The sequence below is a fragment of the Antrihabitans cavernicola genome, from assembly GCF_008297975.1.
Classification (GTDB): Bacteria; Actinomycetota; Actinomycetes; order Mycobacteriales; family Mycobacteriaceae; genus Antrihabitans; species Antrihabitans cavernicola.
Genome location: NZ_VLNY01000010.1, coordinates 1 through 115343 on the forward strand (window position 1 = coordinate 1; position 115343 = coordinate 115343).

General features: G+C 65.0%; 102 protein-coding genes, 2 pseudogenes and 1 riboswitch (1 of these 105 running past the window's edge). Of the genes and pseudogenes, 64 read left to right on the plus strand and 40 right to left on the minus strand.

Translation table 11 applies throughout. The features are described 5' to 3' along the window. Positions 1-123 precede the first annotated feature (123 nt). The 8 genes from FOY51_RS18775 (at position 124) to FOY51_RS18810 (ending at position 9944) form a co-directional block, all read left to right on the plus strand. Positions 124-1647: an HNH endonuclease signature motif containing protein gene (locus FOY51_RS18775; protein WP_149431799.1), complete on the plus strand. Its 1524-nt coding sequence runs from the start codon at positions 124-126 to the stop codon at positions 1645-1647. A gap of 47 nt (positions 1648-1694) precedes the next feature. Beyond that, positions 1695-3053 (plus strand): Pup--protein ligase, encoded by a 1359-nt coding sequence (pafA, locus tag FOY51_RS18780; protein WP_187776386.1) that lies wholly within the window; start codon positions 1695-1697, stop codon positions 3051-3053. 16 nt (positions 3054-3069) lie between these two features. Beyond that, positions 3070-4068 (plus strand): helix-turn-helix transcriptional regulator, encoded by a 999-nt coding sequence (locus FOY51_RS18785; protein ID WP_187776387.1) that lies wholly within the window; start codon positions 3070-3072, stop codon positions 4066-4068. Next, positions 4065-5036, plus strand: coding sequence for a helix-turn-helix transcriptional regulator (locus tag FOY51_RS18790; RefSeq protein WP_149431800.1), 972 nt, complete (start codon positions 4065-4067; stop codon positions 5034-5036). The genes FOY51_RS18785 and FOY51_RS18790 overlap by 4 nt, the downstream gene beginning before the upstream one ends. Before the next feature lie 46 nt (positions 5037-5082). Further along, positions 5083-5346, plus strand: coding sequence for a Sec-independent protein translocase subunit TatA (gene tatA / locus FOY51_RS18795; protein WP_149431801.1), 264 nt, complete (start codon positions 5083-5085; stop codon positions 5344-5346). Between the two features lie 85 nt (positions 5347-5431). Then, complete coding sequence (gene tatC, locus FOY51_RS18800; protein ID WP_149431802.1) at positions 5432-6349, plus strand: twin-arginine translocase subunit TatC; 918 nt, start codon at positions 5432-5434, stop codon at positions 6347-6349. A 1-nt stretch (position 6350) separates the two neighbouring features. Further along, positions 6351-9068 (plus strand): DEAD/DEAH box helicase, encoded by a 2718-nt coding sequence (locus tag FOY51_RS18805; protein ID WP_235916490.1) that lies wholly within the window; start codon positions 6351-6353, stop codon positions 9066-9068. A gap of 57 nt (positions 9069-9125) precedes the next feature. After that, positions 9126-9944 carry a DUF4333 domain-containing protein gene (locus tag FOY51_RS18810; RefSeq protein ID WP_149431803.1) on the plus strand — a complete coding sequence of 273 codons (819 nt, stop codon included), beginning with the start codon at positions 9126-9128 and terminating at the stop codon, positions 9942-9944. A 24-nt stretch (positions 9945-9968) separates the two neighbouring features. Here the strand turns inward: FOY51_RS18810 and FOY51_RS18815 are convergent, their stop codons facing one another. Then, complete coding sequence (locus tag FOY51_RS18815; RefSeq protein WP_149431804.1) at positions 9969-10910, minus strand: 5'-3' exonuclease; 942 nt, start codon at positions 10908-10910, stop codon at positions 9969-9971. Between the two features lie 54 nt (positions 10911-10964). On the opposite strand from FOY51_RS18815, the gene FOY51_RS18820 reads away from it, so the two are divergent. Next, a complete protein-coding gene (locus FOY51_RS18820) occupies positions 10965-12086 on the plus strand; it encodes a M24 family metallopeptidase (protein ID WP_149431805.1) in 1122 nt (373 codons plus the stop codon). 1 nt (position 12087) lies between these two features. Here FOY51_RS18820 and FOY51_RS18825 read toward each other — a convergent pair whose 3' ends face one another. Beyond that, positions 12088-12483 carry a PPOX class F420-dependent oxidoreductase gene (locus tag FOY51_RS18825; RefSeq protein WP_149431806.1) on the minus strand — a complete coding sequence of 132 codons (396 nt, stop codon included), beginning with the start codon at positions 12481-12483 and terminating at the stop codon, positions 12088-12090. 30 nt (positions 12484-12513) lie between these two features. Between FOY51_RS18825 and dprE2 the strand changes: the two genes are divergently transcribed. From dprE2 to FOY51_RS18850, 5 genes are all read left to right on the plus strand, one after another. Next, a complete protein-coding gene (gene dprE2 / locus FOY51_RS18830) occupies positions 12514-13275 on the plus strand; it encodes a decaprenylphospho-beta-D-erythro-pentofuranosid-2-ulose 2-reductase (protein WP_149431807.1) in 762 nt (253 codons plus the stop codon). Further along, positions 13272-14474 carry a precorrin-6y C5,15-methyltransferase (decarboxylating) subunit CbiE gene (cbiE, locus tag FOY51_RS18835; protein ID WP_149431808.1) on the plus strand — a complete coding sequence of 401 codons (1203 nt, stop codon included), beginning with the start codon at positions 13272-13274 and terminating at the stop codon, positions 14472-14474. The genes dprE2 and cbiE overlap by 4 nt, the downstream gene beginning before the upstream one ends. Positions 14475-14566: 92 nt before the next feature. Continuing rightward, on the plus strand, positions 14567-15142 hold the full coding sequence (locus tag FOY51_RS18840; protein ID WP_149431809.1) for a DUF8020 domain-containing protein: 576 nt from the start codon (positions 14567-14569) through the stop codon (positions 15140-15142). 16 nt (positions 15143-15158) lie between these two features. Next, positions 15159-15902 carry a cobalt-precorrin-6A reductase gene (locus tag FOY51_RS18845; RefSeq protein WP_214633120.1) on the plus strand — a complete coding sequence of 248 codons (744 nt, stop codon included), beginning with the start codon at positions 15159-15161 and terminating at the stop codon, positions 15900-15902. Between the two features lie 65 nt (positions 15903-15967). Continuing rightward, positions 15968-16741: an alpha/beta fold hydrolase gene (locus FOY51_RS18850; RefSeq protein ID WP_235916525.1), complete on the plus strand. Its 774-nt coding sequence runs from the start codon at positions 15968-15970 to the stop codon at positions 16739-16741. Here the strand turns inward: FOY51_RS18850 and FOY51_RS18855 are convergent. Genes FOY51_RS18855 through cobG form a run of 4 tightly spaced genes read right to left on the minus strand, consistent with a single transcriptional unit; the run spans position 16738 to position 20605 of the window. After that, positions 16738-17316 (minus strand): SanA/YdcF family protein, encoded by a 579-nt coding sequence (locus tag FOY51_RS18855; RefSeq protein WP_235916493.1) that lies wholly within the window; start codon positions 17314-17316, stop codon positions 16738-16740. The two genes, FOY51_RS18850 and FOY51_RS18855, sit on opposite strands and share 4 nt — an antisense overlap. A gap of 38 nt (positions 17317-17354) precedes the next feature. Beyond that, positions 17355-18833, minus strand: a complete 1479-nt coding sequence (gene cobJ, locus FOY51_RS18860) for a precorrin-3B C(17)-methyltransferase (protein WP_149431812.1) — start codon at positions 18831-18833, stop codon at positions 17355-17357. Next, positions 18830-19456: a precorrin-8X methylmutase gene (locus FOY51_RS18865; RefSeq protein ID WP_149431813.1), complete on the minus strand. Its 627-nt coding sequence runs from the start codon at positions 19454-19456 to the stop codon at positions 18830-18832. The genes cobJ and FOY51_RS18865 overlap by 4 nt, the downstream gene beginning before the upstream one ends. 24 nt (positions 19457-19480) lie before the next feature. Beyond that, complete coding sequence (gene cobG, locus FOY51_RS18870; protein WP_149431814.1) at positions 19481-20605, minus strand: precorrin-3B synthase; 1125 nt, start codon at positions 20603-20605, stop codon at positions 19481-19483. A gap of 8 nt (positions 20606-20613) precedes the next feature. Further along, a riboswitch (cobalamin riboswitch) is annotated at positions 20614-20766 on the plus strand. A gap of 32 nt (positions 20767-20798) precedes the next feature. On the opposite strand from cobG, the gene cobN reads away from it, so the two are divergent. Then, positions 20799-24395, plus strand: a complete 3597-nt coding sequence (cobN, locus tag FOY51_RS18875) for a cobaltochelatase subunit CobN (protein WP_149431815.1) — start codon at positions 20799-20801, stop codon at positions 24393-24395. On the opposite strand, the gene FOY51_RS18880 is transcribed toward cobN, so the two are convergent. After that, positions 24359-25120 carry a DUF8548 family protein gene (locus FOY51_RS18880; RefSeq protein ID WP_187776388.1) on the minus strand — a complete coding sequence of 254 codons (762 nt, stop codon included), beginning with the start codon at positions 25118-25120 and terminating at the stop codon, positions 24359-24361. The genes cobN and FOY51_RS18880 overlap by 37 nt on opposite strands. Positions 25121-25201: 81 nt before the next feature. On the opposite strand from FOY51_RS18880, the gene FOY51_RS18885 reads away from it, so the two are divergent. Together FOY51_RS18885 and FOY51_RS18890 are read left to right on the plus strand one after the other, a co-directional pair. Continuing rightward, positions 25202-25582, plus strand: a complete 381-nt coding sequence (locus FOY51_RS18885) for a PPOX class F420-dependent oxidoreductase (RefSeq protein WP_149431816.1) — start codon at positions 25202-25204, stop codon at positions 25580-25582. A 42-nt stretch (positions 25583-25624) separates the two neighbouring features. Beyond that, positions 25625-26977, plus strand: a complete 1353-nt coding sequence (locus FOY51_RS18890; RefSeq protein WP_149431817.1) for an amidase family protein — start codon at positions 25625-25627, stop codon at positions 26975-26977. On the opposite strand, the gene FOY51_RS18895 is transcribed toward FOY51_RS18890, so the two are convergent. From FOY51_RS18895 to FOY51_RS18905, 3 genes are read right to left on the minus strand one after another with little or no spacing between them, the layout of a single operon-like run. Then, on the minus strand, positions 26961-28322 hold the full coding sequence (locus tag FOY51_RS18895) for a metallopeptidase TldD-related protein (protein ID WP_149431818.1): 1362 nt from the start codon (positions 28320-28322) through the stop codon (positions 26961-26963). The two genes, FOY51_RS18890 and FOY51_RS18895, sit on opposite strands and share 17 nt — an antisense overlap. Then, positions 28319-29839, minus strand: coding sequence for a TldD/PmbA family protein (locus FOY51_RS18900; protein ID WP_149431819.1), 1521 nt, complete (start codon positions 29837-29839; stop codon positions 28319-28321). The genes FOY51_RS18895 and FOY51_RS18900 overlap by 4 nt, the downstream gene beginning before the upstream one ends. A gap of 1 nt (position 29840) precedes the next feature. Next, positions 29841-30608 carry a TSUP family transporter gene (locus tag FOY51_RS18905; protein WP_149431820.1) on the minus strand — a complete coding sequence of 256 codons (768 nt, stop codon included), beginning with the start codon at positions 30606-30608 and terminating at the stop codon, positions 29841-29843. A 43-nt stretch (positions 30609-30651) separates the two neighbouring features. Between FOY51_RS18905 and FOY51_RS18910 the strand changes: the two genes are divergently transcribed. After that, entirely contained in the window at positions 30652-31824 is a 1173-nt protein-coding gene (locus FOY51_RS18910) for a sensor histidine kinase (protein WP_149431821.1), read from the plus strand. A 16-nt stretch (positions 31825-31840) separates the two neighbouring features. Then, a complete protein-coding gene (locus tag FOY51_RS18915) occupies positions 31841-32500 on the plus strand; it encodes a response regulator (RefSeq protein ID WP_149431822.1) in 660 nt (219 codons plus the stop codon). An 82-nt stretch (positions 32501-32582) separates the two neighbouring features. On the opposite strand, the gene FOY51_RS18920 is transcribed toward FOY51_RS18915, so the two are convergent. Continuing rightward, the gene (locus tag FOY51_RS18920; protein ID WP_149431823.1) at positions 32583-33191 is read right to left on the minus strand and encodes a hypothetical protein; all 609 of its coding nucleotides are present in this window, start codon (positions 33189-33191) and stop codon (positions 32583-32585) included. A 178-nt stretch (positions 33192-33369) separates the two neighbouring features. On the opposite strand from FOY51_RS18920, the gene FOY51_RS18925 reads away from it, so the two are divergent. From FOY51_RS18925 to FOY51_RS18960, 8 genes are all read left to right on the plus strand, one after another. Further along, positions 33370-33912: an FxsA family protein gene (locus FOY51_RS18925; RefSeq protein WP_149431824.1), complete on the plus strand. Its 543-nt coding sequence runs from the start codon at positions 33370-33372 to the stop codon at positions 33910-33912. An 18-nt stretch (positions 33913-33930) separates the two neighbouring features. Next, positions 33931-35532 (plus strand): amidohydrolase, encoded by a 1602-nt coding sequence (locus FOY51_RS18930; protein ID WP_235916497.1) that lies wholly within the window; start codon positions 33931-33933, stop codon positions 35530-35532. Continuing rightward, complete coding sequence (lnt, locus tag FOY51_RS18935; protein ID WP_149431825.1) at positions 35522-37108, plus strand: apolipoprotein N-acyltransferase; 1587 nt, start codon at positions 35522-35524, stop codon at positions 37106-37108. The genes FOY51_RS18930 and lnt overlap by 11 nt, the downstream gene beginning before the upstream one ends. Next, complete coding sequence (locus FOY51_RS18940; RefSeq protein WP_149431826.1) at positions 37092-37937, plus strand: polyprenol monophosphomannose synthase; 846 nt, start codon at positions 37092-37094, stop codon at positions 37935-37937. Before lnt ends, FOY51_RS18940 begins: the two co-directional genes overlap by 17 nt. A gap of 412 nt (positions 37938-38349) precedes the next feature. After that, positions 38350-51759 (plus strand): non-ribosomal peptide synthetase, encoded by a 13410-nt coding sequence (locus FOY51_RS18945; protein WP_149431827.1) that lies wholly within the window; start codon positions 38350-38352, stop codon positions 51757-51759. Positions 51760-51789: 30 nt separating this feature from the next. Beyond that, positions 51790-52023 (plus strand): MbtH family protein, encoded by a 234-nt coding sequence (locus FOY51_RS18950; RefSeq protein ID WP_149431828.1) that lies wholly within the window; start codon positions 51790-51792, stop codon positions 52021-52023. Beyond that, entirely contained in the window at positions 52020-53015 is a 996-nt protein-coding gene (locus FOY51_RS18955; protein WP_149431829.1) for an ATP-binding cassette domain-containing protein, read from the plus strand. Before FOY51_RS18950 ends, FOY51_RS18955 begins: the two co-directional genes overlap by 4 nt. A 38-nt stretch (positions 53016-53053) precedes the next feature. Next, positions 53054-53836 carry an ABC transporter permease gene (locus tag FOY51_RS18960; RefSeq protein WP_149431958.1) on the plus strand — a complete coding sequence of 261 codons (783 nt, stop codon included), beginning with the start codon at positions 53054-53056 and terminating at the stop codon, positions 53834-53836. 64 nt (positions 53837-53900) lie between these two features. On the opposite strand, the gene FOY51_RS18965 is transcribed toward FOY51_RS18960, so the two are convergent. Continuing rightward, positions 53901-54251, minus strand: coding sequence for an RNA polymerase-binding protein RbpA (locus FOY51_RS18965; RefSeq protein ID WP_149431830.1), 351 nt, complete (start codon positions 54249-54251; stop codon positions 53901-53903). 146 nt (positions 54252-54397) lie between these two features. On the opposite strand from FOY51_RS18965, the gene FOY51_RS18970 reads away from it, so the two are divergent. Beyond that, entirely contained in the window at positions 54398-54721 is a 324-nt protein-coding gene (locus tag FOY51_RS18970) for a hypothetical protein (RefSeq protein ID WP_149431831.1), read from the plus strand. A gap of 1091 nt (positions 54722-55812) precedes the next feature. Continuing rightward, a complete protein-coding gene (locus tag FOY51_RS18975; protein ID WP_149431832.1) occupies positions 55813-56187 on the plus strand; it encodes a PH domain-containing protein in 375 nt (124 codons plus the stop codon). A 22-nt stretch (positions 56188-56209) separates the two neighbouring features. Here the strand turns inward: FOY51_RS18975 and FOY51_RS27285 are convergent, their stop codons facing one another. After that, positions 56210-56383 (minus strand): hypothetical protein, encoded by a 174-nt coding sequence (locus tag FOY51_RS27285; RefSeq protein ID WP_187776389.1) that lies wholly within the window; start codon positions 56381-56383, stop codon positions 56210-56212. Positions 56384-56501: 118 nt separating this feature from the next. On the opposite strand from FOY51_RS27285, the gene FOY51_RS18980 reads away from it, so the two are divergent. Genes FOY51_RS18980 through FOY51_RS19010 form a run of 7 tightly spaced genes read left to right on the plus strand, consistent with a single transcriptional unit; the run spans position 56502 to position 65176 of the window. Then, on the plus strand, positions 56502-57296 hold the full coding sequence (locus tag FOY51_RS18980) for a TIGR03084 family metal-binding protein (RefSeq protein ID WP_149431833.1): 795 nt from the start codon (positions 56502-56504) through the stop codon (positions 57294-57296). Then, positions 57293-59008 (plus strand): acyclic terpene utilization AtuA family protein, encoded by a 1716-nt coding sequence (locus FOY51_RS18985; RefSeq protein WP_149431834.1) that lies wholly within the window; start codon positions 57293-57295, stop codon positions 59006-59008. Before FOY51_RS18980 ends, FOY51_RS18985 begins: the two co-directional genes overlap by 4 nt. Beyond that, positions 59005-60603: an acyl-CoA carboxylase subunit beta gene (locus tag FOY51_RS18990; RefSeq protein WP_149431835.1), complete on the plus strand. Its 1599-nt coding sequence runs from the start codon at positions 59005-59007 to the stop codon at positions 60601-60603. The genes FOY51_RS18985 and FOY51_RS18990 overlap by 4 nt, the downstream gene beginning before the upstream one ends. A gap of 7 nt (positions 60604-60610) precedes the next feature. Continuing rightward, complete coding sequence (locus FOY51_RS18995; protein ID WP_149431836.1) at positions 60611-62611, plus strand: ATP-binding protein; 2001 nt, start codon at positions 60611-60613, stop codon at positions 62609-62611. Then, on the plus strand, positions 62608-63768 hold the full coding sequence (locus FOY51_RS19000) for an acyl-CoA dehydrogenase family protein (RefSeq protein ID WP_149431837.1): 1161 nt from the start codon (positions 62608-62610) through the stop codon (positions 63766-63768). The genes FOY51_RS18995 and FOY51_RS19000 overlap by 4 nt, the downstream gene beginning before the upstream one ends. A gap of 11 nt (positions 63769-63779) precedes the next feature. Continuing rightward, positions 63780-64562: an enoyl-CoA hydratase family protein gene (locus tag FOY51_RS19005; RefSeq protein WP_149431838.1), complete on the plus strand. Its 783-nt coding sequence runs from the start codon at positions 63780-63782 to the stop codon at positions 64560-64562. After that, positions 64559-65176: a TetR/AcrR family transcriptional regulator gene (locus tag FOY51_RS19010; protein WP_149431839.1), complete on the plus strand. Its 618-nt coding sequence runs from the start codon at positions 64559-64561 to the stop codon at positions 65174-65176. Before FOY51_RS19005 ends, FOY51_RS19010 begins: the two co-directional genes overlap by 4 nt. Here the strand turns inward: FOY51_RS19010 and FOY51_RS19015 are convergent. The 4 genes from FOY51_RS19015 to dapA all read right to left on the minus strand — a co-directional run bounded on the left by FOY51_RS19015 (position 65163) and on the right by dapA (position 68360). After that, the gene (locus FOY51_RS19015; protein WP_149431840.1) at positions 65163-66089 is read right to left on the minus strand and encodes a hypothetical protein; all 927 of its coding nucleotides are present in this window, start codon (positions 66087-66089) and stop codon (positions 65163-65165) included. The genes FOY51_RS19010 and FOY51_RS19015 overlap by 14 nt on opposite strands. Positions 66090-66098: 9 nt before the next feature. Beyond that, positions 66099-66608: a DUF2231 domain-containing protein gene (locus FOY51_RS19020; RefSeq protein WP_149431841.1), complete on the minus strand. Its 510-nt coding sequence runs from the start codon at positions 66606-66608 to the stop codon at positions 66099-66101. Between the two features lie 201 nt (positions 66609-66809). Then, entirely contained in the window at positions 66810-67394 is a 585-nt protein-coding gene (locus tag FOY51_RS19025; RefSeq protein ID WP_149431842.1) for a TetR/AcrR family transcriptional regulator, read from the minus strand. 63 nt (positions 67395-67457) lie between these two features. Further along, positions 67458-68360 carry a 4-hydroxy-tetrahydrodipicolinate synthase gene (gene dapA, locus FOY51_RS19030; RefSeq protein ID WP_149431843.1) on the minus strand — a complete coding sequence of 301 codons (903 nt, stop codon included), beginning with the start codon at positions 68358-68360 and terminating at the stop codon, positions 67458-67460. 72 nt (positions 68361-68432) lie between these two features. Between dapA and FOY51_RS19035 the strand changes: the two genes are divergently transcribed. After that, positions 68433-69332 carry a LysR family transcriptional regulator gene (locus FOY51_RS19035; RefSeq protein ID WP_149431844.1) on the plus strand — a complete coding sequence of 300 codons (900 nt, stop codon included), beginning with the start codon at positions 68433-68435 and terminating at the stop codon, positions 69330-69332. 10 nt (positions 69333-69342) lie between these two features. Here the strand turns inward: FOY51_RS19035 and FOY51_RS19040 are convergent, their stop codons facing one another. From FOY51_RS19040 to FOY51_RS19050, 3 genes are all read right to left on the minus strand, one after another. Continuing rightward, a complete protein-coding gene (locus FOY51_RS19040; RefSeq protein ID WP_149431845.1) occupies positions 69343-69954 on the minus strand; it encodes a hypothetical protein in 612 nt (203 codons plus the stop codon). A gap of 243 nt (positions 69955-70197) precedes the next feature. After that, entirely contained in the window at positions 70198-70440 is a 243-nt protein-coding gene (locus tag FOY51_RS19045) for a hypothetical protein (protein ID WP_149431846.1), read from the minus strand. Between the two features lie 100 nt (positions 70441-70540). Then, positions 70541-71635 (minus strand): YncE family protein, encoded by a 1095-nt coding sequence (locus tag FOY51_RS19050; RefSeq protein ID WP_149431847.1) that lies wholly within the window; start codon positions 71633-71635, stop codon positions 70541-70543. A gap of 376 nt (positions 71636-72011) precedes the next feature. Here FOY51_RS19050 and FOY51_RS19055 point away from each other — a divergent pair, with 376 nt between their 5' ends. The 8 genes from FOY51_RS19055 (at position 72012) to FOY51_RS19090 (ending at position 78719) form a co-directional block, all read left to right on the plus strand. Next, the gene (locus FOY51_RS19055) at positions 72012-74093 is read left to right on the plus strand and encodes a lipoxygenase family protein (RefSeq protein WP_149431848.1); all 2082 of its coding nucleotides are present in this window, start codon (positions 72012-72014) and stop codon (positions 74091-74093) included. Between the two features lie 10 nt (positions 74094-74103). Further along, entirely contained in the window at positions 74104-75228 is a 1125-nt protein-coding gene (locus tag FOY51_RS19060; protein ID WP_149431849.1) for a YncE family protein, read from the plus strand. A 20-nt stretch (positions 75229-75248) separates the two neighbouring features. Continuing rightward, positions 75249-76349 (plus strand): beta-propeller fold lactonase family protein, encoded by a 1101-nt coding sequence (locus FOY51_RS19065; RefSeq protein WP_149431850.1) that lies wholly within the window; start codon positions 75249-75251, stop codon positions 76347-76349. A 272-nt stretch (positions 76350-76621) separates the two neighbouring features. Beyond that, positions 76622-76819: a helix-hairpin-helix domain-containing protein gene (locus tag FOY51_RS19070; protein ID WP_149431851.1), complete on the plus strand. Its 198-nt coding sequence runs from the start codon at positions 76622-76624 to the stop codon at positions 76817-76819. A 41-nt stretch (positions 76820-76860) separates the two neighbouring features. Beyond that, positions 76861-77250 (plus strand): nitroreductase family deazaflavin-dependent oxidoreductase, encoded by a 390-nt coding sequence (locus FOY51_RS19075; RefSeq protein ID WP_235916498.1) that lies wholly within the window; start codon positions 76861-76863, stop codon positions 77248-77250. Between the two features lies 1 nt (position 77251). Beyond that, entirely contained in the window at positions 77252-77830 is a 579-nt protein-coding gene (locus tag FOY51_RS19080; RefSeq protein ID WP_149431852.1) for an NADPH-dependent F420 reductase, read from the plus strand. Between the two features lie 125 nt (positions 77831-77955). Next, positions 77956-78201: a hypothetical protein gene (locus tag FOY51_RS19085; RefSeq protein WP_149431853.1), complete on the plus strand. Its 246-nt coding sequence runs from the start codon at positions 77956-77958 to the stop codon at positions 78199-78201. Positions 78202-78224: 23 nt separating this feature from the next. Further along, a complete protein-coding gene (locus FOY51_RS19090; protein WP_149431854.1) occupies positions 78225-78719 on the plus strand; it encodes a MarR family winged helix-turn-helix transcriptional regulator in 495 nt (164 codons plus the stop codon). A 14-nt stretch (positions 78720-78733) separates the two neighbouring features. On the opposite strand, the gene FOY51_RS19095 is transcribed toward FOY51_RS19090, so the two are convergent. Further along, positions 78734-79027 carry a thiamine-binding protein gene (locus FOY51_RS19095; RefSeq protein ID WP_149431855.1) on the minus strand — a complete coding sequence of 98 codons (294 nt, stop codon included), beginning with the start codon at positions 79025-79027 and terminating at the stop codon, positions 78734-78736. A gap of 144 nt (positions 79028-79171) precedes the next feature. Between FOY51_RS19095 and FOY51_RS19100 the strand changes: the two genes are divergently transcribed. Next, positions 79172-80392, plus strand: a complete 1221-nt coding sequence (locus tag FOY51_RS19100) for a lipase family protein (RefSeq protein WP_149431856.1) — start codon at positions 79172-79174, stop codon at positions 80390-80392. Positions 80393-80512: 120 nt separating this feature from the next. Continuing rightward, positions 80513-81925 carry an MFS transporter gene (locus tag FOY51_RS19105; RefSeq protein WP_149431857.1) on the plus strand — a complete coding sequence of 471 codons (1413 nt, stop codon included), beginning with the start codon at positions 80513-80515 and terminating at the stop codon, positions 81923-81925. Here the strand turns inward: FOY51_RS19105 and FOY51_RS19110 are convergent. The 3 genes from FOY51_RS19110 to FOY51_RS19120 are packed head-to-tail and all read right to left on the minus strand — an operon-like array spanning position 81885 to position 84659. Next, positions 81885-82769, minus strand: coding sequence for a helix-turn-helix transcriptional regulator (locus tag FOY51_RS19110; protein WP_149431858.1), 885 nt, complete (start codon positions 82767-82769; stop codon positions 81885-81887). The two genes, FOY51_RS19105 and FOY51_RS19110, sit on opposite strands and share 41 nt — an antisense overlap. Before the next feature lie 24 nt (positions 82770-82793). Continuing rightward, positions 82794-83669 (minus strand): patatin-like phospholipase family protein, encoded by an 876-nt coding sequence (locus FOY51_RS19115; protein WP_149431859.1) that lies wholly within the window; start codon positions 83667-83669, stop codon positions 82794-82796. A gap of 51 nt (positions 83670-83720) precedes the next feature. After that, positions 83721-84659: an LLM class flavin-dependent oxidoreductase gene (locus FOY51_RS19120; RefSeq protein ID WP_149431860.1), complete on the minus strand. Its 939-nt coding sequence runs from the start codon at positions 84657-84659 to the stop codon at positions 83721-83723. Positions 84660-84828: 169 nt separating this feature from the next. Between FOY51_RS19120 and FOY51_RS19125 the strand changes: the two genes are divergently transcribed. From FOY51_RS19125 to FOY51_RS19150, 7 genes are all read left to right on the plus strand, one after another. Next, positions 84829-85197, plus strand: a complete 369-nt coding sequence (locus tag FOY51_RS19125; protein ID WP_149431861.1) for a YciI family protein — start codon at positions 84829-84831, stop codon at positions 85195-85197. 7 nt (positions 85198-85204) lie between these two features. After that, a complete protein-coding gene (locus tag FOY51_RS19130; RefSeq protein WP_149431862.1) occupies positions 85205-85543 on the plus strand; it encodes a YciI family protein in 339 nt (112 codons plus the stop codon). Next, on the plus strand, positions 85540-86787 hold the full coding sequence (locus tag FOY51_RS19135; protein ID WP_149431863.1) for an RNA polymerase sigma factor: 1248 nt from the start codon (positions 85540-85542) through the stop codon (positions 86785-86787). The genes FOY51_RS19130 and FOY51_RS19135 overlap by 4 nt, the downstream gene beginning before the upstream one ends. 328 nt (positions 86788-87115) lie before the next feature. Then, complete coding sequence (locus FOY51_RS19140; RefSeq protein WP_290367906.1) at positions 87116-87790, plus strand: SDR family oxidoreductase; 675 nt, start codon at positions 87116-87118, stop codon at positions 87788-87790. Between the two features lie 85 nt (positions 87791-87875). Beyond that, positions 87876-88001: a hypothetical protein gene (locus FOY51_RS27855; protein WP_290367904.1), complete on the plus strand. Its 126-nt coding sequence runs from the start codon at positions 87876-87878 to the stop codon at positions 87999-88001. 319 nt (positions 88002-88320) lie between these two features. Next, positions 88321-89004, plus strand: coding sequence for a type 1 glutamine amidotransferase domain-containing protein (locus FOY51_RS19145; protein WP_149431865.1), 684 nt, complete (start codon positions 88321-88323; stop codon positions 89002-89004). Further along, positions 89004-89858 (plus strand): oxidoreductase, encoded by an 855-nt coding sequence (locus FOY51_RS19150; RefSeq protein WP_149431866.1) that lies wholly within the window; start codon positions 89004-89006, stop codon positions 89856-89858. The genes FOY51_RS19145 and FOY51_RS19150 overlap by 1 nt, the downstream gene beginning before the upstream one ends. A gap of 4 nt (positions 89859-89862) precedes the next feature. On the opposite strand, the gene FOY51_RS19155 is transcribed toward FOY51_RS19150, so the two are convergent. The 4 genes from FOY51_RS19155 to FOY51_RS19170 all read right to left on the minus strand — a co-directional run bounded on the left by FOY51_RS19155 (position 89863) and on the right by FOY51_RS19170 (position 94495). Further along, positions 89863-91464 carry a succinic semialdehyde dehydrogenase gene (locus FOY51_RS19155; RefSeq protein WP_149431867.1) on the minus strand — a complete coding sequence of 534 codons (1602 nt, stop codon included), beginning with the start codon at positions 91462-91464 and terminating at the stop codon, positions 89863-89865. Positions 91465-91535: 71 nt separating this feature from the next. Continuing rightward, positions 91536-92489, minus strand: coding sequence for an alpha/beta hydrolase (locus FOY51_RS19160; RefSeq protein ID WP_149431868.1), 954 nt, complete (start codon positions 92487-92489; stop codon positions 91536-91538). A 12-nt stretch (positions 92490-92501) separates the two neighbouring features. Further along, positions 92502-93419 carry an acetoacetate decarboxylase family protein gene (locus FOY51_RS19165; RefSeq protein WP_149431869.1) on the minus strand — a complete coding sequence of 306 codons (918 nt, stop codon included), beginning with the start codon at positions 93417-93419 and terminating at the stop codon, positions 92502-92504. 101 nt (positions 93420-93520) lie between these two features. After that, positions 93521-94495, minus strand: a complete 975-nt coding sequence (locus FOY51_RS19170) for an alpha/beta hydrolase (RefSeq protein ID WP_149431870.1) — start codon at positions 94493-94495, stop codon at positions 93521-93523. A gap of 82 nt (positions 94496-94577) precedes the next feature. On the opposite strand from FOY51_RS19170, the gene FOY51_RS19175 reads away from it, so the two are divergent. Further along, entirely contained in the window at positions 94578-95588 is a 1011-nt protein-coding gene (locus FOY51_RS19175; RefSeq protein ID WP_149431871.1) for a GlxA family transcriptional regulator, read from the plus strand. On the opposite strand, the gene FOY51_RS19180 is transcribed toward FOY51_RS19175, so the two are convergent. Both FOY51_RS19180 and FOY51_RS19185 read right to left on the minus strand, forming a co-directional pair. Continuing rightward, complete coding sequence (locus FOY51_RS19180; protein WP_149431872.1) at positions 95589-96764, minus strand: saccharopine dehydrogenase family protein; 1176 nt, start codon at positions 96762-96764, stop codon at positions 95589-95591. Between the two features lie 29 nt (positions 96765-96793). After that, complete coding sequence (locus tag FOY51_RS19185; protein WP_149431873.1) at positions 96794-98032, minus strand: NADH:flavin oxidoreductase/NADH oxidase family protein; 1239 nt, start codon at positions 98030-98032, stop codon at positions 96794-96796. Between the two features lie 191 nt (positions 98033-98223). On the opposite strand from FOY51_RS19185, the gene FOY51_RS19190 reads away from it, so the two are divergent. Both FOY51_RS19190 and FOY51_RS19195 read left to right on the plus strand, forming a co-directional pair. Continuing rightward, positions 98224-98793, plus strand: a complete 570-nt coding sequence (locus FOY51_RS19190) for a TetR/AcrR family transcriptional regulator (protein ID WP_149431874.1) — start codon at positions 98224-98226, stop codon at positions 98791-98793. Positions 98794-98876: 83 nt separating this feature from the next. Then, on the plus strand, positions 98877-99869 hold the full coding sequence (locus FOY51_RS19195) for an NAD(P)H-quinone oxidoreductase (protein WP_149431875.1): 993 nt from the start codon (positions 98877-98879) through the stop codon (positions 99867-99869). A gap of 247 nt (positions 99870-100116) precedes the next feature. Here the strand turns inward: FOY51_RS19195 and FOY51_RS27995 are convergent. Further along, positions 100117-100221 (minus strand): annotated as a pseudogene (locus FOY51_RS27995) (TraM recognition domain-containing protein); the annotation flags it as partial. A gap of 1081 nt (positions 100222-101302) precedes the next feature. Between FOY51_RS27995 and FOY51_RS19205 the strand changes: the two are divergent. Continuing rightward, on the plus strand, positions 101303-102214 hold the full coding sequence (locus tag FOY51_RS19205; RefSeq protein WP_149431876.1) for a hypothetical protein: 912 nt from the start codon (positions 101303-101305) through the stop codon (positions 102212-102214). Positions 102215-102301: 87 nt separating this feature from the next. Here FOY51_RS19205 and FOY51_RS19210 read toward each other — a convergent pair whose 3' ends face one another. The 9 genes from FOY51_RS19210 to FOY51_RS19250 all read right to left on the minus strand — a co-directional run bounded on the left by FOY51_RS19210 (position 102302) and on the right by FOY51_RS19250 (position 110562). Further along, on the minus strand, positions 102302-103273 hold the full coding sequence (locus FOY51_RS19210; RefSeq protein WP_149431877.1) for a hypothetical protein: 972 nt from the start codon (positions 103271-103273) through the stop codon (positions 102302-102304). 11 nt (positions 103274-103284) lie between these two features. Further along, positions 103285-104199 (minus strand): ATP-binding protein, encoded by a 915-nt coding sequence (locus tag FOY51_RS19215; RefSeq protein WP_235916500.1) that lies wholly within the window; start codon positions 104197-104199, stop codon positions 103285-103287. A gap of 118 nt (positions 104200-104317) precedes the next feature. Further along, positions 104318-106387, minus strand: coding sequence for a TnsB C-terminal domain-containing protein (locus tag FOY51_RS19220; RefSeq protein ID WP_149431879.1), 2070 nt, complete (start codon positions 106385-106387; stop codon positions 104318-104320). After that, positions 106384-107145, minus strand: coding sequence for a TnsA-like heteromeric transposase endonuclease subunit (locus FOY51_RS19225; RefSeq protein ID WP_214633121.1), 762 nt, complete (start codon positions 107143-107145; stop codon positions 106384-106386). Before FOY51_RS19225 ends, FOY51_RS19220 begins: the two co-directional genes overlap by 4 nt. 266 nt (positions 107146-107411) lie before the next feature. Beyond that, on the minus strand, positions 107412-107849 hold the full coding sequence (locus FOY51_RS27665) for a PaaI family thioesterase (protein ID WP_235916501.1): 438 nt from the start codon (positions 107847-107849) through the stop codon (positions 107412-107414). A 23-nt stretch (positions 107850-107872) separates the two neighbouring features. After that, a complete protein-coding gene (locus FOY51_RS19235) occupies positions 107873-108235 on the minus strand; it encodes a metallopeptidase family protein (protein WP_149431881.1) in 363 nt (120 codons plus the stop codon). A 94-nt stretch (positions 108236-108329) separates the two neighbouring features. Continuing rightward, positions 108330-108980: an SRPBCC family protein gene (locus FOY51_RS19240; protein WP_149431882.1), complete on the minus strand. Its 651-nt coding sequence runs from the start codon at positions 108978-108980 to the stop codon at positions 108330-108332. Position 108981: 1 nt separating this feature from the next. Beyond that, a complete protein-coding gene (locus FOY51_RS19245; protein WP_149431883.1) occupies positions 108982-109350 on the minus strand; it encodes an ArsR/SmtB family transcription factor in 369 nt (122 codons plus the stop codon). Between the two features lie 60 nt (positions 109351-109410). Then, the gene (locus FOY51_RS19250) at positions 109411-110562 is read right to left on the minus strand and encodes an epoxide hydrolase family protein (RefSeq protein WP_149431884.1); all 1152 of its coding nucleotides are present in this window, start codon (positions 110560-110562) and stop codon (positions 109411-109413) included. Positions 110563-110642: 80 nt separating this feature from the next. Here FOY51_RS19250 and FOY51_RS19255 point away from each other — a divergent pair, with 80 nt between their 5' ends. The 6 genes and pseudogenes from FOY51_RS19255 to FOY51_RS19280 all read left to right on the plus strand — a co-directional run. After that, complete coding sequence (locus tag FOY51_RS19255; protein ID WP_149431885.1) at positions 110643-111221, plus strand: CGNR zinc finger domain-containing protein; 579 nt, start codon at positions 110643-110645, stop codon at positions 111219-111221. Then, positions 111218-111409 carry a hypothetical protein gene (locus tag FOY51_RS27670; protein WP_235916503.1) on the plus strand — a complete coding sequence of 64 codons (192 nt, stop codon included), beginning with the start codon at positions 111218-111220 and terminating at the stop codon, positions 111407-111409. Before FOY51_RS19255 ends, FOY51_RS27670 begins: the two co-directional genes overlap by 4 nt. A gap of 334 nt (positions 111410-111743) precedes the next feature. After that, positions 111744-113228 carry a flavin-containing monooxygenase gene (locus FOY51_RS19265; protein ID WP_149431886.1) on the plus strand — a complete coding sequence of 495 codons (1485 nt, stop codon included), beginning with the start codon at positions 111744-111746 and terminating at the stop codon, positions 113226-113228. An 87-nt stretch (positions 113229-113315) separates the two neighbouring features. Then, the gene (locus FOY51_RS19270) at positions 113316-113951 is read left to right on the plus strand and encodes a hypothetical protein (RefSeq protein WP_214633122.1); all 636 of its coding nucleotides are present in this window, start codon (positions 113316-113318) and stop codon (positions 113949-113951) included. Between the two features lie 199 nt (positions 113952-114150). Continuing rightward, the gene (locus FOY51_RS19275) at positions 114151-114486 is read left to right on the plus strand and encodes a MarR family winged helix-turn-helix transcriptional regulator (protein ID WP_235916505.1); all 336 of its coding nucleotides are present in this window, start codon (positions 114151-114153) and stop codon (positions 114484-114486) included. A 29-nt stretch (positions 114487-114515) separates the two neighbouring features. Then, positions 114516-115343 (plus strand): annotated as a pseudogene (locus FOY51_RS19280) (MFS transporter) (its annotated part continues 864 nt past the right edge of the window); the annotation flags it as partial.

The window sequence follows — 115343 nt, forward strand, 5'->3', positions numbered from 1 at the left end:
CCTCCGAGTCCTGCAGCGTCACCTCGAGCAGACGTAAAGCTCGTTGCCGGACCTCCGGCGGGTACTGACGGGGCATAGCTTCGATCCTCCTATAAAGATCGGAACTAAACCTGGGGTACTTCAGTGTGGTTCGAGCGTGATGTTGCTGCGGGTGGCGATGTGATCGTCGATTGCGGTAACAACGCGTTGGCGGAGATTGCGGTGCGGATCGGGTGTTCGAAGACGATGGCCGAGAATTATGCGTTGCTCGGCCTCGATCTGCGGTTGCGTTTGCCGCTGACGCGGGTGGTGTTCGCGGCGGGCGGGTTGGATTATGCGCGGGTGGCGAAGATTTCGCGGTCGTTGGGCGGGTTCACTGCGGCCACCGTGGCCGCGGCGGAACCGGAGATTGTTGCTGCGGCGCGGAGCCTGTCGCCGGGGCCGTTGGGGTCGGCGATCGAGCACGTGCTGATTCGGATCGCCCCTGACGAGGTGGCGCAGCGCCGTATCGATGCGACTCGGTGTCGGCGGGTTCGGAAGCGTCGTGATGGTGATCTGGGTGTGTTCGAGGCGGTGCTCTCACCCGAGGAGTGTGAAGCAACGTGGCAACGGATCGCGGAGGTGGCCGACACTGTCTGCACACACGATCGCCGGAACAGGCAGTATCGGTTGGTGGATGCGTTTCAAGCGTTGATTCATGGTGAGAACCGGTTGCAATGTAAGTGTGGTCGTGCTGATTGTGTTGCTGCGGAGAAGGTGTCAGGAAAACGACGGACCCCGTTGGTGCAAGTCAGTATCGATGTCGCGACCCTGCTGGGGTTGCTATCGAACCCCGCGTATCTCGAAGGCTACGGTCCGATCGATCCCGCGTTGGCCCGCGAGCTAGCGGCCGATGGGACCTGGCAAGCGATGTTGACCGAGGCCCTCGAGATGGCACGCTCGCTAGGTCTCGTCGGCGACGACGCTGCACCGGTGCAACCGGATTCGGCCGAGACGCCGGATTCGGAATCGGCGCCGGAGCCCGCCGAGCCGAGACCACCGCGGGCGTGTGTTTCGGTGTTCCATGGTCGCGGTCGGCGGCGCACGGCGGGGTGGTTGCCGGAGTTCGGGTCGACACCTGCGCTGTCGGATCCGGCGACGGCGGAACTGTCACCGACCGCGGTAGCGCAGCTGGTCGCTACGGCGATCGCGAAGGACCCACAGCTTGCGAACGGCGAACACCCCGACGGGCATGGCGGCCATTCCACACCACCACCGGGTGCATTGGAGTACCGACCGGATGCGGAGACGGTGGCGATCGTGCGGGCTCGGGATCGGCATTGCCGATTCCCGGGGTGCAGGGTGCCGGCGAAGAAGTGCCAAGTTGATCATGTGATTCCGTTTCGCCACCACGCCCCGCATGCCGGTGGGTGGACGATCCCGTCGAATCTGCAATGCCTGTGCGCATTTCACCATCAGTTGAAAACAATGAAGCTGTGGTCGGCGAAAATGTTGCCCGGCGCCATCATCATCTGGACCAGCAGCTACCACACCAGCCACATCACCCTTCCGGATGGCGGACTCACGGCGTCACCACCGGATCCCGATCTGATCCCGAAGATCCGCAACGGACCGGACAAATGGGAACCGTCGCCGCCGGATCAATGCGACGACCCGCCACCGTTCTGAGTTCGCGACTCCCGTCGTGGTGAGGGTGCTGGTTGTAGTGTCGAAGTGTGCAGCGACGAATCATGGGAATCGAGACCGAGTTCGGTGTCACCTGCACCTTTCACGGGCACAGGAGGCTGAGCCCGGACGAGGTTGCGCGATACCTCTTTCGCAGGGTGGTGTCCTGGGGTCGGAGCTCCAACGTCTTCCTCCGCAACGGCGCGCGCCTCTATCTCGACGTCGGCTCGCACCCGGAATACGCCACCGCAGAGTGCGACTCGCTTGTCCAACTCGTCACCCACGACCACGCTGGTGAGCGCGTCCTCGAGGACCTTCTCGTCGACGCGGAACAGCGGCTGGCCGAAGAGGGCATCGGCGGCGACATCTACCTGTTCAAGAACAACACCGACTCGGCAGGCAACTCGTACGGCTGCCACGAGAACTTCTGCGTGGTCCGCGCAGGGGAGTTCTCCCGCATCTCTGACGTACTTCTGCCGTTCCTCGTCACCCGCCAGCTGATCTGCGGCGCAGGCAAAGTCCTGCAAACTCCGAAGGCAGCTACCTTCTGCCTCTCGCAACGCGCGGAGCACATCTGGGAGGGCGTGTCGTCCGCGACTACACGCTCGCGTCCGATCATCAACACCCGCGATGAGCCGCACGCCGATGCCGAGAAGTACCGCCGCCTGCATGTGATCGTCGGCGACTCCAACATGTCCGAGACCACCACCATGCTCAAGGTCGGCACCGCCGCACTGGTGCTGGAGATGATCGAAGCAGGCGTGTCGTTCCGCGATTTCGCGTTGGACAACCCGATCCGCGCAATCCGCGAAGTGAGCCACGACATGACCGGCCGCAAGCCGGTGCGCCTTGCCGGCGGCCGCCAGGCCAGCGCGCTCGACATCCAGCGCGAGTACTACGCGCGCGCTGTCGAGCACCTGAAGACCCGCGAGCGCGATCCGCAGATCGACCAGGTGGTCGACCTCTGGGGCCGTACTCTCGACGCAGTCGAGGCGCAGGACTTCGCCAAGGTGGACACCGAAATCGACTGGGTGATCAAGCGGAAACTGTTCCAGCGCTACCAAGATCGGTACTCTATGGAGCTCTCCGATCCCAAGATCGCGCAACTGGACCTGGCATACCACGACATCAAGCGCGGTCGCGGAGTGTTCGACCTGTTGCAGCGCAAGGGATTGGCGAAGCGCGTCACCGAGGACGAGGCCGTGGACGCAGCCGTGGAGAAACCACCGCAGACCACGCGCGCAAAGCTCCGCGGCGACTTCATCACCGCCGCCCAGGATGCGGGCCGCGACTTCACCGTCGACTGGGTGCACCTCAAGCTCAACGACCAAGCTCAGCGCACCGTGCTGTGCAAAGATCCGTTCCGTTCGGTGGACGAGCGAGTCGAACGCTTGATCGCATCCATGTAGCACTAGGCTCCTCTGCGTGGCGATTTCCAAGGTCGAACGGTTGATGAATCTCGTCATCGCCTTGCTGTCGACTCGGCAATTTCTCACAGCCGAACGGATCCGTGAGAACGTCGCAGGCTACGGCGACTCGACCAGTGACGAAGCGTTCAGCAGAATGTTCGAGCGCGACAAGAACGAGCTGCGCGACCTGGGCATACCGCTGGAAACGGGACAGTCGTCCAGGTTTTCGAGCGTCGAGGGCTACCGGATCAACCGCGATGCCTACGAGCTGCCGGAAATCGATCTGACCAGCTCCGAGGCCGCCGCAGCTGCGGTCGCCGCACAGCTGTGGGAGTCGCCCGAGCTCGCATCGGCCGCCCAGAGTGCGCTGGTCAAACTTCGCGCTGCCGGTGTGCAGGTCGATCAGGATTCGGCGGCGGCCGTCACCGCTGTTCCAGCCCGTACCCGCGGGTCCGAGCCTGCGCTGGGCAAGATCCTCGCCGCAGTCGATGCCGGTCAGGCCGTCCGGTTCGATCATCGTGGCGCGATGAACGAGCCCTACCGCCAGCGCAACGTCGAACCGTGGGGTGTGGTGACGCACGCCGGGCGCTGGTACCTGGTGGGCCACGACCTCGATCGTGATGCGGTTCGGACGTTTCGGCTCTCGCGGATCGGCGACGACGTGATCGCGTACGGCGCCGAGAACAGCGTGCGCAAACCCGACGACATCGACCTTCGCGACATCGTCGATCGCATCACCGGAACCGCCGCCATCGCAGGCACCGCGACCGTCTGGGTGGCGCAAGGTCGAGCTCAAGAGCTGCGCCGGCTCGGCCGCGAGACTGGCGCGCAGCAGGTCGGCGAACGATCCGGAACGCTGCTCGAAATTCCGGTCCGGTCGTGGGATTGGGTGGCACGGCTGATCACCGGGCACGGTCCCGACGCGGTGGTGATCGGTCCACCCGACCTGCGCAACGACGTGATCGACCGATTGCGCGCTGTCACCGCCGATATCGACTCGGAGGTGGCGCGGTGAGCGTCAGGCTGTCCAGCCGACTCGCACGGCTGCTGAACATGGTTCCGTACTTCATCGCCAATCCCGGGATCAGCGCGGCAGAAGCAGCAGGCGAGCTCGGCGTCACCACCAAGCAGTTGATGGACGACCTCAACCAGCTGTGGATGTGTGGCCTACCTGGCTACGGTCCCGGCGACCTGATCGACCTGTCGTTCTCCGAGGAGAGCATCGAGGTCACGTTCTCGGCGGGAATCGACCGTCCACTGCGGCTGACCTCCACCGAGGCGACGGCGCTGCTGGTTGCGTTGCGGTCCATCCTCGAGATGCCTGGCATGGTCGACCCGACGGCGGCACAGGGCGCGATGGCGAAGATCGAATCGGCTGCGGGAGCGGCCGCGGTTCGCAACGGCGTGAAGGCGACAGACACGGCAACCAACGCACCACGCTCAGAAGATCCGTCGGCCGCGACGGTGCGGTCGGCGCTGGCCCGGTCTCGGGCAGTGCGTCTGGTCTACTACTCGGCCAGTCGTGATGCGGTGTCCGAGCGAGTTGTCGATCCCATTCGCATCGTTCTCGTCGACAATCACAGCTACCTGCAGGCGTGGTGCAGGCAGGCCGAAGGTGTTCGACTGTTCCGTTTCGACCGGATCGACGAGGCCGTCGAGCTAGACGAACGCTCGAATCCGCCCGCCGACGCCCTCGAGCAGGACTCCGCCCTCGACCTGTTCAGCGATGATCCGGCATTACCGTTGGCGCGGTTGAAGGTCGAGGGGTCGCACGGCTGGGTGCTCGATCAGTACCCGATGGACCAGCGTGCCGTTCACGCCGACGGCAGTATCGAAGTCACCATGCGCTTCGCGACCCTCGACTGGATGACCAGATTGGTCCTGGGCTTCGGATCTGGCATCACGGTCTTGGGCCCAGCCGAACTCGTCGCAGCGGTACGCGATCGTGCGGGCGCCGCGCTCGCCTCGTACGGCGCGGTTTGATCCTGGTCCGGTAACATCGACGGTATCTGAATTTTGGAGGTTTCACATGGGCGCCATGAGCCCCTGGCATTGGGCAATCGTGCTGCTGGTAGTCGTCATTCTCTTCGGCTCCAAGAAGCTCCCCGATGCCGCTCGCGGTCTCGGTCAATCGCTGCGCATCTTCAAGAGCGAAGTCAAGGAGATGCAGAAGGAAGGTCCTGAGAAGGCGAAGGCAAAGCCTGAGCCGCAACAGGAACTTCCACAGTCGACCACTCCGGCAACGCCGCAGCAGTACTCCACCCCTGATCACGCGGATCCGAAGTCGGCCTGACGGCCGTCACATAGCGGTCCTGATCGGGAATCCGGGGTGAGGAGCTCACCCCGGTAGGCGTGTGGGGTAACAGGAGACAGCCAAGGTGCGCATACCGTTCGACCCGCGACGCAGTAAGCGCCGAACCAACCCCGACGGCACCATGTCGCTCGTCGACCATCTCTACGAGCTGCGAACGCGGCTCATGATTTCCGTTGCCGCAGTACTTGTTACGACCCTCATCGGATTTTTCTGGTACTCGCACACCTTCTTCGGCATCGAAAGCCTCGGCGATGTGCTGCGCGGGCCCTATTGCTCGCTCCCGGATTCCGCACGTGCGGAGCTGACCCGCGACGGCGCCTGTCGCCTTCTGGCCACCGGGCCGTTCGAGCAGTTCATGCTGCGATTCAAGGTCGCGCTGACCGCGGGGATCGTGCTGGCCTGCCCGGTCTGGCTCTATCAGACCTGGGCGTTCATCACACCCGGGCTCTATGCGAAGGAACGGCGCTACGCGATCGGCTTCGTCGTTTCCGGTGCGGCTCTGTTCGTGACGGGTTCGGTCCTCGCCTACATCGTCGTCGCCAAGGCCTTGCGCTTCCTGATGACCATCGGCGACAACGTGCAGATCACCGCCTTGAGCGGCGTTCAATACTTCGGCTTCATCATCAATCTGCTGATCATCTTCGGCGTCAGTTTCGAGATACCCCTGCTCGTGGTTGCCCTCAACTTCGTCGGCGTCCTGAAGTACGAGAGATTGCGTGCCTGGCGGCGCGGGCTGATCTTCGGATTGTTCGTCTTCGCGGCGATCGCCACACCTGGGCAGGACCCGTTCTCGATGTTGGCGTTGGCGCTGGCGTTGACCGTGCTGTTCGAGTTCGCTGTGCAGATCGCCCGCGTCCACGACAAGCGCAAGGCGCGAAAGAACGCCGCGACAGACTGGTCGACGCTGTCCGACGACGAAGCGTCGACGATCCCGCCGGTGGTTCCGGTCGACAAGAGTTCCGACTACTCGGACACACTCTGACGTGAGCGCATCGGCATCGGGAGGGCCGCAGCTGACGGCATTCTCCGCCCAACTCAGCTTCCCGCTCGACCCCTTCCAGATCGAGGCGTGCTCGGCGCTCGAGGCAGGGCACGGCGTCCTTGTCTGCGCGCCAACCGGCGCGGGCAAGACGGTGGTCGGCGAATTCGCGGTCCACTTGGCATTGGAATTCGGCGGAAAATGCTTCTACACGACGCCCATCAAGGCGCTGAGCAACCAGAAGTTCGCCGATCTCACCGCCCGCTACGGCAAGGGGTCGGTCGGCCTGCTGACCGGCGACCAGAGCATCAACTCCGACGCGCCGGTAGTCGTGATGACCACCGAGGTGCTGCGCAACATGCTCTACGCGTCGTCACCCGCCCTGCGCGGTCTCTCCTTCGTCGTGATGGACGAGGTGCATTTTCTCGCCGACAGATTCCGCGGTGCGGTGTGGGAGGAAGTGATCCTGCACCTGCCCGACGACGTGCGACTGGTCAGCCTGTCGGCAACGGTCAGCAATGCCGAGGAGTTCGGTGCGTGGATGGAGACCGTTCGCGGTGACACCACGATCGTGGTCGACGAAAACCGGCCGATTCCGTTGTGGCAGCACATCATGGTGGGCCGTCGCATGTTCGATCTGTTCGACACCAAGGCGCAGGCGGCACGCCCCGAAGCCCGCATCGTCGTCGATCAGGAACTGGTGCGGCATCTGAAACAGCGCGCGTCCCTGGAGAATTCGGGATCGTGGGAGCCGCGTGGTCGTGGGCGCGGTCGCGGCGGATCGCGAAACAATTTCCGCCCGCTGCCTCGACCGGAGGTGCTTGCGAAACTCGACGAAGAGGCATTGCTGCCCGCCATCACCTTCATCTTCAGCCGAGCGGGCTGCGACGCCGCGCTCAATCAGTGCCTGCGTTCACGGCTGCAATTGACGTCGCCGGAGCAGGTCGAGCAGATCGACGAGATCATCGAACGCCACACCGGCGAGCTACCGAAGGCCGACCTGGACGTCCTCGGCTATTGGGAGTGGCGCGAAGCCCTCGAGCGCGGACTCGCCGCGCACCACGCAGGCATGCTGCCCGCCTTTCGACACACGGTCGAAGAGCTGTTCGTCAAAGGTCTCGTCAGGGCCGTGTTCGCGACCGAAACGCTGGCGCTCGGCATCAACATGCCCGCGCGCACCGTTGTGCTCGAGCGGTTGGTCAAATACAACGGTGAAACCCACGCCGAACTGACACCGGGCGAATACACGCAGCTCACCGGCCGTGCGGGCAGGCGGGGGATCGACGTGGAAGGTCACGCCGTCGTGCTGTGGCACCCCGATCTGGACGCCACCGAGGTTGCAGGTCTGGCATCGACGCGCACGTATCCGCTGCGCAGTTCGTTCCGACCCGGCTACAACATGTCGATCAACCTCATCGACCGGATGGGCGCCGAAGACTCGCGCACCCTTCTTGCCCGATCGTTCGCGCAGTTTCAGGCCGACCGATCGGTGGTGGGCCTTGTCCGCGGCATCGATCGCAACGACGTGGCGTTGACCGAATTGCGCGACCAATTGGGTGGCGCAGACGGCGAATACCTCGAATATGTGGCACTGCGAGAACGCATTGACAATCGCGAACGGCTCCTCGAACGACAGGGTCGCGAAGATCGGCGGGGCGAGGCGGTGACCGGCTTGGTCTCCTTGCGCCGAGGCGACGTCATCGCTATTCCGGTCGGCAGGCGAGCCGGGCTCGCGGTGATACTCGAGCCGGACGCCGATTCCGCCGACCCACGACCGCTGGTGCTCACCGAAGACAAATGGGCGGGCCGCATCTCGGCTGCCGACTTCCCTTCTCCCGCAGCGTCGTTGGGGCGCATGCGGCTGCCGCGTCACGTCGATCATCGGACTGCCCGCGCCCGACGCGACCTGGCGTCGGCACTGCGCAGCAGCGGGTTTTCCGTACCGGGTCGGCAGAAGCGCAGCAAGTCTCGTGCGGCAGACGATCGAGAACTCGCGACGCTCAACCGCGCGTTGCGATCACATCCGTCGCATCGAGCACCGGATCGCGAGGCGTTGAGCCGCGTCGGCGAGCGGTACAACCGACTGCTTCGCGAAACTGATTCGATGCGGCAGAAGGTCGCGGCGACCACCAATTCGCTGACCAAGACCTTCGATCGGATTCTGGCGCTGCTCTCGGAACGCGGTTACATCGTCGACGGCAACGTCACCGACGACGGCCGCCGATTGAGCCGCATCTATTCCGAGAGCGATCTTCTTGTTGCCGAATGCCTGCGTCAAGGGCTCTGGAAAGGGCTTGGACCTGCCGAATTGGCCGCTGTGGTTTCCGCAGTCGTTTTCGAGTCGCGGCAGGAGCGCACCTATCCGGTCGCATCCGGCCCGACAGGGGCGATTCGACATGCGATCACCCAGACCATCGGCGTGTGGAGCGACATTCGCGCCGACGAGGTGCGCCACAAGCTGCCGCTCACCCGTGAACCCGATCTCGGATTCGTCGATGCGATCTACAGATGGGCGCGCAACGAGCCACTGGTCGAGGCGCTGGTTGCAGCAGGCGATCAGGGGCGGGCCCTGTCGGCGGGCGATTTCGTCCGCTGGTGTCGTCAGGTGATCGATCTATTGGACCAGGTCCACAAGACCGCCGACGACCAGCAAGTAAGCAATGCTGCAGCAAAAGCCGTGCGGGCAATCCGGCACGGTGTGGTGGCAGTCGACGCCGCGTGACGCAGTTGGCGCTACCGTATTCACGAATTGCACGACAAAGCGAGCGGGAGGGACGACATGAGCGGACCGTACGGGCCGACCAACCCAGACGATCAGTGGGCGGGCCCCGGTAAGGACTCCGCTGGCGCCACGCCGAGCGGTCCTGTCGAGGACAACGCGGACGACGTGACCAAGGTTTTCAACAACCCACCGCAGCCGAGCCAGCCGCAGGCGCCCTATCAGGCTCCCCAGCCACAACAACCGCAGCCGCAACAGCAGTCGCCGCAGGGCCAGTGGGGGCAGGCACCGCAGCAGCCGAACCAGCAGTGGGGGCAGCAGGCTCCGGCGCAGCAGCAGTGGGGCCAGCAGGCTCCGCCGCAGGGCCAGTGGGGACAAGCGCCGCAGCAGCCGAACCAGCAATGGGGGCAGCAGGCTCCGGCGCAGCAGCAGTGGGGCCAGCAGGCTCCGCCGCAGGGCCAGTGGGGACAAGCGCCGCAGCAGCCCAATCAGCAATGGGGCCAGTCGCCGCAGCAGCCGAACCAGCAATGGGGGCAGCAGCCTGACCCCTTCGCTCAGGCCAAGCCGCAGAAGAAGTCCAAGCTTCCGCTTTTCATCGGCGCCGGCGTCCTCGCGCTGATCGCGATCGCGGTCGTTCTGTTCTTCGTCCTCGGCAGCAAGGACACCCTCGACCAGAACGCCGCCCAGGAGGGGGTGCAGAAGGTTCTCACCGACTCCTACGGCGCCGAAGACGTCACGGACGTCAGCTGCCCGGCCGACCAAGAGGTCAAGAAGGACGCGACCTTCGACTGCACTGTGAAGGTCGGCGGCGACGAGAAGAAGGTCACTGTGAAGTTCACCGACGACAGTGGCACCTACGAGGTCGGTCGGCCCAACTAGTCAGCGATTGGCCATTGCTGATGCTCAGCGCTTGGACATCGCGGCGATCAGTCGCGACACCGGGCTGGCAGCATTGAATTCCTCGGCGAGCCGGTCGAGCCTTTCGGGGTCGACCGGCTCGCTGGGGAGAACGTCCGAACGAGAGAACGTCACGTCGGCGTCGCGCACGGTTCGCACGACCGGTCCGGCAGCATCCAGATAGTCGCTCGCGGCAACGATCTTCGCCCGAACACCCTGCGCCATATCGCTGTCCGGGTCGGCCACCGCCGCACGAAGACCCGCCAGCGATCCGAACCGCAACATCAACATCGACGCGGTCTTCTCGCCGATACCGGCTACGCCCGGCAAGCCGTCGGACGCATCGCCGCGCAGCGTCGCCAAGTCCGCGTATGCATCGCCCGCGTTGTCGAGCGGAACGCCGTATTTCGCGGCAACCTCTGCGGGACCGAACAATTCGGCCTTCGCCAGGCCGCGGCCCACATAGAGCACCCGCACCGAAACGTCGCCGTCGCCTGCCAGCTGCAACAGATCTCGATCGCCGCTGACGACCACGACGTCGTCGGACTTCTCCTGGGTTGCCAAGGTGCCCAATACGTCGTCGGCTTCCAGTCCCTCGGCCCCGGCCGTGGCGATTCCGGCCGCTTCCAGCAAGTCCATGATCATGCCGACCTGTGGGGTCAGCAGATCGGGAACCTCTTCTGTGTTGGTCGCAGCGCCTTGCGGTGCGAGTCGATGCGTCTTGTACGTCGGGATCGCGTCGACCCGAAACTTGGGGCGCCAATCGAGGTCCAGACAGACGGCCAAGCGACTGGGGGAGTGCCGTGTGATCAATGACGCCACCATGTCGGTGAAGCCGCGCGTCGCGTTCACCGATCGGCCGTCGGCAGCCTTGATCGAATCGGGGACTCCGTGAAAGGCCCGGAACCACAGACTTGCACCGTCGAGTAGAAGTAGGGGTCCGCTCATGGGGACAGCGTAAGGCGCGCCGCAAGAACGAACGGACCCGCCTAGGCTGGGGGCATGGCAGCGACTTCCCGTTTCCCGACCGCCGTCTACCAGCATCGCCTGACCCGAGCCGCGGAACTCACGGCCGCCGCCGGTCTCGACGGTTTGCTGATCACGCCGTGCCCCGACCTCCGCTATCTGCTGGGTTCACGTGCCGAATCCTTCGAACGCCTGACATGTCTGGTGGTGCCTGCCGACGGCACGAGGCCCTCCGTGGTTGTCCCGACGATGGAGCTGGCCGGATTGGGTGGCTCCGCTGTCGACGAACTGGGTCTGTCGGTGCTGGACTGGGTCGACGGCACCGATCCGTACCGAATCGCTGCAGGCGTGTTGACCTCGCCCGCGCGCACCGCCGTGACGGACGCGATGCCCGCGCTGCATCTGATCCCGCTCACCGGCACGCTCGGCACCCTGCCGGTCCTGGCGACATCGGTCCTGCGGGAGTTGCGAATGATCAAGGACGACAGCGAGATCGAGGCGCTGCGCCGAGCGGGTCAGGCAATCGACCGGGTGCACGCACGGATGGGCGAGTGGCTGAAGGCGGGACGCACCGAGGCGGAGGTCGGTGCCGACATCGCGGCAGCGATCGTCGCGGAGGGCCATACCGAAGCGGCGTTCGTCATCGTCGGGGCAGGCGCGCACGGTGCGGACCCGCACCACGAGTTGTCGGATCGGACCATCGAAGCCGGTGACGTGGTGGTCGTCGATATCGGCGGCCCGGTGGAGCCCGGCTACAACTCGGACTCGACGCGGACCTACGCCGTCGGCGAGCCCGCGGCAGGGGTCGCCGAACGCTTCGCCGTCCTCGAGCGCGCTCAAGCCACAGCCGTCGCGGCGGTCCGTCCGGGTGTCAGCGCGGCTTCTGTCGATGCCGCCGCCCGCGACATCATCACCGACGCCGGGTTCGGCGAAGCATTCATCCATCGCACCGGCCACGGCATCGGTCTCTCGGTCCACGAAGAGCCGTACATCACGCTCGGAAATGCCACCCAGCTGGCACCCGGCATGGCGTTCAGCATCGAACCCGGGATCTATTTCGCCGGCGAGTGGGGCGCGCGGATCGAGGACATCGTCGTCGTGACGGCAGACGGCTGTGAGTCGATGAACAATCAGCCGCACGGATTGACGGTTCTCTGACTCACAGTCGTGAGCTGGCGAGCACCTTGGTCACGTCGATCTCGATGACCACGCGCTTCGGATTGACGCGTGGCTGCCGATAGCGGACGGCGTAACGCTGCTCGGCGTCGGCGACCGCCGCAGGCTCGGTGCGCACCGTTGCCGGGCCCTCGAAGGTGATCCACCGGGCGCCGTCGACCTGGCTGACCGCGGCGTATCCGCCGCGCTCGGCATTGAGCGCCTTCTGAGTTCCGCCACTGGTGATCACGCGCGCCTTGCCGTTCTCCGCGTCCCAGGTGAATCCGACGGCGACGACGTGGGGCGTGCCGTCGCGTCGCAGCGTGGTCAGCGTCGCGAGGTGACGTTCCCGCACGAACTCCAGCGCGAGGTCGGTCAGGCGATCGGGGGTGGTGGGCATGTCTCGACGGTAGTCGAGCACACTGGTGCCGTGGCTGGGAGTGCGAACGAACTGGCGCAGGGCGCGGTCCTGCTGTTGGGTGGCCGAAGCGAAATCGGACTCGAGATCGCCGATCGGCTCGCACCCGGGCGCGAGGTGATTCTGGCGGCGCGGCGAAGCGACCAGCTCGAGCACGAGCGACAACGCCTGATCGCGGCTGGTGCCACCGCCGTCCACACCGTCGAGTTCGACGCCGACGCGGTCGACGGGCACGGGCAGATTCTGTCGACCGTTGCACGCGAGCACGGCCCGATCGGAATTGCGGTGGTGGCGTTCGGCATCCTCGGTGATCAAGCTCGAGCCGAACGCGATGCCGCCCACGCCGTTGCGGTCGTCCATACCGACTTCGTAGCTCAGGTCAGCGTGTTGACCCATCTGGCGAACCTTCTTCGTGCACAGGGGTTTGGGCAGCTGGTGGTCTTCAGCTCCATCGCCGGCGTGCGGGTCCGGCGCGCCAACTACGTCTACGGCTCGGCAAAGGCCGGCCTCGACGGTTTTGCGAGTGGTCTCACGGATGCGTTGCACGGCAGTGGAGTTCACCTGATGCTGGTGCGGTCCGGTTTCGTCATCGGACGCATGACCGAAGGCATGAAGCCTGCACCCATGTCGAGCACGCCCGATCACGTTGCCGACGCCGTTGTCCGTGGACTGGCCCGCCGGTCCAGGACAATCGCGGTTCCGGAGCGACTGCGCGTGCTGTTTTTCGCCACTCGGTTGATTCCAACGCCGATCTGGCGGCGAATGCCGCGATGACCGAGAAAGTGGTAGTCGTCGGCATCGGCGCCGACGGCTGGGATGGCTTGACTTCGGTTGCTCGACACGCGATCTCAGCCTGTGACGTTCTGCTCGGCTCGTGCCGGCAGCTGGATCTGGTTCCGGCCGGTGATCACGAGCGCGTCCCGTGGCCGAGTCCACTGCTGCCGGCTCTTGCCGGCCTGTTCGAGGGCTACGCCGATCGCAAGCTGTGCGTGTTGGCGAGCGGCGACCCGATGTTTCACGGAATCGGCGTCAGTCTGGCGAAGCTGTTGGGGCCGCAGCGACTCCACGTGATTCCGCAGCCGTCGTCGGCATCGTTGGCATGTGCTCGGTTGGCCTGGCCGCTCGCGGAGACACCGGTCGTGAGCCTGGTGAACCGGCAGGTGGAGACGTTGCTCCCTGCGCTGATGGACGATGCCCGTCTGCTGGTGCTGAGCAACAACGGCCAGACACCCGCCGAGGTGGCACACCTGTTGAGTGCCAACGGATACGGCCGATCAGTCCTGCGTGTCCTCGAGCAACTCGGTGGACCGTCCGAACGGCAGCTCGATGCCGTCGCAGTGGAGTGGGCACACCATCGCGTGGACGCCTTGAACATCATCGCCATCGAATGCATTGCGGATCCGACTGCCATCCGGCTGACCCGCGGACCCGGCCTCCCCGATCACGTGTACGGCGGCGATGGCCAACTGACCAAGTCGGAGATGCGTGCGCTGTCCGTGGCCGCGCTCGCACCTGCACCCGGTGAACTGCTGTGGGATGTCGGCGGCGGGTCGGGCAGCATCGCCATCGAATGGTCGCGCTCGCATCCACGGTGCCGCGCGATTGCGTTCGAGCGCAAGGCCGACCGATCGGAACAGATTCTTGCCAACGCCCGCGCGTTGGGGGTCCCCACCGTTCGGGTGTTGGGTGCAGCACCTGCCGCGCTCGGCGAAGCGGAGACTCCGAACGCCATATTCGTCGGTGGCGGTCTGACCGATTCCGGCCTGCTCGACGAATGCTGGTCCAGGTTGCCCGCGGGTGGCAGGCTGGTCGCCAATTCGGTGACAGCCGAGTCGGACTCGGTACTGCTGGACTGGGCAGGCCGCCACGGCGGATCGCTGCGACGGTTCCAGATCTATCGTGCGGAACCGCTCGGGCGCTTCACGTCATGGCGACCCCACCTGCCGGTCACCCAGTGGTGCGTCTCGAAATAGAAAATTTCGTTACTTTTGCTCGGAAAGTCCGGATTTTCGACGGTACTCTCAGAACATTCCGGACAGTGGGGCCGGCGACAAGGGGAGCACGAATGCACATCAGGAAGTTTGCCGCAGTCGCGGTGATGGCCATCGCAGCAGTGGGGATTACTGCGGGTACCGCGAACGCTCAGCCCGCCGAGTTGGCACCGCCGGCCGTTGCGGGCGTCGACCACGGCATCGCGTACAAGACGCTGCTGACCGACGCGGGCAAGGCGGTGACCACGACGATCGATGCGGGCACCTTCTCGCTGAGCAGGGACGCATCCAGCGTCACTCTGGCAGACAAGAACGGCGGCGTGGTCGCTCAGATTCCGCTGACGTTCCAAGTGGCCGATCGTCAGGTTTCCGCCGTTCCGACCATCGACCCCAGCGGTCAGAGTCTGACGCTGACGCCGACCCACGTTGCGCTGCAGGACATCGGGTCGCAGCAGTGGTTCTTCGGCGAGCTGCAGCGGGCATCGACAGGTGCGCTCGTCGGCGCTCTTATCGGTGCAGCGATTGGCGTCATTTTTCTTGGAATTGGCTTCATCCCTGGCGGTTTGATCGGTGCGGGTATCGGTTTGCTCGTCGCGGGTGGCCAGCCGCTGATCGACTCGGGCTTCGCGTACTTCGGCGGCCAGCCCTGATTCACGCTGGGTGCCCGTGCGGGCACTGATTCTCGGCGGTACCGGGGAAGCCCGGTCGCTTGCCACAACACTTGCCGGCGAGCGGGGACTCGAGATCGTGTCCTCGCTCGCCGGACGTGTGCGCGCACCGCAGTTGCCCCCGGGTGAAGTTCGCATCGGCGGCTTCGGTGGTACCGCCGGGCTACAGGAGTGGCTGCGAGACAACGCAATCGACGTCGTTGTCGACGCGACGCACCCGTTCGCGGCGCAGGTGACCCAGCACAGCGTCGACGCAGCAGCGGAATTGGGTTTGCCGATCGTGGTGCTGCGACGGTCGCCTTGGATCGAGGACGCGGGCGACCGGTGGGCGCACGTCCCCTCGGTGGCGGCGGCGGTGGACGCACTTCCCGGCCTCGGCACTCGTGTCTTCTCGACCATCGGTCGGCAAAGCGTCGCAGCCTTCGTCGATGCAGCCGATATCTGGTTCCTCATCCGTGCCATCGATCCGCCGGACGGGCCACTACCGCCGAATGCCGAACTGCTGCTCGAGCGTGGGCCGTTCGATGTCCAACATGAAGCCGAGCTGCTGGACCGGCACCGGATCGATCTGTTGCTCACGAAGAACAGCGGCGGCGATCAGACGGTGGCCAAGCTCAGCGCTGCCCGGGCCGCGGGGGTACGCGTGCTCATGATCGATCGCCCGCCGCTTCCTGCAGGCGTCGAGACGGTCGAGTCTGTCGCGGCCGCGCACGAGTGGTTGCGCCGCCTGTTAGCGTCGTGATCATGGCAATTCGGCGGGCCTCGAACAGCTCGATTCGCAGGGTGTTGCTGCTGGTTGTGCTGACTATGGCGCTCGGCACAACTTTTGGCATCGGCGAGGCTGCCGCAGCCCCGGCGAAGCCGACCGTGGTGCTGGTCCACGGCGCGTTTGCCGACGCGAGCAGTTGGGACGGCGTTGCTGCCCAGCTCCGCGCTCAGGGCTATCCGGTGCTCACCCCGGACAACCCGTTGCGTGGACCATCGAACGATGCCGCGGTGATCAAGCGAGTGCTCGACGGGATCTCGGGTCCTGTTGTGCTGGTGGGTCATTCGTACGGCGGCGAGGTCATCACCAACGCCGCGCGCAACACGCCGAACGTCAAGGCGCTGGTCTACGTGTCCGCGATCGCGCCCGCGCAGGGAGAACCCGGTCAGCTCACCATCGACCCGATTCGCTACCCCGGAAGTGAACTGTTGCCGCCCGTCCTGCTGCCGAAGATCGTCGACGATCCGCAAGGTCCAGCGGGCAAGAATCTGGACGTCTACATCGCGCCGGATCGCTTCCGCGAAGCGTTCGCCGCCGACGTTCCTGCCGACAAGGCGGCCGAGATGGCCGCTCGGCAGAAGTCGCTGGCGCTCGCGGCGAACCTCGAGCCGAGTGGTCCGCCGGCCTACGAGAACCATCCCAGTTGGTGGCTGTTGCCGACCGAGGACAAGGCAGTGCCACCGTCGGCACAGCGTGCGATGGCGGCCAGAGCCCATTCGAAGGTCACCGAGATCGCCGGCTCGCACGCCATCCTGGTGTCGCACCCGGAGGCAGTGACCGCGTTGGTCGACGCGGCGGACGCCGCTACCCCCTAGCCGACAGCAGGCCGCGGTCGCAGAGCGAGATCGAGAATTGCCTTCGGCTCAGACAGCAACCACTCCCGAGCCAAGTTCTTGGCGAGGGTGATTCTGCGGCAATCGCATTCGGCTTCCACTCCGGCCGCATCGATCCCGATCGCACCGCAGAGCGCAAGCGACCGCGACAGGTGGAATCGTTGCGTCACCACCAGGGCACGCTCGATGCCGAACTTCTCCGAGGCGCGAACGATCGAGTCGTAGGTGCACACGCCGTACGGATCTTCGACTATCCGGTCGCGGGGGACACCACGTTCGATCAAGTACTGCGTCATCGCCGCGATCTCGTCGCCGGATGTGCCGTTGCCGTCGCCTGATACCAGCACCGTCTGCGCCTTGCCTGCCTCGATCAGGGCAGCGGTGGTGTCGAGTCGGCCCGCCAACATCGGCATCGGGCGTCCGTTGTCGATCCGCGCGCCGAGCACGATCGCCACAGGTGCGCTGGGCGCGCTGTCGACGGTGTGGATCCGGCCGCGCGCAGCAGCCTTGACGGCAATGTTTGCGCCGACGACTCCGGCGCCGATGACCCCAGCCACGCCCAGACCCGCAGCGACGGCAAGACAGCGGCCGAGCACTAGCCCGGGTACCGGCGAGAGGTGAACACCTTTGTGCCCGAATCAGACTCGACCAAGGCAGTCGTGGACGCGCCGATGATCAGCAGTGTCCGCATGTCGACATCGGCCGGAACGAGGTCACCGAGCGCGATCACCCGGACGCTCTCGGTGGGCCCCGATACGTCGCGGCCGATCACCACGGGTGTCTCCGGCCCGCGATGTTCGAGGAGTAGATCTCGCATTGCGCCGACCTGCCAGGTTCGCGACTTGGATGCCGGGTTGTAGACGGCGATCGCCATGTCGGCGGCTGCAACGGCAGAGATGCGTTGCGCCACAACGTCCCATGGCTTCAGGCGGTCGGACAACGAGATCACTGCGTAGTCGTGCCCAAGGGGAGCACCGACTCTGCTCGCGACCGCGTTGGCTGCTGTGACACCCGGCAGCACCCGCACCGGCACGTCGCGCCACCGATCTTCGGCAGCCACCTCGAGGACGGCCGCCGCCATGGCGAACACGCCGGGATCGCCTGACGACACCACCACGACGCGACCACCCCGTTGCGCGAGATCGAGCGCCATCGTTGCTCGCTCGGCCTCGACTCGGTTGTCGCTGGCATGGCGACGCTGGCCGGCGCGATGCGCGACGCGGTCGAGATAGGTGGTGTAGCCGACCACGTCGGTTGCCGCTGCGAGTTCCCGCCGGACCTCCGGGGTCGTCCAGTCGTCGCTGCCGGGTCCGAGGCCGACCACCACGACCTCACCCACGACCGCCTGATCCTTCGGCGCGGTCGGCCCCGGCACCAGGGCGATCGAGAAGTACGGGACGTCGTCGACCGGGACCTCGGCTGCGGGAAGGACGCGCTCACGGCCGGTGCTGGCGCGCTCGACGTACTTGGCATCACCGAGCCGACCCGCGTCCGACAATGCCTGCAGCACAGACGGATACGTTCGGCCCAGCTTGAGAATCGCTGCGGCGTCGGTTTCGCGAAGTCGCCGGGTGAGCTCGGCTGTCGGGAGGGTGCCGGGCAGAATCGTCAGAACCTGTTCGTGTTCGACAAGGGGCGTCGACAGTGCCGCGCTTGCCGCGCTGACCGATGTGACGCCCGGGATGATTTCTGTGTCGAATCGGTCGCTGAGCCGAGTGTGCATGTGCATGTACGAGCTGTAGAACAGCGGATCGCCCGCTGCCAGCAGTGCCACCGATCGGCCGGCCGCCAGATGCACCGCGAGGCGTTCCGCGGACTGCACGTAGAACTCGTCGATGGCGCCTTGATAGCCGCCGGGATGATCCGTCGTCTCGGTGGTCACCGGGTAGGTGAGATGTTCTTCGAGTTGGCCCTCCCGCATGTACGGAGCAGCGATCGCACGGGAGATGCTGCGGCCGTGCCGGGCGCTGTGGAATGCGATCACGTCGGCGTCGCCGATGACGCGCGCAGCCTTCACGGTGACCAGTTCCGGATCGCCCGGACCGAGGCCGACACCCCAGAGTTTGCCGCTCACTCGGTCTCGCTAGCGATGCCGTTGACAGCAGCTGCGGTGATGGCGCTGCCGCCCCTGCGACCCTGGACCACCAGGTAGTCGACTCCGCTCGGATGTCCGATCAGCTCGTCCTTGGATTCGGCGGCACCGATGAATCCGACCGGACCACCGACTATCGCAGCGGGCTTCGGGGCGCCTGCCGCAAGCATGTCGAGCAGGTGGAACAGCGCCGTCGGCGCATTGCCGATCGCGACGACGGCTCCGTCGAGCTGGTCACGCCACAGTTCCAGCGCCGCCGCCGACCGTGTGGTCCCGAGCTGTGCGGCGAGCTCTGGTGTGCGGGGATCGCCCAGGGTGCAGATCACCTGGTTGTCGGCAGGCAGCCTGCGCCGCGTGACACCCGACGCGACCATCTGCGCGTCGCACAGAATCGGTGCGCCTGCGCGCAAGGCGGCGCGGGCAGCGGTCACAACATCGGGGGTGTACGCGACGTCCGAGGTGAGATCGACCTGGCCACACGCGTGAATCATGCGGACCACAACCTGCGATACGTCCTGGGGTAGTCCGCCGAGATCGGCCTCGGCTCGGATCGTCGCGAAGGATCGGCGGTAGATCTCGGCGCCGTCCTTGATGTAGTCGTACATCCTGGCAACGATAGAGGGCGGAATTCAGGGGCCATCGATGCGATAGCCGGTGCCTGTCGCCACGACGTCGGGTACGTCACCGCCGGGCCGTCCACATTTGCGGTCGCATCCCACCCAATGTTGGCGGCCGACGATCGGCAGCTCGCCCGCGAGGAGTGCCTCGCTCAGATCGCCGCGGACATCGGAACGGGATTTCGCGCAACCGGGGCTCCCGGTGCACGAGCTCACGTCCAGCCAGGGCGAGGTCTCGTCGAAGATCAGGCCCATCGGGGCCAGCACGCGTACCACCTGCTCGGCGGCCCATTCGTCGAGGCCTGCGATCACGATGCTGCGCCACGGCGTCACGACGATCGGATGTTCCACCGCCGCAAGGAATTCGGCGGTGCGCGCGTCGAGCACGCCGAGACGGATGCCTGCGCCGAGGCTGACGTGTTCGCCGTGCGAGAGCCAGCCGACCGGGGGAGCGGTGACCGGCTCGAAGGTCAGTGGTGCCGCAGTGATCCGCAGCTCGAGTGCTGTCAGGACCCGTTCGACACCGCCGTCGATTTCGGCCAACCGCCACTGGGTGGTGCGCACGATGCGAAAAACTTCGGCCGCACGAATTACCGTTCGGATCGCGTCGACGGCGGGGATCCGAACGCCCGTATCGGATCCCGCGAGTATGAGCGCGAACTCGTCGATGCCGGTCGCATGTAGACCGACGTCCGCGCCGAGCGCGCTGACATCACCGCGGCCGTCGTCGATCGTGAACAGCGTGCGACCAGGCAATTCGGCAAGTGCCGGAGCGTCCTGCAGGGCGTCGTCGAGGTCGTGGACCAGGCGTCGAACGTCCACCAGGCCGCCGGTCAGTCCCGACAGCGGTGACGCCACGATATTGCGGACACGCTCGTGTGTGGTCGACGGCAGCAAGCCCGCGTCGGCGAGGCGATGTGCCAGTTCGTCGGGTCCGGTGATGCCGCGTAGCTGCAGGTTTCCCCGCGATGTCAGCTCGATTTGCCCATTGCCGAGGTCGCGGGCGGCTTCGGCAATCGCCTGCAGCTGCTCGTGTTCGAGTTGGCCGCCCGGCAACCGAATACGTGCCAGCGGCCCGTCGGCGGCGTCGTGGAGTTGCAACGCGCCGGGGCAGGCATCAGGTCTGGTGCGGGACATCGAATCCAGCCTACGGCTGCTGCGACGGTAGAATCCGACACGCTCTTCGGTATGCGGGGAATCCGGTGTGAATCCGGTGCGGTCGCGCCACTGTGAGTTTGTCCACGCGGGTTGTCGACGTGGACAACGAGCCAGACCTTCACCGTCGAGCGACAACCCGATGGGGCGCGCAACCCCGAGGAAGGCACCACCTGTGATTCTCCTGCTCTCGACGTCCGACACCGACCTGCTCAGCGCGCGCGCCAGCGGGGTCGACTATCGCTGGGGCAACCCGGCTCGGCTACTGCTCGACGACCTGCCGGTGCTGCTCGATGGCGTCGACTTGGTGATCGTTCGCATCCTCGGTGGGCGTCGGGCCTGGGAAGAAGGTGTCGACGCCCTGCGAGCGAGCTCCGTCCCGATGGTCGCCCTCGGCGGCGAATACGCGCCGGATGCCGAGCTGATGGAGTTCTCCACCGTCCCGATGGGGGTTGCGACGGCCGCCCACAACTACCTCGCCGAGGGCGGACCCGCCAACCTTGCGCAACTGCACCATTTCCTCTCCGACACGGTCCTGTTGACCGGGCACGGCTTCGAATCGCCGGTCCGAACCGCCAGTTGGGGCGAATTGGAACGCGACGCGGCAGACGTCGACGGACCCGTCGTTGCGGTGCTCTACTACCGCGCCCAGCACCTCGCCGGGAACACCGCGTACATAGACGCCCTGTGCGGCGCGATCGAGAAAGCCGGTGCCCGGCCGCTGCCGTTGTTCTGCGCATCGCTTCGCACCGCCGACGCCGACCTGCTGGAGACGCTGCGTCGCGCGGATGCGCTTGTCGTCACCGTGCTTGCCGCGGGAGGCACCAAGCCGGCGACCGCGTCGGCAGGTGGGGACGACGAAGCATGGGACATCGGCGCTCTCGCCGATCTGGACGTCCCGATCCTGCAAGGTTTGTGCCTGACCAGTGGCCGCGAGGCGTGGGCAGGCAACGACGACGGTCTGTCACCGTTGGACGTCGCCACGCAGGTTGCGGTGCCGGAATTCGACGGGCGGCTCATTACCGTGCCGTTCTCGTTCAAGGAGTTCGACGCCGACGGTCTGTCCAACTACGTGCCCGATCACGAGCGGGCGGCTCGCGTTGCCGGCATCGCCGTTCGGCATGCGAAGTTGCGGCACATTCCGGCCGCTGACCGCCGGATTGCGGTGATGCTGTCCGCGTACCCGACCAAGCATGCCCGCATCGGCAACGCGGTAGGCCTGGATACACCGGCAAGTGCTATTCGCCTGCTCACCGAGATGAGCAGCGCCGGATACGATCTCGGGCCTGTCGACGGCGACGACGCCATCCCGGGATTGGCGAGCAAGGACGGCGACGCCCTCATCCATGCGTTGATCGCCCGCGGCGGCCAAGATCCGGACTGGCTCACCGCCGACCAGCTGGAAGGCAACCCGATCCGCATCTCTGCGGCGCGCTATCGCGAGTGGTTCGCCGCTCTGCCCGCCGATCTCCGTCAGCGCGTCGAAGAGCACTGGGGTCCCGCACCCGGCGATCTGTATGTCGACCGTTCGGCCGACAAGGACGGCGAGATAGTCATCGCCGCAATGCAATTCGGCAACATCGTCATCATGGTGCAGCCGCCGCGCGGCTTCGGCGAACGCCCGGTTGCGATCTACCACGATCCCGATCTGCCGCCGAGTCACCACTATCTCGCCGCGTATCGCTGGATATCAGCGGAAGCGGCTGCCGGTGGATTTGGAGCCGACGCCATGATCCACCTGGGTAAACACGGCAACCTGGAATGGCTGCCGGGCAAGACTCTCGGCATGTCGGCGTCGTGCGGCACCGATGCCGCCCTCGGTGATCTGCCCCTGATCTATCCGTTCCTCGTCAACGATCCGGGGGAGGGCACCCAGGCCAAGCGCCGTGCGCACGCCACCCTCGTGGATCACCTGATCCCACCGATGGCCAGGGCCGAGAGTTACGGCGACATCGCTCGCCTCGAGCAGCTGCTCGACGAGCATCAGAACGTCTCCGCACTGGACCCATCGAAACTGCCCGCGGTGCGGCAACAGATCTGGACGCTGATGCGCGCCGCGAAGATGGACCACGATCTGGGCCTCGCCGAGCGTCCGGACGAGGACGTCTTCGACGACATGCTGCTGCACGTCGACGGCTGGCTGTGCGAGATCAAGGATGTGCAGATCCGCGACGGACTCCACATCCTGGGTAGTGCGCCGACCGGCGACGCCGAAGTGGATCTGGTGCTCGCGATGCTCCGCGCCCGGCAGATGTGGGGTGGCGAGCAGACGGTCCCCGGACTGCGTGAGGCATTGGGTCTGCAGGAAGACGACTCCGAAGCTCGGACCCGGGTCGACGAGATCGAGGAGCAGGCGCGCGGACTGGTTGCGGCGCTGCAGGAATCGGGCTGGGACCCGAATGCCGCCGATCGCCTTTCCGACGACGAGACCGTGGCCGCGATTCTGCGGTTCGCGGCAACCGAAGTGGTGCCTCGGCTCCGGGAGACCGACAACGAGATCGCCCAGGTGCTGCACGCACTGGACGGCGGCTTCATCCCGGCGGGTCCGAGCGGATCGCCGTTGCGTGGGCTGATCAACGTGCTGCCCACCGGCCGCAACTTCTATTCGGTGGACCCGAAAGCCATTCCGTCCCGGCTCGCCTGGGAGACCGGTCAAGCGATGGCCGACTCGTTGGTGCAGCGGTATCTGGCCGATCACCAGGAGTACCCGAAGTCGGTCGGGCTCTCCATCTGGGGGACTAGCGCCATGCGCACGTCCGGCGACGACATCGCCGAAGTGTTCGCCCTGCTCGGTGTCCGGCCGATCTGGGACGAGGCGTCGCGACGCGTCGTGTCCCTGGAACTGATCTCGCTCGAGGAACTCGATCGGCCGCGCATCGACGTCACCGTCCGCATCAGTGGCTTCTTCCGCGACGCCTTCCCACACGTGCTGGCGATGATGGACGATGCCGTCCAATTGGTCGCCGCCGCAGACGAATCCGGCGAACAGAACTACCTGCGCGCACACACTCGAGCCGATCTTGCCGATCACGGTGACGAGCGCCGCGCCACCACCCGCATCTTCGGCTCGAAGCCGGGCAGCTACGGTGCCGGACTGCTGCAGCTGATCGACTCGAAGCGCTGGCGCAGCGACGACGACATCGCCGAGGTGTACACCGCCTGGGGCGGCTTCGCATACGGGCGCGGACTCGACGGCGCACCCGCTGCAGACGATATGCGCACCGCCTACCGTCGAATCACGGTGGCAGCCAAGAACACCGACACCCGCGAGCACGATATCGCCGATTCCGACGACTACTTCCAGTACCACGGCGGGATGGTCGCCACCGTCCGTGCGCTCACCGGCAAGGACCCGGAGGCGTACATCGGTGACAGCACCCGACCGGAAGCCGTGCGGACCCGCACGTTGTCGGAAGAAACCACCCGCGTGTTCCGCGCCCGTGTCGTGAACCCGCGTTGGCTCGACGCCATGCGCAGGCACGGCTACAAGGGTGCGTTCGAGATGGCCGCCACCGTCGACTACCTGTTCGGCTACGACGCCACCACCAACGTCGTCGCGGACTGGATGTACGAGAAGTTGGCCGAGAACTACGTGCTGGACGAACAGAACCGCAAGTTCATGGCCGAATCCAATCCATGGGCCTTGCACGGTATCGCCGAGCGCCTGCTCGAGGCTGCCGAGCGTGACATGTGGGAGCACCCCGAGCAGGCCACGCTCGACGGCCTACGCCAGGCCTATCTCGAGACCGAAGGCGAACTCGAGGGCGACTGAGACTTGTCCGGAGCCGCAACCGGGTCTCGCACCACTTGCCGCCCGGACTCGAAACGCCATAGTGCGTACTCGAACTCGATGCGCGCGAAGCCGCACTGGCCTGCTACCCCGTCGAGAAGGGCGTCGGCGTCGTCGGGTTGCAGCTCCTTCGGTGCGACGTCCAGCGCTCGGGCAAGGTAACGCGCGACCAGCCGATCGTGACCCGGCACGGCCGCGCCGGTGAGCATCAGCAGATAACTCCAGGTCAGACCGGATCGCTGGCCAGGCGTCGCGGTCCACGCCGCTTCGATGGCCGCGAGCGTGTCGGTGCTGCGTAGATCGGCCGCATGCTCGATCTCGGCGTCCAGGAGGATGCGCGCAACCTGCTGTATCGCAGCAGATTTCAGCGGCGCGCCGGCATTGGTCGAGGTAGGTTTTCGATTGCCGATGCCGTCCGCCCACGCGTCGGGACCGCCGATTCGATCGAATGAACGCAGCAGATCGACGACGCCGTCATGCGTGGCGTCGGCGCCCTGGTCGCTGCGGAAATCGCTATACCGCGCAAGCACGTTCTTGACCGACGTGTAGTGCGATCGTGTCGATTGAATCGAGTCGATCACGCACAGCGCAAGCGAGTCTCGATAGTGCTCCGGCTTGATCCACTCGATCGGATCGCCCAGATCCGCGGCGCAGCGTTGCGCGATCGTCGGCGCTAGCGCCGACGTCGTTTCCAGTACAGATGCCATTTCTTCCCCCCGGTGTGAACAGCAGAATCGAACGACTTCGAGACTGGCACGAGGCACCGACAACAAACGTAGGGTTGTCGTATGACCAATCCTTTCGGCGCTGTCGGCACCGCCAAGTACGTGCTACTCACGACGTTCAAGAAAGACGGGACCCCGGTGGGTACACCGCTGTGGGCAGGCCTCGACGGCGATCGGCTCATCGTGTGGACCGAGGCCAATTCGTGGAAGGTGAAGCGGATACGGCGCAATCCCGCGGTGACCATGCAGCCCTGCGATCTTCGCGGCAAGCCGAACGGCGATGTTGTCGACGGGACCGCCACGGTCCTCGACGAGGCAGGCAGCGATCACGCACGCGAGGTGATCATGAAGAAGTACGGGCTGATCGGCTGGCTCACCGTGAAAGGCAGCGGGTTGCGCCGTGGCAAGTCCGGAACGATCGGAATCGCCATCGCGGCGAAGTGAGCGGTTGACCCTGACACCGTGTCAGGTCGTACACCTTCGACCATGACCGAATTCCTGGATGGTTGCGCCGTCGAAGCTGCGACAGCCATTCGCCGCGGCGAGATCTCCTCGCGTGCCCTCACCGAGGCGTTGCTGGCCCGCATCGACCAGCGGAACCCCGCCATCAACGCCGTGGTGGCCCTACGGCGGGACGATGCTCTGGCCGAAGCAACGGCAGCCGACGAGGCCGTGTCGACCGGCGCCGACGTGGGTCCGTTGCACGGCGTACCGATGACCGTCAAGGAAAGCTTCGACGTCTCCGGGATGGGCACGACGTGGGGCAATCCCGCGTTTGCCGCCTATCGGGCGAAGGCAGACGCCGAAGTGGTTCGGCGCTTACGGGCGGCGGGGGCGGTGATCGTCGGCAAGTCGAACATCGCATTCATGTTGTCGGACAACCAGACCGACAACGAGTTGTACGGTCGTACCGATAATCCGTGGCAGGTGCAGCGCACGCCGGGCGGTTCGAGCGGCGGCGCGGCAGCGGCGATTGCCACCGGAATGAGCTTCCTGGAGTTCGGCTCCGACCTCTCGGGTTCGGTGCGCAACCCTGCCGCCTTCTGCGGTGTGTTCGGCCTGCGTCCGACGTCCGGTGTGGTGCCGCAGACCGGCCATCGACCGCCTGGACCTGCCGGCGTGCCGCTCGGTGCGATGTGCCTGCCGACGATCGGCCCGATCGCACGGTCGGCACAGGATCTACGCGCGGCGTTGGAGGTCGTGGCCGGACCGGAGCAGCCGGAGTCCATGGCTCTCACCTGGTCGTTGCCTGCACCGCGGCATCGACGACTCGCGGACTTCCGGGTCGGCTACGTACTGGACGATCTTGCGGCACCTGTCGATGCCGACGTGACCGAGCGGCTGGCCGCAGCGATCGATTCGGTTCGGGCGAGCGGCGCTCACGTCGTGGAAGGTTGGCCGCACGGTGTGGATCCGCAGGAGCAGTTCCAGGACTTCGGATCTCAGATCGAGGCCTTCTTTGCACTGCACGGCGACGGTGCGCTGAGCCATCGGGATTTCGTCGCGCTCGACAACCGGCGAATCGACGCTCGAGCAGTCTGGGCGCGCTACTTCGACCGGTTCGACGTGTTCTTGTGCCCCACCAACATCGGCACCGCGTTTCCCCACGATGGGCGTCCTTTCGAGCAGCGCATGCTGCCGGGTGGGCGCCCGTATCACGAGCAGTTCTTCTGGACTGCGCACGCGACACTGGCCGGGCTCCCCGCCGCAACCGCACCGGCAGGTCTCACCGCAAACGGGCTACCCGTCGGGATGCAGATCGTCGGACCGCACTACGAAGACGACACCGTGCTGACGTTCGCCGAACTCGGTCCGTTCGAGTTCACGTCGCCTGGCTGACCGACGACATGTGGAAGTCCGGGATCCGCAACGGCGGCATGGCTGTTCGGGTGAAGTAGTCCTTCCACTCACGGGGCAGCGTCGGCACCGTGGCACCCACCTCGCTTACCCGGCGCAGCAGATCCAGGGGACTTTCGTTGAACCGGAAGTTGTTGACGGCGCCGCGCACTTCGCCGTCCTCGACCAGATACACGCCGTCACGGGTGAGGCCGGTGAGCAACAACGTGGTGGGATCGACTTCCCTGATGTACCAGAGGGTGGTCAACAACAGTCCACGCTCGGTGCCGGCCACCATGTCGTCGACGGTGGCATCGGAGCCACCCGTCAGTAGCAAGTTGTCGCCGGGCACCGCGACGGAAGTTCCGAATTCGGCTGCCGCGGAACGTGGATATGCCAACGCGTTGATCGTGCCGTCGCGCACCCACTCGACCCGATCCGCGGCAAGTCCGTTGTCGAACAACGATATCGACTCGCCCGACGATCCAGTCACCACGAACGGTGTGTATTCGAGGCCCGTCGCAGCCGGGTCCGAGAACAGCGTGAGCGGCAGATCGGTCAGCTTCTCGCCGACTCGAGTACCGCCCGCAGCCGACAGCGCAGTGCGGCCCTCCTCGGCGCCGCGCCCCTCCATCGTCCACAGTAGGTAGATCATCAGATCGGCGACCGTCGACGGCGGTAGCAACGTCTCGTACCGGCCCGCAGGAAGGTCGATACGACGCCCCGCCCAGTCGAGCCGTCGCGACAGTTCGCTCAGCAGGTCGGGTACCCGGACATCGGCGAAATCCTTTGTCGCCGAACCTGCCCACGCGCTGGCGGTGTCGCGTTTGCCGTTGATCTCCAGCGATCCCGTCGGCTGCACGTGCCTACGACGCAGTCCACTGGAGGTGCCGAGCCACACCGTGTCGATGTGATGATCGGCGAAGCCGTACAGTCGATCGGCGCCGTCGAATCCGGTCGCCAGGTCGGCCGCCACCCCGGCGAACACATCGATGGAGGTCGCGGTCGGGCCGTCGCCCCAGGAGGTCGGCACGGCATCGCCTGCGACCAGCGGCATTGCGTCGTCGGACGGCTCGGCGGAGCGCGCCGCCGCCTCGGCCGCGGCGACCACCCCCGCGATATCGTCGGCGGCGACGCTGGTGGATGTCACGCTGCCGACCCGCGCCTCGGTGCCAGATCGGACGATCGCTATCACCGTCCAGGTGCGCGAGGTCGCAATGCCGTTGGTGGTCATGGAGTTTCCCGCCCACCGCACCGATGCTTCGCTCGTGTCGGTGACGATGACTATCGAGTCGTCGACTTTCGCCAACGCCAGTGCCCGTTCGACTACCTCCTGTGCCGCGATCACCGACCTGCCTCCGACTTGGTGTTGAGTACGTTGACGCCACGAAACAGGGCGGACGGGCAGCCATGGCTCACCGCGGCGACCTGTCCGGGCTGGGCTTTCCCACAGTTGAACGCACCGCCCAATTGCCACGTCGACTTGCCGCCGACCGCTTCCATCGCGGCCCAGAATTCGGTGGTGGTCGCCTGATACGCGACGTCGCGGACCTGACCGGCGAGTTGTCCGTTGCGGATTCGGTAGAACCGCTGCCCGGTGAACTGAAAGTTGTAGCGCTGCATGTCGATCGACCAACTCTTGTCGCCCACCACGTAGAGGCCGTCGGCCACCTTCGCGATCAGCTCCGCCGTGCTCACATCGTTGCGCGGATCCGGTTGCAGGGACACGTTGGCCATCCGTTGTATCGGCACGTGATGCGGCGAATCCGCGTACGAACATCCGTTGGAGCGAGACAGACCGAGCCGCGGCGCGAAGACCCGATCGAGTTGATAGCCGACCAGTACACCGTCGCGAATCAGATCCCACTGCTGCGCGGCAACGCCCTCGTCGTCGTAGCCGATGCTGGCGAGACCGTGTTCCTGTGTCCGATCGGCCGTCACGTTCATCACCGGATTCCCGTACCGGAGTGTGCCGAGCTTGTCGGGGGTTGCGAACGAGGTTCCTGCGTAAGCGGATTCGTAGCCGATCGCGCGATCGTATTCGGTGGCGTGACCGATGGATTCGTGGATCGTCAGCCAGAGGTTGGTGGGATCGATGACGAGATCTGTCGGGCCCGCGACCACACTGGGTGCTTTGACCTTCTCGCTCAACCATTCCGGTATCTGCGCGAGCTCCGACGTCCAGTCCCAGGTGGCGTCGGTGCTGACATATTCCCATCCGCGACCGGCAGGCGGTGCCAGCGTGCGCATCGTCTCGAACGCTCCCGCAGACTGATCGACGGTGATCGCCTCGAGCTGCGGATGCAGCCGAACCCGTTGCTGTGTCAGGGATGTGCCGTACGCATCGGCGTAGAAACTCTGTTCCTTGACCTGCAGGACATAGGCGCTCACGTGGTCGACGCCGTCCGCCGCCGCGAGTCTCCCCGAATACTCGGCCAGCAGCCCCACCTTGTCGGACGTCGATACCTCGAACGGATCGATCTCGTACGGCGAAATCCACTCGGCGTCGTCGTAGACCGGTTCGGCCGCCAGCTCCACCCGCTCCCTGTTCAGGGCGCGCAGTGTGGTGGCCACGGTGACCGCATCGCGCGCCGTTCGCGCGGCGGTGTCGGTGCTCAGCTCCGCGTGTGACGCGAATCCCCAGGTGCCGTCGACGATCACCCGCACTGCCAACCCGACGACCGCGCCGTCGGCGACGGACTGGACTTTGCCGTCGCGCAACCGGATCGACTGAGTGATGATCCGCTGAATTCGGAAATCGGCATGCGTTGCACCCGCCGACTTGGCAGCGGCAAGAGCGGCGTCCGCCACCGATCGTAGGGGGAGCGCTCGGAAATCCTCGTCGACAGTGCTCACGACGATCACGCTAGCCGAACTGCTGCCAGCCGAGGCGGATCACCATCACCACCACCACGACCAGCAGGACTATGCGCACGAATTCCGCGCCCTTGCTCAACGCCATGCGCGAGCCGAACACCGACCCCACCATGTTGCAGGCGGCCATCGCCAAGCCCAACAGCCACATGACATTTCCGGTGGACGCGAAGAAGACCAGCGCGCCGAAGTTCGATCCGAGGTTGACGACTTTGGCCATCGCCGCGCTGCGAACGAATTCGGTTCCGAGCATGGTCGCGAACACGATGATCAGGAACGTGCCGGTGCCGGGCCCGAGGATGCCGTCGTAGAAGCCGATGAGGGCTGCTGCGAGCGCAACCACGAGCAGTACCCGCCGTCGTGTCGGCGGCTGCTTGGCCAGCGTGATCCCCACCTGCGGGCGGACCGTGACAAAGATGGCGACACCGATCAGCACCACCATGACAATGGGAATGAACAGGTCTTTGTCGATCAGCGCTACGGCGGCCGCCCCGCAGCCGGACGCCACGGCGGCGAGGAGTCCGGCGGGGACCATCAGCTTCCACTGCATCGGGATCTTGCGGGAGAACGTCGCGACGGCCGCTCCGGTGCCCGCGATTGCCGACACCTTGTTCGTTCCCAACGCTTGTTGCGGCGTCAAACCTGGTGCGACGAGAAGCAGTACCGGCAACACGATCAGGCCGCCACCGCCTACCACCGCATCCACCCATCCAGCCGCTCCCGCTGCCGCAAGCAGTACTGCCCAATCGATGGTTCCCACGTCAGTGACTCAATCACAGGCAAGTCGGACATAGGCTTGGCGCATGCGTCGGTTCAGTTTGTGGCTGCGGGGAAAGCCGGTGGTGGCCGATTCCATCCTTGCGGCCGCGTTGTTCGTACTGGAAGTGATCTCCAGTTTCCAGAGCAACGTTCCGTGGCTCTTCCTGGTCGTCGGGCTGGCGCTGTGCACACCGATCCCGTTTCGGCGCAGCTATCCGCGGATCGTGGCAGCAGTCCTTCTCGCACTGTCCATGACGTCGACCATCATCTCCTGGGCAGTCGATTTCACCCTCGCAGGCCATCCTGCGTTGCTGGGTCTGGCCATCGCGCTCTACACGCTGGTCGCCTACGTCGGTCGGCGGCAAGCGGCAGTGTATGTCGTTGCACTGGTTGCCGATTCGGTGCTGTCCATATCGCTCCTGCGGCAAGGCATCATCGAATCCGCAGGTATCGCGGGTCTGATTTTCGCGCTCGCCTGGATCACCGCAGAATTTCTCGGCGCCCGTCGGGCATACGACGAGGAAGTCGCGGCGCGGCTCGCTGTTGCCGACTACGACAGAGAGCGCAGCGCACACGAAGCTGTCGCGGCGGAACGCACCCGGATCGCCCGCGAACTGCACGACGTCGTTGCGCACGCGGTGAGCGTCATGATCGTGCAAGCCGACGGTGCGTCGTATGCGATGCGCACGGACCCTGCCACCGCGGAGAAGGCGTTGTCGAACATCGCAGGGACCGGTCGACAGGCGTTGGGGGAGTTGCGCCGCACAGTTGCCCTGCTCCGTGTCGAGCAGGCTCCCGAGGAGCTGCCACAACACGGCACCGCCGGTGTCGCCCGCGTCGTCGACATGATGCGCAAGGCGGGTCTGCACGTGGAACTCGAACAAACGGGCCAGCTCGACGACGTGGCGCCGCCGGTGAGTCTGGGCGTGCATCGCATAGTGCAGGAATCGCTGACCAATGTGTTGCGCCACGGCGGCCCGAACCCGAAGGCCTGGGTCCGGGTGGAGCGACACGATCGCGATGTCACGGTCGTCGTCACCGACAACGGTTCCGGCGGGCCGGAGTTCACCCACCCCGGTTTCGGCGACGGCAGCGGTCACGGTTTGGTGGGTATGCGCGAACGGGTCGCGGTGCTGCGCGGAACGCTCGACGCGGGTCGACGGGCGGACGGTGGTTGGCGGGTGCGGGCGAGGCTTCCCCTGCAGTTCGACGACTGAACGCTACATTCGAGGCGTGCCTATCACCGTGCTGCTTGTCGACGACCAAGAGCTGATGCGCATGGGTCTGACCATGGTGCTGGGCGCGCACGACGATATCGAGGTGATCGGCGAGGCCGGAAACGGCGCCGACGCGGTCACGAAGGCCCGAAATTTGCAGCCCGACGTGGTCCTGATGGATGTCCGGATGCCGGTGGTCGACGGCGTGCAGGCCACCAAGGAGATCTGCGAATCACCCAGTGCGAGCAAAGTTTTGGTGATGACCACGTTCGATCTCGACGAGCATGCGTTGGGCGCGCTACGTGCGGGAGCCAGCGGATTTCTGCTCAAGGACACGCCGCCGGAAGATCTCGTGTCGGCGATCAGGAGTGTCGCCGCCGGCGATGCGGTGGTCTCTCCCAAGGTGACTCGTCGCTTGCTCGCACGCTTCATCGCGGATCATCCCAGCGAATCCGTCGATCCGGTGGTCCTCGATGTATTGACCAGCCGCGAACGCGAGGTACTCGAGCAGTTGGCAACAGGACGATCCAACGCGGAGATCGCGGGGGAGCTGTTCTTGTCCGAAGCAACGGTGAAAACCCATGTGGGCCGGGTGCTTACCAAGCTCGGGTTGCGAGATCGGGTGCAGGCGGTGGTCTTTGCCTACGAAGCGGGCATCGTCAAACCCGGCAGCTGAGACGACTGCGGTGGCTCGCCTACGAGACGGGCCGATCCGGCCCGACTCGTAAGCTCGCCACCAAGTTTGTGCAGTGAACGGATCAGGCGTCGAAGCTGCCAACCGTGGGCAACGCGAAGCAGTTCTTGCCCGACGTGTAGCCGACTCCGCCGAACAATGCTGCGAGCACGGTGCCCTGACCGGTATTGATCGTCTTCGACAAGGTGGGGATACCGGCGAGGCTGTCGTCGAGCTTGGTGACGCCACCCTGGAACGTGCCGAGGTTGATCCAGGCGACGCTCAGATCGGACGTCTTGGGAACGTCGACAAATCCGGGGATTGCCTGGAATCGGAGATTGCCGCGCTCGATCCACGGCGGGATCGGGAAGTTCGGTCCGGCCTGCGCGCTGGCCACCGTGACCGTGACGGGTGTGCCGCCGATGCCGCAACCGAGCGTCGGCGCCGGGTACAGGAACGGCTGCGGCGTCGTGATGCCGAGTTCCAACGCCGCGGGCGCAATTCCGGCAGCGCCGAGCAGATTCGCGATGGCAGCGGACGCCTCGGGTGTGTTTGCGGCAGCCAACAGGTCGGCCGGAATGGCCGGAACCGCAGGTGCGGGGGCCGCTGCCGCCGTCCCGGCGAACACCAGTCCTGCCGCGCCGGACGCCAGGATTGCTGCCAGGCGACGCATCAAGCGAGAACGACGACTCATGCCAAACTCCTCGGGAAGCTGTGACTGATGTTTCTGATGTGACTGCATGTGAACTGCATCACGAGCGATGTCTCGATGTCAACTTGAGGGTTTGAATTGTTATCGCGCGAATCCGCAGTCGGGAGAAAACCGGCGGCGTCGGACGTTGAACGGGGTGAGGGAGTCGAAAGGACACCACATGCCGATACTTCTGTTCGTTGCCTACGTTGTCGCCGAGATCGCGGCATTTGCCTGGGCTGTCAGCACCATCGGGGTGCTGTGGACCATCGTGCTGCTGCTCGCGGGATCCGTGATCGGCATGGTTTTGGTCCGATCGCAGGGCCGCAAGGTATTCGCCGGTCTCCGCCGAGCAAGCCAGGGCGAAAGTTCGCCGACAAGGGCTATCGCCGACGGAGTGCTGGTCGGCCTCGGAGCGGTGCTGATGTTCGTTCCCGGCCTTGTGACGTCGGTACTCGGGTTGTTGCTGCTGCTTCCGCCGACCCGCATGGTGATCCGACCCGCGGTCGTACTGCTGGGTGCGCGCCGATTCGGCGCGCTCGCCGCCGCTGCCAGTGCGGGCGGTCGTGTGTTCGGTGGCCGCGCCTACAACTCGGCAACCGTCATCGACGGCGAGGTGGTCGACGAGTATCCGACGACCGCCGGCTACCCGCGCTACGACCGGCCCGCGATCACCCGTGCGACCGTCGAAGGGGACACCGGGTCGCAGTTCCCCCGCACTTAGCGGGCAGACTGCCTAGCTGTGGGTACGCAACTACTGGTCGACGGCCGCATCTACAGTCCGAGTTCGCCCGACGCGACCGCGATGGCCGTCACCGACGGGACCGTCGTGTGGGTCGGGGCAGATCAGCCCGCGCGCGCATTGCATCCGGACGCCGAGATCATCGACCTCGACGGCGCTTTCGTTGCCCCGGCGTTCGTCGACGCCCATGTGCACACAACCGCGTTGGGTCTCAAACTCACCGGGCTCGATCTGTCCGGTGCGGGATCGGTGGAGCAGTGCCTCGACCTGGTGCGTCGATTCGCAGAGGCGAACCCGGCCGGGCTGATCTGGGGTCACGGGTGGGACGAGTCCAGATGGCCCGAGTCGCGACCACCATCGGTCAGCGAGATCGACGACGTCGCATCGGGCCGATTGGTCTATCTGTCGCGGATCGATGCGCACTCGGCTGTGTGCTCGTCGGCGCTGTGCGCTGCAACGCCGGGTTTGGATGCCGCACTGGGCTTTTCGCGCACCGCCCTGTTGACGGCCGAAGCGCACCATCGCGTCCGGATGGCCGCGTTGTCGGCGCTGACTCCCGACCAGCGCGCACAGGCGAGGGCGGCCGCACTCGATGCAGCCGCGGCGAACGGGATTGCCGCCGTTCACGAATGCGCAGGTCCGTACATCAGCGGGCCACTCGATCTACGTGAGCTGCTGACCACAACGCACGGCGTCGAGGTTCGCGCGTATTGGGGTGAGGCGGTCACCGATGCCGAACAGGCCCGCGCGCTGCTCGCGGAGACCGGCGCGCACGGCCTTGCAGGCGACCTGTTCGTCGACGGCTCCCTCGGATCGCATACGGCGTGGTTGCACGAGCCGTACTCCGACGATCCGCATGCGGGCACAGGAAACAGCTACCTCGATGTCGACGCGATCGCCGCTCACGTGCGTGCGTGCACCGAGATCGGCGTGCAGGCCGGCTTCCATGTGATCGGCGACGCCGCTGTGTCCGCGGTGGTCGACGCCATCGAACGCGTAGTCGCCGAGGTGGGCGGACCAGCCGTCGCGGCGTGCGGGCACCGGCTCGAGCACGTCGAAATGTTGACCGCCGCACAGGCCGCAAAGCTGGGCACGTGGGGCGTGATCGCCAGTGTGCAGCCCGGATTCGACGCGGCATGGGGCGGCGACGCCGGCCTCTATGTCGACCGACTCGGCGTCGAGCGGGCGGCGGCAATGAACCCGTTCGCCGCGATGGCGGCCGCGGGCGTGTCGTTGGCGATCGGCTCCGATGCTCCGGTCACGGCGCTGCAGCCATGGTCGGCGATCCGCGCTGCCGTGCGACACCGGACCCCTGGCAGCGCTATCTCGCCGCGGGCCTCCTTCTCCGCCGCTACCCGAGGCGCGTGGCGTGCCGGCGGTGTGCGCGACGGACTCGCGGGGACCTTGGTGCCCGGCGCGCCTGGGTCGTACGCGGTGTGGGAGGCCGACGACCTGGTGGTGGGCGCCGCTGCCGACTCGGTCCAGCGTTGGTCGACGGACCCGAGATCCCGGGTACCGGGACTGCCGCGCCTCGACGCCGACGACCCCGACCCGACTTGCCTGCGCACCGTGCACCGAGGAGCAACGATCTATGAGCGGTGAGCGGCGAAAGTCCGTCCTCGCCTGGCATCCCGTCATTCGCAACCAACTCCTGGCAATCGTCGCCGGTGTGCTGCTGTTCGCGAGTTTCCCGCCGCGACCCCTGTGGTTCCTCGCTCCTGTCGGAATCGCTGTGCTGGTGCTCGTGTTGCGCAGCGGCGTCTCGATCCGCGGCGGTTTCGGCTACGGATTTCTCGCCGGCCTCGGCTTCCTGGTTCCGCTGTTGCCGTGGATCGGCGTGTACGTGGGCCCGGTTCCGTGGTTGGCGCTCGCAGCGGTCTGCGCCCTCTACATCGGGCTGTTCGGCGCACTGAGTCGCGTAGTGCTGCGACTTCCGGTCGCACCGCTGTGGATCGCCGCGATCTGGTCGCTCACCGAATGGTTCCGGTCGTCGTTTCCGTTCGGCGGTTTCCCATGGGGCAGGCTCGCGTTCGGCCAATCCGGTGGGATCTTTCTTCCGATCGCGAGCATCGGCGGAGCGCCGTTGGTCAGCTTCGCGGTTGCGCTGACCGGTGCCGGGCTCGCGTATCTGGTGGCAAGTCGCACGCGCAAGGCGGTGGCCGTGGCAGCTGTCGCATCGGTGCTGGGCCCCGTGATCGGGTTGGCGTTGTGGCCCACGTTGCCCGGCATGAATTCCGGCAACCGGACCATCACGGTCGCCGCGATCCAGGGCAGCGTCCCTCGCCTAGGACTCGACTTCAACTCACAGCGGCGGGCCGTTCTCGACAATCACGTCCGCCGCACGCAGCAATTGGCGAGCGATGTCGACGCCGGCCGTGCTCCGCAACCGGATGTGGTGATCTGGCCGGAAAACGCGTCCGACATAGATCCACTGCGCAATCAGGACGCGTACGACGAGATCACCGAGACGTCGGAAGCGATTCATGCGCCGATCCTCGTCGGCGCGGTGCTACTCAACGACGATCGCACCACCACCAACTCGGTCATCGTGTGGAACGGCGCAGACGGTCCAGGTGACAGGCACGACAAGAAGATCATCCAACCGTTCGGCGAGTACCTGCCGTGGCGGGGCTTCTTTCGGCACTTTTCGTCGTACGCGGATCGAGCAGGCTACTTCGTGCCAGGTCACGGCAACGGGGTGGTGAGCGCCGCCGGAGTACCCATCGGCGTCGCGACCTGTTACGAAGTGGCCTTCGACCGCGCCTTCGAAGAATCGGTGCGCAACGGCGCGCAGCTGCTTGCCGTCCCGACCAACAACGCCACGTTCGGCGATACCGAAATGACGTACCAGCAGCTGGCGATGTCACGGGTGCGCGCGGTGGAACACGGTCGCGCGTTGGTCGTCGCCGCAACCAGCGGGGTGAGCGCGATCATCGCTCCCGACGGCTCGGTGATATCGCAAACGCAGCTGTTCACACCCGACGCGTTGGTGGCGAAGGTGCCGCTGCGCACCGGTACTACGCTGGCAACCCGATTGGGTCCGATTCCGGAGGTTGTGCTCAGCATCGCCGCCGGCGCAGCCGTCGTCACCGCCCTGGTGCGGCGGAGGCGGGACCGGGTGACACCGAACACGCCTGCGATTGCAGGCAGGGAGGACCTCGATGTCAGAGACGACTGAGGGACCAGAAGACCGGGGACCAGAAGACCGGGGACCAGAAGACCGGGGACCAGAAGACCGGGGACCGGCGATCGCGGCGAGCACTCTCGTCATCATCCCCACCTACGACGAGCGGGAGAACCTCCCCAGGATCGTTGCCCGGGTGCACGCTGCGCTCCCGACGACACACGTTCTGGTCGTCGACGACGGCAGCCCCGACGGTACCGGCGACATCGCGGACCGGTTGGCTGCCGAGTCGTCCGGACGGATCGCGGTATTGCACCGCACCGAGAAGAACGGCCTCGGTGCCGCCTACATCGAGGGGTTCCGCTGGGGGCTCGATCGTGGCTACGCGGTTCTCGTCGAGATGGACGCCGACGGCAGCCACTCGCCCGAACAACTACATCGCCTCCTCGAGCAGATCGAAGCGGGCGCCGACCTGGTGATCGGGTCGCGCTATGTGCCCGGCGGCAGCGTGGTGAACTGGCCCAAGCGCCGTGAGGTGCTCTCGCGCGGTGGCAACATCTACTCGCGGTTGGCCTTGGGTGTGAAGATCAAGGACATCACCGGTGGATACCGTGCTTACCGCCGAGCCGCGCTGGAGTCCCTGGACCTCGGCGCGATCGAATCGCACGGATATTGTTTCCAGGTCGACCTGGCCTGGCGGCTGATCCAAGGCGGTGCCGCCGTGGTCGAAGTGCCGATCACCTTCACCGAGCGCGAGATCGGCGAGTCCAAGATGAGCGGCAGCATAGTGCGGGAAGCGCTGGTCAAGGTCACGGCGTGGGGATTTCGCAACCGGGTGCAGAAACTCCGCGCACTCACCGCCGGAACCAAGGTACGTGCCTGATTTCATTGTTGGAAACAAACCGCACGATTGTAGAAAGCTAGGGCCGACTGGGCATTGCCCGATGTTTGCCTCGATCGATCTTCGTTGTCGCCGTGCGCGGACGTGACGGACTTTCGCTTCCTCAACGAACATGGCCGTGACCAGCGGTAATCGATTCCAGCCGAACGTGTTTGGTGGTCGCTCGAAGCTGTAACGCACATTTCATCGAACTTTCAATATCGAATACCGATCTGAACCGTTCTGCCGATTCACCTTTCGTCCAATCTCCGACCCATCCGTTTTCTGGGTCGTAACGAATGACGGACGCAACCCTGCACCTATCCGTTAGGAGAGGTGCGTGCGCTCGCCTTTCTCGAGAACGGAGCGATTGATGAAGCCACTGGCCGCAAGTCCAGTCGACGGTGTCCCTACCATGGCTCCGATCGATTCGTCGGCGGCTTTTCCGCTTTCGCCAGCTCAGAGCGCCCTGTGGTTCGCACAGCACCTTGCCCCCGAAGTTCCCTTGACAGTTGCCCAGTACGTCGATCTGAAGGGCGATCTCGACATCGCTCTGCTCGCGAAAGCAGCCAACACGGTCGGCGTCGAAATGCAGGTCGGACAGCTGCGCCTCCTGACCGTCGACGGGGAGCCGCACCAAATCGTCGATCCCGACATCGAATTGAAGACAACCGTCGTCGACCTCCGCGACGAAGCCGATCCGCAAGAAGCGGCGCTGACCTGGATGCACAAGCATTCGAGCTCGCCCATAGACATCGAGCGCGATCCGCTCGCCGCGAATTTCGTCCTGCACCTGGGGGAGCAGGACTATATCTGGTACACCCGGGTACATCACATCGTGATCGACGGATTCGGCGCGATGACCGTACTGAACCGGATGGCCGAGCTCTACACGGCCGCTGTGGAGAACAACATCCCGACCGCGTCGATGGCGCACTCGCTCACCGCCGTCTACGCTACGCAGACCGCGTACCAGAACTCTGCACGGTGCGAGAGTGACAAGCATTACTGGGCAACACAACTCGACGGCCTGCCGGAGGCGCCCAGCCTCGCCGGTCGTCTCCTGCCTGCGAGTGCGGGCCGGTGGAACGAGAGCGGGATTCTCGACGACACGACGTCGCGCCTGCTCGCCGGCGCAGTCAATCGGTACGAGACGCACACCTCGACGCTGATCACCGCCGCACTGGCGGCATACATTTCGGCGATCACCGACAGTACCGATGTGGTGCTGAGCCTTCCAGTCACCGCGCGCACCAACGCAATCCTGCGTCGGTCCGCCGGCATGGTCTCGAACGTCCTTCCGCTGCACGTGCGCGTCACAGCCAGTACGAACGTCGGCGACCTGATCGAGAACGTCAGCAATCAATTGGCGGGCGCGTTGCGCCACCAGCGCTACCGGCACGAGGACATCCGGCGCGAGAACGGCGACGGCAACCAGGCGCGTGGATTCTTCGGCCCGATGATCAACATCATGTTGTTCCACAGCGAGATTCAGCTGGGCACGCTCACCGGCGCCCTGCACCTGCTGTCGACCGGCCCGGTGGAGGATCTCTCGGTCAACATCTACAACAGCGTGGGTGGCAGCCGCACCCATGTCGACTTCGAAGCGAACCCCGACACGTACAGCGAAGACGATGTGCGCAATCACCACCAGCGCTTCCTCTCGTTCTTCGAGCGGTTCCTCGCGGCAGGCACCCGCGCGAAGGTCTCCAATCTCGAGCTGATGCACCCCTCGGAACGGGAACGCATCCTCGAAACCTGGAACGCCACCGATGCCCAGGTTCCCGCGACCACGCTTGCGGACATGTTCGCGGAACAGGCTGTGCGCACGCCTGATTCGACTGCATTGGTCTTCGGCGCCGAGTCGATGACCTACGCGGAGCTCGATCGTCGATCCAACAAAATGGCTCGATTGCTGATCGATGCCGGCGTCGGACCGGAAGCGATTGTGGGGCTGGCAATCCGGCGATCCTTCGATCTGCTCGTCGGTATGTACGCAACCGTGAAAGCAGGCGGCGCCTACCTCCCGATCGATCCCGATCACCCGGCCGAGCGCACCGAGTACGTACTCGAGCAGGCGCAACCCGTTGTCACCCTGACGGTCTCGCGGGATCGCGTCGATCTCCCCAGCGGAACACGCACCCTCGACGTCGATACCGTGGACCTGTCCGCGTTCGACGGTTCACGCGTCACCGACTCCGATCGCCTCGCCGACCTCGGCAGCGACAACACCGCGTACGTCATCTACACATCCGGCTCCACCGGCAAGCCGAAGGGTGTTGCCGTCACCCACGCCGGCATCGTCAACCGACTTTGCTGGATGCAGCACGAGTATCGGCTCGACGATTCCGATGCCGTCGTACAAAAGACCCCAGCCACGTTCGACGTGTCGGTGTGGGAATTCTTCTGGCCGCTGCAGGTGGGCGCCCGCCTCGTCATCGCAGCACCGGACGGGCATCGCGATCCGGCCTACCTCGCCGGTTTGATCGCCGAACACGGCGTCACCACAGCGCATTTCGTTCCGTCGATGCTCGCCGTGTTCGTCGACGATCCGACCGCATCGCGCTGCACAAGCCTGCGTCGCGTCTTCTGCAGCGGTGAGGCACTGGCGACGGAGACTGTCGACAAGTTCGCCACGTTGCTCCCCGCTCGGATCCACAACCTGTACGGTCCCACCGAAGCGTCGGTGGACGTTTCGTACTGGGAGTGCAGCGCGCATGCCCGCGTCGTCCCGATCGGCGCGCCGGTATGGAACACGCAGCTCTACGTTCTCGATGCCAAGCTGGAACTCGTCCCGACCGGCGCAACCGGTGAGTTGTACATTGCCGGAACACAATTGGCGCGCGGCTACCTGAGTCGCGGCGACCTCACCGCTGGGCGTTTCGTGGCCAATCCGCTCGGCACCAACGGATCGCGGATGTATCGCACCGGCGACCTTGCCCGGTGGCGTCCGGACGGCAACCTGGAGTACCTGGGCCGCACCGACTTCCAGGTCAAGGTGCGCGGCCTGCGTATCGAACTCGGCGAGATCGAGTCCGCATTGCTTGCCGCCACGTCGGTCGCTCGCGCGGTGTGTGTCGCGCGCCCGGCTGCGCACGGTGGGGACGAGTTGGTCGGTTACGTGGTAGCTACCGAAAAAGGGGCGATCGAGGTCGGCGATCTTCGGGAATCGCTCACTCGGACACTGCCCAGCTACATGGTTCCCGCAAGCTTCGTCGTGCTCGACGAACTCCCGCTCAGCTCCAACGGCAAGGTCGATCGCAAGGCTCTGCCCGCGCCCGTTGCGCCTGCCGCAGACGGGCCGGTGCGCGGCGCTCGCAACGACGCGGACGCCACCTTGCTTCGCATCGTGTCGGACGTGCTCGGCAAGACGAACATCGGCATCGACGACAGCTTCTTCGACCTGGGCGGCGACTCGCTGGTCGCCTCGCGAGTGATCGCCCGAATCAACGCGGAACTCGGTGCCGAGCTCGGCATTCGCGATCTTTTCGAGGCGCCGACCGTCGCCGGGCTGGCCCGCCGCATCACCGGCACCGATGTCGCGATTGCGGCGACGCAGTTGGCGCCGATGCCGCGGCCGGAGCGGGTTCCGCTGTCGTTGGCACAGCAGCGCCTGTGGTTCCTCAACAGGTTCGACAAGACCTCGCCCGTCTACAACATGCCGTTCGCCGTGCGCCTGACCGGCGAGCTCGATCCGTCGTCGCTCGACCTGGCGCTCACGGACGTGATCGCACGCCACGAGAGCCTGCGCACCACCTTCCCGGACAGCGCCGACGGTCCGCATCAACTGATCCACAACGCCGACGCACTGACCATGGTGGGCGACCCGATCGATGTGGACTCCGATCAGATCGACGCCCGCCTGATCGAGTTCGCGAGCCGCGGTTTCGATCTCATCGTGGATCGTCCGATCCGGTCGCGGCTGTTCCGCACGGCGGCCGACGAGCATGTGCTCGCGATCGTGCTGCACCACATCGCGGGGGACGGGTGGTCGTTCGCACCGCTGGCCCGCGACATCATGACCGCGTTCGCCGCCCGCTCGACCGGAACGGCGCCGGTGTGGTCGCCCCTGCCGGTGCAGTACGCCGACTACGCGCTGTGGCAGCGCGCGGAGTTGGGTAGCGAAGACGATTCCACCAGCAGGCTGCGGAAGCAGATCGATCACTGGACGCAGACCCTCGCAGGGCTGCCCGATCAACTGGATCTGCCCCTCGATCGGAAACGTCCGCTGCGTCCGTCCTACGCGGGCGGCACGCACTCCTTCGTCATCGACGCGGACACGCATCGTCGCCTCGACGAGATCGGCCGTGCAGGCGGCGCGAGCATGTTCATGGTCCTGCACGCGGCCCTGAGCGTGCTGCTTGCGCGACTCAGCGGCACGACCGATATCGCAATCGGTTCACCGATCGCGGGCCGTGGCGAGCGCGCACTCGACGATCTGGTCGGCATGTTCGTCAACACGCTCGTACTCCGCACCGAGGTCGACCCCGGCGCCGGATTCGACGCCCTGCTCGACGTGATCAAGGACGCCGACCTCACGGCGTTCGCCAACGCCGACGTTCCGTTCGAGCGTTTGGTCGACGCATTGCAGCCGGAACGCTCGACGTCGCGGCACCCGCTCTTCCAGGTGATGCTGTCCTACGAGCGCAGCGCCGATATCGATGTGAACTTCGCGGGTCTGGCGGCGTCCGCCAGCCCGATCATGGGCGACATCGCCAAGTTCGACCTGCAACTCGGCATCACCGAGCCTGCGACGCCCGGCGCCGACCTGACAGCGCAATTCGTCTACGCAACGGACCTTTTCGATCCGAGCACCATCGCATCGTTCGCCAATCGGCTCACCTTGCTGCTGCAAGGCATCGTCGACGATCCGTCGGCGCCGGTCGGCGACCTCCCAATTCTCGACGGCTGGGAAGCGCTGCGGCTGTGCCCGCTCGCGACAGTGCCGGCCGAACCGGCGACCACACTCGCCGAGATTCTCACCGAGGCCGCCCAGCGCAACCCGGAGACGGTCGCGCTGCGGTGCGACGGCAAAGAAATGAGCTACCGCGAGCTGGACGGTCAGTCGAACAAGCTTGCCCGAGTGCTGATTTCGCACGGCGTCGGACCCGAGAACGTCGTTGCGATCGCGCTGCCACGGTCTATTGCCTCAGTGGTGTCCATTTGGGCGGTCGCGAAGGCAGGCGCCGCCTACCTTCCCATCGATCCGAGCTATCCCGCGGATCGCATTGCCCACATGGTGAGCGACTCCGGCATGGTGCTCGGCATCACGACGGGCGCACACAGTTCGGCGCTGCCCGAATCCGCATGGCTCCTGCTCGATTCCGATGCGGTCGCCAACCAGCACTACGACGCCGACGCGGGACCGATCGCCGATTCGGAACTTGCGCAGGCGCGTAACACGGCGCAACCGGCCTACCTCATCTACACGTCCGGCTCGACGGGTGTTCCCAAGGCAGTAGCCGTCACCCACGCGGGCATCGCCTCCTTCGCCTGCGAAGAGGTCGCGCGGTTCCAGGTGTCGCGGTACTCACGGACACTGCACTTCTCCTCGCCCAGCTTCGACGCGTCGGTTCTGGAACTGCTGATGGGATTCACCGCGGGCGCCACCGTCGTCATCGCGCCCACCGATATCTACGGCGGCGCCGAGTTGGCTCGGCTGTTGGCGGACGAACACGTCACGCACGCCTTCGTCACGCCTGCTGCGCTGGCAACCATGGACTCGGCGACACTGCCCGAGCTCACCACGGTCATCGTCGGTGGCGACGCCTGCAGCGACGACCTGGTCGCGACCTGGTCCACCGGACGCGCGATGTTCAACGCGTACGGACCCACCGAGGCGACCGTCGCGGCAACCATCACCTCGCCCATGTCCGCAGGCGCGCCGGTCACCATCGGCGAACCAATCAGGGGCGCACGGCTTTCGGTGCTCGATCGTCGGCTCAATCCGGTTCCGCTCGGCGTCCCCGGCGAGCTCTACCTTGCGGGTCCGGGCCTGGCCCGGGGCTACCTCGGCCGACAGGGCTTGTCGGCCGGTCGCTTCGTCGCAGACCCGCGTGGCACCGGTTCGCGCATGTACCGCACCGGCGACCTCGTGGTCATCTCCGGTAATCGCACATTGCGCTTCCTCGGCCGCGCCGACGACCAGGTGAAGCTGCGCGGCTACCGCATCGAACTGCGCGAGATCGACAGCGCACTGATGGCGGACCCCGCGGTGTCCTTTGCGCTCACCGTGATTCACCGCGACGACGCAGGCCGCTCACGCCTCGCCTCGTACATCACCACCACGGACTCGACCGCCGACGTTGCCGACATCCTCGCCGGCGTGCGAAACACACTGCCCGAGTACATGATCCCTGCGGCAGTCACGGTGCTGGATCAGGTGCCGATGACGACGGCAGGCAAGATCGATCGTCGCGCGTTGCCGCAGCCGCAGTTCGCCGTTCCCACTGCGTCGCGCGAGGCACGCACCGATGCCGAACGCCGCGTTGCCGCCGTGTTCACGTCCGTACTGGGGTGCGATTCCGTCGGAGTCGACGACAGCTTCTTCGATCTCGGTGGCAACTCGCTGCTGGCAACGCGTTTGGCGTCGGGCATCGGCGAAGCGTTCGGCACCGAGGTCGAGGTGCGCACGATCTTCGACTCGCCAACCATCTCGGCGCTGCTCGAGCGTCTCGACGGCTCCAGCGCATCGGGCCGAGCGCCGCTTGCACGCGTCACGCCTCGACCGACGACCGTTCCGTTGTCGCTTGCGCAGCAACGCCTCTGGTTCCTCAACCAGTTCGACGCAACATCGAGCGCATACAACATCGCGTTCGCGATCCACTTCGTCGGCGAGGTCAACGTTTCTGCTCTGCAGTACGCATTCGCCGATGTGATCGAGCGGCACGAGAGTCTCCGCACGATCTTCCCGTCGAGCGACGAGGGTCCCCGTCAGCTGGTGGTCGACGCCGACAAGTCGGTCCCGGACCTTTCCATCACCGACGTCGACGCGGCACGGGCGACGGAAATCCTGGAGTCGGCCGCACGCACCGGCTTCGACTTGACGGCGGAGACACCGCTGCGAGTCACGTTGGTGCACAACACCGAACACAACACGGTGAGCGCCGCCGTCGTGGTGCATCACATCGCGGCGGACGGCTGGTCGATGGCGCCGCTGACAGCTGACCTGATGACCGCATACCGCGCGCGCCTGATCGGCACCGATCCGGAGTGGGCACCGCTGCCGGTGCAGTACGCGGACTACACGCTGTGGCAGCGCAAAGCCCTCGGCGACGACTCCGATTCCGACTCGGTCGCCGGCGCGCAGCTCGAATACTGGACCACGGCGCTGGCCGACATCCCGGACGAGCTGCCGTTGCCGTACGACCGCGTGCGCCCGGCCGCGCCGACCTTTGCGGGCAGCACCGTGCCGGTGACCGTTCCGGCCGAGTTGCAGAAATCACTCTCGGCGCTCGCGCGACGCAACGACGTCAGCCTTTTCATGGTCGTCCACACGGCGCTCGCCGTGCTGCTGCGGCACGCAACCGGCGCGCGAGACATCACCATCGGATCGCCCATCGCCGGTCGTCGAGACACCAAGCTGGACAGCCTGATCGGCATGTTCGTCAACACCTTGGTGCTGCGCACCGAGGTCGACCCGCACGAGTCCTTCGACACCATGCTGGGGGCAGGCAAAGACACCGTGCTCGCCGCCATGGCCAACGCGGAGATCCCGTTCGAGCGGTTGGTCGAGGCAATCAACCCCGATCGCGGTTCGGCACGGCACCCGCTCTTCCAGGTTGCGCTGTCGTTCGACGACGTGGCGATCCCGAACCTGGAAATGCCGGGCGTCACGATGACCGCCGAAGCACTGGACCTCGGTCTGTCCAAGTTCGACCTCGAGCTCCGCGTGGCCGGTGGCAGCGCCACCGAGCGCACCTTCGAATTCGTCTACAGTTCGGAACTGTTCGACGAATCCACGATTCGCACGCTCAGCCAGCGCTTGATCACCGTGCTCACCGCCGTCGCAGCATCACCCTCCGCGCCGGTCGGACAGATCGACGTGCTGACCCGCTCGGAACAGGAATCGCTCGTCCCCGCATGGGGTGCGGTTCCGTCCGACCCGTACACGCTCGCCGAGTACTTCGACGCCACCGTCGCCGCGCATCCCGAGCGCACGGCAATCCGGTCGGGACGTGAACACCTGACGTACCGGCAGCTCGGCGAACGCGCGAATCGTCTTGCCCGCGCGCTCATCCAGCGCGGCGTCCGAGCCGACGACATCGTGGCTCTCGGCCTGAGCAGGTCCATCGATTCGGTGGTCGGTGCGTTGGCGGTGACCAAGACCGGCGCAGCCTACCTGCCGGTCGATCCGAACTACCCCGCCGAACGCATTGCCCATATGCTTTCCGATTCGGCCGCGGTGCTCGGCATGACCACGGCCGACGATCGCGCTCGAATGCCGGGTGGCATCGAGTGGATGAACGTGGACGGCGTGGAGTTGGCACTTGCCGGCGAGCCGGTACTCGACTGGGAGCGCACACGCACCACACGCATCGACGACGTCGCCTACGTCATCTACACCTCGGGTTCGACAGGTATTCCGAAGGGTGTCGCCGTCACGCACCGCGGACTCTCGAACTTCGCGGACGAGGAGCGTGAGCGCTTCGCGATCGACACCAATTCGCGCACACTGCATTTCGCGTCGCCGAGCTTCGACGCCTCGGTGCTCGAGCTGCTGCTCGCGATCAGCGCCGGAGCGACCATGGTGATCGCGCCGACCGACGTCTACGGTGGCGACGAACTGGCGGAGCTGCTCGAAGAACAGCGCGTCACGCACGCCTTCATCACGCCCGCGGCACTGGCGAGTATCGATTCGGACCGCTGGCCGCTGCCTGAACTGCGTGTGCTCGCGGTCGGTGGCGAGGCCTACGGTTCGGACTTGATCGCGCGGTGGTCCACCAACCGATCGATGTTCAACGTCTACGGGCCGACCGAAACCACCATCGTGGCAACGGTGTCCGATCCGATGACGACGGGCGGTGCCATCTCGATCGGCCGACCGCTGCGTGGCGTTCGCGCGGTCGTGCTCGACGAGCTGCTGCGCTCGGTCCCGACCGGAGTCCCGGGCGATCTGTACCTGGCAGGCAACGGCCTCGCACGCGGCTACCTGGGCCGAGCCGGTCTCACCGCCGATCGGTTCGTCGCCGACCCGTTCGGGGTGACCGGCGACCGGATGTACCGCACCGGCGACGTCGTTCGGTGGGACCGCGACGGCAACCTCGCGTTCGTCGGTCGCAGCGACGATCAGGTCAAGGTGCGTGGCTTCCGCATCGAGCTGGGCGAGATCGATGCAGCCGTGGTCTCGCACGAAGGAGTTCGGTTCGCACACACCGAAGTTCGCAACGACGACTCCGGCACCCAGCGAATTGTGACGTTCGTGGTGCTGACCGAGGATCCGACGGCCGTGCTCGCAATCCGGGAGCACGCAGCTACCCGGTTGCCCGTGCACATGGTGCCGAGTGCGTTCGTGGTGCTCGACGAGATTCCGTTGAGCCCCACCGGCAAGTTGGATCGGCGTGGGCTTCCGGAGCCTGTCTTCGCCGCGATCGACGCCGGATCGTCTCGCGAGCCGAGTACTCGGAACGAGCAGCTCGTCGCGTCGATCGTCGCGGACGTCGTCGGCGCTACCGCGGTAGGCGCGGACGACAACTTCTTCGACATCGGCGGAAACTCTCTGCTGGCAACGCAGTTGGTGTCGCGCATCGCGACAGCGACCGGACACCGCGTTGCGGTTCGCGACGTGTTCCAGACCCCGACCGTCGCCGCCCTTGCGGCACGCCTCGGTGCCGAGGGCGACCGTGGCGATCAGCTCGCTCTCGTATCCATGGAGCGCCCCGACCGGATTCCGCTGTCGCTCGCGCAGCAGCGGCTGTGGTTCCTCAATCGGTTCGATACGTCGTCCGGTGCGTACAACATCCCGCTTGCTCTTCGGCTCGGCGGTGCTGTCGACGCGGAGGCCTTCGAGTTGGCGATCCGCGACGTGCAGCAGCGTCACGAGACCTTGCGCACCGTGTTCCCCGACAGCCACGACGGCCCGCACCAGGAGGTGCGCACCATCGACGAGGTCGGAATCACGCTGCACCGTGAGCATGTCGATGTCGACGCCATGGACGTCACCGGTCACGAGTTCTTCGCCGAGGGCTTCGATCTCACCTCGATGGTTCCGCTGCGCGCTGCACTGTTCAGCAACACCGCCGACCAGCACGTATTGGTCCTGGTGATCCACCACATCGTCATGGACGGTTGGTCACTGGCTCCGCTCGCCGCCGACCTGATGCAGGCGTATGCAGCGCGCACGGCGGGGAACGGTCCGGAGTGGGCCGAGCTGGACGTCCAGTACGCGGACTACACCCTCTGGCAGCGTGCGGTTCTCGGCGACGAAGCCGACCCGTCCAGTCTCGCCGCGACGCAGCTCGAATTCTGGCGAACCACGTTGGTCGGTCTGCCTGAACACCTGGATCTGCCGAGCGATCGTCCGCGGCCGCCCACACCGTCCTACCGCGGCGGTTCGGCGCGCACTCAGGTCACTGCAGACGTGCATCGAGGTCTCACCGAGATTGCCCGCGCACACGACGCGAGCCTGTTCATGGTCTTGCACACCGCACTCGCCGTGCTGCTGCACCGCTTGGCGAACACCGACGATGTCGCAATCGGCACCGCCATTGCCGGCCGCGGCGAGCAGGCGCTCGACAAGCTGGTCGGCATGTTCGTCGGCACGCTTGTGCTGCGCACCGATGTTCAGCCCGCGCTGTCGTTCACCGAGCTGCTCGCCAACGTTCGCGGCAACGACCTCGATGCGTTCGAGAACGCCGACATCCCGTTCGAGCGACTCGTCGAGGTGCTCAACCCGACACGTTCCACCTCGCACCACCCGCTGTTCCAGGTCATGTTGTCCGTTCAGAACCAGGTCCCGACGGCCGTCGAGCTGCCGGGTCTGCAGGTCGAGGCCGCCGAAATCGACTCTGCGGTAGCGAAGTTCGACATGCAGTTCACGCTCACCGAGTCCTACACCGACGATCGCTCGGCCGACGGCATCGGTGTCATGATCGACTACGCGACCGACCTCTTCGATCACGAGACGGCGGAGCAGGTCGCGCGTCGATTCGTCAACCTGCTCAACGCCGTCGTGTCGCACCCGGCGACACCGGTCGGCGATCTCGAGATCCTGGCGCCTGCCGAAATCTCGGCACTGGCACCGGTCCACGGAATGGACACCGGTTCCGCGGTCCCGTTGCCCGAGGTGTTCGCCGCCGCGGTCGAGGCGAACCCGCACGGCGTCGCACTCTCCAGCAACGGTATCGAGCTCACCTACACCGAACTCGACGATCGGTCGACGCAGCTCGCCCGAGTCCTTGCCGACCTGGGTGTCGGGCCGGAAACGTATGTGGCCTTGGGTATCCCGCGCTCGATCGAGTCGGTGCTTGCGGTCGTCGCGGTCACGAAGACCGGCGCGGCGTTCGTGCCGGTCGATCCGAACTACCCGAGCGACCGCATCGCGCACATGCTGACCGACAGCCGCGCCGCGATCGGACTCACCACGGCCGCCGATCGTGATCGGTTGCCGAGCACCCTCGATTGGCTCACGCTCGACGACGCCGAGTTCAGCTCGTACGTCGCCCAGATGCCCGCAGAGCCGATCACCGATGCCGATCGCACCACGCCGCTTCTGCTGGAACACCCTGCCTACCTGGTCTACACATCGGGCTCCACCGGTACGCCGAAGGGTGTGATCGTCAGCCATGGCGGTATCTCGAACTTTGCATCCGAGACCCAGAAGCGCTTCGACGTCCGGCACGAGTCGCGGGTTCTGCATTTCGCGACACCGAGCTTCGACGCCGCGATGCTCGATCTGTTGTTCGCACTCGGTGGCGGCGCCACCCTGGTGATCGCACCGGTCGGGATCTACGGAGGCCGCGACCTCTCCGAACTGCTTGCTGCCGAACGCATCACGCACTCGTTCATCACCACGGCAGCACTGTCGACGGTAGATCCGGAACTGGTCACCGATCTGACGCACGTGCTGGTCGGCGGCGAGGCCTGCCCGCCGGAACTGGTGTCGCGCTGGGCAACCGGGCGCAACCTCTACAACGTGTACGGTCCGACCGAGACCACCATCGTCACGACGATGGGTGCTCCGATGGCGCCCGGCACGCCGATCACCATCGGCGGACCGATCCGCGGCGTCAGCGCCATGGTCCTCGACGGCCGGCTGCACCCCGTCCCTGTCGGCGTCACCGGCGAGCTCTACCTTGCTGGTCCCGAGCTCGCTCGCGGCTACCAGCACCGTCCCGGGCTGACGTCCGAGCGGTTCGTCGCGAATCCGCATGGCAAGCCGGGGGAGCGGATGTACCGCACCGGCGACCTGGTGCGCTGGTCGTCGCGCACCGCGGCTCGTGAAATCGAGTACGTCGGGCGCACCGACCATCAGGTCAAGATCCGCGGCTTCCGCATCGAACTCGGCGAAATCGACGTCGCGCTGTCACAGCATGCGGCCGTGGAGTTCTCGACCACCATCGGCCACGAACTGCCCAGCGGCGCAACAGCACTGGTGTCCTACGTGAAGCTGGCCCAGGGGCACGCGCCTGCGGTTGCCGACCTCACCGAGCATCTTGCGGGTCTCGTTCCGAACTACATGGTGCCGCAGTCGATCACCCTGCTGGACACCTTGCCGCTGACCCCAGTCGGCAAGTTGGACCGCAAGGCGTTGCCCGCTCCGGTGTTCACCACGCACGAGCATAGGGAACCGACGACGGATGCCGAGAAGGCGATCTGCCAGGCGTTCGCCGAGGTGCTTGCCCTCGATACCGTCAGCGCCGAGGACAGCTTCTTCGAACTCGGCGGCAACTCGTTGCTGGCTACCCGAGTGGTGGCGATCCTGCGTGACGAGCACGATCTCGACGTACCGATGCAGGCCCTGTTCACCGATCCGACGCCGGCAGGCATGGCGCACCGCATCGGAATCACGGGCGGTTCCGCTGCCGCCGCCATCGAGGCGTCTTTGGAAACGGTGTTGCCGGTGCGCCCACAAGGCACACTCGCACCGCTGTTCTGCGTCCACCCGGCGATCGGATTGTCCTGGTGCTACACAGGATTGCTGTCGCACATCGAGTCCGACCGTCCGGTCTACGGCCTGCAGTCGCCGATGCTCTCGGGTGAGGACGAGCCGTTCGACTCCATCGAGGAAGTCGCGGAGCGCTACATCTCGGAGATCAAGTCGATCCGACCAGAGGGTCCGTACCACCTGCTCGGCTGGTCGCTGGGCGGTTTGATCGCGCACGAGATGGCCGTTCAGTTGAAGCGCAACGGCGACGACGTCGCGCTCCTGACCATGCTGGACAGCTTCGTACTCTCCGACGAGCACGTCGAGGACGCGCAGCCGAGTGTTGCCGAACTTCTCGAGGAGTTCGGTCCGGCGGTGGAGAAGCCGGCCGAGGACGTCACGCTCGAGGACGCTGCCGAGATGATCAGGAAGCAGCCCGGACCGTTCGAGGCGCTCACCGCGTCGCATCTGGAGCGGATGTACGCAGGCTACGCGAACGGCACGGACCTGGCATACAAATTTGAGCCCGGAACGTTCGACGGCGAGGTGCTGTTCTTCACCGCGGCGGCCGACGTCACCAACCTCGCGGACCCGACCAGGAACGCCTCGGCATGGCGCCCGTTCGTCCGTGGCGGCATCCACGACTACGCGGTGGACTGCGAGCACTCCGCAATGACGACGCCCGAATCGCTCGCCGAAATCGGACCGGTGCTGCACCGGTACCTCGAAATTTCTCGCTGACAACGGAATCCACACAGGAAGGAAAAGTCGTTGACCAATCCATTCGACGATCCCGACGGAAAGTACCTGGTGCTCTGCAACGACGAGGGCCAGCATTCGCTGTGGCCCGCGTTCGCGCCGGTGCCCGGCGGATGGGTCGTTGCCCAGGATTCCTCGACGCGAGACGCGAGCATTGGGTACGTAGAGGCAAACTGGACGGATATGCGCCCCAAGAGCCTCGTGGCCCAGATGGGCTCCGCACACCAAGATCGGACGTCGCAATGACACTCGCAGTGGAAGTTTCCGGACTCGTCAAGGAGTACGGCGGTCGCGGGGGAGTGCGCGCGCTCGACGGTATCGACTTGCAGATCCCGGCAGGCACCGTGATGTGTGTGCTCGGACCCAACGGTGCAGGCAAGACAACGACCGTCCGAATCATCGCGACGCTGCTCAAGCCGACGTCGGGCCTGGTCCACGTTGCCGGTGTCGATGTACTCAAGGACCCGATGGCCGCCCGACACAAGATCGGGTTGTCGGGCCAGTACGCCGCTGTCGACGAAAACCTCACCGGCTTCGAGAATCTCCGGATGGTTTCGCGCCTCTACGGCATGACCAAGTCGCAGGCCAGCGCGCGGGCCCGCGAGTTGCTCAGCTCGTTCCAGCTCGAGGACGCCGCCGATCGACGCTCGTCCACCTACTCGGGCGGCATGCGCCGCAGACTCGACTTGGCGGGCGCACTCGTCGCCCGTCCGCGCGTCGTCATCCTCGACGAGCCGACCACCGGCCTCGACCCGCGCGGTCGTCAGGACATGTGGCAGGTCATCAGCGAACTCGTCGAAGACGGCACCTCGGTCCTGCTCACCACCCAGTACCTCGAGGAAGCGGACTTTCTCGCCGATCGCATCACCCTGATCGACAAGGGGCGGGTCATCGCGCAGGGTTCGGCGGAGGACTTGAAGTCCACCATCGGCGGCGAAACGATGACCATCAGGATGGCGCCCGGCCAGGATATGCGGACCGCCCATCGCGTCATTGCGGAAATGGGAGTGGGCGAACCGGTCAGCGATCCGCTCACCACCGAGCTCTCGGTGATCGTCACCAACGGCACGCGCACCATGGTCGAGGTACTGCGCAGGCTCGACGACGCACACATCTACGTCAACGACGCCAATGTGCACAAGCCCAGCCTCGACGACGTATTCCTGTCGCTGACAGGCGAATCCGTTGGATCGACCGAAGCGGCCCCGGCCGATCGAGTACAGGAGGCCATGCTGTGACCGCGTTGACGATCACCCCGCCCAACCCGACGTTCCGGGTGTTCCGCGACAGCGCCATCGTCGCGCAGCGCAACATCCTCACCATCATCCGGGTGCCGACGCTGTTGGTGACCGCTGTCGTGCAGCCGCTGATGTTCGTATTTCTCTTCGCCTATGTCTTCGGTGCGTCACTCGGCGGCGGCGCCTACCGCGAGTTCCTGCTCGCAGGCATCTTCGCGCAGACCGCCGCTTTCAGCGCGACGTTCACCACCGTCGGCCTCGCCAACGACCTGTCCAAAGGCATCGTCGATCGACTGCGATCGCTACCGATGTCGCCGGTCGCTGTGCTGTTCGGCCGCACGCTCTCCGACCTGCTCGTCAGCATCATCAGCCTCGGCGTCATGGTGGGCTGCGGCTATGTGGTCGGCTGGCGGATCAACGGGTCGGCGGGCGACGCCGCGGTTGCGTTCGGGCTGATCCTGCTGTTCGGTTTCGCGATGTCGTGGGTGGGCGCGCTCACCGGTCTGGTGTCCCGCAACGTCGAGGTGGCGCAGAGCGCGGGCCTGATCTGGCTGTTCCCGGTCACGTTCATCTCGTCGTGTTTCGTCTCGGCCCAGGCGCTGCCCGGTCCGCTGCGCGGCATCGCCGAATGGAATCCGATCACGGCCGTCGCGGCGTCCGGTCGGCAGTTGTTCGACAACGCCGCACCGCCGTTCTTCGCGAAGCCGACCGGGTGGGCCGCGGACAACCCGACCCTGTACGCGGTGGGATGTTCGTTGGTGATTCTCGCGATCTTCGTTCCCCTCGCACTCGCGCAGTACCGCAAGGTAGCGAGCCACTAGAAGACCACGAAAGAGAGAAGGGCGGCGCCGAATCGGCGCCGCCCTTCTTGTGTATCTGTGCGCACTAGCTCGAAGACGCTGCTCCACGACGCTTGACCTTGAGCAGGTCCAAACGCTCCTTGAGCAATTCTTCCAGCTCGTCTACCGAGCGACGCTCCAGCAGCATGTCCCAGTGCGTGCGCGGCGGCTTGACCTTCTTGGCCTCCGGCGCGGTGCCCTCGAGCAGTGCGCCTTCGAGACCGTTGCGGCACAACCAGGTGCCCGGAATCTCGGCGTCGTCCGCGAACGGAACATCGAACTCTTCACCGTTGTCTGTGCGGTACCGTGCCACGCGACGAGGCGCAAGGTCGTGGTCGCGGTCGGTCTCGTAACTCACCGCTCCCAGTCGACTGCCTCGGAGTACGCGATCTGCCATGGTGCGGTCCTCTCCATTGTCTTGCTCGCTCGAACACGTAGTACAACGCATCGGTCCCGGGATTGGTTCCCGCGCGCGGGCGAACCACGCCATCCTACCGGCCAGGTTGGTTCGACGGTCCACCGTCTCCCGTTACCCTCGTCAACATGTCTCGGCGTCCGCAGTCCTGCGTCTGGTGTGGCCGCGAGGTGTCGGATTCCGACATGGGCCGTCGGCGACGCTACTGCCGCCAGTCGTGTCGCCAGCGGGCCTACGAGCAACGCAACGCCGCCAAGGGCACAGCCATCCCGGAAGACGCAGTGGTGCTCACCGCCGCAGAGGCAGTGGATCTGGCAGATCGGTCGTTCGCGGCACGGTGCGCAGCCGAAGATGTCGCAACAGCGATTCGGGAAGGTGCTGCACAGGACGAGTTGTCCGCTCTGTGCGACGAGATGGTGCTCCTTGCCCGCGACGCCGAGCGGCTGCGCTGACGCCGTAGAGGCCGACTGAGACCAGCACGACGACCGATCCGAATGCCAGTGCGGTCTGTCCGTCCGGGTGAATCAACGACTGCCCTCGCAGCGCCTGCCAGGTGAGGATCGCGACGAGCCCGGCGTATCCGATCGCAAGCACGCCGAGCAGCGAAGCACGCGTTCGATCATCGCGTAGCCACGGAATTCGGTGGGCGAGCGCTGCCAGCGTCAGTGCTGACAGCAGCATGAACTGCAGGCCGTGTAGACCGACGAAGTGCGGGATCCGTAGGTCGCCGCCGATGGTGCTCCACCCGGTGATCGGCATGCCCGCGGAGGCGGAATCGTCGGCACCGACGGTGTGGCCTGCCACCAGCTCCACGACGTTTCCGTTGGCGTCGCGGACGAGCTGCGCGCCGCCCTTGAACCCCATGAGAAAGCCGATCGGCATCGCGACCACGGCGAACCATATTCCGGTGTGAATGGCACGACCGAACGGCTTGTCGACGATCTGCTGGTACAGCAGGATCAGTGCGACCGCGAGACTGGCGAGAAACAACCCGGGTACACCCGACTCGAACACCATCTGGCCGTACTTGTTGAACGGGTCGCCGGCGGTGTTGAAGTGACTGAACGTGCCACGCGCCGCCTGCACCGCTATGAAGCCGACGTCGGCGATACTGGTGATCGCGATGACGGCCGCGAGTATCGACGTCCACCGGGTGCCGCGGTGCGCAAGCGTGAGCAGCCAGGCCAGCGTTGCGCCGTACATCGCGAACGAGATCGCGAACTTGAACGGCTTGAGCCACACGGAGTGCCCGAGCAACATGCGGTCGTCGACGACCATGCCGCCGACGCAGACGACTGCCAACGCGAGCATGACGCCGACCATGACCATCAACGGTCGCTGGTTGCGCAGCATGGTGCGGAGATCGGGGAGGGGGAGCGCGGCTGTGGTCACCTGCGTGACATTAGGAATCAGAGGCGCACCTGCACGTCCCGCTGCGGTGTGAAACTCCTCTGGCACCCAGGTATGAGGCTCGCGCGATCGGAGCGGTGGGAGACTTCGCGGATCTGCTGCGCCAGTTGGGGATCCGAGGCAGCATGCGCGTATGGAGATAACCCCGATTGCCGCGTGGACGTTCATGTCCGAAGTACCGATTCCTGACGACATTCACCCGATCCTCGTGGAGGGTGAGCAACCCGTCGCTGCGTACAAGACGTTCCGCGACAGCGCCGTCTTCACCAATCGACGACTGGTTGTACGTGATGCCCAGGGCATCACCGGTAAGAAGGTGGAGCTCTATTCACTCCCGTACTCGTCGATCAACATGTGGTCGTCGGAGAACGCAGGCAAGATTTTGGACTTCAGCGCGGAACTCGAACTGTGGACTCGCGCCGGTCATATCAAGATCAAGCTGGGTAAGGGCGTCGACATTCGACGTCTCGATCACTTGATCTCGCACATGGTCCTGAACAACAGCTAGCGCGACGCGCGATGTTCCACCGTCACTCGGGCGGTCTGCGCCGGGCCAGCTCCTCTTCGAACGCGGCAATTTCGGAGTCTGTCGTCGCGAACGAGGACTCTGCCGCACCCTCGTCCATCCCGTAGTCCCGGGCCTTGCGTAGGTCGGCTAGTTCGGATTCGAGTTCTCGAGTGTCGAGCACGCGTGGATCTCTCATGCAGCAAGTGTCCGCCGATGCGAAGACCGCCGCCATGAAATTACCAAGCAAGCGTGCTTGCTTTTTATTTTGCGCCGTGTGAAACTCGTGTCGACGACGAGCATGAGGAGCGGCAAAAGTGGCAGATCTCGAAGCGATACTCGGCGACTTGGCAGCCGAGGGTGATGATGTTGCCGCTCTGGTCGCGGACCTCGACGCTGCCGAGTGGGCGCAGCCGACGCCCGCGCCGGGTTGGTCGATCGCGCATCAGATCGCACATCTGAACTGGACCGACGAAGTGTCCGAGGTATCTGCTCGCGACCCGGAGGCATTCCAGGCGATCGTGAAACAGGCCTGGAGCAATCCCAGCGGATTCGTCGACGTCGCTGCCGAGGAGCGAGCGCAGACGCCGCCCGCCGATCTGCTCGCGCGCTGGCAGTCCGGACGCGCCGCGCTCAACGACGCGCTGAGGGACGTCGCGCTGGGGCGCAAGCTCGACTGGTTCGGTCCGCCCATGAGCCCCGCGTCCATGGCGACCGCTCGGCTTATGGAAACGTGGGCGCACGGCCAGGACATCGCCGACGCCGTCGGCGCCAGCAGAGCGCCGACCGCTCGACTGCGCAACGTTGCCCACCTCGGTGTCCGCACCAGAAACTTCGCCTACTCGGTGCACAACGAGCAGCCACCCGCAGAAGACTTCCGCGTCGAACTCACGGCACCGGACGGCACGACCTGGGCGTGGGGACCGGACGAATCAACCCAACGGATCGTCGGGCCCGCCTTGGACTTCTGCCTGCTGGTGACCCAGCGCAGGCACCTCGACGACCTGGCTCTACAGGTCACCGGAGATGATGCGCGGCACTGGACCACGATCGCTCAGGTCTTCGCCGGTACGCCTGGGGCTGGCCGTGCGGCGACTGGAGCCAGCGCATGAGGCCGTTGGCCGCCAATCCCGATGTGATCCGGATCGGCAACTGTTCCGGCTTCTACGGCGACCGCCTCAGCGCAATGCGCGAGATGCTCGAGGGCGGCGACCTCGACGTGTTGACCGGCGACTACCTCGCCGAATTGACCATGCTGATCCTGGGCAGAGACCGGATGAAGGATGCGAGCCTCGGGTACGCGAAAACCTTTGTACGGCAATTGGAAGACTGCCTTGAATTGGCTGTCGACAAGGGCGTTCGCATCGTCGTCAACGCCGGGGGACTCAATCCTGCGGGCCTGACAGACAAGCTCCGTACGCTCGCGGACACCATGGGCGTCGCGGCCACCTTCGCACATGTCGAAGGCGACGATCTCGCGCCGCGCGCAGGGGAGCTGAACCTCGGTACACCGCTCACCGCCAATGCCTACCTGGGCGCGTGGGGAATCGTCGAGTGCCTGCAGGCCGATGCCGACGTCGTTGTCACCGGGCGTGTCACGGACGCGTCGGTGATCGTCGGGCCGGCCGCTGCCCACTTCGGTTGGAGCCGCACCGATTACGACCAGCTGGCAGGCGCCGTCGCAGCAGGTCACATCATCGAATGCGGAACACAGGCGACCGGCGGCAACTATTCGTTCTTCACCGAGATCGCCGATCTGTCGCGGCCAGGCTTCCCGATCGCCGAGATTCGACGCGACGGCAGCTCAATCATCACCAAGCACGCGGGCACCGGCGGTGCCGTCAGCGTCGGCACTGTGACAGCGCAGCTGATGTACGAAATTCAGGGCGCCCGCTACGCCGGACCCGACGTGACGACTCGGATCGACTCGGTGGCGCTAAAGCAGGAGGCACCCGACCGGGTCCTCGTCAGCGGAGTTCGGGGCGAAGCGCCGCCGCCGCAGTTGAAGGTCTCGCTCAACACCCTCGGCGGATTTCGAAACGAGATGACGTTCGTCATCACCGGACTCGACATCGAAGCGAAAGCCGAACTGGCACAGAAGCAGATGGAGTCCTGGCTCCCGGTCCGGCCTGCCGAGTTGTCGTGGACGCTGTCCCGCACCGACCGCCCCGACGCGGAGACCGAAGAGCAGGCAAGCGCGCTGCTCCGCTGCGTGGTGCGCGATCCGGATCCCAACAAGGTCGGTCGCGCTTTCTCCAACGTGGCAGTCGAATTGGCGCTCGCGAGCTACCCGGGTACCACCTTCACGTCGATGCCCGGAAACGGCTCGCCCTACGGCGTGTTCACCGCGGGCTATGTCGATGCGGGCGAAGTGCCGCACGTTGCTGTGCTTGCCGACGGCACGCGCGTCTCGGTGCCCCCAGCCGCCGACACGTTGCAACTCGAGGAGGTCGACGAACCCACGCTGCCGACGCCGATCGACAGTCGGAGCACGCGGCATGCATCGCTCGGCGCAGTTGCCGCAGCGCGAAGCGGCGACAAGGGCGGTAACGCGAACGTCGGAGTCTGGGTGCGTTCCGACGAGGAGTGGCAATGGCTCGCGCACGCGCTCACCGTGGATCAGCTTCGGATGATGCTGCCCGAGACCGCGCACCTCACCATCACCAGAACCGTGTTACCCAAGCTGCGCGCCCTCAATTTCGTGATCGAAGGAATTCTCGGTAAAGGCGTTGCCTACCAAGCTCGTTTCGATCCACAAGCCAAAGGCCTCGCCGAATGGCTTCGCTCGCGCCACCTGGACATCCCCGAGGAGTTTCTCGTATGACTGCTTTGAAATCCACGCTCGACCCCACGTCGGCGGAGTTCGCTTCCGCTGTCGAGGCAATGACGACCAAGCTGACCGAAGTCGAAGCGGAGTTCGCCAAGGCAGCTGCCGGTGGCGGACCCGAGAAGGTGGCACGTCATCGCAAGCGTGGCAAGCTGACCGCCCGAGACCGGATCGAACTGCTCGTCGACGAGGATTCGCCGTTCCTCGAGCTGTGCGCATTGGCCGCCTGGGGCAGCGACTTTCAGGTCGGCGCCAGCGTGGTTGCGGGCATAGGGGTGGTCGAGGGCGTCGAATGCATGATCGTCGCCAACGATCCCACCGTCCGTGGCGGCACCAGCAACCCGTGGACGTTGCGTAAGACGTTGCGTATCAACGATATCGTCAAGCAAAATCGACTGCCGGTGATTTCGCTGGTCGAGTCGGGCGGCGCCGACCTACCGACCCAGAAGGAAGTGTTCGTCCCCGGCGGTCAGATGTTTCGCGACCTCACCCGAGCATCCGCTGCCGGAATCCCCACGATCGCAGTAGTTTTCGGTAACTCCACCGCGGGCGGCGCCTACATTCCAGGCATGTCCGACCACGTGGTGATGATCAAGGAACGATCCAAGGTGTTCCTCGGCGGACCACCGTTGGTCAAGATGGCAACCGGCGAGGAATCGGACGACGAGTCTCTCGGCGGTGCCGAGATGCACGCTCGCACCTCCGGTCTCGCGGACTACTTCGCTCAGGACGAACAGGACGCGGTGCGCATCGCTCGGCGTATCGTCGCGAGACTGAACTGGCACAAGGCAGGTCCGGCGCCGCGTGCCGACGTGATCGATCCGCTCTACAGCGCGGACGAACTCCTCGGCATCGTTCCACCCGACCTCAAGATTCCGTTCGATCCTCGTGAGGTGATCGCGCGAATCGTCGACGGGTCCGATTTCGACGAGTTCAAGGCGATGTACGGCTCCAGCCTGGTGACCGGGTGGGCTGAGCTCAACGGCTACCCGATCGGCATCCTCGCCAATGCCCGCGGCGTGTTGTTCAGTGAAGAAGCGCAGAAGGCAACTCAATTCATCCAGCTGGCAAACCGAGCGAACACACCATTGCTGTTCCTGCACAACACAACCGGCTACATGGTCGGTAAGGAGTACGAACAGGGCGGCATCATCAAGCACGGCGCGATGATGATCAACGCGGTGTCGAACTCGACGGTCCCACACATCTCCCTGCTGTTGGGTGCGTCCTACGGCGCCGGCCACTACGGGATGTGCGGACGTGCATACGATCCACGCTTCCTGTTCGCTTGGCCGAGCGCGAAGTCGGCCGTCATGGGCCCCGCCCAGCTCGCTGGCGTCATCTCGATCGTGAGCCGCGCCGCCGCCGAGGCGCGAGGCCTGCCGTTCGACGAGGCTGCAGACGCCGCCATGCGGGCCGCCGTGGAGAACCAGATCGAGGCCGAATCACTGCCGATGTTCATGTCCGGCAGGGTCTACGACGACGGCGTCATCGACCCCCGCGACACCCGCACCGTGTTGGGAATGTGCCTGTCGGCCATCCACAATGCCCCGATCGAAGGCGCCGATCACTTCGGCGTCTTCCGGATGTGAGCCCGTCATGATCAGCTCGATACTGGTGGCCAACCGCGGCGAGATCGCCCGCCGCGTTTTCTACACAGCCCGCCGCATGGGTCTCGATACGGTCGCGGTGTTCTCCGATGCGGACGCTCGATCGCCACACGTCGTGGAAGCCGATGCCGCGATCAGGCTGCCCGGCAACGCGCCCGGCGAGACGTACCTGCGCAGCGACCTGCTGCTGTCTGCGGCGGCAGCGGCCGGTGCGGATGCGATCCATCCCGGCTACGGATTCCTTTCGGAGAACGCCGATTTCGCCAAGGCGGTCATCGACGCCGGACTGACGTGGATCGGTCCGCCGATCAAGGCGATCGAGCTGATGGGTTCCAAGGTCGAGTCGAAGAAGCTGATGGATGCAGCCGGCGTGCCGGTGCTCGCCGAGCTTGTCCCCGACTCGGTGACGACGGCGGATCTGCCGGTCCTGATCAAGGCGTCCGCCGGTGGTGGCGGACGCGGCATGCGCGTGGTCCGTTCGCTGGACGAGCTCACCGAGCAGCTCGAAGGTGCACGCCGCGAAGCCGCGTCCGCATTCGGCGATTCGACGGTGTTCTGCGAGCGCTACCTCGAAACCGGGCGGCACATCGAAGTACAGGTGATGGCAGATCGGCACGGCACGGTCTGGGCGGTGGGGGAGCGGGAATGTTCCATCCAGCGTCGCCACCAGAAGGTGGTCGAAGAGGCGCCGTCGCCGTTGGTCGAGCGCATTCCGGCGATGCGCGACCGGCTCTTCGACGCGGCCCGACTCGCCGCGTCGGCGATCGGTTACGAAGGCGCGGGGACCGTGGAATTCCTCGCCGACGAGAAGGGTGACTTCTTCTTCCTGGAGATGAACACCCGACTTCAGGTCGAGCACCCGGTCACCGAGTGCACCACCGGCCTCGACCTGGTGCGGCTGCAGCTGCAGGTCGCCAACGGATATGCGTTGCCAGCCGAACCACCGGCAACGCGGGGCCACTCGATCGAGGTTCGCCTGTATGCCGAGGACCCCGCCAACGACTGGCAACCGCAGAGCGGCACGGTCGAGCACATCGAGATCCCCGGTACCGTCACCGAATTCGGCATGCTGACCGAGCCTGGCATTCGCCTCGACAGCGGCGTCGTCGACGGCTCGGTTGTCGGTGTGCACTACGACCCGATGCTTGCCAAGGTGATTTCCTACGCCGATACCCGTGACGAAGCGGCGCACCTGCTCGCAACAGCTCTGGCGAAAGCCGAGATTCACGGTCTGGTCACCAACCGCGACCTGCTGGTCCGCATATTGCGGCACGACGCGTTTCTCGCAGGCGACACCGATACGGCGTTCTTCCAGGCACACGGACTCGATGCGCTGTCGGCACCTCTTGCCGATCCCGACGCCGAGGAATTGTCCGCGATCGCTGCGGCGCTCGCCGACGCAGCTCGTAATCGCGCGAGCGCTACGGCGAACGGCAACGTCCCCAGTGGGTGGCGAAACCTCGCCGGTCCGATGCAGACCAAGACCTACGGCAGCCGCGAAGTGCGTTACCGCTTCACTCGCGACGGCGTGATCGTCGACGGTCGCGACGACCTGGAACTGGTCTCGTCCGGACCGAACCAGGTCACCCTGCGTGTCTCCGGCGAAAATGGCAGCGTGCAAAGGCGATTCGACGTCGCTCGGTACGGCGACCTGGTGTGCATCGACTCGCCGGCCGGTCCGGTGACGCTCGTTCGGCAGCCGCGATTCGTCGATCCGGCGTCGCAGCTCGCCGCGGGATCGTTGGTCGCTCCGATGCCGGGCACCGTCGTGCGTCTCGGTGCCGCAGTCGGTGACACGGTCGGGGCCGGTAAGCCCATTCTCTGGCTGGAGGCCATGAAGATGGAGCACACCATTGCCGCACCCGTCGCGGGCCGCATCACCGATTTGGCCGTCAGCGTCGGACAGCAGGTGGAAGTCGGCCAAGTACTGGCCATCGTCGAAGACAAAGAGATCTCCGAGAACCCCGAAGAAAGCGAGAAGTCGGCATGAGCTTCATCGAGACAGACGAGCAGAAGGAACTTCGCGCGGCGGTTGCCAAGGTAGGCGAGCGCTTCAACTTCCTCGACTACGTTCTGCCGAAAGCACGCACGGGTGAGCCGCTCACCGAATTGTGGAACGAGGCAAGCAAACTCGGTTTTCTCGGGGTGAATCTGCCGGAAGAGTACGGCGGCGGCGGAGCGGGAATCTACGAACTCGCCCTCGTGCAGGAAGAACTGGCGGCAAAGGGTGCGGGACTCCTGCTGGTCGTCGTGTCGCCGGCGATCTGCGGCACCATCATCGGAAAGTACGGCACCGACGAGCAGAAGTCTCACTGGCTGCCGAAGCTGGCGGACGGGTCGTCGATCATGGTGTTCGGCATCACCGAGCCCGATGCCGGTTCCAACTCCCACCAGATCACCACCACTGCGCGACGAGACGGCGACGACTGGATTCTCAAGGGCCGCAAGGTCTACATCTCGGGGGTCGATCAGGCGGACGCCGTCCTGATCGTCGCGCGCACCGAGGACTCCAAATCCGGCAAGCTGAAGCCCGCCCTGTTCATCGTGCCGACCGACTCCGAGAACTTCGTCGCACAGCAGATGGACATGGACATCCTGGAGCCTGATCACCAATTCACGCTCTTCCTCGACGACGTCCGGCTGCCTGCCGACGCGCTCGTCGGAGCAGCCGACGCAGCGTTGATGCAGCTGTTCGCGGGGCTGAACCCGGAGCGCATTCTGGGCGCAGCCATGGCGATCGGCATGGGCCGCTACGCGATCGACGCGGCGGTGAAGTACGCCAAGGAACGGCAGGTCTGGAAGACGACGATCGGCGCGCACCAAGGTATTTCGCATCCCTTGGCGCAGGTGAAGATCGAGCTCGAGCTGGCAAAGGTGATGATGCAGAAGGCCGCGACGCTCTACGACAGTGGCGACGATTTCGGTGCTGCAGAGGCCGCGAACATGGCGAAATACGCGGCAGCCGAGGCCAGCATCAAGGCCCTCGACCAAGCCATCCAGACTCACGGTGGTGCAGGGCTGACGAGTGAGTACGGCCTCGCTGCGATGCTGGCGTCCGCACGCATCGCGCGGGTTGCGCCGGTCAGCCGAGAAATGATCCTCAACTTCGTCGCCCAGCACAGCCTGGGCCTCCCGAAGTCGTACTGAGGCACGCGATCATGACCGATATCTCGACCGCTCCCTACGTCCGCTACGAGGTCGCAGGCGGATTCGCAACGCTCACCCTGGACTCGCCACACAATCGCAACGCCATCTCGTCTCGCATGGTGGCGGAGTTGGCTCGGGGTCTTGCCGACGCGGCCGCCGATGCGAACGTGAGAGCGGTGGTGCTCACCCACACCGGCACTACCTTCTGTGCCGGTGCGGATCTGGCGGAGGCCAGCAATGCCGACCCCGCGGTGGCTGCCGACGACCGCACTCGAACGATGATCGCGTTGCTGCGTGGAGTGCTCGAGCTACCGAAGCCGGTCATCGCCGCGGTGAACGGGAACGTTCGAGCCGGCGGTATGGGTATTTTGGCGGCCTGCGATATCGCCGTCGCAGGTCCGACCAGTTCGTTCGCGCTGACCGAGGCCCGACTCGGCTTGGCGCCCTTCATGATCTCGCTGACGCTGCTCCCGCGGCTGTCCTCGCGTGCTGCATCGCGGTACTACCTCACAGGAGCCAAGTTCGATGCGACTGAGGCCGCGAACATCGGGCTGATCACCGTCGCCGCCGACGACACAGCGACCACCGTGGCGGAGCTGCAGCACGAACTGGGCAAGGCGTCACCGCAAGGCCTGGCAGAATCCAAGCGACTGGTGAACGCGGCGATGCTCGCCGAATTCGACAGGTCAGCGGACGAGTTGGCGCAACGGTCCGCGTCGTTCTTCGGAACCGAGGAGGTGCGGGAGGGGATGATGTCGTTTCTCCAGAAGCGGCCGCCGCGGTGGGCGCTGTGACGACGGTTCGCGAACCGAAACAAGATCGCAGCCGGGTCACTCGACAACGGCTGCTCGAGGCGACGATCGACTGCTTGGCCGAACTGGGCTGGGCAGCAACGACAGTCGCCGTCGTTGCCGAACGTGCGGGCGTGTCCCGCGGCGCCACCCAGCATCATTTTCCGACTCGCGAAGACCTGATCACCGCCGCTCTCGACTACATGTTCGACAACCGGATGGCGCAGGCGCGGGTAGAAGCAACGGCGTTACCCGCGGGGGAGGGCCGGACGGAAGCCGTCATCGTGCGACTGGTCGAATACTTCACCGGCACTATGTTCAAAGCCGCACTGCAGGTGTGGACTGCCGCCGCCGCAGATCCGGCGCTGAAAGAGCGAATAGTGCCGCTGGAGAACAAGTTCGGTCGCGTAGCACACAGAACGGCTGTCCACCTCCTCCAAGTGGACGACAAGGACCCAGCGAGCCACCAGCTGGTCCAGGCGACGATGGATCTGGCTCGCGGACTGGGACTCGCCGACGTGCTCACCGACGACTCCGCACGGCGCAACATCATCATCCGGCAGTGGGCGACGACCCTCGATTCGCGCGTAAAGCGACTGCCAACTACTGATAGCTGATGTACTCCGGCTGCGGATTCAGGCCGAGCACATCCTTCGGTGACAATGGATTCACGTCCTCGGTGTAGAAGACCTTGAAGCCGAGGTGGAACTGCCCAGCACGCTGCAAGGCCGTGTACTTGTCTATCTTGACGGCAGGCGTGCCGAACCCGTCGACATGTTGAACCAGTGCCAATTCGGGATGCTGAGCGACCGTGCCGACGTTCGTGATCATCGTGTCCGTGAATTGATGCAGCACCACCAATTTCTGCGGCAACTTCAGGTTGCGCACCACTCCGGCAAGCCAGTCGGTCACACCGTTGATTTCGGCGGCATCGACCTGCCCGATCTGTTTGCCCGGAACAGCACCGCCCTGCATTCGCCATTCGGCGTCCAGAGCGACACCGACATCGGGCTGGGCCAACAATTGCTCCCATTGCCGTGTTGCCGTCAGAAAGTCGGTACGACCCGGCTGGATATCGAGAACCAGCATTTGATGGTGCGCACGAGCGGCATCGAGGTACTGCCAGGCCAGCGCGGGATCGATGGTGTGGCTGTACTTGCCACCGTCGCCGGGCGCTCCGTCCGCGATGGTCACGATCAGCTCCATCGCGGGCTGAACACGTCGATCCGGTGTGGCGAAGGGCGCTGCGGCCTGATCCAGGCGATCGGCGGCCTCCGCGGGAGGGACCGCGCCGAGCACTCCGAGAGCGCCCGTTCCCGCTGTTCCGTAGTAGGTGACGATGCGGTAGTCCGGGAAGATCCGGGTACCGCCACGAGGTAGCTGAAGTGGCTGCTCGGCAACCAAACGTGCAGGTTGCGGCGGTTTCTCGGGCTCAGCCGTCGGCGCGTCCGCAGCGCTGCTGCATGCTCCTGCCGCCGCGACGACGGCAACGGTGCACAGCAGCTTTTTCAGTCCTCCCACCCCAGGCATCCGGCAATGCTAGACCCTGAGAGGCAAAATCCCCTGATCGGCGCGAATGGGCAGCGGTTGCGAACTCACCTGATCGCCCCATACGGCGCGCGCTCCCGACTCGCCGATTCGGTAGATCTGAACCATCGTCGCGACTCCGATCACGACCGCCAGAACGGCAACTGCGACACGTAACGGCGTCGACGTGTCGAGGCGATTTTCGCGCAGATGCAGTGCCGCGAGCAGTAACGCGACCACGAGCATCGCCACCGAGAAATAGATCATCCAGTCACCACGATCGGCATGCGTACGGATGGCATCGGATGCTCCCAGCCGGTCCTCCAGCCATTCGCCCGCGTCGGTGGTCACGGGAGTCAACACCGTGGTGAGCACGGCGAGAACGACGATCAGCCACACCAGTCGACTACGCGCTGCGGGCCATAGCGCGGCGACGATCTCGAGTGTCGCCACCAGCGGCGCCACGACGACGATGAAATGTACGAGCAGCACATGAGCCGGCAAGCCGTCGATCGTGGACATCGAGCCTCCAGAGGTGTTCGAGTGGCCTTCATCGTCGCGTGAGCGCCGCGTGCTGTCAGGGCAGCAGGTGACAAAGTCCGGTTGCGACTACGAAGTTGCAGAACATTTCCATCAGTGCGTTCATGGGATCCCACCTCCTATCGTCTCGTACACGGACGATTCACGAGATGGAGAGCGCTTCGGTTCAGTCGACTCGGCGTGCTATTCGATTCGCCCGAGGGAGCGCAGAGCCAGCGGCAGATCGGGCGGGAGGTAGGTGTCCTTGCCCATGGCGACGCCGTGCAAACCGAATCCGTCGACGAGCGCGACCACCCATCGAGCGCACGCCTCTGCGCTGTCTTCGGAGAGCCCCGATGCCAGTAGCGCCCGGTACGTCATGCGTTGATACGCGCGAATGCAGCGAGTCGAGATCTCGGCCAGGAACGGATCGCGCGCGGCTGCGAGATACAACTCCATCTGGGCAATCGAGCCGCCGTCCTTCCGAGCGAAGGTGCGTTCCAACTCGCCGATCAGCGCCTGGACCGTGTCCTCGCCGGAGACGTTCGGATCGTCGATCGATCGCATGATCGCGTCGCACCGGGAAATCTCGTCATCGACGAATCGTTCCAACGCCGCGCCGACCAGGACGGTGCGCCGTCCGTAGAGTCTGCGCGCCTCGGCAACCGATACGCCCGCTTCGGCCGCGATATGTTTCACTCGCAGTCCCGCCAAGCCCTGCGACGCAACCAGACTCATGGTTGCGCGCATCAAGGCGTCACGTGTCGCCTGTTCGTCTCCGTCAGCCATAGTCGCTTCCTACCTCGAGATCACCGGCAGGAAGCGCAAATTCACCAAAGCTGTCGACCACTGTTACGTCGGTACCGCCACGGTTGCCAGCGCTGCGGTCAGCTGCTCCAGGTGGGCAGGTGGCGATTCGAGCAATGGCAGTCGAACCGTCGCGTGCGGGATGATCCCCAGTTCCGCGAGTGCAGCCTTGGCGACGATCGCCCCTTGCGAGGTGCGCATGACGGCCTCCACGAGCGGGATCAACGCGGTCGCAATGGTGCGAGCCTCGTCGAGGTCACCGTTGCGGATGGCGCGGATCAGTGCGGCATTGCGGTCGGCGACGACATTGCCCACAACGCTCACCACACCGGTGGCGCCCGAGGCGAGGTACGGGAGATTCAGTTCGTCGATGCCGCAGTAGTAGGCGAGCGACGTCCGGTCCATGACGCTCATCGCCTGGTGCAGATCGCCTTTGGCATCCTTGACAGCCCTGATCCGCGGGTGGCTCGCGAGCTCGACCAACGTCGATTGCGCCATTGCGGTACCGGTGCGTGCGGGCACGTCGTAGAGAATCACGGGTAGGTCGGTGGCGTCGGCGACCGCTGTGCAGTGCGCGATGATTCCGGCTTGGGTGGGCATCGAGTAGAAGGGGCAGACGAGCAGCAGCGCATCGGCACCCGCATCCGCGGCGGTGCGAGCCCGCCGAATGCTGACCGAGGTGTCGTAGGTTCCGACACCGGCGATCACCCGCGCGCGGCTCTTCGACTGCGACGCAACAGCTCTCACGATATCGGCGGTGTCGATATCGCTCAACGTGGGCGATTCACCGGCGGTGCCAGCGACGACGATACCGTCGCAGCCGGTGTCGAGCAGGTGCTGCACAAGGCCGCTGAGACCGGTCGCGCTGACAGCGCCGTCCGGCTGCATGGGCGTCACCATGGCGACGAGGTTGGTGCCGAACAGTCGATCGGCTGTTGTAGAGGTCATGCGTCGATCCTGCCGACCTGTATACCTATGGTCCAGCAATGCTTTCTTGCCAATATTGCGTAGAATTACTTCATGATCGACGTGAGTGCGTTACGTGCGTTGCAATCGGTGGCCGCGCTGGGGACTCTCGCGCAAGCGGCCGACGAGTTGGGTTTCACGGCGTCGGCGGTGTCCCAACAGATCAAGCGGCTGGAGCGTCAGATCGGCGTTGCCGTGTTGGCACCCGCGGGTCGCCGGGTGGTGCTCACCCCGGCCGGGCAGGCTGTCGTCGATTCGGCCCCGGCCGTCTTCCAGGCAATGGAACGATGCACCGAAGCGGCACAGTCGGTTTCGCGCGGCGCACCACGTGGCCTGCTGCGCGTCGTCGCATTCTCGACGGCGATCCGCGGATTGCTCGCACCCGCCATCGGTCGACTGTCGACGACGTGCCCAGATCTTCGACTGCACGTCACCGAGATGGATCCCGACGACGCGCTTCGCTGCGTCGACGCGGGCACCGCGGACCTCGCGTTGGTGCACGACGCCGACGGCGTACCGGCCGCGGCGGCGCCCTCGCTGATCCAACGTCATGTGCACACCGACTTCGGTGACGTCGTGATGAGTCGAGATCATCCGCTCGCCTCGATCGATGCGCCGTTGACGGGCCGCGATCTGGTCGGGCATGCGTGGGTCACGAGCCCACCGGGCACGGTATGCCATCAGTGGTTTCGACGGTTGTTCGCGGACCTGACGGACGCGCCGAATGTGCGTCACCTTGTCGACGATTTCGCTACTCAACTCGCACTGGCGGCGTCGGACAACGTCGTCGCATTGGTGCCACGGCTCGCGCGCCCGGCGGTCGGTGACGAACTCGTGGTTCGGCCACTGCGGCGTCAGCCGAAACGAGACGTCGCAGCAGCGTGGCGGCACAGTGCCGATGCCAGCCCGGCGATCCGAGCCGTGCTCGCGGAGTTGGTATCGGCCGCACAGTGAGCGACATCCACTACTTCATGTTCGGCACCATCTTGCGATAGAGGTCGGTCACGAAGTCGTTGGTGAACGAGTCCTCGCCCGATTGGAACATCACATCACCGACCTTGACGTACGTGACCCCTGCCGAGTCGACAGCCTCGTCGCCGAGCCCGGCGATGGGCTTGCCGTTTCCGGCGTAGAGGTCGAAGTCGCTGGCCGGGCTGGTTTCGATCACGACAGCGCCGACAAAGTTGGTATCGCCGTCCGAACCGGTGGCGTCGAACGAAAAGCGGCAACCGGACTTGGGGGAGTACTGCTGAATCGAGGGGTCGTAGTCGACCTTGGTCGACGTGAGCTTGTAGGTGGCACCCGCGGCCTTGCCACCGGCCAAGCCCGACTTGTCCGCCACGGCGTACGCGTCGTCCTCGTGCAACAGCGAACACACGTCGACGTTTGCCGCTGCGCTCGATGCACCGTTGGGTGTGGTGAAATCGAGACCCATGTCCGAGCCGCTGGCGATGCTGTCCGCGGCACTTTGCGCATTGCCGTCGGTACTGCTGCCGCCACATGCGGCCAGCAGCGGAAACGCCGCAATTACGATCGCAGCCGCCACACCCTGAGAAATTCTGTTGCCGAGCGCCATTCGGAATCCACCTTCTGAACTTGGAGTGCGCATGCGTGGGAGCGCCGCGTCGATCTGAATTCTGCGCCGGATTTGGGCGAAGCAAAAGACATCCTGTGGGTGGTCTTTACGCACCCCTGGTCGCTCGAGTCGCTGGCTGGTGCCGACCGAACAGGTGTCAAGAAACTCAGATGTCGACCGTGTATTCCTCGGCCGTCGGTTCGTCGCGCACCCTTATGGCCGGACCGGACGAAGGGCTGAGTTTCACCAGTGGCCGCCGTCGGGCTCAGATTGACCCTGGACGCAGGGCGGCGTCGCGACGTTTGGGATGTACCAGTTGATCGCCTTGCCGATCAGACAAAGCACGTAATCGAACGATTGCCCATCGATGGCCGTCGCATGGGGCACCGAGGCGGGAGCGGCCGGATCGGCGTTGGCTGCTGCCGGTGCGGACAACAGAGCCGCACCAGCGAGTGCCGTCGCTGCACAGATGATCCTTGCCTTCATTGCATGACTCCTTCGTCGGCGGACTCGCATTCAGTCAGCGCTCAGCAGAGGTTCAGTTTACGTATGCCCTGCAGGAAACACTGGCGATTTCGATGCGCGTCTATCCGTGGTCCGGATAGACGCCAGCGGCAGGGCCGAGCCCGATCGGCGTCACGTCGCGCTCCCGATACGACGTCGTGTCGAAGGTCCGCAAGAAGCCGGGCGGGCCGGGCCGGGCGAGATACCAGGCCAACAACCTGAAGCCGAGCAACAGCGGATGCCCCCGGGTATAGGCGCCTTCGTCACTGACATAGGCAGTTTTGCCGTCGGCTGAGAAGCCCACGTACAACGGCGAGTCCTCGAACGGGATGACGTGGATGATGTCGCCCGTCCGGGTGTCCATCACGGTGACGTTGTTCGTACCGAAGTTGCTGATCCATATCTGATTGCCATCAGGCGTGAGCGTCGCCGACATCGACGTCGACAACAGCGGCATGAACACGTTCTTGGTCACCGTCATCGTCCGCGCGTCGATCCAGGTGACGTTGCTCGTGCCGAAGCTGATCGCATAGATCGTGTTGCCGTCCGCGCTGCGCGCGCCCCAGCCCGGAGCCAGTCCAGGAATGAAGATCGGCGGTTCCAGCAGCCGGCCGGTCTGGGTGTCGAAGTGGCCGAGGCCGCTCAGCGCCGAGAACGCATAGAACGACTTGTTGTCCGGCGCGATCTCGAGATGAATCGGCGCCGGTGGGAAGACGATCGCGATGTTGTTGACGATCTGCTCGGTCCGGGTGTCGATGACCTGCACGATCGAAAATTCGGTCGGTACGAACAGGTACCGGCCGTCGTCGGACATCTGCGTTACCGCGTAGGCGGGTCCGAGCGTCGGAATCCGGTTGGTGACCTGCATCGTCGCAGTGTCGATGACGACCATCTCCCAGTGGATGAGATCCCACACCGCGACGAACAGCTTTTTGTGGTCGGGAGTTTCCCGAATGACGATCGGGTTGCCGCCGACGCCGATGGTCTTGACGACGCGCCGGTCGACCGGGTCGACCACCTGGACCGTGCTGTCGACATACATCGGGAGATAGACGAGGTTGCTCGGATGGTTCGTTCCGGAAGGCTGGGCCGAAGCGGTCGATGAACCGAGCACGGCCCCGGACGTAGCCAGCAGTATTGCGAGCAGCACAACGACCACTCGACGAACGACGTTCATGACCGCTCCAGCCCTCGGCGCTCCAAGAATGCCGATTGTGCTACACCACTTACGCCGTAACGGCCGAATGCTCGTAAAGCACTGCGCTGCCTGAATTGTCGGACTCCGCATCTACCGACCGCACTGCGCTCGACAGCAGCGGCTACGGCCCAAACCCGAGATCGCAAATTCGCTCTCCTGAACCTGAGAGTTCGATAAGCTCCACCGCAGTCACTCGACGTCGTAAGCACTTTCGGCAGTGCAGAGGCATCGACGCCGAGCAGTAACGACTGTCGGGAACGGGAGGTCGCCTTCGATGCGCCCTTCGAACACTTCGTCACGGCTCCACGCCGCGGTGACGGTCGCTTTTCGATGACTCGAACGCAGTGGAGGTCCAATGTCCGAAACGATCAACCGCCGTCAGCTACTGCGAGCAGCCGCCATGCTGCCGCTGGTCGGCGCGGGCCTCGCGAGCGTCGCCAACGCCGCTCCCGCAGGCGCCGACGCCCCTCCCGCCTTGCCACTGCTGCCGCAGTTCGATCCCGCGCCGTGGGCACGGCAGGCGGCCCTCGTAGGTAAGAAGGGGGCGTACGTCTGGACCGAGAACGTCCCGTTCCTGCCCGGCATCCCGGCCGCCAACTTCGTACCGCTGGACGCGATTCCGACGATCGAGTGGTGGCTCACCGCTGCCGACGCGTTCTTCACGATCGGCATCGACGTCGTATCGGCGCTGATTCCGGTGCTGAACGCGATGAACACCAGCACTCTCGCCGACGCCCGGAACCAGATGGTCGGCCAGAAGCAGGAGCTCGCCCAGTACCACATTCGGTTCAAGAACCTCGGCAACGGCAAGTACAACATGGACGGCCCTCGGCTCGGCATCGTGCACTACGACGTTACCGACCAGGACATGGCCGAAGCGACTTTGTTGCAAGCCGAGGTCGGTCGGCTGTTCAACGAATTCTGGCTCCTCCTCGGCAACGTCCGCCAGAACCTGATGGAGCTGATCGGCTCCCAACAAGGCATCGGCAACTTCGGCTCGAAGCAGGGCCTGGCCGAGTACAACGCGATCTTCGGAACGATGCCGATCCCGGATGTCGCCTCGAACGTCCACGACGACAAGACCTTCGCCTGGATGCAGCAGGGCGGTTTCGACACCAACGTGCTGCGACAGGTACGCGAGCTGCCTGCGAACTTTCCACTTACCGATGCCCAGTACCGCGAGGGCATCCAGGCCGACGACGGGTTGGCCGCCGCGCTCGCCGCCGGCCGGGTCTACATGTGCGATTACGTCGGGCTGGGCAAGATGGCTTCGGAACAAGCCACCTACAAGGTGCTGCTCGGCGACACCTGGCACACCGCGCCGATCGTGCTCTACGCCCTGCCGCCGGGCAAGGGTGACCTCGAGGTCGTCGCAATCCAGTGCGGTCAGAACTCAGGCACCTCGCCGATGTTCGTGCGCCCGCGCCCGGACGACAAGGACCGATACTGGGGCTGGCAGATGGCCAAGACCTCTGCGATGACCGCCGCCTGGAACTACCACGAGATGTTCTCGCATCTCGGCATGTCACACCTCATCTCGGAGGTGTTCACCGTCTCGCTCAACCGCACGATCGCACCGAACCATCCTCTGTACCAGCTGATGTCGCCGCACGCCGAGGGCGACATCTTCATCAACTTCCTGGCCGCGACGATCATCATGCCGCCGAAATCGTTCGCCGACGACATCGTGGGCGGCGAGATCAATCTGGTCTGCGAGGAAGTGGTCAACCAGCGGTTGGCGTGGAACTTCCACGACCGGATGATCCCCAACGACATCGCGCGCCGCGGCCTGAACAACCCGCAGCTCGACCACCCGGTGCGCGACGACTCGACGCGGATCTGGAATGCGTTGCACGACTGGATCGACGACTACGTGCGGCTCTACTACCACAACGACGGCGACGTCACCGGTGACCAGGAGCTCACCGACTACTGCAACGAAGTCATCAACATCGGCAAGATGAAGGGCTTCAGCAGGCCGCAGACGGTCTCGCAGCTGGTCGACTTGCTGACCATGGTGGCGTACACCGCCAGCGCGTACCACGCGTCGGTCAACTTCCCGCAGGCGGAGTTCATGACCTACGCGCCGTTCGGCTCCGGCACCACCACGGCGCCGCCGCCGACCGAGATTCGTGGGCACACCGAAGCCGACTGGCTCAGGATGCTGCCCGGCATGTTCAGCGCAGTGGCCCAGTTCACCTTCTTGCACCAGCTGGCCACGGTGTATTACCGGCCGCTGGGCGACTACCGCACCAACGCCTTTCCGTTCCCGACTCCGTTCTCCGATCCCCGCGTCTTCGGACCGGACGGCCCGCTTACGAAGTTCCGCAACCGGCTCGACCAGATCGAGGCAGAGATCAACGAGGCGAACAGGTCTCGGTTCCAGCCTTACGAATTTCTACTGCCCAAGAACATCCCGACGAGCACCAACATCTAAGGAATCAGTTGTGCTGAGTCGACGTTTCAAGAGCGCCGGGCTTGTCGTAACGATGGCTGTCGCGACCGCACTTACAGTCGCGACGGTCGGTGTCGGTGTCGCGCAGGCTGCCCCACCCGGCGGCCAACCGGGTGAGCTGTACATCCCCGAGGTCGACAACGACACCGTCGCGGTGATGGACACCGTGACTCACCAGATCACGCACCGGATCCCCATGCGTCAGCCGGTCGGGTTCTCACACCCAGCCGTGCTCGCGGTGACCCCGGACCACAGCAAGATCTACTCCGACAACTTCTCGGTCGCGGGTCTGCCGACAGTCGGTGTGATCGACACGAAGACCAAGACGGCCAAGACGATTCCGATCTTCACGGTCGCGCTCGGCATCTTCCTTTCGCCCAACGGCAAACAGATCCTCGTCCCGGAGCTGGGTTTCACGATCGAGGTCATCGACATCGCGACCGACAAGATCGTCAAGACTTGGCACTACGGTGACGTACCGGCCGGCGCATTCCCCGGCCCGGACGGCCTTGTGTATGTCGGGTTCGTCAGTGGCTTGATTGCCGCGATCGACCCGAACGACGGGCACATCGTGAAGCGGCCGATCTGGTCGGGTGGTGTGGCGACGTTCTGGTACTCCTTCGCCAACGGCGGACACAAGCTGTACACCGACACGATCAACTCGATCGGCGTGATCGATGTGGACAAGTGGGAGCTGGTCAAGACCATCCCCACCACCAAGGACGGCATCGGCAAGCTCACCAACCCGGGCGCATTCGTCTCGGAGGTCACGCCGGACGGCAAGAAGCTCTACGTCACGACCTTCGGTGGTGCGGAGGGCACCATGGTCATCGACACCGCGACCGACCAGTGGGTCGACACCATTCCGATGGAAGGCGCCCAGATCGGCCTGACGTTCAGTCCGGACGGCAAACGCGCCTACATCTCCGACAGCGCGTCGTTCACCAACCTGCCGACACCGGTGGGTGAGTTGACGATCTTCAACCTGATGGTCTCGCTAGGGCAGTTCGTGTACGGGCCAGGTCGTCTGGTGGTCGTCGACACGGCCACCAACAAGATCATCGACGTCGTTCCGACCGAAAAGATTCCCGGTATCCCCGCCTTCATCCCGAAGTAGTGATCCAGAAAGGCGCAACGATGCGTAACTTCGGCCGATCGATGCTGAAGGTCGGTGTGACCCTGGCCGCGGCGGCGACCCTACTCGTCGCCCCGGCCACCGCCGGTGCAATGCCCCAAATCCCGGGCAGCACAACGAAAGACGGTCTGATCTGGCTGCCGATCTACGGCGAGGGCTCGGTGCAGGCGATCGACCCGGTGACACGGAAGGTCGTCGTGACAATCCCCGGTGTAGCCGACCATCCGCTGGTCGTTCGGGCGACACCGGACGGGAAACGGCTGTTCGTGAACAGCTTCGGGCCGCTCGTATGGACCATGAACGTCATCGACGTCCCGTCCCGCCGTGTGATCAAGACTGTGACCACCGCCGGTGCACCTTACGCAGTGACGCAGATGTCGCACGACGGGCGCTACCTGTACATGCCCACCCAGCTTTCCCTCGTGCAGGTGATGGACACACAAACACTCGACATCGTCCGGACGTTGCCGGTCCTGCTGCCACCGGGGGCTGCGCACATGGAGATCACCAATGACGATCAATCGATCATCGTCCTCGCAGCCCCCGGTACTGCGACGCAATACAACGCCTTCACCGGCGCTCTCGAGAAGCCGCCGATCTTTCTGGACGGGTTCGTCCCGGGTTGGGGCGAAACGTCCATGGACGGCAACACGGTCTACGGCGTGAATTTCTACTCGGGTGTCACCGCGGTGAATACCAAGGGCTGGTACGTCGAGCGCGTGATACCCGACGGTTCTCTAGCCGCACCGATCTCCGCCACACTGACACCCGACGGCAAGCAGATGTGGGTCTGCAACTTCGGTGACAACTCGCTGGTGATTCTCGACCCGCACACCGGACAGATCATCAAGAGAATTGTCAATCCCGACGGCACGCCCGTCTACGCCGGCTTCTCGAGCGACGGTAAGACGGCATACGTAAGTAATCTCGGCGGTAACGCCGCTCAATTCCCGGCTTTGCTCCATCCGTTCAAGCTCGCATACGCCTTCTTCTCGGCTCCGCTGGGCGTGCACTCGACGTTGGATTTCTACGACACAGCTACGTTGACCCGGACCGGGCAACTGCCGGTCGGCGCGGCACCGATCGCGGGCGCCTACCCCTGATCGCCGTTTCACGTCGCTACGACGACGACCCGATGAACGCAAGGTGGCAATCCTGTAGGACGACGGATCCTAGGCAGGATGGCCCACTCGGAGTGGGCATGCGGGGGAGCGCCGCGTCCAAATGAATCCTGCGCCGGGTATGGGCGAAGCAAAACACATCCTGCGGGTGGTCTCTACGCACCCATGAAAAGGCCGCGTCGGTACCGATGAGTTTGCGTCGCCCCGTCCGTACAAGCGATGACACCCACTTACCGACCGGAGGAGCTGCATCGATGACAGATCTACCCAAGATTGGAGCGCCCGCTACCCGAGCATTGGAGGCGATCGGCTATCGGTCGCTGGAGTCGCTGGCAGGAGTCGACCGATCCACGTTGCTCGCCCTGCACGGCTTCGGTCCCCGCGCAGAGCGAATCGTCGACGAAGCCTTGACGGCGGCAGCGCTACCGCAACTCACCGATGGACGGAGGTAGCCACGGTGTCGGGTTGGGTGCAGCGAAAGATGAACTCCCGCATGAACCGCAAGATACGACGCGGCTATGGCACGTTCATGGGAATGGACGTATTGATCTTGTACACGATCGGCCGTCGATCCGGACGGTCGATAGAGACACCGCTCGCGTATTTCGCCGACGGTACGAACGCCCGATTGCTCGTGGCATCCGGCGGTGGCGAACACGACCCGGACTGGCACCGCAATCTCATGGCGCACCCCGACGAGGTCGCGATCGAATTGCCCGGTCGTCACCGCGAGCCGGTCGTGCCGTCCGTGCTCGAGGGTGCCGACCGCGAACACGCGTGGCAGCGCATCGTCACCGCTGTGCCCCGATATGCGAAGTACCAGAACAAATCCGAGAGGCAGTACCCGGTAATTCGGCTCGTCGACAAGAAAGCTGGATCGTGACATGCGCATCGCAATAATCGGCACCGGCAACGTGGGCAACACGTTGGCCGTCGCATTGGCCAAGGCCGGTCATGACGTGAACCTGGGCTCCCGCGATCCCCACGACGCCGGCGATGGTCCGCCAGTTGTCGACGTGGCGACCGCAGTGGCCGATTCCGACGTCGCGCTCTTGGCAGTTCCTCCCGAAGCAGTGGACAACCTGCTGACAACGCACGCGGGCTTGTTCGCCGACACACTGATCATCGATGCGACCAACCGATTCGACGGCCCGGTTGCCAATGCCTCGGCAGCGGTGGCTGCGGCAGTTCCGACCGCGCGCTATGCGCGCGCGTTCAACACCTTGGGCTGGGAAAACTTCGCGGAGCCGACGATCGACGGCGAACAGGCCGATCTGGTGTTCTCCTGCCCACTCGGTGACCGAGCAGTGCTCGAGGAGCTGATCACTGCGGTAGGCCTTCGGCCGGCGTACGTGGGCGAGAACATGCAGTCGGTGGTCGACGGAGCGTTGATGCTCTGGTTCGCATTGGTACAAGCGAACGGCGGCAACCGCAGGTTGGCCTTTCGGATACTAGGCGTGTGACGAGTCCGCCCATTCAATTGCGTAATCGCAACTATTGCGGTAGACCTGAAGTTGTGTCGTCGCGTTCGACGGCTCCGAATGGTGCATTCGGTCGCTCGCACTGCACCGGAAAGGCTTACGCAACAATGCATCTGGAAGAGCATGCGACAGAGCAGTTCACCTTCACCTGCCCAGGCTGTGGACACCGTTGGTCTGCGGACTACGAGTCCGTGCATGTCGAAGACCATCGCGGCCACGAGAACGATTACTACTTTCGCAATGGACTGCCCAGCCTGAACCCGACGGCGTTCGGGTCGGTGGCCTGCCCCGCGTGTGCGCGTAGCCATATCCGGTCGACGCGCGTCTCGCGGCGCATCGACGTCGCGACCTAGCGAGGATCACCGATACTCACACCATGAGTTCTCAGGAAGTCGCGGTACACACACCCGCCACCGACTCGCAGATCGACGCGATGATGCTCGCCGCCCGAGCGCTGATCGGTATCGCGGCGCAATCGGTGGCCGAGGTCGAAGATCAGGTCACGCTGCCCCAGCTGCGGGTCCTTGTGTTGGTGGACAGCCGCGGAACGCTCAACCTCAACGGTCTTGCCCAGGCGATGGGGATTCACCCGTCCAACGCGACGCGAGCCTGCGACCGATTGGTCGCCCTCGGGCTGTTGGAGCGACAGGAGTCACCCACCGATCGACGCAACTTGGTGCTCGCACTCACCGACCGTGGTCGCGGCTTGGTGGAGGGCGTGATCTCGCATCGCCGAACGGCAATCGCCGAGGTGCTGTCCGGGATACCCGAGCGGCGCAGACGCGGACTCGAATCGGCGATGTCGGCATTTGCCGGCGAGGCAGGGGAGGAGTCGAGCGAAAACGCCTGGAAACTGGGCTGGCCGAATTAGCGCGAAATGGGCAGTCAGAGTTCGGCTTCGAGTCGCACCAGTTTTGCGTCGAGCTCACCGCTGTAACCTGGCCGGATGTCGGCCTTGAGAACCAGCGAGACCCTGCTTCCGTAACGGCCTATCTCGTCGCACGCGCGCTTGACCACGTCCATGCATTCGTCCCAGTCACCCTCGATCGTGGTGAACATCGCGTCGGTGCGGTTCGGCAGGCCGGACTCGCGAACCACCCGAACGGCCGCAGCGACCGCCTTCGAAACCGAGTCCGACGAACTGCCACCGGACGGCGCTACCGAGAATGCAATCAACATGCATGCCACCGTATCGCCACGCCAGTTTTCGGATTCGCTCCGAGTCGTTCTGCGATCTGTCATAGTGACCGCGACTCCGTAGTTCGTCGGCCGAAAAATCGGTCCGCGCCGCTGCTTCGGTCCGGATGAAGATCAGGTAATCGCATGAGGTTTTCGGTTCGCAGATCCGTTGGCATGACCGCAGTGGGGTTGGCCTTCGCACTCGTCAGCGCGGTGGGCGCAAGCGGCGTCAGTGTCGCCCTACCGACGGTTCCCACGCCGGACCCCGACCCGTTCTTTTCCGCACCCGCCGACGTGGCTGCGCACGCGCCCGGCGACGTGCTCAAGGTTCGGCAGATGCCGACCAACCTGTACTTCCCGACAAGTGCGGTGTGGGAGGTGTTGTTTCGAACGACGGACTCCGAAGGCAAACCGATCGCCGCGGACACCACGTTCGTGCTCCCGCCGAACCATCGACCCGACGATCCGCTGGTGTCGTATCAGCACATCATCAATTCGCTCGGCAACAAATGCAAGATCGCCGACGAGCTGTACGCCACCGACCTGACGACTCAGATTCGCGAGGCGCCCTTGCTCAACATCGCGCTCGGGCGCGGCTGGGCGGTCGCGTTGCCGGATCACCTCGGACCCCGGATGGCCTATGGCGCAGCGAAACTGGGCGGTCAAATCACTCTGGACGGAATCCGCGCGGTCAAGCGGATTCCGGAATTCGGAGTTGCGAAGAGCAAGGTCGGTCTCGGGGGATACTCGGGCGGCGGAATGGCGACCGCATGGGCCGCCGCACTTGCCCCGACCTACGCACCGGAACTGAACATCGTCGGATCCGCCGAGGGCGGGGTTCCGATGAACCTTGCCAAGATGGCGCTGACACTGGGACCCAATCCGCATCCGGCGTTCGGACTGGCCGCAGCCGCAGCCCTAGGGCTCGAACGTGAGTATCCCGACCGCATTCACGTCACCGACCAACTCAATTCCACCGGGCGATGGCTCGAGCAATGGATGATGAACGGCTGCACCAACGAGCTGATGTTCTGGGGATTCGAGCACAGCGCAGCACAATTGACCGACAACAAGAACTTCATGGACGACCCCGAGGGTTGGAAGGTGCTCGACGAGAACAGCCTCGAGTTGTACCGGGGCGTCCCGAAGTCGCCGATCTTCGAATGGCACAGCCCCACCGATGTGTTGATACCGGTCGATTCGATCGATGCGACCGTCAAGCGTTACTGCGCGGCAGGAACGCCGGTCGTGTCTGTGCTGACTCCGAGCCCGGATCACCTTTCTGCCGCAGTACTCGGCTTCCCCGAAGCGTTGGACTGGATGGCTGACAGGTTCGCAGGCAAGGCCGCGCCCAGCACTTGTTGATCGGGCGTCGAGGGAACTGGTGAACCTGGCCTTGGCAGGACCAGTCTCGAGCAGGTCTGGTTGCGGTATGCCGACCCGCGCATAGTCGATCCCGAAGAGATTATTCGGGAAGGACCGCGCATGCCGCAGATGGAATCGACCCCGCCAGTGCGTCCCGGTCTGACGTTGAGCGTCGTCTGCATCGGTTTCGCGATGGTGATCGTGGATACGACGATCGTCAACGTCGCACTACCGGCGATCGAGAACGATCTCGGCTCGAGCCTGGCCATGCTGCAGTGGGTGGTGGACGGCTACGTCCTGGTGCTCGCGAGCTTGCTGCTGTCGGGTGGAGCCTTGGTCGACCGACTCGGCAGCGCCAGGATGTTTCGCTGCGGCGTCGCCTTGTTCACCATCGCCTCGGCACTGTGCGGGCTGGCACCGAGCGGAGTCGTCTTGGTTGCGACCCGCTTGCTACAGGGCGTGGCCGCCGCGCTGCTCATGCCCGCCGCCATGGCGTTGATAGCCGAGGCCTACCCCGAACCGAAAGCGAAGGCGAAAGCAGTCGCCTTGTTCACCACCGTCGCAGGCAGCCCGCAGGCATTCGGCCCGGTCCTGGGTGGTGCGCTCGTATCGACGATCGGATGGCGCAGCATCTTCTTCCTCAACGTTCCGATCGGCGCGGTAACCATGGTGCTGGCGCTGCGACCTGGAATCCCAAGCAGCACAACGAACCACGGCCACCGCGCGGACCTTCCCGGCCAGATCTTGACCGTCGTCGTCATGGTCGCCGCGACGGGTGCGCTGATCGAGGCCGGCGCCCAGGGCTGGTCGGCACCGTTTCCGCTCGCCGCGTTTGCTGTCGCGATCGTCTCGGGCATCGGGTTGTGCATCCGCGAACGTGGGGCCCCCGCACCGATGCTGCCCGCGCGGCTGCTCACCGCGCCGGGACTGTCGGCATTCGTTGCGATCGGGCTCCTGCTGTTCGCGGCCTATTACGGGCTCGTGTTCACTCTCAGCCTCTACCTCCAGCAGGTCGAACACCTCGGGCCTTTCTCCGCTGGCCTGCGGTTCCTGCCGTCCGCGCTTCCGATATTCGTGCTACCCGTTTTCGTCGGGCGCCTGACCGCACGATGGGGAGCGAGGACGATCGCGTGTGGTGGGCTACTGGCTGCCGCAGGCGGTGCAGCCGCACTTCTTGCTGTGCACCAGCACGCCGGGCCGCTCACGCTGTCGATCGCACTTGCTCTGCTCGGTTGCGGCGTCGGCCTGACCGTGGGACCGCAGATTTCGCTCGTCATCGGTGCCGCGCCGACCGATCAAACGGGTATCGCGAGTGGGCTGCTCAACGCAGGCAGACAGGCGGGCAGTGTGCTCGGTGTCGCCGTACTGGGCTCGTTGGCGGGCAGCGGTGACCGTGTCACGGGCATCCACACCGCCGCGGTTGCAGCCGTCGCACTGCTACTGGTCGCTGCCGTTGCGGCCGCACCCCGTCGGGCTACGTCGAGGCCAACTCTCACGACGCATCCGGATCTGTCGCGGGCGCGGCAATCGTGACGGGTTCCGAGTTGCTGCGCTCAGCAAGCTTGTGCAACTTGTCCGCTGTCTCTGTCGACTTTGCCGCGGACCACGTCACGATCGTCAGCCGTGGATCCGCCGGTAGAGGGAGTGCCGTGTAGTACATGTCGAGTACGCCGACGTCTGGATGATCGAGCAGTCGCCGACCGTGCGAGCGAGACCGAATCTCGTAGCGATCCCACAGCTTTCGGAACTCGGGGGACTGGTCCAGCAACTCTTCGATCAGTGCGAACAGCGCTCGGTAGCGGGGGTGCCGAACAGTGTCGTAGCGCAGCCACGCAACCTGCTCGCGCACAACGCGCTCCCAATCCCCGTACATCGCGCGGGTGGGAGCGTCCATGAACAGTTGACGGGCGACGTTGCGCTGCGTCGGAGAGCGACCCGCGATGCAGAACGCTTCGCCGCCGACGGCGTTCCATGCGATCACATCTGTCGCCGGGGTCAAGACGAATGCGGGCACCATTTCACTCAACGATGCAACCAGTTGCCCAACCTCGTTCGGGACCTTCCACGGAGGCTCGTCCGTCGGATCGTCGAGCTGGTCCAGACCGATCAGATAGTCGCGCTCGCTCCGACCCAGGTCCAACGCATCCGCAATCGCCCCGACGACCGCCGGCGACGGGTTCGACGCCCGGCCCTGCTCGAGCTTCGTGTAGTACTCGACGCTCAACCCGACCAACTCGGCGAATTCGTGACGGCGGAGTCCAGGCACACGCCGACCGTCAGCTGAATACCCGAAAGACTCGGGGTCCAGCGATGCGCGCCGCGCACGAAGGAACTCTGGAAAAGCTCGAGCCAATATCGGTTCCACGCCAACTCCCATGAGTATGGAGCCCCACAGGACAGCCTATTGTTCCCGCGACCAGGTTTGGATGGTCGAGTTGCCGGCACGTCCCAGCCACTCCCGGATCGGCCCGACTGCTTTGTCCGCCTGGCGTGTTCCGTGAGCGAAGGCAAGCGACCATGCTGCAGACGCAGCCAGCGCGGGGTCGAGCGCCATTCGCGATTCCGAATCGGGCCCGACGAGCAATGTCGTGTTCGCGGTCAGGACGGCGGATTCGTCTGGAGACGGTATTTCGGGAAAAACGCCATGAAACGGTCGAAGTATGAGAACTCGCTGAGCTGGTCCTGCCAGATCCGCGTTGATATCGGAGAAGAGGCCGCCGTCGATGTGACGCGCTCGTCCGATCTGGACTGGCGGAAAGGCGCCGGGGAACGCGTGGCTGGCCGCGACAGCCGTCGAGAGAGTCGTGCCGGATTCAGACGTCCACACGTGACGTTCGCCGGTGTCCGCCGCGAGGGAAACGATCCGCAGGTCGGTGCGAGGCCAGCTGGATGTGCCTATCAGAGTGTGGATTCGGCGGATTTGACTGTCGTCGGCTGTCGGGAGGGTCGATGTGATGTCGGCGATTCTGGCGCTCTTGTCGCGTCGGGAGGCGTCGGAATCTCCCAGAATGTCGAACAGCGCTCGCTGAATCTCGGCGTCGGGTACCGGTGGCGGCGCGCCCTCTCGGATCGCGGGCGCGTCGCCGAGTGTCGACAAGTCCCAGACTCCGGTGGCAAGAATTGCGGCGGCTATGGCACCCGCCGATGTGCCGACCGATCTCTCGGCTCGGGTCAGGTCGATACCGTTGGCGGCCAGGCCGTTCGCGAGTCCGAGCATCCACGCCGTCCCGCCGACGCCACCACCACCGAGGAGCAAAGCGGTTTGCGGCGCGCTCATTCCAGCGATTTCTTGGCGGCGGATTGCATACTTTTGCTCATGTCCGAAACGCTACGACCTCGAGCTAACTCGAGGTAAAGCGCGCTTATCCAAGGCGGTCAGACCGAGCTCTCTGGCAAGCTCTTCCAGAAACTCGACCTGCCGCTCCGGAACGGCAGGAATGAGATGGAGAGCGATGTGCATCTCGTCGGCGCCGACCGCCGCGGCGCAGTCGATGTTGCTCAGCACGGCATCGGTGAAAGCCCGGCGTGATGGCTGACGGTCGCGATGGTCCGGAAGCGTGTTCACGATGACTGTGCCGATCCCGCCGGCCTCTCGGTACCAGCGGATGTGAGTGCGGGCGTCGTCCCAATCGACTGCGGTGGTGACGAAGCCGTCAGCGATCCGCGCTGCCCGTTCGACGGTGTGGCGAGTGATCGCGCCGATGAAGAGGGGTATCGTGCGTCCGCAGGGCTTCGGGCCGACCATGGACAGCGGGATCTGGTATCGCTCACCATGGAACTCGACAGGGTCGGGACCCCAACAGGCCCTCATCGCGGCGATGTGCTCGACAAATCCGCTGCCGCGCCGACTAGCAGGCACGCCTGCCGCGATGAACTCCTCTGGGATGTAGAACGGTGGCAGCCGCGTTCCGCCGCCTTGGCCGATGCCGACATCCAACCGACCGCCGGACAGCCGGTCCAGGGTGGCCAGCCTGCGGGCGAGGACGACGGGTGGCTGGAAGATCGAGTTCACGATGTCGGTCGTCACGCGGATCCGGCTCGTGTGCGCAGCCGCCCACGTCAGCATCTCCAGCGACTCCCAGGCGTACGCCTCGGGCAGGCCCGCGTCGTTGCTCCAGTGCGGACCGGTCGGGATGAGCATCCGATCGCTGGCGGATACGGCGTGGAAGCCGAGTCGTTCTACCGCTTGCGCGACAGTGACGACGGCATCAGGGCCTGCGTAGGGGTCGATATAGGGAAGGCTGACGCCGATGCGTGGCAGGTTCATTCGTACACTCCAGTGATCGCAGTCGTTCAGAACGTCCAGGTGGCGCGCTCTTCGTAGGGATAGTCGGAGTGGGCGACAGATTTTTGCGTCGCGTCGCAAGAATGCGCTCTCGACTCCGACTTGTTGGGTGAAGGCGCCGAAGGAGTGCCCGACAATCGAAGGAGACGACGTGAAGTTCTTGTTGATCATGCACAACAACCCGCAGATCTGGGATGCGCTGACGGAGGACGAGCGCGACGCCGTGATGGGCGGTCACGGCGCGTTCATGGAGACCGTCACGAAGTCGGGGGAGTTGATCAGCACCGCTGCGTTGGCGGACCCGTCGCAGAGCGCGGTGGTCAGGGTCAGAGACGGTATCCGGGCAGTGACCGACGGGCCCTACCTCGAGGCCAAGGAATTCCTCGGTGGCTATTACTTGGTGGAGTGCGACAGCCAAGACCGAGCCCTCGACCTGGCGGCGCTGATCCCCGACGCGGGCATCGACGGCCTCGGCATCGAGGTACGGCCGGTGGTCTTCGCGGGTACAGCCGACGACTGAGAACACGATGAAGTTCCTGCTGAATATTTACCAGAGTGCGGCGCCTTTCCCGGGGCAAGAATTCGATCACGATCGGTTTCTGGCCGAAGCCGCACAGGCGGGAGAACTGATCAGCGGCAACGCATTCGCCGATCCGTCCATCAGTGCGGTGGTACGGGTTCGCGATGGCGTGGTGTCGGTGACCGAAGGTCCGTATCTTCCGAACTCGGATCATGTCGTCGGCCACTACGTGATCGACTGCGACAGTCGGGAGCGCGCCGCCGAACTGGCCACCTTGCTATCGGGCCGTGCGATCGGCGTCGTCGAGGTGCGACCGCTGATGGATTCGGCTGGGATGGAAATGTGAATACGCCCGAGCGGCTCGAGGATCTGTTGCGCGAACTCGCCCCGCAGATCCTCGGTTCGCTACTGCGCCGCTACGGCGGGTTCGAGGAGTGCGAAGACGCGGTCCAGGAGGCGTTGCTGGCCGCAGCGATGCAATGGCCTGCCGAAGGCATCCCGGACAACCCGCGGTCGTGGCTGGTCACCGTCGCCGGCCGCCGGTTGGTCGATCAGATTCGCAGCGAACAGGCACGTAGACGGCGAGAGGTCACCACGGCGGCGCTGGAACCGTCGGACGTCACCGACCTCGGAGACCAGGACGACACGCTCGCGCTGCTGTTCCTGTGCTGCCATCCGGCGATCACGCCCGGCGCTCAGGTGGCACTCACACTCCGTGCGGTCGGCGGGCTGACCACTGCCGAGGTGGCGCAGGCATTCTTGGTGCCGGAAGCAACCATGGCGCCACGGATCAGCCGTGCCAAGCAGCGCATAAGGGCTGCTGGAGCGTCGTTTGCTATGCCGAGCGACCAGGAGTGGGCCGAACGACTGGACACTGTCCTGCACGTTCTCTACCTGATCTTCAACGAGGGGTATACCGCCAGCTCCGGACCCGATTTGCACCGCGGCGAGCTCACCGCCGAGGCGATTCGACTCACCCGAATGCTGCACAGATCGCTGCCGGATGACGGTGAAGTCGCAGGGCTGCTGGCGCTGATGCTGCTGACCGACGCCCGCCGATCGGCCCGCATCAGATCGGACGGCGCGCTCGTGCCGCTGGCCGAGCAGGACCGAAACCTGTGGGACCGCAACATGATCGACGAGGGCAGCACGTTGGTCACCAAGGCCATGTCGGTTTCTCCGCTAGGCCAGTACCAGCTTCAGGCAGCGACCGCTGCATTGCACGTTCAGGCGCCACGAGCCGACGACACCGACTGGGAACAGATCCGGATTCTCTACGAAATCCTTCGCCGAATCGCACCGAACCCGATGGTGACGCTGAATTACAGTGTCGCAGTGGCGATGAGCCGCAACCCTCAGGCTGGACTCGACCAACTGGAAGAACTCGACAGCGACCCGCGCATGGCACGCCACCATCGCCTGTACGCCGTCCGCGCCCACTTACAGGAACTCGCCGGCGACAGCGCTGCCGCGCACGCGAACTACCTGCTGGCGGCTCAGCGGACCACCAGCATTCCCGAGCAGCGGTACCTGCGGGAAAGAGCAGCCAAACTCGCCCATGGCGAACCGGACCTTAAACCGTCACAGTGACGTTTTGAAGTGGAGTGACTGGACCGGGGAAGCAGCCGCAGCAGGGGCGAAATCTACTGCAGTGGTTGATCATTGGAGAGTTTGAGCAATCGCGAGTTGGGTTGAGAACATTTCGCGCGTCGAGTTTGCATCCGCGCAGCAAGCTTCGCGCGCAGATGCAAAGTGGTTGCGCCAAATGTGAGCGACGACTGTCCTGTCTCATCGAACCTGACATAGGCCAAGGCTTGGACCTGCGGTGCGTCAACTGCCGTGAGACGCGTCCTACGCCAACGTCTCATTCATCGTGGCACAAATCATCGAATGAATACTGTCGTGCAAGGTCGTCGTCATCACCGGAGCCAGCAGCGGCGTCGGCGCCGAAACGGCACGTCACCTGTCCGCGGCCGGAGCAAAGGTGGTTCTCGGTGCGCAGATCGGTCTTCCCGATGGTGCGGTCGTACAGACCGACGTGACCGACCGCCAGCAGGTGACCGCGCTGGTCCAAAATGCCGTGAATCTCCACGGCCGGATCGACGTCATGATCAACAACGCCGGCCTCATGCCGCTTTCGCCGCACGAGATGGAGCGGTTCGACGAACGGGAACAGGCGATCGACGTCAACATCAAGGGTGTGCTCTGGGGCAGCGCCGCCGCGCTACCGCACTTCAAGCAGCAGCGGTCCGGGCAGTTCGTCAACGTTTCCTCGGTCGCCGGCCACGCCGTCAATCCCGGCGGCGCGATCTACTCCGCGACCAAGTACTCGATGCGGGTGATCTCCGAAGTGCTCCGTCAAGAGGTCAAGCCCTACAACATTCGGACCACCGTCATCTCACCCGGCGCTGTCGACACCGAAGTTCCAGGCTCTGTCAAAGCCGACGGTGTCGCCGCATCTGTCGCGGATTTCTACCGGGACACCGCAATCCCCGCCAACAGCTTCGCCCGCTGCGTCGCCTTCGCGATTGGCCAGCCTGAGAACGTCGACATCAATGAAATACTCTTCCGCCCCACCAACCAGCAACGCTGAGCACCGCCAACACGCAACGTCGCATGGCGGCCCGGACTGACCCGGCAGCGATTCGTCGCCATTCAGCCCGAGATATGCCTGGTGGATGACCGGGAATACAGAAGTCTTCGTCGTTCTTGGTATCGACGAATCGGCGGGTGATGCGCTCATCGAATCCGAGATCGAGGCGCCGGGTAAATACCGTTCGCATCGCCACGGTCGAGCCTTGTAGCACTGGATCAGCAGTGACCGATAGCTACCGCTCATTGAGATTCGCTGCATACCGGGTCCAGCGACGGGGGTGACGGACATTGCGTGACGTCGCGTCGAACCCTTGTCCTGGACTGTGCCAACAGTATGTCCCGGCTATCCGTCCTCGCTCGGATCGGCGGGTTCCGGCGTGGAGCGCGAATTTGGTCGTGGTCTGGACAGTACTGCCGTACGCTTGGTCCAACCACATGTTAGCGGCGCACACATCGAGTTGTCGGGTGAGTCCGGTCGCGGCCCCCAACCAGCAGATACGCCCCACGACGTAATGAAGGGATTCAACGATGACCAAGCGAATTCTGCACGTTGTCACCAATGTCGGCCACTACGAGGACCCGTCCAAGCCGACCGGGTTGTGGCTGTCGGAGTTGACGCACGCGTATCACGTGTTCGAGGAGCAGGGCTATGAGCAGCGGATCGTCAGCCCGAACGGAGGCTTGTCCCCGTTGGAACCGCGCGCGCTGAAGTTTCCGAACTACGACAAGACCGCGAAGGCGTGGCGCGCCGACGAGGCCCGGATGGCGCTGCTCGCGAATACCGCCTCACCCGACGAGATCGACTCGGCAGATTTCGACGCCATCTACTTCACCGGCGGCCATGCTGTGATGTTCGACTTTCCCGACAGCGAAGGCTTGCAACGGATTACGCGTGAGATCTGGGAACAGGGCGGAATCGTCTCATCGGTGTGCCACGGATACTGCGGGCTGCTGAACACCAAGCTGTCGGACGGCTCGCTGCTGATCGCGGACCGTAAGCTCACCGGGTTCGCGTGGCAGGAGGAAGTGGTCGCCAGAGTCGACAAGCTGGTGCCCTACAACGCCGAACAGGAATCGAAGCAACGTGGTGCGCTGTACGAGAAGGCCCTGGTGCCATTCGCGGTGAAGGTCGTCATCGACGGCCGGCTGGTGACGGGCCAGAATCCGCCGTCGGCCAAGGCGACTGCCAAAGCGGTCGTGTCGGTGCTGTGATGTCCAGCCGGCAAACAGTCGTCGCCCTCGTCACCGGTTGTTCGAGTGGCATCGGCGCGGCGACCGCGACCGACCTCGCGGCGCACGGCCACACCGTCTATGCCACCGCGCGCCGTCCCGAAACACTGAATTCGCTCGCCGATCAGGGATGCCACACGCTCGCGCTCGACGTCACCGACGATGCGTCTATGTCCGCCGCTATCGCTGCCGTCGAGCAGGAACACGGTGCTGTCGACGTGCTGGTGAACAATGCCGGCTATTCGCAGTCGGGTGCGGTCGAGTCGATCCCCCTCGACGACATCCGCAAGCAGTTCGAAACCAACGTCTTCGGACTGATCCGGATGAGCCAGCTCGTCCTCCCGGGCATGCGCAAGGCCGGTCGGGGGCGGATCGTCAACATCGGCTCGATGGGCGGCAAACTGACCTTCCCCGGCGGCGGCATCTATCACGCCACGAAATATGCGGTGGAGGCGATCTCGGACGCGATGCGGTTCGAGGTCCAGGGTTTCGGTGTCCAGGTCGTGCTCATCGAGCCCGGCCTGATCACCACCGAATTCGCCGGTACCGCAGTCGGATCGGTCGACGGCCTCGACGACGGACCGTACGCGGACTTCAACGCGCGAGTCGGTGCGGTGACCGCCGACATCTACGCCGGCCCGATCGCCAAACTCGCCGGTGGTGGCCCGGAGTCGGTCGCCAAGGTCATCCGCAAGGCAGTCGAGAGCAAGCGGCCGAAGGCCCGGTATACGGTCACTCCCAGTGCGACACTGGGCATTCTGCAACGTCAGCTGACACCCGACAGGTTCTGGGATCTGGCGATGCGCACCCAGTTCCCAGTCCCCAAGAGCGACTGACGGTTCAGCGCGAGCCCACACCTTTCAGGATCCGTTGCGCACCGACCAAGACGGTCTCCCAGGACTGGTATGACAGCCAGGTCGGTGGGGTGAAGCCTTGGAGACGCTGCTGCGCGATCGTTTGGGGCTCGGTGTATTTCAGGATGCCGTCCACGCCGTGCCGGCGTCCCAATCCGGAGTCGCCCATGCCGCCCATCGGTGAGTCGATGCTTCCCCATGCGGCGGCGAAGGCTTCGTTGACGTTCACCGTGCCTGAGTGCAGCCGCGCGGCCACCGCTCGGCCCTTGGCGCTGTCGCGGGTCCAGACGCTGCCGTTGAGGCCGTACGGGGTGGCATTGGCCCGTTCGATCGCGTCGTCGACGTCGTGGAACTTGTAGATCGATACGACGGGGCCGAAGGTCTCGTGGTCGTAGAGCGTCATGTCGGGGGTGACGTCGACGAGGATGGTCGGTTCGTAGAACAACGGGCCGAGATCGGGTCGCGCCTTCCCGCCGGCGAGCACGGTGGCGCCCTTCGCGACCGCGTCCTCGACGTGCGCGGTGACGGTGTCCAGCTGGGACCGGTTCGTGAGGCAGCCGACGTCGATGCTGTAGTCGTAGGCAGCACCGAGGCGGAGCTTCGTTGTGCGCGTGGCAAATTCGGCGACGAATTCGTCGTAGATCTGCTCGGCGACGTACATGCGCTCGATGGATACGCAGAGCTGTCCGGTGGAGGGGAAGCATGCGGTGATCGCGCCGTCCGCGGCCCGGTCGATATCGGCATCGTCGAGGACGAGCATCGCGTTCTTGCCGCCGAGTTCGAGCGATGCGCCGATGAGGCGTTCGCCGGCGTCGCGGGCGATCTGCCGTCCGCTCGCCGTGGATCCGGTGAACATCACGTAGTCGGCGTTGTCCATCAGCGCTGCGCCGATGGAGCTGCCGCGCCCGATCACCATCTGCCAGACATCGGTAGGGAGGCCGGCCTCGTGCATCAGATCCAGCGCCCACAAAGCGGTGAGCGCGGTCTGGGTGTCGGGCTTCTGGACGACGGCGTTGCCGGCCATCAACGCGGGGATGGCGTCGCCCGCGGCCATGCTGAGGGGGTAGTTCCACGGTGAGATTACCGACACCACGCCCTTGGGGTGGTGCAGTTCGGTGGTGTGGGTGAGCAGGGGAATCGCGCCGCGGCGTCGCTGGGGCGCAAGGAGTTTGGCGGCGCTGCGGGCGTAGTACCTTGCGGTGATCGCGATGTCGGTGACCTCGAGCAGCGCATCGCGGCGGGTCTTGCCGTTTTCGGCCTGCATCAGATCCAGGGCCTGCTCCCGGCGGTCGAGGACGAGGTCGTGGAATCGGAGCAGGATCTTCTTTCGCTCGCGCACGGGCGTGGCCGCCCAGCTCGCCTGGGCTACGCGTGCGCGCGCGAAGGCGTCCTCGACATCGGCGGGAGTGGAGACCGGCAGATCCGCCAGCTGCGTGTCCGTATAGGGGGCGTTGGTGGTTACGCGGGCTGCATCCGGTGCCGCCGCCACGCGCGAGGTCAGCCGGATCAGCAGGGCGGGGGTCAACGACGGGGGTCGGTGGCCGGTGCCGATTGCCTGGGTTGGCAAGGTGGATTGATCGATCGACATGAGTTCGCTCCAAGGGGTTGCCGGGGTTGCCGGAGGTCGGGGTCGCCCGCCCTTCAGCTACCGCCGCGTTGTCAGTGCAGTGCTGCGCGCAGGGTGTCCTGCGCGAGCTTGATGGCCGCCTTCGCGGCCTGGGTCGACGCCAGGGCGTGCAGCATCACGAAATCGTGGATGATGCCGCCGAAGCGCACCTGGGTGACCGGGACGCCGGCCTCGCGGAGTTTGGCGGCGTAGGCCTCGCCCTCGTCGCGCAGTACGTCGGCCTCGCCGGTGATGATCAGTGCCGGCGGCAGCCCTCGGAGTTGCTCGACCGACGCGCGCAGCGGGGACGCGTAGATCTCCTCGCGTTGCGCGTCGTTCTCGGTGTACTGGTCCCAGAACCATTGCATGCCTTTGCGAGCGAGGAAGTAGTGCTCGGCGAACTGGTGGTAGGAGGCGGTGTCGAAGTCGGCGTTGGTGACCGGGTAGAACAGCACTTGCTGCGCGATCGTCACGTCGCCGCGCTCTTTCGCCATCAAGGTGAGCACGGCGGTCATGTTGCCGCCGACCGAGTCGCCGGCTGCGGCGAATCGTGATGCGTCGAGCCCTTTTTCGGCACCGTGGGCGAAGACCCACTGGGCGGCGGCGTAGTTCTGCTCGATCGCGGTCGGATACTTCGCTTCGGGAGATCGGTCGTACTCCGGGAACACCACCGCTGCGTCGGCGCCGACGGCGAGCTCGCGGACCAGCCGATCGTGGGTGTGCGCATTGCCGAACACCCAGCCGGCGCCGTGGATGAAGAAGATGACTGGCAGGGTCCCGGTTGCTCCGGCGGGTTTGACGATGCGTACTGGTACCGACCCGGTCGGCCCGCCCTCGATGGTGATCCACTCCTCGTCGATCTCCGGCTTGTCGATCTCGCTGGACTGAACCTCGTCGACGGTGGCGCGACCTTCCTCGGGAGGCAGCTGGAACAGGAACGGTGGAGTGTCGGTGGCCTTTGCGAACTCTGCTGCTTCGGACTCGAGTACCGGCTCGATCTCGGGCATCGCTGTCTCCTTCTATCGGGGTGTCGCCGGTACCGAGGTCGGGACCGGCATATGCAGGGCGAGTTGACCTTCGGTGGTGACATCGAGCCGAACGGTTCGGATCGGTTTCAGTGAGCGCACGTCGTCGGACAGGCGCCCGCTGCCGAGTCGGAGATCGAGATTGCGCGGCAGGAGCGCGGATCCGGCCGACAGCTGGTTGGTCTGGCTGGTGGTCGAATGCCAGGCACCATTGATCGACGTGTAGGACGTCAGCGACGAAACCCTTTCTCCGCTTGGGTGTCTCGTCTGTGCAGGGGTAGGTACCGAGAGCGCGATGTCGGTGTCGCCGTGGTCGTTGGCGACGCGTGCGGTCGTGTGCGTGTCATCGATGTCGACGTCGAGCTCGGTGACCCATTTCGGGAAGCCGTAGCCATCGTGCCCACGGACTTGCGCGATCTGGGTGTTGACCGGCAGCGAGAGCACATACGAATGCAGGTGGTCGTCGTCGAGGCCGGCGACCAGGTCGGCGAACCCGAGCCTGCCGTGCCGTGCCGGCCTGACCGCGACCCCGACCGCCGCCTCCGTGTAGAAGTCGATGTCGCACACGTCGTAGCGGAAGAAGATGATCGAGACCAGCCCGAGTCCGGGCGCGACCTGCAGAGGGGCCAACTCCGCGGGCAGCCGGTCGCGGATCGCGCTGGAACGGGCGAGCATCGTGATTCGCGCGGTCGAGATGCGGTAGTAGAAGTTCGGCGTGAACGTCTCGCCGATCGGCGAATCAACCTTGGTCTTCGACAGCCCGCGGAAAAAGTCCACGCTGCTCACCCGCGGGTCGCGGGCGATCTCGTCCAGATTCGGATCCATCCGAAACCGGTCGTACAGGCCACCTTTCGGGACCGTGACCGTGCGGCCACCCAACTCGACCTCGACTGTGTCCTGGATTGTCGGCATCCGAAATGCTCCTCGCTCAAATGTGTGCAGTGCTTACATCAGGCTAGACGTCAATGTAAGCACAGTCAACAATGGTGCCGGTCACATCGGGACCGGCGGCCTCAGTCCTCGTGCAATGCGTCGCGCAGCGCGTCGACAGCGAGCTTGCGCGCGACGTTCGTGGCAGGGGTGTCGCGGAGGCTGTCCAGGAGCAGGAAGTCGTGCACGGTGCCGCTCACCCGGACGGCGGTGACGTCCACGCCTGCCTCGCGCAGTTTGTTGGCGTACAGTTCGCCGCCGTCGCGCAGCACGTCTGCTTCGGCGGTGATCACCAACGCGGGCGGCAGGCCGCTGAGTTGCTCCAGGCTCGCCCGCAGCGGCGCGGCATAGGGTTGTTCCCGCTCGTCCGGGTCGGTGGTGTAGGCATCCCAGAACCACTTCATTCCGTCACGGGTGAGGTAGTAGTGCTCGGCGAACTGGTAGTAGGACGGGGTGTCGAAGTCGGCGGCGGTCACCGGGTACAGCAGCACCTGGGCCTTGAGATCGATTCCGCCGCGGTCCTTGTTCATCAACGCGAAGACCGTGGACATGCAGCCGCCGACGGACTCGCCGGTCACCGCGACGCGCGAGGTGTCCAGGCCGTGCTCGGCGCCGTGCTCGAGCACCCACTTGCCGACGGCGTAGTTCTGTTCGACCTGAGTAGGGAATTTCGACTCTGGCGCGCGGTCGTAGACGGGGAAGACGCCGGCCGCGCCGGCTCCGACGGTGAGTTCGCGGAAGAGTCGGTCGTGGGTCTTGTCGTCGCCGAAAACCCAACCGGCACCATGGATATAGAAGACGACCGGAAGTGGACCGGCGGCGCCCTTGGGTCGAATGATGCGAGTGTGCACGGTGCCCCAGGTGCCCGCATCGACGTCGACCCATTCCTCGTCGACGTCGGGCCGCGGCACGCTTGCGTCACTCTGGATGTCGAGCAGGAGTTGGCGACCCTTTTTCGGCGGCAACTCGTAGATCCGAGGGTGCGGGTCGGTCTGTTCGGTCAATTCGCGGGCGGCAGTTTCCAGGTACGGCGTGATCGGTTGTGGCTGATCGGTCATGGTTCCTCCTTGTCGGGGCGAGTACCCAGCGGGTGCTCGATGACGCGTCTATCACGCTATGGACGCCGGTACTGTGGCGACAATGGGCGCACACGACACTTTCCGGGGCGATCGCGACAGCCCGCCGCGGATAGCGAGTGAGGTGGGGCTGGTCGTCTACCCGGACTGTCAACTGTCGGCGATTCACGGCCTCACCGACATTTTCCGGATCGCCAGCGAGTACGCGGCCACGAGCATAAGCAGCCCCCCGGCCGTCATCCGGGTCAGCCACTGGGCGGCGGTGAACGGGGAAGTCGAGTGCACTTTCGACAGCCATCCCGGCACCGATCACGCACTGACGCATGTGATTTCGCCGCCCAGCTTAATCGTGCCCGAGTACATGACGCCACGCGCGGATCTGCGGAGCTGGATGCTCGACATCCACGCGGCGGGGACCACCGTGTGCGCGGTGTGTGCGGGCGTGTTCGTTCTGGCTGACGCGGGACTGCTCGACGATCGGGACGCAACGACCCATTGGGCGTTCGCCGACGAGCTGTCCAGGCGCTATCCGGCGGTCCGTGTCGATGCGTCCCGGATGGTCGTCGACGACGTCGACATCATCACCGCGGCAGGGATTTTGGCGTGGGTCGACCTCGGGCTCACGCTGGTCGAGCGGCTACTCGGCCCGAGTGTCATGCTGCACACGTCCCGTTTCATCCTCAGCGATCCACCACGGCGCGAGCAACGCCTCTACAGCGAATTCGTCCCATCGCTCGGTCACGGCGATTCCGCGATTCTGCAAGCGCAGCAATACATTCACGCACATAGCGACCTACAGGTAACTGTGCGAGGACTCGCCGAGGTCACCCGACTGCAACCGCGGACTCTGCAGCGGCGATTTCGGAAGGCAACGGGAATGAGCGTGACCGAGTACCTGCAAGGCGCACGGATCGCCAAGGCGCGAGAATCACTGGAACTGACACAACATTCCGTGGAGCAGATCTCGATGGATTCGGGATACCTCGATGCGTCGACCTTCCGAAGACTCTTCCAGCGCACAACGGGAGTCAGCCCCTCCGAATACCGCAAGCGGTTCGGGATCGCCCGAACGTGATTATGTCGACGACATGCGCGTGAACGACATGCCCGAGTCGGTCAGTCGTCGAATCAGATTCTCGCCCATCGCGGTTGCCGTCGTCACCTGACCGGCGGTGGGCGGATTGTCGTCGAACGCGAGGCACATCGCGGCGTGCGCGAGCATCTTCGCAGTGTCTCCGTAGCCTGGGTCACCACCCCGGACCTGCGTGTGCACCTGCCGCCCGCCGCCCTCGCCGATGAAGTCGACAGTGAACCACGAGCGTGCCCGCCGTGACTCCGACGGCCCGTCGCCCTGCGGGATGCGCGCACCGATCAATCGACGCAACGGTGGCACCTGCGTGGCCGCGACGAATCCCGCCAGTCCGACCGTGGCACCCGCCAGGAGAACGGGATTCCGCAGGCCCGCATAGTGCGCGTAGGTGAAGTCGGGGCCGTAGTCGGCGCGGGCCCGGGCGGATCGTTCGACGATCTGCGGGTCGACGGTCGGCAATGGCAACAACCAGAGATCAAGTGCGGCCTCACGGTGTGGAGCGCCGGCCCGGGCACGCGTCCGACGTCCTGCCGGTCGCGGCTCGATCTTCTTTCGGTCGGCCGCGGCGGTGCGCATCTGCCGCAACCGTGACATCTGCCCCAATCCGGAGTGCAGGGTGCCGCCCGAGATCATTGCGTTGCTGCGGATAACGCCGCGGACGCTCAGTGGGACGTCGGCCGGGAGCTGCTTGATCGTGAAGAGGGCGCCGAGATCGTGTGGGACGGAGTCGAATCCGCAGGCGTGCACGATCCGGGCGCCGGTCTCGACGGCGGTTGCGTGGTGGGCCAAGTACATCCGGTCGATGAATTCCGGCTCGCCGGTGAGGTCGACGTAGTCGGTGCCGGCAGCGGCGCACGCGGCGACCAGCGGCTCACCGTGCTCAAGGTACGGGCCGACCGTCGTGATGACGACGCGCGCCGATTCAGCGACCGTGCGCAGGGAGCCGGGATCGGAGGTGTCGGCATGCAGGAGGTCGAGTTCGGACGCCGTCGGGTCGGTCGCGGCGAGGCGTTTACGCACCGCTTCGAGCTTGGTCCGGTTCCGGCCGGCGAGTGCCCAGCTGGCACCGGCAGGCAGGTTGGCGACGAGGTACTCGGCGGTCAATCCGCCGGTGAAGCCTGTGGCGCCGAAGAGCACCACGTCGTAAGCGCGGTCGGGCATTCTCGTGATCCTTTGCAGTGGAGGCTGAGTCAGGCGCTGCGGGTCTGCAGCCAGGTCTGGTAGCGGCGCAGGGCGCGGCGCCGCAGGACGGCTTCTCGAGCGTAGGCAGAGATCGGGTGGATCGCGGGCCGAGTGGTGCGTCCCTTGCCGAGGCGACGCAGCTGGTAGCGGACGCGGGCCATGCTCGCCGCGGATGCGGCGGCCTTGTCCTTCAAGGTGACCGGGGCGAGCTCGACCGCAGCGTCGGTGCCGCCGTGCCACTTGTTCGGCAGGTCGGGGTCGACGGCAAGTGCGGTTCCCATGCCGACGAGGTCAACGCCGCTGGCCAGTACGTCCTCGGCGACGGATCGGCGGACGATGCCGCCAGTGAGCATCAGCGGCAGCGGGCTGGACTGGGCCAGCTCCTCGGCGAGGGTGAGGAAATAGGCTTCGCGAGCGCTGGTTCGCTCGTCTGCGGACTGGCCTGTCATCGCGGGACTTTCGTAGCTGCCGCCGGACAGCTCGACCACGTCGACTCCGAGCGGCGCAAGCATCCGGATCACCGCCCGCGCATCGTCGGCGTCGAAGCCGCCGCGCTGGAAATCGGCCGAGTTGAGCTTCACCGCCACCGCGAAGTCGGCGGCGACCGACGCCCTGACGGCTCGGACGATGTCGAGCAGCAGGCGCGCGCGGTTCTCCAGGGTGCCGCCCCACCGGTCGGCGCGCCGGTTCGACAGCGGGGAGAGGAACTGCGACAACAGATACCCGTGCGCGGCATGGATCTCCACACCGTCGAACCCCGCAGCCTCGGCTCGTCGCGCCGTCTCGGCAAACCGCGCCACCGTCCCCGCGATCTGCTCAGTGGTCATCTCGACCGGCTGCGCGAGCCGCCTGCTGTTCCTGCCGATATCGACACGGATCGCGGACGGTCCCCACGCGACGCCGGGCATGTTCGCCATCACCTGCCGGCCGGGGTGGTTGATCTGCATCCACACCCGCGAGCCTCCGCTCTTGGCGGCGGCCGCCCACTGCCGGAACGGCTCCAGCGGCGAATGCGCATCGAGTACGACTCCCGCCGGCCCGGTCAGGGCTTCGGCATGGACCATCACGTTGCCGGTGATGAGCAGCCCGGCGCCGCCTTCGCTCCAGCGTCGGTACAACCGGAACAGCGGTTCGCCGGGTAGCTGTTCGCTGCCGGCCATGTTCTCCTCCATCGCGGCCTTGGCAAGCCGATTCGGGATTACCGATCCGTTCGGCAGCGTCTGAGGCGTGAACAGCGTGGATGGCATGGGCTCTCCAGGGAGTACGGGGATGTTTGCAGTGCTAACACGAGAATAGGAAGGCGAAGTAAGCGATGTCAACATCGTGTGTCGAACGCCATCCGGTCCGAACGTCGGCTCGCGCCCTGCCCCCTTCTCCGTGTGAGCAGTGCTTACACTGTGTTGTGTAAGCATCGTGCACACCCGATAGGTTGACACCCATGTCCGCGAAAACGACCTACCACCACGGCGATCTCCCCAGCGCGCTGGTGCGGGCCGCCATCGAACTGCTCGAAGAGGGCGGAGCCACCGCGCTGTCGCTGCGTGCGGTTGCTCGGCACGCCGGCGTGTCGACCGCCGCGCCGTACCGGCACTTCCCGGACCGCAACGCCCTGCTGTCGGCCGTCGCTGCTGTCGGCTACCAGGAACTGGGCGCCGATCTGATTGCGGCGAGCCCCTCGCCGAGCACGCCCGACGATCTCGCCGCCATCGCGGTCGCCTACGTCCAGTTCGCGCTGAAGCGGCCGGGGATGTTCCGCGCAATGTTCACCGAACAATGTGACGACACCAGCCCGGACCGCGTTGCCGCTGTCGCGGCCATCCACGAGTACCTCAATTTCATCGTCAAGCAGACCGTTCCCGCCCGCGATCCGGAGCCAGTCGCGACCGCGATGTGGGGGCTCGTGCACGGCCTCGCCTTCCTGTTCCTCGACGGCAAGCTCGACTCGTCGTCGGACGACGTGGTGGCCGATCGGGTGCGCGCGACGGTGACCGCGATACTCGCGCTGTAAGGCCACTCGGTGTTGACGATGCTTACATTTGCTGTAATGTAAGCAGTGCACACATTGCCTTGGTGATCGAAAGGATGTCTCTCATGTATGCGGTGACCCTCGACGGTTTCGGCGGACCGGAAGTCTTGGCGTGGGCCCAGGTGGACGACCTGCCGGCACCCGGTCCCGGTGAGGTGACCATCGATGTCGCGGCTGCCGGGGTGAATCGGGCAGACGTGATGCAGCGAGGCGGCTTCTACCCGCCGCCGCCGGGCGCTAGCGAGATCCTCGGCCTGGAGGTCTCCGGCGTGATCGCCGAAGTCGGTCCCGGCGTGCAGGATTGGCAGCCCGGTGACGCGGTGTGCGCGCTGCTGGCCGGCGGCGGGTACGCCGAGAAGGTCATCGCGCCGGCCAGTCAATTGCTCCCGGTGCCGGAGGGGGTGAGCCTCACCGCCGCCGCCGCGTTGCCCGAGGCCGCCGCCACGGTCTGGTCGAACCTGGTGATGACCGCCGGACTGCACTCCGGGCAGGTGTTGCTCATTCACGGTGGCGCGAGTGGAATCGGTACGCACGCAATTCAAGTCGGTCGTGCGCTCGGCGCCCGGGTTGCGGTCACGGCAGGATCGCAGGCCAAGCTGGATCGCTGCCGCGAGCTCGGCGCGACGACGTTGATCGACTACCACGATCAGGATTTCGTGACCGTCGTGTCCGACGAGTATTCCGGCGCGGACGTCATTCTCGACATCATGGGCGGCAGTTACCTGCAGCGGAACGTGGACACCCTCGCCGAGGGCGGACAGTTGACGATCATCGGGCTGCAAGGCGGTGCCACGGCGGAACTGAATCTCGGTGCGCTCCTGAGCAAGCGGGGATCCGTGCACGTGACCAACCTGCGCCGCCGCCCCGCACACGGGCCCGGCTCCAAGGCCGCGATCATCACGGAAGTGCGGAAGCACCTGTGGCCGTTGGTATCCGACGGAACGGTCATGCCCATCGTGTCCGCCGAAGTGCCGATCACCGACGTTGCCTCGGCCCACCCGCTGCTGGACTCGCCCGCGACGGTCGGCAAGGTGGTCCTCACGGTCCGCGAGCCCTGAGCGCAGGAACTGTTCCAGATGGTTACCCCGGATGTGGAAGTGGGGCGACGTGCCGAACCCGCTCGGGGCCCCGAGCGGGTTTCTGCTCACGCTGGTAGAACTAACTTGATCGGGCCCACGTCGTATCAGTCGGGGCCATCGCCGCGAGCGTCCTGTATCCGCCGGGTGCGGTTCAGGTCGATGCGGCGTTGCCGCTGGTCTTGGCGCTGGATGTAGATCTCGAGCTGCCACAGCAGGAAGTGTTCGGCGTCGGTGTAACGATGCCGCGAGATCCGAAGTGGCTGTACTGCTTCGGCAGCTCCGGCCACCGCACGACGTTGGCGGCTTCGTCGAGGACCGCGAGCATCGGCACCGACTTCTTGTGCCGCGGGGTTGTCGGTGCTCGCAAGTACTGTCGAACGCACGCGAGGTACGGCCAACGGTTCAAGCATGGAGATATTGGTGTGAGTCGGAAATACGGACGTCGAAATCCGAAACGGCCGCCCCGTTGCCGACCGGCGCCGGCGCCTCCAGCCGGCGACAATGGTGCGGACGTCGAGGTCGACGCGATGATGGAACTACTCGGGGCTCAGATCTTTCCAGTCATGTGCGCCGACGTCGGGCTCGTACCGATGCAGGCTGCGGACCGGCAGACCTTGTTAGCGCGACTTGCGCTAGGGCCGACTCTGACGCTGATCGTGGGGCGCTGGACGCGCTTCGACGTCGCGGCGACGACTGACTGGCAAACCCGTCGAGTTCAACTCGAATTCATTGAGGGCATCGACGCCGACTGGGCGGATGCTCTACGTGAGCGAGTTACTCGCGGCCATGTTGTATTCGTGCCGCGTTCGGTCGCGCAACTCGTTCGCGAGGTGCTTGAGTCCGCTAGCACGGACGCGACTGCTGTTGCCCCGGAACCGAGTCAGCTCACGCATATGCTGCTTTCGATCAACACCGAGCACAATTCGACCGAACTCAGCCCAACCGGAACTGTGACCCGTGCAATCGTCGAACGAATGCGTGATGAGGTCTTCGGACTTGACGCTGAGCAGACCACAGCCCGCCTACGTGAGTCGCTGATCACCGAAATAGCGAGCGTACTGTTCGACGCTCCTCTCAAACTTGAGATACTGCAGGGGAACAGCAGGGACACTTGGTTCAGGCCGTGGCCAGCTCAAGTCATCCGCCCCGAGCTCGGTGCGACGCCGGCAGACGCGTTCGCGTCGGCGAACGGCGTTCCGCTCGTCGACGTGCTCAAGGTTGGCTCGTACATCGTCGACCAAATGCGGTCCTGCACCCAGCTCCGGTTCGGTAGGTCCGAATTGATAGACGCTGGCGCGACAGAATCAGCTGTGGACTACTGCATCCGCGAGATGTCCAGTCCGCTCGGAAGTTTCCGGTCCAACCTGCGCCGTGATCGTCGACGCGGACCGATTGAACAGCAGCGCTATACGATGACGCGTTTCCCCTTCCTACGGATGCCGGACGATTCGGTCGTCGTGTTGCGCTACCAATGGGTTGTCGATCGCTTCTTTGGCTCGATGCTGTACTGGCCGACCTTCGTGGGGCTGCCAGGATTCCAGCCTCCCGGCACCGCCGACCCCGGATCCGTCGCTGAGGCGTTCAGCGACGGAATGAACCACGTCTTCGAACGGTCGGTCGGTGAGGGATTGACCAACCTCGTCAACAACAGTCGATTGGCAACACGGTTGGTCACCGAACCCGAGTTGCAGGAAACGTGGGCGGCCCGGCGAGGCGAGACGCCATCGGCGTGCGATTGGGTAGTCGTCGTGGGCAAGCTGTGCGTCGTCGTCGACGCCACGAACCATCACCTGGATGCCACGCTCGCTCAGGCCCTAGGTACGGTCGACGACTATTCCGCAGAGATCGAGGCAACGTTCTCCAACCCGAACGAGAAGTTCGACCAGCTCGGCAAAACGATGGATCGGTTGGCAGAGTCAGGCTTCCGCGAATTCGGGCTGGCACGCAATCCCGTGTTCGCGCCGCTCATAGTTGTTCCCGACGGGGGTCTCCCGAATACGCCCACGACCGACCTCGACCTTCAGTTGCGGAGCCAACCAAATCTCGGGCGATTCAACGGCCAAATGTACCCACCCGCGGTCGTCACACTTTCCATGCTTCAACTCCTGGAGGGAGTAGCCGAGTCGTTCGGACGAAATCCCTTCTATCCCGATGTGTTCGAGGTAATCAACGCATGGCGTAGAGCAAGCATGATGCCCCCGGGTACGACGCTCGACAAAATTGTCGATAGCAGGCTTCCGGCCCGCCCGATACCGAAGCGGATTCTTCGCGCGCACACTGCGATGAATGCGCAACTCGCTTCGCCGCCGCCCGATGGAATCTGAAGTTGTTCGATGATGCAGATTCGTGTCCGACGCGACGATTGCATCGAATCGGAGCGGTTGCCGCCCCTCCTATTGGGTGTCTCATTGTCAGTCAGCGCGGGAAGAAGTCGTGATTGTCGCCACTGCCGCCGTTGAACGATGGGTGACTGCGCCGGGCAGTACGAGCACCCTCCGCTCCGAATCTGGCGGCACGGTTCTGGGAATGGCAACGATCGGGCCACTCGGCGCATCGAGTTCCATCCAGCGGGGGTGGCGGTCGTTGACCCATTGGATCAAGGGGTCGTGCGCGCCTTCAGGTCGGTAGCGGCCGGTCACACTACGCGCGACCTGATCACGGGCGCGGTTCCACCCGGTTGGTCCGCTCAGCGCGTCCTCGACCCAGGTGGCGTTGGTGAGCAGCAAAGTCAGAGCGACGACGGCAGGATACTGCGCGGCGAGTTGATGCTCCGCTATGGCCGCGTAGGACTCAGGATCGGCGCCGGGCAGGCGTTCCGCCCGCGCGGTGACCGCGGGCAGGGCGTTGCGTCGGTGCCAGCGATCGATGATGCCGGCGGCTTCGGCACGTGCTTCGCGGACGGCAGCCGCGCCGATGCGCACGATGAGGCGCCTGTGGATCCGATTGGCGCGCACGATTTCCGGTGCTTTCTGGAGAACCATCTGGTTCGTCGAGCCGTCACCGATCCATCGATGGTGCCGCAGGCAGACGCAGTCTTCATCGTTGTGCCACACCGTGATCCGGCGACCGCCGTGCCGTGCGGTGCAGAGTCGACACGGTTGCCCGACACCGGTAAAACCGGGAGGTGGGCGAAGCTTGCGTTCGCCGAGGTTCACCGACGCCTCCCGGAGTTCGGGCAAGGTCCGTGTGAGAACGTCGATCGAGTGCCCGGTCAACGCGGCCAATGTGGCCACCGGGTTCGGGGGCGTGTGCCGCACCACGCCGAGCAAATACCTGGCGGGCAGCCCATTTCCGACGGCAAGCCGTTGCAGGAAGAGCAGCAGCACCTCGTTGCGTATCGGCACCGTTCGCAGCGGGAGCCGTTGCGGCACGACCAGTTCCACCGGCGACATCTTCAGCCCGTCGAGGTCGATGCAGGACGTTGGTGCGGAGCTACGGTTTCGGCGGCGTGATCCAGGACGGTCGCATCCAGCAGATCGCGGGTGACCGCTTCGGAGCCGGACACGATAGCCGACAGAGCGGCGGTGCGGATAAGCTGCGACAGGCTCGAGATCGACCCTCCGGTGCGCTGGTGCAGATACTTGGCGTTGCGCGTCAACGTCCCCGGCGCGTGCTCGTAGAGGCGAAGCGCGGCCTCCAACGTGGCGACCAGCGAACGCCATTCGTCACCGAAGATGAACGGGCCGGTGTGCACCAGCACCGATCGAGCGGAGATCTGCTTACCGCGCACGCCGGTGAACAGCCCCGAGCGTTCGACATTGATCCCGGCGTATACGAAGGTCGCCGGCATGTGCTCGGTGAAGTACTTCAAGTGATCGGACATGTCCTCGCCAGCACTGGTAGCCAGGTTCAGATTGTGGATCTCGTCGACGATCACCAGGTCGGTCCGGGCCTCGGTCAGCACGTGACAGACGGCGTCGGCGATGTCGGTCGTGTTGTAGCGCGGCTTGTCCGGCAGGCCAAGGAAATGTGCGAACTCGCTGGCGAGCTTGCGTGGTGACCCCTTCGGCGGTGTGGTGATGTAGACGACGGGGATTCTGTCGTGGTCGGGCCAATGACTACGCACCTTCTGCTCGTGCACCTTGCCGAGCAATTTGATCGTGGTGGATTTGCCGCTGGCCCACGGACCGTCGACGATCAACGACCGGCGCGCGCTGATCTCTCGCTGATTGAGCATCATCAGCAGTCGGCCCTGATGAATGATCTGACGAACCGTGGACGTTTCCACGACCACCAGCTCGGAGTGGTAAGCGATGCGCCGCTCGTCATACTCCTCGCGAGCCGCCGCGCCGAGATCGTCGAAGGACATCCGATCCATGAGAGTCAAATGGACTGGTTTGTTGTCGACGAACTGCCGCCACCCCTCAAGCGTGACGGTCGGTAGCCGCCGATGTTCTGTGTGACCATCCCCGGACCCGTTCACGTTCTCACCACCAGGACTTGGCCTCCTTGTCGGGATCGAACACCGGTAGCGGGATCACGTCGGCAATGTCGTCGTCGGCGTCCTGCTCGGCCAATGCGGGCCCGGCTACCGGTTCGGTCGGCGGGATCGGCGACGCAACAGAGTTGGTGGCGCGGGTGCGGGCCGCCACGCGACGGCCCTTGCGAGACGACGCAGCCCGGCCGGCGTTCGACGGCGCTGCGGCCCGGTCTAGCAGGTCGTCGACCGCCGCGGTGATCGTTTCCTCGGTCGGTGCTTGCTGGCCGCGTTCGGCAACGACGCGGCGGGCATGGTTCCACGCGTCCTGCCCGAAGGGTTGCGGTACCGCCCGTAGCTGCTTCCAATAGGCGGTGATCCAGGCATCGTCGGCGCGATTGCGGATCCAGACCCTCGTCACGTCGTATGGGTCGTAGTGCACCGCCCACCTGCCGCCGAGCGCGGCGATGCCGGACTTCTCTCCCCGCAACGGATTCAACGCTTCGTCGTCGTAGACCCGGTGGTCGATCTTGACGCCGTAGGCGTTAATCACGCGCGGCACGCTCGGAAGCAGCCGGATGTAGTCCTCGCCCGAGAGCGGTGCCGGCACATAGCCCGCGACGGCAAGCAGCGCCGCATACTTCTCGTTCGGCGTCAGCATCTGCTTGCTGCTCAACGGATCCCGCAGCCCGTCGTGCGGGCGATTCTGCCAGCAGGTGACGATCCACTCGTCGAGCAGACTCTGCAACTCGACCAAGGAAAACGCCGCCTGCCCCTCCGCGTTGTTGCCGCGCCGCTCGACCGACGAGCCGAGATAGCCGGTGACCTTCTCCGCGAACAATGTCGCGACCGAGCCCAGGGTGCGTTCGACGATGCCCTTGTCGGTCGGCGTGTCCGGATGGGCGGGCTGGATCGTCACACCCAAAGTACGACATGCGGAACGGAACGTGTTCGACACGAACACTTTTCCGTGGTCGAACACGATCGTCTCCGGCACGATCACAGGTCGCGCAGCGGCATCGCGTAAGCGGTCGTCGACCGCGAGCATGTGCTGGAACGGCAACGCCGAGTTCGCCATAGCGATCGCCTCCGGCCATCCCGGGCGCATCGGCTCCGGCGTCATCGCCTTCGCTAGCAGTAGTGCGGCGTCGACCGCCTTCGTAGTCGGGCGCAACACCGCCGCCGCGATGCTGCGGGTCGCGACATCCACTAGGGCAGTTAACTCGACCCGACCGATCACCCCGTCATCCAGAACGATCGCGACATCGAGTGGGGTGGAGTCGATCTGAGTGAGTTCACCCGGACGCACCGCGACCACCGACCCGAACGGGCCCGTCGGCTGCTTGGCCAACGTACGCCGCGTCCGAGCCGATCCGGTCGCGTGCCGAGCCTCGGCCATCCGGTCCAGCAGACGGTAGAACGTCGGCCGAGACGGCATCGAAACCGACTCGCCCGGATACTGTTCCGCCAGATCCCGCTCCACCGCGCGGCGCAGCCGGTCGGCGCTCCCCGACGATGCCTCGGTGTTGGCCGCCAGGACTCGACGCACCGACGCAACCACCCGCTCGTCGGCACGGCCCAGCGCCGACGACCGCCTGATCAGGCGTTTGTCGACCAGACCGAACACATTCTCCGCTTCATAAGATTGCCGCATCCGCTGCAACGACCGCAACGGGATCGGCTCGCCGGATGCGGCCATCTCGGCCGCCTTGCTGACCTCGCGTTGACGCAACGTCGTTGTCAGAACGCAATATTCGGGCCGGGGCAGAGTCCCCGTCGGGGCATCGAACGGCACGCCGTCCAGGATCTCGGTGATGTGGTGCTCCAACCGCAGCGCCCGCTCACGCACCTCCACGGGAAGCTGTTCGAAAATTGGTGGGGGAGCGATACGTCGCGACCGCTCGCTCGACAGGACCCGGAATGTCCTGTCGGTCAGCAGATCAGCGGCCCGCACGGTCAGCGGTGCACAACCCGGCGTGGTCAGGTACACGACCGTGCCGTCCACGCCGGACACGTCGTACTCGGTGTCACCGAAACGAATACGCGAACCGACCCGTATCCGACGGCTGTCGGCGCTCATGCAGCCGACCGGCCACGGACGACCGACGCCAGACTCAACGGCACCGAACCAAGATCGGTCGCGATTCGATGTATCCAGATCAAATGAAAGATAGTCGGCAGCACCACGATCGGAGGCCCGCACCGCTCGGCAAGCGTGCCGATCGGCATCGGAGCCGCCGCCAATACCTCGGCGACGACCGCCGCGATCGCCGAGTCCAGACACCGACGGTGCCGATAACCCGCGAGCCAACGCAGATTCGCTGCGAACACCGGATCGAGTTCTCCGACTCGCGTATACCGCCAGCCAGCCGCCTCGCAGCACCTGCCCGTCGCGGCGAACACCGCTGCGTCATGCTCACCGACCAGAGCGTCCGGACGCACATCGACAACCCAGCCCGTTCCGTCGCCGCAGCGGACGAAATAGTCCGGTGTATGCGCCACGGCTCGCTCGCCGACACGTAACCCGAGCCGGAACGGCTGACTCGCGATACCAACCGACTCGCGAACGAAATCCAGCTCCATCAACCTGTCGCGCTCCACCCACGACTCGAACCCGACGTGGTCGCCTGTCGTTGCCGACCACCATTCGCCGACGAAATTGCGTTGTCCCTTGTAGGTCCGCAGCGCGCGAACCGGCCGACCCGACTCGAACGGCCGGTGGTGAACCCGAGCCAGCACATCGGACTGTTCACCACCATCGTCACAAAACGTCACAGTGACAAATTCGAGTGGATCACGCCTCGGCGGAGGAGGCGGCGCACAGACCGCTGTGGTCATGCGCCAACTGTAATGAGACGAAACATGCAGGTGCGCCAACTGAACTGAGACACGCCGAGCGAATACGTCAGATCAAACGAGACTGCGCCACATCAGGCGAGACAGGACACGTGCGGCTGTGGCGTTGTGTTCAGTTGCTCCTGTCGGCGTACTCGCAATTCGACATATTGCCGATAATCGACATTATGTCATTTAAACGCTGCACACTGCATCTGATGAATCATCGACTGCAGTGGCGTGTCCCCGATCAACGGGCCGCTGCGGGCTCAGACAGCGTCCTTCGCATCGGTCAGCGGAATGACGCGTGCGGTGGCTGTCGCGCTGGCGATCCTCACGCTGTCCTCGGTTGTCAGTACGGCATCGAGGTCTGCCATGTCGCCGCGCCGATCGACGACTCGGCCGGTACCGAGGATCCGGCCCGGCCGGACTGGACTGTGAAATGTGGTGTGGATGTCCAGCGTCGACTGGAATTGGTCGGGCTCGAGCGTCGCGAGTAGCGCCGGACCGACGGTGTCGTACAGCATGGCGGCGAGAAATGCGCCGAGGACGTTGCCGGCCGGATTGGTGAACTCGTGCGGCGCAGTGAATGCGACGCAGGTTGTGGCGGATTCCTTGTCGTGCGAGAGGAATTCGAATCCAAGCGTCTTCGCGGCGGGTGGAATCGGTGCACGTCCGTGCACGCCGTCCCAGAACGGTCCCGTCAAGTAGTTCTCCGATCGGATCACACTCAATATCGATCCAGCTCGATCAGTCGCTCATCGCTGATACCGAAGTGATGAGCGATCTCGTGAAGCGTGACGTGCTTGACTTCGCGATGCAGGCGATCGGCATCTCCACGCGCAAGTCTGGTGAGAGGTCCGCGGTAGATGCTGATCTTGTCCGGCAGCACCCCACCGTAGTTGCTGCTCCTACGCGGCAGCGGCACACCGCGATACAAGCCGAGCAGAGGCTGACCATATGGCGGCTCGTCCTCGACGACGATTTCGACATTGTTGATCGCTTCGCGAAGCCCATGAGGCAGAGAGTTCAGTGCGTCGTCGATCGCGGCTTCGAAGGGATCGAATTCGTCGGGCCGCGAATCTGCTTCCACTCCACCATCGTGCCAGAACCTCTTGCGACGGTGAGGTCCACGCCCACTGCAGTGCCCCGCGGAGCCTGACACCGCACACGACTTTCCTGGTGTCTCAGCGCTCGTTGCCTCCGGGGACGTAGAACGCGGTGGTGGCCTTGACCGCGGCCGCCACGTGATCCGGATCGCCGCCGGCGGCCAGGTGAGCTTCGCCCCATGCCACAGCGCTACGCCCGGCGAATTCGCGGCCCGCAGGCGAGGTCTCGAACTCCTCGTGGTCGAAGGCATCGCTGTCGGCCAGGAACTGGGCCAGGGTGAGGAGACGCAGGTCCCAGCCCACACCACCGGAACCGGGGCCGTAGGTCGGGAACATGGGCTCTCCGACCGCCACCGCATGGACCAACTCGAACTCCGTGTGCCCGGCAGGGCCTGGCGACAGGCGCACCTCCAGCTCGCTCGTGCCCGGCCACTCGTCGGCGCCGGGTCCGAAGAGCCAGGACACGCGCAGCCGTCGCGGCGGGTCGCACGCGAGAATCTCGCCATGCTCACCACCGTCGAGCTCGAACGACCCACCGAGCCGCAGATCCCCGGTGACCGGCTTCAACCAACGGCCGAGTCGGTCGGGATCGGTGACGGCGTTCCACACGTCGTCGACCGACGCGTCGTAGGTGCGCTGCAACTCGATCGTGTACGCATCGCCGGCGGGCAGGGTTGCTGTGCCCATCGTCCGGCGCGCAGCGGCCAGCTCGTCCAGTACATCCTTCATTTCATGTTCCTTTCGCTAGCGGATTGGTCTTGCCATCACTGGCGGTCCGAGACGCACGCCTGCCGCGTGCCAGCTCGGTCTCCAGAGCATCGAGTCGCTGATCCCAGAACCCGCGAAACCGTTCCAACCACACGTCGATGTCGCTGAGCGGCGTGGCATCGACGGCGTAGAACCGGCGAGTTCCCTCAGCCCGGACCGACGCGAAACCGTTCTCACGCAGAACGCGCAGATGTTGCGACACAGCCGGCTGGGAAAGTGCGAACTCGGCCCGGATCACGTCTGTGATTGCGCCGGAGGTCTGCTCACCGTCGGCAAGCAGCTCCAGGATGCGCCGACGCACTGGGTCTCCGAGGATGTCGAAAGCGTGCACAACACGGACAATACCTAGTTGTGCTTATATAAGCTAACTCCGGTATTCAGCACAAGAGGTTCACCTATGTGCGGCAAGCACTGCGGCAAGACCTTCGCGCAGATCGCTGACGAAATAGGCGGGAACCTCGAGCGACGGAAAGTGCCCGCCTTTTTCCGGTGCCCTCCACCGCATGATCTGGCGGAACCGTTCTTGCGCCCAGGCACGCGGATACTTCTCGATGTCGTGTGGATACGTCGTGATCGCCGACGGGACGTCGACCCGCAAATCCGGATCGAGAGAGTTATGACTTTCGTAGTAGATACGAGCTGACGATGCCCCCGTCCGCGTCAACCAATACAGCGTGACGTCGTCCAAGAGACGGTCGATCGAGGTCGTTTCGAAAGGACTGTCTTCGGTGTCCGTCCACTCGGCGAACTTGTCGAGGATCCAGGCCAGCAACCCGACCGGCGAGTCGACCAACGAGTAGCCGATGGTCTGCGGTCGAGTCGCCTGCTGCTTCGCGTATGCCGCGCGGTGATGCCAGAAATCGTGGCTCTCCTCGGTCCATGCGCGCTCCGCGGCCGACAGCCCATCCGTGGTCATCCCTGGCGGGGCCTGCGCAACCGTTGTGTGGATGCCGAGTACCTGCTCTGGGAATCTGCCGCCGAGGATCGTGGTGATCACACCTCCCCAGTCGCCGCCGTGGGCTAAGAACTTGCCGTAACCGAGCTGCCCCATCAGCTCTACCCAGGCAGCCGCGATCTTCTCTGTCCCCCACCCTGTGGTCGCCGGCTTATCGCTGTAACCGAAGCCCGGCAACGACGGGACCACGACGTGAAACGCCGGCGCCCCTGCATCTTTCGGATCTGCGAGTTCGTCCACTAGGTCGATGAACTCGGCAATGCTGCCGGGCCAGCCGTGCGTCAAGATCAGCGGAGTGGCGTCTGCGCGCGTCGAACGACGGTGCAGGAAATGGATTCCGAGGCCGTCGATGGTCGTGCGGAACTGCCCGATGCGGTCGAGTCTCGACTCGAACGCTCGCCAGTCGTAGCCGGTACGCCAATAGTTCACCACGTCGACGAGATCGGCGAGCGGAACGCCCTGGTCCCATCGTCGAGGGCCCGACACCGTCTCGGCTTCCGGGAGCCGCGCCGCCGCCAATCGCGAACGCAGATCGTCGAGTTCGACATCGGATACATGAGCTTCGAATGCTTGCACGTCCGCAGACATGAGACCTCCAGGCGTTGGTGAACCGTCTAAGACGGTTCTAACATGTCTCCAGGTTCCGAGCAACCAGCTAAGGTGGTTCCATGCCCAGCGAGTTCCCTGACTTCCGACTCGGCAGCGTTCTGGCAACCAGCTTCACGGGGACCCTGTCCGAGCGTCAGGGCATCTCGGTGGAGCGCATTCCCACTCCGCAACGACTGGTCGATTGGCTGGAGGTGAGCGGCCTCGCCGTCGACTCTTGCACCGCAGCCCAGCTCGAACTAGCTTGGAAATTAAGGGAATCGATCCACGCCGCCGCATCGGCGGCCGCAGTCGACGACGTACTCCCCCAGTCAGCCGTCCGAGTAATCAACGATTTCAGCAGTCACGGTCGCGCTTCAGCGCTTCTGACACTTGCGGGCACTCGACGATGGCGACTTGGCGCGACTTCTGGCGTCGAAGATGCCCTCGGCGTCATCGCCGCCGACGCGATCAGCATCATCGCAGGCGAACGAGACGGAAAGTTGGCCTTGTGCGCGTCACCCACGTGCCGAGCTGCCTTCTTCGACACCAGTCAAAGTCGAACCCGCAAATGGTGTGACATGAACACGTGCGGCAATCGGCAGAAGAAGGCGCGCTTCAACGCCAGTCAGCGAACCAGCGCCGGGCCCACTCAGCCGTGAACGACAAGAGAACCGACGGCTCTGTTTCGGGGCATTTCGTCACTGCGGAGTTCGACTACGACGGCGGCCGCGAGGTCACCGTGTTCGTTCCGCCAGAGCCGCCGAAGGCCATCGTGTTCGCGGGCGACGGCGAGCGATCGCGCAATGGGGCCTGCTGCTCGAGACAGCGGGCTCACCTTCGACGATGATCGTCGGCGTCCACGGGCCGGCCGATGAGGCGTCGGAGCCATTCTTCCGGGAGAAGGCGACCCGCTGGGCAGATGCGCTCCGCGACGCCGGCGGGGAGGCCGTATTCAAGGAAAGAATCGGGTCGCACGGTGACTCGTTCTGGCGCGAAGAGCTTCCGCTCATAGTCCGCCTGGGCATTCCGAGACTGACGCCGACGTAGACGTTCAGCCGCCGGGATGACCGCCGTCATTCTGATCGCGATACGGTTCGAGGACCGCGACCCGGTCGACACCTTCGGCGTTGGCTTCGGGCGGACAACTTGACATGATCGTGCGGCACCTGGAGGACAGTGACATGGAGACCGTCGAGAGCCTTTCGATTGCGATCATCGGCACCGGTTTCGGTGGCCTCGCCGCCGCTATCGGGCTGAAGACGCGCGGCTTTCACGACATCGTCATCCTCGAGAAGGCCGACGACGTCGGCGGAGTGTGGCGCGAGAACACGTACCCCGGCGCAGCGTGTGATGTGCCGTCGCCGTTCTATTCGTACTCGTTCGAGCCTAATCCCCGCTGGCCGCACCGGTTTTCGCGGCAGCCGGCAATCCTCGACTACATCCGGACCGTTGCGGACAAGTACGACGTCAGCCGTCATATCCGTTTCGGCACCGAGGTACTCGGCTTGACATACGACGCCGCAACTGGAAAGTGGACCGTCGCATTGAGCACGGGAGCCCCGCTCGTAGTCGACGTTCTGGTCTCCGCTGTCGGTCAGCTGTCGCGACCGGCGTTCGCCGACATTCCCGGCCGCAACCTGTTCACAGGCGAAAGCTTCCATTCCGCGCAGTGGGACCATGATGTCGACCTGACCGGAAAGCGAGTTGCCGTGATCGGGACGGGTGCCAGCTCGATCCAGTTCGTACCCCAGATCCAGCAGCAAGTCGCCGAGCTCGTGTTGTTCCAGCGCAGCGCGCCCTATGTGATCCCGCGATTCGATCGGGAGTTTTCACCACGACATCATCGAGTCTTCGAGACGGTCCCTGCGACAGAGCTGGCCGAGCGAGCCACCTGGTACGGCGTCGTTGAGGGGCTCAGCATCGCGTGGGTCTACTCCAAACCCCTTTCGCGCGTTCTGAAGCGTCTCTCCAAGTGGCACATGCGCCGCCAAACCAAATCGAAGCCAGGACTCTTCGAGAAGGTGTGGCCGGATTATCCGATCGGCTGCAAGCGGATCCTGTTCTCCAACGATTACCTACCGGCGCTCGCGCAGCCCAACGTCGATGTGGTGACCGAACGGATCCGAGAGATCACTCCTGGCGGGATCGTGGCCGAGGACGGTCACGTGCACAACGTCGACGTCATCGTCTGGGGCACCGGTTTCAAGGCGACCGAGTTCCTCGAGCCGATGTCCATCAAGCGCGCCGACGGCCGTCGCCTGACTGACGAATGGTCAGGCGGTGCCCACGCCTACTACGGCATGACCGTTCCGGGGTTCCCCAATCTGTTGAACATGTACGGCCCGAACACCAACACCGGCGGGGGTTCGATCATCTACTTTCTGGAGTCGCAAGCCGCATATCTGGCTGATTACGTCACGCATATCGCCGCGACGGGCACGCCCCTGCAGGTGCGTCCCGATGTCGAAAGATCGTACGACGAACGCGTACAGCAGGAGCTCCGTGGAAGTGTCTGGAGTCAGTGCACCTCGTGGTATCGCCAGGCCGACGGTCGGATCACCACGAACTGGCCGTGGCTCGGAGTGCAGTATCGCCGGCAAGCGAAGTTCAGGCCGTCGGACTACGAGAGTGTTTCGGTGACCGGCCGTCTGCCGGAACTTCGATGACACCGAAACTCCGAAACATCTTGCGCCCGTGACCAGCCGAGCTACGCTCGTCACCGTGGCGTGAACGGGGTCGCGCAGCGTGTTCGGATGTCCATCGAGGCAAGGAACGCCATGCCGAAGACTCTCGTGGTACCCGGTCGCACCGCCGCCGCTGTCCTGATTCTGGTCGTCGGGATGATCGCCGCTCTCGCGCAAACGGCGAACGCCACTCCCCCAACGGCCTGGTTGCATGTGACGATCCACGCCGACTTCCTCAACTCCGGCGAGTGCGGCGACTTCGATCATCCGTTCAGCGACGTCAGGAAGTCGGGTTACTGCGCTGCCGGCGTGCATACGGCCGGACACACGCCACCGTTCACCGACCGCAGGCGCGCCGATATGAGCTGGACGAGTTGGGGAGTCCTCCCCCTCGACAGCACCAACATCACGATCTCGGTCAGTACGGATCACGTCATCGCACAGATCAGCGGTCAGATTCCGGCGCGTAGCTCGGGCCGGTTCATGCCGACCGGATTCTCGGGCGTGCCATGGACAACGGACGGTATCGATTCGCGGAGCCCCGAGGACACACCCGGCGGACCGTGGCATCTGAACGTGAACGACGTTTCGGCACCGCTGGGCTCGCGGCAGCATTACCACGTCTACCTCAACGGATGGGCGCCCCTGCTCAGACAGGGCGGCGCACAACCCCCGTCCTTGCCGAACACCGGAAGCGGCAGTTGACGCAGTCCAGTCGGTCGCATACGCGACCTCATCTGCATCGGTCGAGCGGCTCGGGTCGGTTTACTAAAGTCACCTTATAAAGTAGGCTTAGCATATGGCAGGTGACGCGACCCCCGGGGCGGTGGCAACTACCCTTCTGGCAAGCGTCAGCGTGCTCTTACGCCGGATTCGACAGATTCCTACACCGGGTGAGCTCACCATGCCCGAGCGAACTGCCCTGTCTCGCCTCGAACGTTCCGGCCCCACCACTTCGTCGAACCTTGCACGAGAGGTGCAGATCACCGCCCAGGCCATGGGCGCGACGATCAGCGACCTGTGCACTCGCGGACTGGTCGAACGCCGCCCGGACCCCAACGACGGTAGACGCGTCGTGCTGAGCGCTACCGATGCCGGCTTGCAGGCGCTGAAAGACAAACGCAACGCGCGAAGCGAACTCGTTGCCCAAGCACTGACCAGCGGTGCTTTCAGCTCGACGGAGCTGGCGCAACTCGCTGCCGCCGCCGCGCTGCTCGAGCGGCTGGCACACCACATCTGACGCAGAAAGAACCTGAAGGACACAAGTTGATGACGGATCTTGGGACGTCGCTCGACGCGCGCCGGGTATCCGATGGCCGGTACAAGTGGACCGCTCTGACGAATACCACCGCCGCGGTATTCATGTCTGCGTTGGACGGCTCCATCGTGCTGATCGCCCTGCCCGCGATCTTCAGAGGTGTACACCTGGATCCGCTGGCGGCGGGCAACATCGCGTACCTGTTGTGGATGATTATGGGATACCGACTGGTTCAAGCCGTCCTCGTGGTCACGGTGGGTCGGCTCGGCGACATGTATGGGCGGGTCCGGATCTACAACGCGGGATTCGCGGTGTTCACCTTCGCCTCCATTCTGCTGTCCTTCGATCCGTTCGACGGTGGCCATGGGGCGATGTGGCTGATCGGCTGGCGAGTGCTGCAAGCAGTCGGTGGCTCGATGCTGACCGCGAACTCGGCAGCGATCTTGACCGATGCCTTTCCCCAGGATCAGCGCGGCTTCGCGCTCGGCGTCAACCAGGTCGCAGGCCTCGCGGGAATGTTCATAGGACTGGTCGCAGGCGGTGTGCTCGCCGCTTGGGACTGGCGGGCCGTGTTCTGGGTCAACGTCCCCGTCGGGGTCTTCTTCACGGTATGGGCGTATCGCACCCTCCACGACACCGGCAAGCGTGTTGCCGGGCATATCGACTGGTGGGGAAATATCAGCTTCGCCGTCGGCTTGAGCGCAATCCTGATCGGAATCACCTCTGGCCTACAGCCTTACCGCGGCCACACCATGGGCTGGACTAGCCCGCTGGTGGTCGTCCTGCTCGGCGGTGGTCTCGCTTTGCTGATCGTGTTCGTGGCAATCGAGAACCGGGTC

Bases quoted from the DNA above. Each gene is read 5' to 3' on its own strand.
- FOY51_RS19175 (WP_149431871.1), top strand. From the start codon at position 94,578: ATGGGCGCACACGACACTTTCCGGGGCGATCGCGACAGCCCGCCGCGG.
- FOY51_RS18995 (WP_149431836.1), top strand. From the start codon at position 60,611: ATGATCAGCTCGATACTGGTGGCCAACCGCGGCGAGATCGCCCGCCGC.
- FOY51_RS19035 (WP_149431844.1), top strand. From the start codon at position 68,433: ATGATCGACGTGAGTGCGTTACGTGCGTTGCAATCGGTGGCCGCGCTG.
- lnt (WP_149431825.1), top strand. From the start codon at position 35,522: ATGAGCGGTGAGCGGCGAAAGTCCGTCCTCGCCTGGCATCCCGTCATT.
- FOY51_RS19025 (WP_149431842.1), bottom strand. From the start codon at position 67,394: ATGGCTGACGGAGACGAACAGGCGACACGTGACGCCTTGATGCGCGCA.
- FOY51_RS19080 (WP_149431852.1), top strand. From the start codon at position 77,252: ATGCGCATCGCAATAATCGGCACCGGCAACGTGGGCAACACGTTGGCC.
- FOY51_RS19180 (WP_149431872.1), bottom strand. From the start codon at position 96,764: ATGCCCGACCGCGCTTACGACGTGGTGCTCTTCGGCGCCACAGGCTTC.
- FOY51_RS19170 (WP_149431870.1), bottom strand. From the start codon at position 94,495: ATGACCGATCAGCCACAACCGATCACGCCGTACCTGGAAACTGCCGCC.
- FOY51_RS18885 (WP_149431816.1), top strand. From the start codon at position 25,202: ATGACCAATCCTTTCGGCGCTGTCGGCACCGCCAAGTACGTGCTACTC.
- FOY51_RS18810 (WP_149431803.1), top strand. From the start codon at position 9,126: ATGAGCGGACCGTACGGGCCGACCAACCCAGACGATCAGTGGGCGGGC.
- FOY51_RS18965 (WP_149431830.1), bottom strand. From the start codon at position 54,251: ATGGCAGATCGCGTACTCCGAGGCAGTCGACTGGGAGCGGTGAGTTAC.
- FOY51_RS27285 (WP_187776389.1), bottom strand. From the start codon at position 56,383: ATGAGAGATCCACGCGTGCTCGACACTCGAGAACTCGAATCCGAACTA.
- FOY51_RS18945 (WP_149431827.1), top strand. From the start codon at position 38,350: ATGGCTCCGATCGATTCGTCGGCGGCTTTTCCGCTTTCGCCAGCTCAG.
- FOY51_RS18955 (WP_149431829.1), top strand. From the start codon at position 52,020: ATGACACTCGCAGTGGAAGTTTCCGGACTCGTCAAGGAGTACGGCGGT.
- FOY51_RS19120 (WP_149431860.1), bottom strand. From the start codon at position 84,659: ATGAACCTGCCACGCATCGGCGTCAGCCTTCCCTATATCGACCCCTAC.
- FOY51_RS19015 (WP_149431840.1), bottom strand. From the start codon at position 66,089: ATGCCTGGGGTGGGAGGACTGAAAAAGCTGCTGTGCACCGTTGCCGTC.
- FOY51_RS18975 (WP_149431832.1), top strand. From the start codon at position 55,813: ATGGAGATAACCCCGATTGCCGCGTGGACGTTCATGTCCGAAGTACCG.
- FOY51_RS19155 (WP_149431867.1), bottom strand. From the start codon at position 91,464: ATGTCGATCGATCAATCCACCTTGCCAACCCAGGCAATCGGCACCGGC.
- FOY51_RS19045 (WP_149431846.1), bottom strand. From the start codon at position 70,440: ATGAAGGCAAGGATCATCTGTGCAGCGACGGCACTCGCTGGTGCGGCT.
- FOY51_RS19225 (WP_214633121.1), bottom strand. From the start codon at position 107,145: ATGACCACAGCGGTCTGTGCGCCGCCTCCTCCGCCGAGGCGTGATCCA.
- FOY51_RS19085 (WP_149431853.1), top strand. From the start codon at position 77,956: ATGCATCTGGAAGAGCATGCGACAGAGCAGTTCACCTTCACCTGCCCA.
- FOY51_RS18890 (WP_149431817.1), top strand. From the start codon at position 25,625: ATGACCGAATTCCTGGATGGTTGCGCCGTCGAAGCTGCGACAGCCATT.
- FOY51_RS18990 (WP_149431835.1), top strand. From the start codon at position 59,005: ATGACTGCTTTGAAATCCACGCTCGACCCCACGTCGGCGGAGTTCGCT.
- FOY51_RS18825 (WP_149431806.1), bottom strand. From the start codon at position 12,483: ATGCCCACCACCCCCGATCGCCTGACCGACCTCGCGCTGGAGTTCGTG.
- tatA (WP_149431801.1), top strand. From the start codon at position 5,083: ATGGGCGCCATGAGCCCCTGGCATTGGGCAATCGTGCTGCTGGTAGTC.
- FOY51_RS19250 (WP_149431884.1), bottom strand. From the start codon at position 110,562: ATGTCTGCGGACGTGCAAGCATTCGAAGCTCATGTATCCGATGTCGAA.
- dapA (WP_149431843.1), bottom strand. From the start codon at position 68,360: ATGACCTCTACAACAGCCGATCGACTGTTCGGCACCAACCTCGTCGCC.
- FOY51_RS19130 (WP_149431862.1), top strand. From the start codon at position 85,205: ATGAAGTTCCTGCTGAATATTTACCAGAGTGCGGCGCCTTTCCCGGGG.
- FOY51_RS19020 (WP_149431841.1), bottom strand. From the start codon at position 66,608: ATGTCCACGATCGACGGCTTGCCGGCTCATGTGCTGCTCGTACATTTC.
- FOY51_RS19145 (WP_149431865.1), top strand. From the start codon at position 88,321: ATGACCAAGCGAATTCTGCACGTTGTCACCAATGTCGGCCACTACGAG.
- FOY51_RS19240 (WP_149431882.1), bottom strand. From the start codon at position 108,980: ATGAAGGATGTACTGGACGAGCTGGCCGCTGCGCGCCGGACGATGGGC.
- FOY51_RS19150 (WP_149431866.1), top strand. From the start codon at position 89,004: ATGTCCAGCCGGCAAACAGTCGTCGCCCTCGTCACCGGTTGTTCGAGT.
- FOY51_RS19255 (WP_149431885.1), top strand. From the start codon at position 110,643: ATGCCCAGCGAGTTCCCTGACTTCCGACTCGGCAGCGTTCTGGCAACC.
- FOY51_RS18880 (WP_187776388.1), bottom strand. From the start codon at position 25,120: ATGGCATCTGTACTGGAAACGACGTCGGCGCTAGCGCCGACGATCGCG.
- FOY51_RS19075 (WP_235916498.1), top strand. From the start codon at position 76,861: ATGAACCGCAAGATACGACGCGGCTATGGCACGTTCATGGGAATGGAC.
- FOY51_RS19195 (WP_149431875.1), top strand. From the start codon at position 98,877: ATGTATGCGGTGACCCTCGACGGTTTCGGCGGACCGGAAGTCTTGGCG.
- FOY51_RS19055 (WP_149431848.1), top strand. From the start codon at position 72,012: ATGTCCGAAACGATCAACCGCCGTCAGCTACTGCGAGCAGCCGCCATG.
- FOY51_RS18815 (WP_149431804.1), bottom strand. From the start codon at position 10,910: ATGAGCGGACCCCTACTTCTACTCGACGGTGCAAGTCTGTGGTTCCGG.
- FOY51_RS18970 (WP_149431831.1), top strand. From the start codon at position 54,398: ATGTCTCGGCGTCCGCAGTCCTGCGTCTGGTGTGGCCGCGAGGTGTCG.
- FOY51_RS19265 (WP_149431886.1), top strand. From the start codon at position 111,744: ATGGAGACCGTCGAGAGCCTTTCGATTGCGATCATCGGCACCGGTTTC.
- FOY51_RS19070 (WP_149431851.1), top strand. From the start codon at position 76,622: ATGACAGATCTACCCAAGATTGGAGCGCCCGCTACCCGAGCATTGGAG.
- FOY51_RS19190 (WP_149431874.1), top strand. From the start codon at position 98,224: ATGTCCGCGAAAACGACCTACCACCACGGCGATCTCCCCAGCGCGCTG.
- FOY51_RS19165 (WP_149431869.1), bottom strand. From the start codon at position 93,419: ATGCCGACAATCCAGGACACAGTCGAGGTCGAGTTGGGTGGCCGCACG.
- FOY51_RS18925 (WP_149431824.1), top strand. From the start codon at position 33,370: ATGCCGATACTTCTGTTCGTTGCCTACGTTGTCGCCGAGATCGCGGCA.
- FOY51_RS19065 (WP_149431850.1), top strand. From the start codon at position 75,249: ATGCGTAACTTCGGCCGATCGATGCTGAAGGTCGGTGTGACCCTGGCC.
- FOY51_RS18985 (WP_149431834.1), top strand. From the start codon at position 57,293: ATGAGGCCGTTGGCCGCCAATCCCGATGTGATCCGGATCGGCAACTGT.
- FOY51_RS18850 (WP_235916525.1), top strand. From the start codon at position 15,968: ATGGCGCTCGGCACAACTTTTGGCATCGGCGAGGCTGCCGCAGCCCCG.
- FOY51_RS19050 (WP_149431847.1), bottom strand. From the start codon at position 71,635: ATGAACGTCGTTCGTCGAGTGGTCGTTGTGCTGCTCGCAATACTGCTG.
- FOY51_RS19160 (WP_149431868.1), bottom strand. From the start codon at position 92,489: ATGCCCGAGATCGAGCCGGTACTCGAGTCCGAAGCAGCAGAGTTCGCA.
- FOY51_RS19275 (WP_235916505.1), top strand. From the start codon at position 114,151: ATGCCCGAGCGAACTGCCCTGTCTCGCCTCGAACGTTCCGGCCCCACC.
- FOY51_RS19040 (WP_149431845.1), bottom strand. From the start codon at position 69,954: ATGGCGCTCGGCAACAGAATTTCTCAGGGTGTGGCGGCTGCGATCGTA.
- FOY51_RS18920 (WP_149431823.1), bottom strand. From the start codon at position 33,191: ATGAGTCGTCGTTCTCGCTTGATGCGTCGCCTGGCAGCAATCCTGGCG.
- FOY51_RS19205 (WP_149431876.1), top strand. From the start codon at position 101,303: ATGACGCGTTTCCCCTTCCTACGGATGCCGGACGATTCGGTCGTCGTG.
- FOY51_RS18865 (WP_149431813.1), bottom strand. From the start codon at position 19,456: ATGTACGACTACATCAAGGACGGCGCCGAGATCTACCGCCGATCCTTC.
- FOY51_RS18840 (WP_149431809.1), top strand. From the start codon at position 14,567: ATGCACATCAGGAAGTTTGCCGCAGTCGCGGTGATGGCCATCGCAGCA.
- FOY51_RS19185 (WP_149431873.1), bottom strand. From the start codon at position 98,032: ATGCCATCCACGCTGTTCACGCCTCAGACGCTGCCGAACGGATCGGTA.
- FOY51_RS18940 (WP_149431826.1), top strand. From the start codon at position 37,092: ATGTCAGAGACGACTGAGGGACCAGAAGACCGGGGACCAGAAGACCGG.
- cobG (WP_149431814.1), bottom strand. From the start codon at position 20,605: ATGTCCCGCACCAGACCTGATGCCTGCCCCGGCGCGTTGCAACTCCAC.
- FOY51_RS19095 (WP_149431855.1), bottom strand. From the start codon at position 79,027: ATGTTGATTGCATTCTCGGTAGCGCCGTCCGGTGGCAGTTCGTCGGAC.
- FOY51_RS19005 (WP_149431838.1), top strand. From the start codon at position 63,780: ATGACCGATATCTCGACCGCTCCCTACGTCCGCTACGAGGTCGCAGGC.
- cbiE (WP_149431808.1), top strand. From the start codon at position 13,272: ATGACCGAGAAAGTGGTAGTCGTCGGCATCGGCGCCGACGGCTGGGAT.
- FOY51_RS19105 (WP_149431857.1), top strand. From the start codon at position 80,513: ATGCCGCAGATGGAATCGACCCCGCCAGTGCGTCCCGGTCTGACGTTG.
- FOY51_RS19270 (WP_214633122.1), top strand. From the start codon at position 113,316: ATGTCCATCGAGGCAAGGAACGCCATGCCGAAGACTCTCGTGGTACCC.
- FOY51_RS19000 (WP_149431837.1), top strand. From the start codon at position 62,608: ATGAGCTTCATCGAGACAGACGAGCAGAAGGAACTTCGCGCGGCGGTT.
- FOY51_RS19115 (WP_149431859.1), bottom strand. From the start codon at position 83,669: ATGAGCGCGCCGCAAACCGCTTTGCTCCTCGGTGGTGGTGGCGTCGGC.
- FOY51_RS19110 (WP_149431858.1), bottom strand. From the start codon at position 82,769: ATGGGAGTTGGCGTGGAACCGATATTGGCTCGAGCTTTTCCAGAGTTC.
- FOY51_RS18820 (WP_149431805.1), top strand. From the start codon at position 10,965: ATGGCAGCGACTTCCCGTTTCCCGACCGCCGTCTACCAGCATCGCCTG.
- FOY51_RS18910 (WP_149431821.1), top strand. From the start codon at position 30,652: ATGCGTCGGTTCAGTTTGTGGCTGCGGGGAAAGCCGGTGGTGGCCGAT.
- FOY51_RS19215 (WP_235916500.1), bottom strand. From the start codon at position 104,199: ATGTCCTTCGACGATCTCGGCGCGGCGGCTCGCGAGGAGTATGACGAG.
- FOY51_RS19090 (WP_149431854.1), top strand. From the start codon at position 78,225: ATGAGTTCTCAGGAAGTCGCGGTACACACACCCGCCACCGACTCGCAG.
- FOY51_RS19220 (WP_149431879.1), bottom strand. From the start codon at position 106,387: ATGAGCGCCGACAGCCGTCGGATACGGGTCGGTTCGCGTATTCGTTTC.
- FOY51_RS27855 (WP_290367904.1), top strand. From the start codon at position 87,876: ATGACCGGGAATACAGAAGTCTTCGTCGTTCTTGGTATCGACGAATCG.
- FOY51_RS19100 (WP_149431856.1), top strand. From the start codon at position 79,172: ATGAGGTTTTCGGTTCGCAGATCCGTTGGCATGACCGCAGTGGGGTTG.